Source organism: Desulfoluna sp. HI9BLuna (assembly GCF_056829775.1).
On the sequence record NZ_CP186555.1, the window covers coordinates 4,225,375 to 4,340,717 of the forward strand.

Consider the following 115,343-nt stretch of genomic DNA (forward strand, 5'->3'; position numbering starts at 1 on the left):
GGTGTTTCGGTAAGTCCCCTCTTTTTTCTCCAGAAGCTCCAGGATGGTAAGGCCATCCAAGAGCCTGCGTGTGTTGGTGGAATGGGTGTTCAGCTGATGGGCAACAGATTCCGGTGATGCGGGAGCACTCAGCAGATCAAAGATAGAGAGCTCAAGGGCCATGTTGAGGAAGGCTGCCTTAAGGGGACCCATGGCAAGGTTGTAGAGGGGACGATAGCTTACATCTGTGTTTGGAAGAGACTCCATGTGATTCCTTTCATCATGATACGAGTGAGATTTAGTTTTTATTCTGCCGAGAAAATTGCGTGCAGACTAACATCTCCGGAACGTATGGTGTCATTTGCTGAATTTGTCGGAGTTCGCGATCATGTATGGGGCGTTGAGGGATGGAGAGTCAGAGGCTTTATGGCAGAGGGCCTTGGGGAAGGGAGATGGTCTGCCGGGCCATGACCTGCTTGAGGTAAAGGCTGGGCTGGATGCCGAAATGGCTGAGAAACGCTTTGGCAAAGTGGCTGGGACTGCTGAACCCTGTGGCATAGGCAATTTCACAGAGGTTCATCTCTCCGGATTCGATGAGGGTGCGGCTGCGGCTCAAGCGGTACCTTCGCAGGTATCCGAATACGGTTGTGCCGTATACCTCCTTGAACCCGCGGTTCAGCTTTGTGTGATTCATTCCGGCTGTTTTGGCCAGTTCTGCCAGGGTGGGAGGGTTTTCAAGATTGCGGGACAGGTGGGCTTGGGCTTTTTGGATCCGGTCGAGTTCCTGGGGGGTGAACGGTGCCAAGCCTTTGCCAAAGGAAGGGGGGGCTGAGGCGTCAAGTTGCATGGCAATGAGATCAAGGGCCCGGCTTTCGTAGAACATTTTTCTGCCCATGCCCTTGTACGGGCAATGGAGGAGTTGGGATGCGGCAACGGTCATGGCGGGGTCTGCGGGGATGGTTTTGAAACAATGGGGAAAAGAGCCCTGATCCATGGCCTGGTCAAATTCCGGGTATCCCGGTGTCTCCCTGGGTGTTTCAAGGTAGTCTCGGAAAAAAGCGGGGGTCATGTGAAGGGCTACCATGCGAATGGGAAGATCTGCCGCAAACGCCATGGTGGCGTGTGAGCGGGGGAAGGCAGAGGCGACTCCCAGGCCCGGATGCCCAGTGAAACAGAGTTCTCCTTTGTCATGGTTGACTGTGTAGTGCGTGTGGCCGGAAAGATGAAAGGAAAATTCAAAGGGCACCTCACCGGTCTCCATGGTAAGGGAGCCGGGCTGAAGGGGTTTTCCTTCCACAAGGATGAGGTCAAGGCCCCGGCGTAACTCAACGCGTTGAAGGGTCATGCCTTCGGGAAGGGCCGGTTCCTTTTCCGAGGTATGGTGTTGTTCCGGTGGGGACAGGGAGATGTGGGTGTTACTGCTTGTCATCGTGTATTGCCAAATTAAATTGTAGTAGACTAACTTTTTTTGAGTGGAGCAGAGTTTAGCCATGTGAAAGGGATCTGTCAAGGCCAATCCATGGACCCTCAGGGGAAAGGAATCGACATGAAAAAGCTTGGTTGGGTGTGTGCTCTGTTGTTTACTCTTACCGGATGCCTGGGTGTCCCTGAGCCGGTGGTGCCTGTCCAGGGATTTGATCTCCAGAGGTATCTGGGGACATGGTATGAGATTGCCCGGCTGGACCACTCCTTTGAGCGGGGAATGGAGCAGGTCACAGCAGAGTATGCCATGCGTGAAGATGGCGGCGTACAGGTCATAAATCGCGGCTTTTTACCGGAGAAAAATCAGTGGAAGGAAGCCGAGGGCAAGGCTTTTTTGGTGGGCAGGCCCAGCGAAGGGTATTTGAAGGTTTCGTTTTTCGGACCGTTCTACGGGTCCTACGTGATCTTTCACCTGGACAAAGACAATTACGGGTACGCCTTTGTCTGCGGCCCTGATACCTCGTACCTCTGGCTGCTCTCTCGACACCCGACGGTCGATGAGGAGGTGCTGAGTGTGTTTGTGTCAACGTCAAAGGCCCTCGGCTTCAACACGGATGAGCTGATTTATGTGAACCATGCCTCAAGGTGAAAAGGGGGGGGCGATTCACCGGTCCCGGCAGCTCGGTCTTATAATGGGTTCATTTTTCCCAGCTCCACAGGTTCGATACGCACCACGGTAAACTCCCGCAGCTCACTCATGTGTTTCCACAGGATGTCATGCCCTTTGAGGTGCCGAAATCGGCGAACTTTATCCAGCCAGGCCCGGCGCTCTTCATCTGTTGCCGGGCGGCGTGCTCCGGCTTCGCAGACCAGGCGTATGGCGGGCTGACTCTTAAAACGTCCCCTCCACAAAGCGCTCAACCAGAATCCGAAACCCGGGGCCACAGCCAAGATGCTCATGCGCGGGTCCTGATCCAGATTGCGCCTCATGCTTTCGGGGAATTTTTCGAAGTAGTACCCTTGCTTTTCTCCGGTGAAAAGAACGGACCCGATGGGAGAGACGCGGGGACTGCCGTCCGGGTCCACCGTTGCGATGGCTGTGTGGGTGACTTTGCCGAAAAGGGATACGACGTCCGACCAGGGGATTTCAGGTTTCATGGTTTCCTCCGTTTTCAGGTGCCGGTTGCTGGCAGGTGGTACAGTTCGTTTTTCACCAGGTTGATGAGTGCGTCCCGCTCGTCTCCGGCAATGGCAGGCGCCACCATGCGCGTGCCCACAAAAAGGGAATACCCGATACGGGACAGAAGGCGCGCCCTGTCGGCATCACCGGAGACTTCCAAAAAGATGTTGAACAGGTAATCCATGCGCATGGCATCGACCCGCTCCAGAAATCGCAGGGCCAGGGCATCCCGCTGTGCCCATGCCCGAATGCTTGTTTCAGGGCCATGGGGCAGGTTGTTGGAGCTTTCCACAATGGCATCGAAGCGCGCAACCGCGTTGCCCGCGGTGTTTGCCAGTTGCATATTCTCCACCGTCCAGTTTTCCACCCAATGCTCCAGCATGCGCTCCAGGTAGTCGCTTCGGCCTTTAAAGTGGTGATAAAACGACCCCTTGGTGACATGCAGGGTGTTGCACAGGGCATCAATGGTCAATTGCTGAATACTGTGCTCCGCAAGGAGGTTAAGTCCGGCGTCCAGCAACTCAACGGCGCTGCGCCTGGCCTTTTTCTTCTCTTTGTTCTGTGGGTTGCTCAAAGCCGCTCTCCTTTTATTTAATACCATACGGTATGGTATGTTTGCATGGTGGCTTGCTGAGAGTCAAGGATAAGTGGAGAGTATTTTTGAAAAAGGTGGGGGGTAGCAGCCATGGGTACACCGAAAACCCGAGGGGCAGGAAACAGCATCATATAACAGGGGACACGCTTTTTAGGGCCAGTGTTTTGCTGGAACGAAGGGACAGATTGCGCTGGACTCAGTAAATGTGTCTGTGAGATACTTGCTGAGTGTATCTGCCTTGAATTAATGATAAACCCTTCTGGGTTTGTCTCCCCCATGCCGCCCGTCACAACCTCGCCTCACCATGCTTAATCTCACTGGTATAACCGTGTCCCCAAGGGCGACGGGAAAGGAAAAAAACGACCCATAACCCCATGAATCAAGGAGAAACGTCATGAGCACGAAGTTGCCGGTTTTCGCCTTGTTGTTTTTTTGTACCATGGTTGGGCTGCCCTCGGCCGGGCAGGCTGCCATGAAGATGACCACCGAGGTGCCCGCAGGCATTTCCACGCCGGACAAGCTGGAGACCTCCATCGGGGTGCTCACCGGTTTTGATGGGGTGCCTGATGCGCCCACGATCCAAAAGGTTTACGACCAGCTTGATCTCCAGCGTGCGACCCAGGCCTTTCTGGCCACCATTCCCATTGCCTCGATGTATGCCATGGAAAAAGGGCTTCTGGCATTCGGACCGGCAAACAGCACAGCCCTTCTCTTCGAAGATCTCATGGACTCCAAAGCGCTCTGGCTGACCCCGAACACCGTGTCGGTATATATGGCGGCCTGGATGGAGCTTGGCGAGGAGCCCATGGTCATTGAGACTCCGCCCAATGTGCTGGGGTTCATCAACGATGCCTGGTTTCACTATGTCGTGGATTTCGGCAACGCGGGCCCGGATAAGGGTGAGGGTGGGAAATTGCTCATCGTACCGCCCGGTTACAGGAAGGACGTGCCGAACGGGTACCATGTGGTAAGGTCAGACACATACGGGCATTGGGTGATCTGGCGGGGATTTCAGGTGGATGGCTCGCCCAAACCGGCTGTGGATGCAACCAGAAAGGCGTTTCGGATCTACCCCCTGTCAAAAAAGGGCAACCCTCCGGAGATGGCATTCGTGAATGTATCCGGTACCTACCACAACACCATCCACAGCATGGATTTTCATTTCTGGGAGGAGATCGACGCGCAGATCCAGGCCGAACCCGTGCAAGGGCTTGACCCTGAAATCCGTGGGCTCCTTGCCTCCATCGGCATTGAAAAGGGTAAAGAGTTCGCACCGGACGAGCGCATGAAGAACATTCTCACCGATGCCGCCAAGGTCGGTTCGGTGACGGCACGGGCCCTGACGGCCGTGCCCCGGGATCAACGCCATTACCTTTATCCGGGAGAGCGTGTCTGGACAAACCCCTTTATCAAGGGGCGCTACGATTTTCTTTTGGATGGTGCCCGGTTGCTGGATTCCCGGGTGTACATGCATTTTTATGCCACGGGGATCACCCCTGCCATGGCAAAAAAGAACGTGGGCAAGGGCTCGCAGTACGCCATTGCCTATCTCGACAAGGATGGCAACGCCCTTGACGGAAGCAAGACCTACAAGATCAACCTTCCCAAAGACGTACCGGCCAAGAATTTCTGGTCCTTTACCCTCTATGACAACCAGACCCGCGCCATGCTGCAGACCGACCAGCGTTTTCCCGGCATCGACAATCTTCGGAAAGGCCTGAAGCCGCGCAAGGACGGATCATACGATATCTACTTCAGCCCGAAGCCACCCAAAGGCCAGGAGAATAATTGGATCCAGACCGTGCCGGGCAAGGGGTGGAACACGATTTTGCGTCTCTACGGCCCCCTGGAGTCGTTTTACGACAAAACCTGGAAGCCCGGAGATCCTGAACTGGTTGAGTCGTCGAGCCTGTAACGGTCCCCTGGTGCCCCGCTGAGTCGGGTCCGATCAAAAATGAGTCGTCAATAAAAAGGGCCCCATGGGAACGATTCCCATGGGGCCCTTTGTGTTGTCTCTTTAAGCGCGGAAGCTTATGCGGCTGCAACCGTTTCGGTTTCGGTTTCAGTTGCGGCGGTGCTTCGGGCGTTAAGATCCGCTGCAGCAGTAAACAGCACGTCGGTGGAGCTGTTCAGCGCGGTTTCGGCGGAGTCTTGGATGACGCCGATGATGAAACCGGCGGCCACGACCTGCATGGAGATCTCATTGGGAACACCGAAGAGGCTGCAGGCAAGGGGGATCAGGAGGAGCGAGCCACCGGCCACACCGGAGGCCCCGCAGGCGGAGACGGAGGCGATGATGCTCAGCAGAAGCGCCGTTGCCATGTCGACCTGAATGTTCAGGGTGTGGACGGCAGCCAGGGTCATCACGGTGATGGTGATGGCGGCGCCGGCCATGTTGACGGTGGCACCCAGCGGAATGGAGACGGAGTAGGTGTCTTCGTTGAGGTCGAGGCGCTTGCACAGGTCCATGTTCACGGGGATGTTGGCCGCGGAGCTGCGGGTGAAGAAGGCGGTGACGCCGCTCTCACGCAGGCAGGTGAACACGAGAGGGTAGGGGTTGCGCCGGGTCATGAAGAAGACGATGGCCGGGTTGACGATGAGTGCGATGATGAGCATGGCACCCAAAAGAACCTGAAGCAGGTGGGTGTAGCCGGAAAGGGCTTCAAAGCCGGTGGTGGCGATGGTCTGTGAGACCAGGCCAAAGATGCCCAGGGGGGCAAACCGGATAACCAGCTTGACGATGCTGGAGACGCCGTTGGAGACGTCGTGCAGGAAAGTCTTGGTTGCTTCACCCGTATGCTGGAAGGCGATGCCCAGGGCAATGGCCCAGGCAAGGATGCCGATGAAGTTCCCCGTAGCCAGGGCGTTGATGGGGTTGTCCACGATTTTGAAGAGAAGGGTGTTGAGAACCTCCCCGATACCGTTGGGCGGTGTGGCTGCTGTGTCTGTGGCCACCAGGGTCATGTTGGTGGGGAAGAGAAAACTCAAGGTGACGGCTACGAGTGCCGCCATAAAGGTTCCCACCAGGTAGAGGCCGATGATGGAGCGCATGTTGGTGTGGGTGCCGCGCTTCTGGTTGGCAATGGAAGAGGCGACGATGACAAAAACGAGGATGGGTGCAACGGCTTTAAGCGCTTTGACGAACAAGCTGCCGAACAGGCCTGCGGAGTTTGCCGTATCCGGTGATACCTGAGCAAGGATGACACCTGCAATGATCCCGATCACAATCTGCAGTACCAGGCTTCCCGAAGCGATTTTTTTAAAAATCCCTGTCACTTGATTCATGAATTTCCCCCAAAGTTGGTTAAATATTCCTTAATTCCACTATCACCATTTCATAGGGGAAATATCGCTTATATGTCAATATTTTATTTCCATATAGGCTTATTCGTAACGAGGGCGTTATGTTTTTACGCATTCATGAATCTGAGGCCGAAATGTAGGTAGGAGGAGCTTCAACATTGTAAAATAAAGGCCAAATGGAGTTGTGAAGGAACATGGGGCGGCGAGATTGGAATCCCTTTTGGGGGAGTCGTAAAATTTGGGATGCCTATTGGTATGCCCTGAAACAGCCGGTACATTTAAGGTGCTCGAATAAAGTGAAAGAATGCGTAAAAACAGTCTTGCCAACTATCTGAAATCTTAGATAATGTTTCTTAAACGTTCTCTTTGGACGAATGCTTTTTTAAGGCCCTGATGGGCAAAGCGCATCCTCACGCCGCCTTCAAGGTGCTTTTCGCTACCCTTGTCGTCGGAGTTTTTTCCCCTTGACGCCCTTTGCCGGTTTCGTGTAGAGGATGGACAGTACCCGGTAACAGGGTACACATTCAATTTGTCATACGGTGTCATGCAAACGGAACTACGGTGAAAATCCGTGACGGTCCCGCCGCTGTAACCGGGTGGCCCGGCGCAGGTTGGTTTCTCCTCATCATGTGAAGAGATGCCAGCGGTCACTGCCTCTCCTGAAGGGGGGCGGGAAGGCGCGTCGGGAGCTCTTACCCCGGAAGTCAGAAGACGTGCATGAGACTCACGTGACCGAGTTCGATGGCAAAGGGCTCTGAGGTATATCTATGTACCTCAGAGCCCTTTTTTTATTGCCTGAAATCGGTGCGTTTCACCGGCACGGGTTGGTGCTGGTGGGAATGATCATGAAATTCCGGCGCTGTCTGTTTGTACTCCTTGCTTTCTTTCGACAGACGGATTTCATGGCGGCATCGGGTGATCTCCCGGGTGGAGCCGGGGCGCCGTCGGAGTCGGTGGCCGAACGAATCATGGTGGCGGTACTTTATATTTATGAGCCCGCCGATATGCTTGTAAGGAGAAGAGATACAATGGCTGTAGACAAGACCCAGATTGAATTGGCCCGGGAGGGCGTGGTTTCCCCCCAGATGCAGCAGGTTGCCGAAAAAGAGGGGCATGCCCCCGAGGTCATCCGTGACCTGGTGGCCAAAGGGGAGATCGTTATCCCCAACAACCCCAAGCACAAAGGCCCTGCCGTGGGCATCGGTACCGGCCTCCGTACCAAGGTAAACGCCTCCATCGGGACCAGCTCCGATATCTGCGACATCAAGAGCGAGATCGAAAAAGCCCTGGCCGCAGAGGAAGAGGGCGCCGATACCCTCATGGAACTCTCCGCCGGGGGGGACCTGGACCTTGTCCGCCGCGAGGTGCTGGCAGCCACCAACCTTCCCCTGGGCAACGTGCCCCTTTATCAGGCCTTCAAGGAGACCGGGCGCAAGTATCAGGATCCCTCCAAGCTCGACCCCGAATACCTTTTCGATCTCATTGAGCAGCAGCTCGACGACGGCCTCTCCTTCATGGCCATCCACTGCGGCATCAACCAGTACACCATTGAGCGCCTCCGCGCCCAGGGATTCCGGTATGGCGGTCTTGCCTCCAAGGGCGGCACCTTCATGGTGGCCTGGATGGACGCCACCAAGCGTGAAAACCCCCTTTACGAGCAGTTCGACCGCGTCTGTGCCCTCATGAAAAAATACGACGCCGTGCTTTCCCTTGGCAACGGAATCCGTGCAGGTGCCATCCACGACAGCCACGACCGCGCCCAGATGGCCGAGATGATCATCAACTGCGAGCTGGCCGAGCTAGGTCGCGAGATGGGCTGCCAGATGATGGTGGAAGGCCCCGGCCATGTGCCCCTGGATGAGATCGAGGGCAACATCATGCTTGAAAAGCGTATGAGCGGCAACGCCCCCTACTACGTCCTCGGCCCCATCCCCTGCGACACCGGCGCCGGGTACGATCACATCACTGCGGCCATTGGCGCGGCCAGCTCCGCCCGTTTCGGCGCAGACCTTATCTGCTACATCACCCCCGCCGAGCACCTGGCCCTGCCCACGGTTCAGGATGTGCGTGAGGGCGTGCGCGCCACCCGCCTTGCCACCCGCATCGGAGATATCGCCAAGTACCCCAACCGCCGCGAAACCGAGAAGCTGGCTGCCATGGCCCGTCGCGAGATGCGCTGGGACGATCTGGAAAAACACCTCCTTTTCCCGGAGGTGGCCAAGTCCATCCGTGCAGAGCGCACCCCCGAGCAGGAAGACACCTGCACCATGTGCGGTGACTTCTGCGCCATGAAAAAAGGGATGGAGGTTTTCCAGCCCGACATCAAAGGCGACAAGATCTACAAGGGGTAACCCAGGTTCGCGAATGCTCCAACCCTCGTACCTCGGGTTGTCGCATTCGCTGACGGGCTGTGCCCGTGATCAACGGTACGGGTTATTGACGTGTAGCCATTCAGCTTACAATGCCTCCGGTGGTCCTGCCGGAGGCAAGTTGAATCGTTACAAAGACGATTTGTTACGAACGACCATTTTGGTCCCCATGGTGCCATGTCTCCAACCACTGGCATCATGGGGGCGCATGTTTTGACTGGATTGATTGAGGAGGGGTTCTGAATGACATTGCTCGAAAAGACCATCGGTTCCATTGTGGGGATCGATCGCGGGATTGAGACGCTTGCCCTTGCCCGCCTGGCCGACCAGGCGCGGCCCCAGGGGAGTCTTGGGGTGCTGGAACCCCTGTCCGCCCGCCTTGCAGCCATTGCCGGTAAAATCGATGTGAAGCTCGAAAAGAAGGTGGTGGTGACCTGTGCCGGAGACCACGGCGTGGTGGAGGAGGGTGTGAGCCTGTTTCCCCAGGAGGTCACCGAGCAGATGGTCCACAACTTCGTGATCAAGGGCGCCTCCATCAACGTGCTGGCCAAGCACGCCGGGGCCGAGTCCCTGGCGGCCGACATCGGCGTCAAGGCCGATTTTGATCCGTCTCTTCCCATCATCCATAAAAAGGTGGCCAGGGGCACCGAGAACTTTACCAAAGGGCCTGCCATGACCCGCGAGCAGGCTGTGGCAGCCATTGAGGCCGGCATTGAGATTGTGAACGAACTCGTGGCCGAAGGCGGGCTGGACATGCTCGGCACCGGGGACATGGGGATCGGCAACACCACCCCCTCCACGGCCATTATCGCCGTGCTCTCCGGGGAAAAGGTGGAAGACCTTACCGGGCGGGGCACGGGCATCAACGATGAGGCCCTTCAGCGCAAAATCGACGTGATCAAAAAAGGGATCGAGGTGAACAAGCCCGACCCCAAGGATCCCGTGGATGTGTTGGCCAAGGTGGGCGGCTACGAAATCGGCGCCCTGGCAGGGCTTGTCCTGGGGGCTGCGGCCCACGGCGTCCCGGTGGTGTGCGACGGGTTCATCTCCACGGCAGGGGCCCTGATTGCAGGGGATCTGGCCCCCACGGCCAAGGAGTACCTCTTTGCCAGCCATCGTTCGGTGGAGGTGGGGCACACCTTCATGCATGATCACCTGGGCGTGGATCCCCTCCTGGACCTGGGCTTTCGCCTGGGCGAGGGCACAGGGGCGGCCCTGACCATGGAGCTCCTGGACGCCTCCACCCGCATCCTGGCCGATGTGCTTACCTTCGACGAGGTGGCCATCAAGGATCCCCACACCAAAGGGTAATGTTATTTTTGTAACCGGTTGTGATACGATGCCCCTGCATGACGCCATGCAGGGGTATTTTTGTATGTGATTTTTGGAGAATGGATGGGTGAGATGACACCGTATTTGAAGTTCAAAAACGTGCTCACGGGGTATCGCCAGTATCGGTTGCTTGAGGCAGCCTTTGACGCCGGGGTGTTCGAGATCGTGGGCGCTGAACCTGTGACGGCAGAGGAACTCTGCCGCAAGGTGGGGTGGGACCCATCCTTGGGGGCCCGTGCCCTTGCGGCCTTGTGTGTATTGGGGCTTCTGGAAGAGACCCCGCGGGGGATCAGGGTCTCCGAGGAAGGGGCGCTTTTCTTCGGGGCAGATGCGCCCCATCCCATGGCCGGTACCCTGGCCTTTGAAAAACGGCTCTACGACTCCTGGGCTCTCCTGGGAAAGACCCTGGAGCAAGGCGAACGTATCTACGCCGCATCGGAGAAGAGCGAGGCAGAGTACAAAAAAGACCTGGCCCAGTACATCGAGGCCATGGATGAGGCAGCCCGCATCCGGGCGGCTGAGCTCTGGCAGGTGGTGAGGCCGGACAACGAGCAGGGCCTTTTTGTGGAGCTGGGTTTTGGCTCCGGGGCTTACAGTCTTGCCTTTTTGGAACGGCACCCAGGCTGGAGAGGCTCCCTTGCCGACCTGGATGATGTGGTGGGGATTTTTGGCGAGACCAAGGCGAGCCATTCCGCCTTTGACCGAGTGACCCTTTCCTGCGTCAACCTGCTGGATGAGAGCTGGGACCTGGCCGCCTGTGAAGGGGCCGATCTTCTTCTGCTCTCCAACCTGGTGCACTGCCAGGGGGACGAGGAGACCCTGGGGATCGTGCGGCGTGCTGCCGGGCTTCTGGCCCAGGGCGGCACCCTGGTGGTCCATGATTTTTACCGGGACCGGGGCGAGGCAGGAGGCATGTACGACCTTCACATGATGCTGAACACCTACAACGGGAAAGTGTACACCACCGGCGAGATGCGGGCCATGGTCGAGGCGGCCGGGCTTGTTTTTGCCGGGGACCTTGCCCTGCCGTCGGGATCCTGCGCTGTTCTGGCACGAAAATGTGAGCCCTGAAACCCTTTACAACCCGTCATCCTCTGGCTATGATTCGGGCATTCTTACGTCACACGTGCAGGCTTTGGGAAGCCCCGGGGCCGTGCGTCGACAATGGTCCTTGGACCGGCGGGGTGCAAGGGCGCCCCGGGCGGTGAAAGAGTGGGATTATGAAGTGGAACAGAGACGTGTTTCTCCATAATCTGGAGGAACTGGTTGCGCGGGAGTGGGGCGGGCGCCTGGGTGAGCTGGATCGCACCGTGGGCCTGACCGGTGCCTTTGAATCATGGAAAAGCGGCACATCCCCCACCATTGATGCCATTTTCAGGATCTGCCAGGCCTTGGACTGCGATATTACCTGGCTTTTGAACGGGTACACCGGGGGAGAGGGCGCCGGCATGGTCAACGCCCTGGTCTACATCCCCAAGTACCGTGCCACCTTGTCCGGCGGCGGCGGTTCCTTTGAGACCACGGCCGAGGTGCTTGAGACCTGTCCCTTTGGCGAAATATGGCTTCGGAAAAAGGGCAACCCCTCGTCCCTGGTGCTGTTTGATGTGGCCGGTGATTCCATGGCCCCCATGATTTTAAGCGGGGATACCGTCATGGTGGACCGTTCCCGAACAGGGGAGGATGGCCGGTTTAAAGGGGGCATTTTTGCCTTTCGCGAAGGCGACGCCATTAAGGTCAAGCGACTTTATACGGAAGGGGCTGCCGTGCGTGTGCTCTCCGACAACAAGGCCGAAGCCGTGGACTATCTGGCCGATCTGACCGGTTTTGAAGTGATCGGGGAGGTGGTCTGGGTGGCCCGGGATCTTTTGGGCATGCATGCGTCATGAACAGCAGCCCGCCTCCGGCGTGAATTGATCTATAGCAAAGCTTCCGCCTTTGGCTTCACAGCCGAATCCGCTTCAATAAACCGAATGAGCCTTTGAAACCTGTTTATCAAACTTTTCAAAAGTTTGGCCTCCGGCAGGGCCGCCGAAGGCGCGTTTTTGTCTTTTTATACCAGTGATAGGTGACCTCCATTACCATTATCAATCGCTACATTCTGAAAGAGCTGCTGCAGCCTTTTTTACTGTGCCTGGGCTTTCTCAGCCTTGTCTTTCTCCTGACCAAAATTATCGACATCACCGACCTGGTGGTGAATTATCGGGCGAGTCTTTCCACGGTTCTTGCCATGGTGGGCTACACCCTTCCTGTAATGATGCAGTACACCCTGCCCATGTCCGTGATGATGGCGGTGCTGCTGACCCTCTTACGCATGTCCGCCGACCGGGAGATTGTCGCCATCAAGGCAGGCGGCGCCGGGCTTTCCGCCATCCTGTACCCGGTGGGGGCCTTTTGTGTGGTGGGGTCTCTGCTGACCCTGGGCGTGACGGTTTACGGTGTCCCCTGGGGGAACTACTCCTATAAAAAAATGGTGGTGAACATCGCCTCCGCCGGTGTGGACGCCTCCTTGAAAGAGGGCACCTTCAACACCAACTTCGACGGGGTGATGCTCTATGTGGAGCGCATCAACCCTGAGGACAAGAGCCTCCACGGTGTGTTTATCCGGGACACCCGGAACCCCGAAAGCGAGGTGGCCATCTCAGCCCCCAGGGGGGTGAGGTTTTTCTCCAAAGAGGCTGAAACACTGACCCTGCGCCTTTTTGACGGCGAGGTCAACCAGGTGAATCTGAAGAACCGGTCGGTCAATGCCATTGCCTTTTCCACCTACGACATCCGGGTCAATTTCGGCAAGCTCAGCTCCAAGAAGAAGCTGGGAAGCAAGGCCCGGGACGAAATGAGCCTGTCGGAGCTTTCCGCCCATATCGCATCGGAGAAGAAGGCGGGGCGCAATCCCGATACGGCCATCATGGAGCTCAACGAAAAATTTGCCCTGGCCCTGGCGGCCCTGACCCTGGGAATCCTCTCCATTCCCCTGGGGCTTCGGAGTGCTTTTTCCCGCAAGGGCTCGGGCATGGGGCTGGGTCTTGTCTGTTTTCTTCTTTATTATGTGATGCACGCATCGGGGTGGTCCCTGGGCAAGTCCGGGGCGGTTCCGCCGGAACTGGCCCTCTGGATGGGCAACGTGGTCATGGGAAGCGCGGGCCTGGTGTTTCTGGTGCGGGTCTCCCGGGAGAAGACCCTGGGGTTTGATGTTCTGGGTGGGTTGATTCTGTCGTGTGTACGCCGGGTCATCCGGCCCTTCCGGAAAGGAGGGCAATCATGAACATCATCCAGCGGTATGTTCTGAAACAGTTTTTCAAGTATTTTGCCATGATCCAGGTGGTGGTCTTCTTCCTGGTGGTGGCCATTGATTACCTTTCGTGGATCTCAAAGTTCCTCAGGGCGAACTACAACCTCTTGGACGGTGTGGGATTCGTGGTGATGAGGAACCTGGGGATCATCGTGATGATGACCCCGGTGTGTGCCCTGTTGTCCAGCGTGGTGCTCTTCGGGCTCATGCGGAGAAACAATGAAGTGGTGGCCCTCATGGGTGGTGGGATCAGCGCCTGGAAGCTGGTGAAGCCCCTGGCGTGGGCGGGCATCATCCTGACCCTCCTTGTGTTTACCCTGGCGGAAACCCTGGTCCCCGTCGCCTTGAACAAGGCCACCTATATCCGCATGGTGGAGATCAAAAAACGCAATATCCAGACCACCCACGGAAACAACATTTGGTTGCGGCACGGGCGGGAGATCATCTACATCAAGCATTACACCATCGCCACCAAGACCCTGTCCGGGGTCTCCATCACCCGGTTTGCCGATAACTCCTTTGTGCCCGTGCGCCGGGTGGACGCCGCCTCCGGGGTGTATACGGGCAGGGGCTGGTCCCTTAAGGATGCCATTGTCCAGGAACCCGTGGCATCCGGCGGGCAGCGGTCACAGTATGTGTCGGCCGCCATCGACATGGTGGGGGTGATGCCCGAGGACCTGGGCAGCGTGGTCAAACAGGCCCGGGAGATGAGTTTTTTCGACCTCTGGGAGTATATTCGGAAGATGGAAAAAGAGGGGTACGATGTCACCCGCTATCGGGTGGATTTTCACGCCAAGATGGCCTTCCCCCTGCTTTGCCTCATGATGGTGATGATCGGCTCCGGCATTGCCCTGACGCGGGAGCGTCATGAAGGGATTCCTGTGTCCGTGGGCATCGGCATATGCGCCGCCTTTCTCTTTTGGGTCTTCTACAGCCTCTGCCTCTCCCTGGGGTACGGCGAAATGCTGCCACCCTTTGTTGCCGCATGGGCCGCCGATGTGGTGTTCCTCTGCGGGGGCGGACTCCTGCTGCAGGACGTGGAGTGACGGGCACCTGGGTTTCGTAAAGGGAAATGAGTGATTGTATGGGGACTATGACGGATTACATTGAACGTGCCTTTGAAGACGATGGGCGGACCTCACCGTTTTCGCCCAAGTTTGCCCTTCTGGGGCTTTCCAAGGTGTACGGCGCCCTGGGTCGGGCCAAGCGGGCGGCCTATGAAAAGGGGCTGCTGGAGGAAAAACGCCTGCCGGCAAAGGTGGTGGCCATCGGCAACCTCACCGCCGGAGGCACGGGCAAGACACCCATGACCCTTTTTGCGGCCCGGTGGTTTCAACAGAAAGGGGCCGGGGTGGTCATCGTGAGCCGTGGGTATGGCGGGAGCCTTTCCAAAAGGGGGGCCGTGGTTTCCGACGGAGACGCTGTGTTTCTCTCCCCCCATGAGGCCGGTGATGAGCCGGTGATGATGGCCGAGCAGCTTCCCGGTGTGCCGGTGGTCATCGGCAGCGATCGGGTCGCGGCAGGCATGGAAGCCTGCGACCGGTTTCGGCCCGATGTGGTGATCCTGGACGACGCCTATCAGCATATCCGCCTGGCCCGGGACCTGAATATCCTCCTTGCCGACGGCAGCCGCCCCTTTGGAAACGGCCATGTCCTGCCGAGGGGACCCTTGCGTGAACCGCTGTCTGCCCTTTCCTGGGCCGACGCCGTTGTGCTGACCCGCGCAGGCCAAGGGGATGTCCATGGATTTTCAGGCCATCTGCCCGAGGAGTTGAGGGGCATGGTCGCTTCTCTGCCCGTGCTTTCGTCCACCCACCGGACCTCCCTTGTGGACGGCACGGGACGTCCCGTTAGCCCGGATGAACTGGGGCCGGTATTTCTCTTTTCCGGCATCGCCAAGAACCATGCCGTGGAAGAGGGGGCCGAAAAGCTCGGTGTGACCATTACCGGACGCTGTTTTTTTGGCGATCATCACTCCTACACCGAGGCGGAGGTCGCCGCCCTGGAGGCCCAGGCCAGGTCCTGTGGTGCCTCCGTTCTGCTTACCACGGACAAGGACAGGGTCAAGGTGCGAACCATGGCTTCCATGCCCCTTGCCACCATCATGGTTTCCATCGAATTCAATCAGGACCTTCCTGCCGTCACCGCCCTTTTAGAATCCCTGATTCGTCAATAAATACGGGTAGCGCTTTTTTTACGTCCGGCTTTGTTGGGAAATCCTTTTGCCCCGCATCCAGGCCATGATTTTTCAAAAAGCGCCCCGCTGAGGGAGACCTGAATCGGCACGGGGGCCGGATGCTTACAACGGTTCGATGTTGCTGTTTCCGGTCGTCTCTCTTCCTTTTGGGGTTCTCTTCGCACAGGTCCATCCGGGGTTAATCGCATGGCGAATACGCTTTCATGCTGTGAAAACCCCTTGTTGTGTGCTATGGACCTAGTTGACGATTCTATGTCAACGCCGGAGGGGAGTTCGTGTGGGAGCGGCTCCCCTTCGGCACCTTCCTCGGTTTTTCCTGTCTTTCCCCCTCCTTTTTTAATTCATCCCATGACCCATCCGTACGGCCTTTCCATCATCCCCAAGGGTGTCATAGCGTTTATGTGGATCCTGCGCAGCATATCTGTTTGGCAGAAGGCATTGTGGCTTTGTCAACCGATTTACAGGTGGCCGATGGGAACTGACAACGGAGAAATGGCTTTAATTCTGAGGGTAAATGTATTAAATAGGCCTCCGAATGATGATCCTGCCCCAGGGCTTTGGGCAGGATCATACAAAGAAATCGCGCCGAGATAACCGAAGTCTGCTGCTGCTTCTTACAAATAAGAGCGGAGCATGGAAATGTGTATCGGTGTGTTGCAGGAGACGTTGTATGCAGTACCCCAGGAAGTTGCGCCTGTCGTGGAAGGCGTTTTGTGTTGAGTTGCAGAAGGATATGAAGCTGCTTTTCTTGTTGATCCTTACCTTGCAACTTTATCGTCTGTTTGTCCTTGTGATGTTTCACGATGCCGTGGCTGGAAGCATCGGCCTGATAGACTACATCCTTGCTTTTTTCAGTGGCCTCCGGTTTGACGGCCGCGTGTCCGTGTTGATTCTGATCCCCACCTTTCTTACCTCGATTTTGTGTGCGTTTGCGGATGTCTCAAGGGGCGCTGCCGTGGTGCGGGCATGGATGGCCCGCATCGCCCTGCTGTTGAACGCAGTTGTCTTTTCGGTGAACTTCATGTTCGTCACCGAATACAAGGACACCTTTAACCAGTGGGTCTTCGGGGCGGTGTACGATGACTTTGGTGCTGTGATCAAGTCGGCGTGGACCAGCTACCCTGTGGTGACCATCACCGTGGCAACGGTTCTTTTTTATCTCTTGGCCCTGAAATGTGCCTTACGATTTATCAAGACACCTGTCTTTCCGGACGCCTGGTTCTCTTATCTTGGCAAATCTCTGCCCATGAAAACGGTGACCGTGGCCTGCATGCTTTGCATCGTGACCTTCTGCGGACGGGGGTCGGTTGTGAGCAGGCCGGTGCAGCTGAAGGATGCTTCCGTCACCCGGGATTCCTTTTTGAACCGCATGGTGCTGAACCCCTGGTCCGCACTTCGCTACACCGTAAAGCACCATAAGAAGGTGGCAAGCGCGGCCGGCCTTGAGGGCATTTTACCGGACGAAGATATGCAAGGGGCTGTGAGCTCCCTCTTTGGCGAAGCCCCCGGAAATTCCCTGGACGCTGCCATGGCCCGGACCAGCCGGGGGGCGGCAGCACAGCGGCCCAAGCATATTTTTTATTTTGTCATGGAGAGTATGGACAGCTGGTCCACCCTTGAGCGGTACCGCTCCCTGAACCTGATGCCTGAGCTGGCACGACTGGGGAAAGAGGGGATGCAGGTGCGATCCTTTATTTCCGCGAGCAGCGGGACCATGGTCTCCCTGTCCGCCATCATGACGGGGCTCCCCGATGTGGGAGTTATCACCAATTACCAGCCCGCAGCCCAGAAACCGTTTCCCACCTCCATGGCTCCTCAGTTCAAAGATTTGGGGTATGAGACCAACCTGTTTTACGGAGGCTATCTCTCCTGGCAGCGCCTTGAGGACTTCGCCCTGAACCAGGGGTTTGATGCGTGCTACGGCGGCAACCACATGGGCGATTGGCTCAAGGGCAACGAGTGGGGCGTGGATGACGGGGACCTCTTCGATTTTATCTTGAAACAGCTTGATAAAGAGACACCATCCTTTAACCTGATCCTCTCCACCTCCTACCATCCGCCTTACGATATAGACGTGTACGGCAAGGGCTTTCCTTTAAAGGCGATTCCCCCTGAACTTTCGGAGGTGTACGATGGAAAGATCCCCCTGGCCACCTTTGGTCACCTGTGGTACGCGGACCATGAGCTGGGGCGGTTTGTCCGGGCAGCGGAAAAGAGGTTTCCCCAGGCCCTGTTCGCCATTACAGGGGACCACTGGTCACGGAAATTTTTGAACGAACACCCATCCCTTTACGAGAGCCGCAGTGTCCCCTTTGTGCTGTACGGAAAAGAGGTTCTCAGCGGGGTTCCCATCCCCAAGCAGGTGGCAGGGAGTCACCTGGATATCATGCCGACTCTGCTCGATCTGGCGGCCCCAAAGGGTCATGCCTATCATAGCCTGGGCACCAGCATGCTGGACCCGGATCGCAGGCAGGTGGGCATCGGGCGGGGCATGATGGTGACCCCCGGGTACATGATCTCCGGCAGCCGTGTGGAGCATCTGCCCTACGCCGAGGAGGCCGAGGTTCCGGACACCGGCGAGGTGTCACGGCTTGTGCAGAGCTGGCGTGCCCTGGGGTGGTGGCGGATCATGAAAGGGGATGCCCTTCCGGCAAAGGCCAACACCATGGTCGGGTTGGCGCCCTGATCATGGTGACATGAGAACACAAAAGGCGACACGGATGACCGTGTCGCCTTTTTTTACGCCGTCTGTTGACCGTGATGGCTAAAGATTTTTACTGCTTGTCTAAAATACGCTGTTCAATCCCCGTGGTGCTGCGGCCCTCCATGAGGGGGACGAGTTCCACGCGGCCGCCGTAGCTCTCCACCACCTCTTTGCCCACCACCTCGTGGGGCTTGTAGTCCGCTCCTTTGACCAGGATATCGGGCTTTAACGCCCGGATCAGTTCAATGGGGGTGTCTTCGTCAAAGATCACAACAAGGTCCACGGAGGAGAGGGCGCTCAAGATGGCGCCGCGGTCCTCTTCACCCACGATGGGGCGACGGCTTCCCTTGAGCCTGCGTACGGACGCGTCGCTGTTGAGTCCCACCACCAGACGATCCCCCAGATTCCGGGACTTGTGGAGAATGTCCACGTGGCCGTGGTGGAGCAGGTCGAAGCAGCCGTTGGTAAAGACCACCTTGTCACCGTTGTCCTGCCAGCGGGCCACGGTGTGGGCGGCTGTTGACCGGTCGCAGGTCTTGATGAAATCCGATTTTTTCTTGTCGCTCTCTACCTGCTTGAGTTCGCCGATGGTGACAGGCCGGGTTCCCAGCTTACCCACCACAATGCCTGCGGCCGCATTGGCCAGGCGAGCGGATACGTCAAAGGGGAGTCCTGCGGCAACGGCTGCGGCCAGGGTGGCGATGACCGTGTCCCCGGCGCCGGAGACATCAAAGACCTCCCGGGCTTCGGTGGGGATGAACAAGGCGTCTTCAGCGCCTGCTTTGAGGCACATGCCGTCGGCCCCCCGGGTGAGGAGAAGGTTGGCCAGTCCGTAGGTGGTGCGGGTCTCTTCCACCTGATCGGTGACGGCCGCTTCGCTTGGGGTGAGGCGGTGGCCCACGACCAGTTCGAGCTCGCTGGTGTTGGGGGTGACGCAGGTGGCGCCGTGGTAGCGGTCCCAGTCGCTCCCCTTTGGGTCCACAAACACAGGAATCCCTTTGTCTGTGGCCATGCGGATCAGGGCCTGGCAGACGCCTTCGGTCTGCATCATCCCTTTGCCGTAGTCCGAGAGGATCAGGGCGTCGGCAGATTCCAGGGTTGAGCGGCAGGTTGCCAGGAGCTGCGCTTCATCGGTTTCGGAAAGGATGGCGGCAACCTCGCTGTCCAGTCGGAAGAGTTGCTGCTTTTGAGCCATGATGCGCGTTTTTGTTGTGGTGGGACGCTCTTTGGAAGCCACAAGGCCGTCCGTTGCGATGCCCATGTCTCGTGCAAGCCAGGTGACGCGCCTGCCTGTTTCGTCGTCTCCCAGGAGGCCCACCAGGGTGACCTGGCATCCCAATCCGGCCAGGTTGGCGGCCACATTGCCTGCGCCGCCTAAAATTTCGGTGGTCTCACCGGTTTTGACCACGGGGACCGGGGCCTCAGGTGAGATGCGTTCCACCTCGCCCCAGATGTATCGGTCCAGCATGACGTCGCCCACCACAAGGACGCGTGTGGTGCTGAAGGTATCGGTGTTGATGTGCATGGTGTGTCAGGTTTCCTTCGTTTGGGTGTACGTGCTCGGGCGCTACAGGCTACCGGCTTCGATCTCCATGATGGCAGAGGCCAGCAGGGGGATCATGATCTCATGGTGGCCTGTGATGGCATAGCCTTTGCCACCCGGCATGACGGGGCGGGAGACCACGTTGACGTGGGGCCGGTAATGTTGGATCATGTCGAAGTTTGCGGTGGTGAAGTGGGTGACCTTGTGTCCCAGGTTTCGGGCCACGGCCAGGGCTTTGAGGAACACTTCGGGCATGATGACGGCGCTGCCGAAGTTGAGGACCACCCCGCCGTCTCCAAGGTTGGAGACGCTGTGGGCAAAGATGCGAAAGTCCCTTAAGGAGGCTTCGCCGATGGCGGCTCCCTTGGCCGTGGGGTGCTGGTGGACAATGTCGGTACCCAGGGCCACGTGGAGAGTGTAGGGGATCCCCAACTCGTGGGTCCTGGCCAAAAGCGCCCGGCCCCTGTGGGGGGCGTCCTCTTCGATGAGCATGGCGCCTACGGCCTGGCCGAACCCTTCGGTGCCTTCAGCTGCCCGTTCCGCGGCGTTGTTGACCAGGGCGGCCGTGTCTTCGGCCATGCCGAAGGAGCCGTCTTCCAGCTGGGCGGCCACGTCTTCCGAGGTGTGGCCGAACCGGGCCAGCTCGGTGTCGTGGATCCCTGCCGCGCCGTTGGAGGCAAAGTGGGTGATGAATCCCTGCCGTGCAAGGTCGGCCAGGATGGGTGAGCAACCTGTCTTGATGACGTGCCCGCCGATCATGGCCATGACGGGTTTGCCCTTGGCTTTGGCTTCCACCACGGCACGGGCCACGGCCAGGAGGTCCCCTGCCTTTAAGATCCCGGGAAGGTTTTGGAAGAATCGGGCCATGGAGGTTCCCGCCTCGCAAGGGGTGCCCTCAAGGGAGGTGGTTACTTTGGAAGGACGCTGGGTGGCGGAGTAGGTCCGGACCTTGGTTATGTCTATCTCTTTGTATCGGGTCATGGTATCACAGAGTCGTTGTTTGGGTTATGGACACACGGGACGGCTGGTGTAGGGCTTCGTGTGAGGTGGCTTTTTTTGTGCATCAAGTCATATCACAGCGTTGCCCGGCAGTGGAAGGGGATTTTCCCTCTCCCATGGTTACCGAAAACATGGTCTTCCGGCAAGGGCAACACGGCCTTTTGAACCGGCGAGTTAAAACGTGGGAAGGATGTGGGAATGGATAAAATTCCGGCTAAAAAGATATGTGTGATTCGAACTTCGGCCCTGGGGGATGTGGTCCATGCCATGGCCCTGGTGGAGGCCCTGCGCCACGGATACCCGGACGCGGAGATCACTTGGGTGCTCCAGCCCCTGGCCTATGAGATGGTCAAGCATCAGGGGGCGGCAGATCACTATGTGCTCTTTGATCGCAAAGGAGGGCGCAAGCACTGGCAGGCGTTGCGGAAGCGGTTCAAGGACGAGGTGTATGACGTGGTCCTCATGCTCCAGGTGAGCATCAAGGCCAGCGCCATCTCCACCCTGATCAAGGGGCGGCTCAAACTGGGCTTTGATATGGACCGTTCCCGGGAGTGTCAGTGGCTCTTTTCCAACCGGCGCATTCCCAAGAAGACCCCGGGCCACGTTCAGGACCAGTTTTTTGAGTTTGCGGAGTACCTGGGTGTAACGGGTTACCCTGTGGCGTGGAATTTCGGGTTTACCGACGCCGAGCAGGAAGAGCGGGCAGCCTTTTTTGACGGCCTGGCGGCTCCGGCCGTTACCTTTGTGGTGGCTTCTTCCAGCCCCGACAAAGACTGGCCTGCGGACCGCTACGCTGAGGCTGTGGATCATGTGGCTCGAAAAGGCCTGGTTCCGGTTCTTACAGGTGGCCCTAGTCCGCGGGAGAAAGTCCTGGCAGATGAGATCAGCCGCCTGGCCGAAACAAAGCCCGTTATTGCGCTTCAAAACGGTATTCGGGATCTTCTCGTGGTGCTGTCGGGCTCCACGGTTGTGGTCTCTCCGGACACGGGACCCCTGCACATGGCCGTGGCTCTCAACGTACCCACCGTGAGTCTGTTCGGGTATTCCAACCCCAGGCGTTGCGGGCCCTACCGGCGCTTTCAGGAGCTTCTCATCGACCGGTTCACGGAATCTGCGGAAGAGAACGGGGCCAGGCGTTATTTTAAGACAGGGCGCATGGAGTACATCTCCGTATCCGATGTCACGGAAAAGATCGATCTGGCCCTTGAACGCTATGCCGGATCGGCTACAGACCGTCCATGATACGTATGAAATGATGGCTGAGGGTTTCGGGCAGGTTGTGCTTTTTCACGGCCCGGAGCCATCTTTTGACGTAGAGGTCAGCAAGCTCCTGCCTGGGACCGACCCCTTCCCGGGTCTTGTCGAAATCAATGAGAACGGGCAGGTCCCCTTCAGTGACGATGATGTTGCCCGGGTGCAGGTCCACATGGTGGATTCCCATATCGAGCAGGGCTTTCATCTGGGGGGCAAGGCGAACAAAGAGGGGCTCCAGCCGGTCTTCCGGGAGATGGGCTGTGGCCAGTGTGTGATCGTGGGGTACGGTCTCCATGAGAAGCCAGCAGCATCGAAGGATTTTGCCCGATTCAATGGTTCCCAGGGGAACAGGGGCCTTGACGGCCGTTCCTGCGAACCTTGCCAGAAGTTCACACTCCCGAGCGGCCCTGCTCTGTCCACACCCCATGTAAAATTTTCGATTGACCTTGCCCAGGAGCCCCCCCCTCAGGAAGGGCTTGATGGCCACATGCCTTCCGGCGATGCCGTCAATGAACTGCAGGGAGCCTCGCCCTCCCAGGGTCTTGGTGGTCTGCGCCAGGGTGTGGGGCAGGCGCTTTATAAGGCGGGCCGCTTCGTCGTGTGTGAGGGCAAGGGGGCTTGTGACAGTATAAGGGCCGATCTTCATGAGTGCTCCTCTGCCAGGAGGGTCTCCACGGCGGAGAGCACCTGCTGCGGGGTGATTTCCCGCATGCACGCTTCGGTGCCGTTGGGGCACTCCCGTTTCCCGTGTCGGCCGCAGGGGCGGCATGGAAGCTCTTTTTCCACCACAATGGCTCTGTTTTTCCAGGGCCCGAAGCCGAAGGCAGGGGTGGTGGAGCAGAAGATTGCCACGTTGGGCACCTTGAGGGCCGAGGCCATATGAAGGGCCATGCTGTCGTTGCAGATGATTACTGTCGCCCGGCTGGCAACCCAGATCATCTCACCGATGCCCGTCTTTCCTGCAAGGTTTATGGCCGGGATCCCTTGGGATGCCTGGCTGCAGGCCTCGGCTTCGGCTGGTCCGCCAGCCACCACAACGGAGAGCCCTTTGTCCAAGAGAGCCTTGGCAACCGCGCGGTAGCCTTCGGAGTGCCACATCTTGGTCTCCCAGGCGCTTCCCGGTACCATGAGGGCAAAGGGCAGGGGGCATGGCGCGTTTGAGGTCCTCGGAGATGTCAGCATCAGGGGGCGGGAAAAGGCGCATGTCGGCCTTCAAGGTGGTGATGTCGGCTTCGCCTTCAAGGATGGCAAGGTTTCTCAGTACGTCATGCACCGACGGGTCCCGTCGGAAGGTCCGATGGTAGAGAAAGCGTCCTTTGGCATTGGAAAAGCCGATGCGCTCCGGGATCCCTGCAAGGGCGAGCATCACACTGGTGCGGATGGATCGGTGAAGGGAGTAGACCCGGTCGAAACCCATGGCTTTCACCTGCGCCGCCATGGCCCGAAGGCCTTTGAGTCCTTTGGCGCTCTCTCGCTTGTCATAGGGAATGACCCCGGAGATCAGTGGGTCGTGGGCCACAAGATGGCTGGACAAGGGGGTGGTCATCATCCAAAGTTCCGCATCGGGATGGAGGCTTTTAATGCCTTCGATGACGGGCGTTGAGAGGATGGTGTCTCCCAAAAAACTGGTCTGGACAATCAGTATTTTCATATAAGGTCTGTTTCAGTGGTGTTCCGCGTAGGTCATTTGGGTGAGGTTGTTCCGTCCTCTTTTTTCTCGAAAACCAGAATGAGCGATCGGCTGAACAACAGGTTGTGCTGAAACATCCAGTTGGGGGATTTTGATGCCTTGCCACCGCTCCACCTGTTCCGGAATTTCGGCATCTGGAGCCACGCAAATCCCAGGAGCAGAATCGGAGAGAGCAGAGGGATCAGGATTTTTCGCTTGAACTTGTCTCCGTTTATACCTATGAGTTCAGCTCCGTGGCATGCGAACAGGTATTTTAGCTGAACGATACTCAAGGATGAAATATGGCCCCTGTCGATCTTTTCATGCTCAAGGGCGGGCTGGTTGGCGTAAGGCTCAAATTGGAAAAACGTCCCGGTAAAGAGGAACTGGAACCTGCTGTACAGGTTGTGGATATTGGGCAGGGAGATGATCACGCGTCCGTCTGACCGGCAGATTCTGCACAGCTCGGCAATGAGCCTGTTCGGTTCGATCACATGTTCGACCCCTTCCAAGCAGAGGATGGTATCGAAACGTTCATCCTCAAAAGGGAGGCTCGCTTCCATGTCGGCGTATACATAGTCCGGTTTTTCGGCGTTGATATCGGCACAGACGACGTTGTGGCCTGCTTGGGTGAGCTTTTGGGATAGAAGGCCATTTCCCGCAGGAATATCGAGGATATCTTGCTTTTCAGATCGTTTGACGACTTCATGGTACACCTTGGCCATGTACCCTGTGAAATTTTTAACGTGTGAGAATTTTTTCATTATGGTCGCTTTTTTTCGCGCAAGCGCGTAAGTGTCGATTACGGAAGATTGCTATAATTTTCGAGCTGAATATATAAACATTGTGGGAAAAAGTCCATTGAATATACGTATGATTTATCGTGAGCGAAGGTAATATCGTCATCTTGCCGGTGGCCTTCGGTAAACGGGAAACCCGGAATGAGAGCAATGAAGCGATATCCCATGACCGTATCAGGCAGGCGGGAAGGATCTTCAAACACCCGGTCTCTTGTTATGTTTTAAGACGTTCGGTTTATGGCGTTGTGACAGCCTCCAGGTTGTGATATCACTTTTCAAAAATACTACCCCGGGCTGTATGACGATTCAGGGGGGCGATGGATGCATCTTGTTTTCATTTCTGAGGAACGTCATGGCTACGCACGTAGCGGTAATTTTTATCCGTACATTGCGGTTTCGGGCGGGTTGACGCAGCTTTGGTGACCACCAGGGTTTGGTTGGGGCTGTTTGGATCGGATATCAAGGACGGAAGAGATCGCTCCACGGGACCAGAATGTTTCAAAAATAAGCGTTGCCTCGTTTTCGCGACGCCCCTTTTCATATGCCCTTCCATGATGTGCCGGCAATAACCTTATGTTTTCGCAATGCATAAAAAACAACGTCATGCGTTCAGGCTTTTCTGATGGCATGTTTTGATGATTCTTCAGGAGCGGTGTGTGGAAGAACAGGGCTCTATCGTAGTAAATCGACGAGAAATATGGGGCGGATATTTGGACAAGGCGACATTCGGGCTTGCCATTCTTTTTTGTCTCTTTGTGTTCCTCTCCAAGGCTGCCATGAACTCTTTGGGAGGGCTGCTGCTTTTGATGGGGCTTGTCTCTGCAGGGATAAACAGGCAGCCTCTTTTAACCGAAAATAAGTATCTTTCCTTTTTCCTTATCCCCATTGGGGTAGGAGCCGTCACGGCCCTGTTTTCAATTTCAGGCGGACTGGCTTCCGTGGCTTCGTTTTTAAACGACATGAAATTCTTTTTTCTTCCCATTGTCCTTGCCAGTGCGATCCGGGATGAAAAGAGATTTGGATGGCTTTTGGGGGCGGTGCTTCTCTCGGGTGTGGTGGCTGTGTCTTGGGGGATGGCAGACCCAGGACAACGTGTGTTTGGGTTGTTTCATGGCAGGCATGCCGTCGGGCGTACCGCAGACATGCTGATGGTCGCTATCCTGGGCATTGTGGTCTATCTTGGAAACGGATCCTTCAGGCGAAAGATAGGCCCGGTGTGGGTTGCTGTTTTGGTCTGCATCGGGGGGCTGCTTTTCTGGGGGATGATCATGACCGCCATTCGGGGGGCCTGGCTGGGTGTTATCTTGGGACTTGGGGTGTATGCTTTGCTGTTTAATCGCAAGTGCCTTATTGCAGGTGTTGTCCTGGTGGTGATCGCCTGCAGCATCGGCCCTGCAGGTAAGGTGATTACGGAGTTCAAGTCCATCGGGGATACCACCTCCAACCATTCGAATCTTGCCAGGCTCCAGTTGTGGCGTGCTGGGCTGGATTTTTCCAAACAGCATCTGTTCCTGGGGGCCGGCCGGGAGAAGATCGACGAGCAGTTTAAGGCCTTTTACGCCTCACAGTCCGAGGCCTATCAAAAAAAATATTCATTGAGCAATACGTATCCTGGAAATTTTCACAACAGCTACATCCAGCTGTTGGCTGAATGTGGGTTGCTCTTTTTTTTGGTTTTTTCTGTGTGTGGTGTTTTGATATTCTATCAACTTATCCGGGGCCTGGCCTGGGTTCCCCCAGAACAAGCCGTATATGTGCAGGCCGCTATTTCCGGAGGGGCTGGTTTTCTGGCGAGCCAGTTTTTCCATGGTGAGCTTGTTTCGTACGGCGGGATATTACTTGTCTTGGTTCTTTTCGGTGGCTTGATGGTTGCCCGGAATACGGAGCACCGGGTGAATTCGGCCATATAAGATGGCGGTATAATACCATGGCGGGTACCGTTTGTATTGCGGCCTGTCGGGTGATGCGTTCATCGTAATGGATTTAAGGATACGGAGTGTTTCGTATGAACCAACATATTCTTCAGTTGTGCCTGTCTCCAGATTTGGGAGGCCTTGAACTTTATGCCTTGAGGCTTTCTACTTTCCTTGCTCCCGAGGTGAATCTGACCTGCATTGTGTCGGAGGCGGGGCGGTTGAAAGGGGCCTTTGACAAAGCGGGGGTGCCGTGTATTTCCCTTCGGAAGCCGCCCAAGCTCCTGCCGTTTCGTACTGCCAGGAAAATTGCGGGTATCATTGACGCAGAGGACATTGACGTCATCCATATCCACTGGACAAAGGATATCCCCATTGCCGTGTTGGCCAAGCTTTTTTCCCGGAAAAAACCAAAGCTGGTGCAGTCCCGGCACATGACCATGACCCGCTTCAAAGGGGATGTGTACCATAAGTTTTTGTACAAGCACATGGACATGATGATTGCGGTTACCCGGCAGGTCCAGAAGCAGATCGAGGCGTATGTCCCCTCTGGCGTGAGGCCCGCGGTGGAGACTCACTATATTGGAGCCAAAACACCTCAGCCCATTGATGAAGACCGGAAACAGGCGCTGCGTGCACAGTATGCCTTAGGGGCTTCGTTTACCGTGGGGGTGGTTGCCCGGATCGAGGAGGGCAAGGGACAGTATCTTCTCATTGATGCCGTAAAACGGTTGAAGCAACAGGGGGTGGAGATCAAGGCCCTTCTTGTGGGGGACGCCATGGAGGCGTCGTATCTTGAAGATCTCAAGGCAGACTTGAAGCGAGACGGACTGGAGTCGAATATCGTGTTTACCGGGTTTGTGACCAACGTGCAGGAGCTCATGCAGACCTGTGATGTGGTGGTGTTGCCTCCGGAGGAGGAGACCTTCGGCATGGTTCTCATTGAAGCCATGAAGTGCGGTGTTGCCGTCATCGGGAGTAATCGCGGAGGTCCCCTTGAGATCATTGAGGATCGCCGGTCCGGGCTGTTATTCGAGAGTCTGGACAGCCGGGACCTGGCCGACAAAATCGGATATCTTTACACCCATGGTGAGGAGAGGGGGCAGATCGCCCAGGAGGGCCGGCAGCGGGCCTGTGATTGTTTTGATGAGCAGACTCAATTTCAGGAAATGCTGGGGGTTTTGACCTCGCTGTGACGTCGGCCGGTCGGAAGATATACTTCGGAGGGTCCCGACCTTAGGCAAAATACGTTTTTTATGTTGTGGAAAAACAATGAACATTACATTGATAATTTCTGTTTACAACCGAGCTGATTTTCTCGACATAGTTCTGTCGTCTGTGTTGCGGCAAAGGGATACAAATTTTGAAGTTGTTGTGGCTGAAGACGGAAGCAATGCCGCCATCAAAGAGGTCGTGGATTCTTACAGGGTGCGATCATCGGTTTCAATAACGCATCTTACCCAAAGGGATCACGGGTTTCGAAAGTGCAGGATTCTCAACAAAGCGGTGGCCGTTGCGACAGGGAAATTCCTGGTATTTATCGACGGGGATTGCGCATTGCACCCTCGGTTTATTTCGGAGTATGCAAAGCGCTGCAAAAAAGATGTCTGCCTTTTCGGTCGCCGGGTGATGCTGGGTAAGTCATTTACGGACAGACTCCTGAATGGGATTTTGGGCATGGGGCAGGTGAACCTGCCGTCCATTGTATGTTCCGACAGCAAGCGAAAGGAAAACGCAATCTGGCTGCCGTTTCGACTGTCCATTCGCAAGCATGGTATTGTGGGTTCCAATTTTTGTGTCTCAAGGGAAAAACTGCTTCAAATCAATGGGTTCGATGAAGATTTTGAAAGTGCGTGTATCGGGGAGGATACCGATATTGAGCGCCGGTTGAGGCTTGTGGGGGTTCGTTTTATGTCCACCAAGTTCAACACCGTTCAGTATCACCTCCACCATCCGATGACGGACAGAAACGAATCCTATAGCAAGAGTTTTGGAGTTTATTCAGGAAAATTGAAACAGAATTCCCACTGGTGCGTCAATGGGATAAAAAAAAGAGAGTTGCCATAGCCTGTCTCCATACTGCAGGTGGTTTTCCTTTGGATCAATTTTGTGGTTTGATCGACAGGGCGTCTGGGTTGCCTTTCAATTCAAGCTGGTGGAGCATGAAAGATGATGTTGAATAAGATTTTGTTCTACGTTCGAAACAAAGTGCGGATCAGGGGAAATCACGTTGTACGCATCGACAGGGCGGCTCGCGTTAGGCGGTGCTTTATTTCCATCAAGGGGCAGAACAACAGGTTGGTCATCCACAAAGGGGCCAGTATCCGTGATACGTTTTTGGAGATTGTCGGAAATGATTGTTCCATCGTGATCGGTGAAAATTGCCGAATCGGCCATAAGTGTTACCTGTCCGCCAAGGAGAATGGTATCTCCATTACAGTCGATAAAAATACATCGTTTTCACGCAATGTAAAAATCATGACAAGTGACGGTCACAATGTTATTCAGGACAGCCGACGAATCAATCCTGCCAAAAGCATCGCTATCGGAGAACATGTCTGGATTGCCGACGGGGGTACGGTGTTGAAAGGGGGGGGGGTTGGGGATCATTCGATCATCGGACTGCATTCTGTGGTCACACGGGTCATAGGATCACATAAAGTCGCGGTGGGAAACCCTGCGGTGGAAATCAAGGATGGAGTCACGTGGTGTGAAGAGTTGACATAGGATGTGTAACCAAACGTTGGGCGAGGTTTTTCAGGTCGTTCACCAACGATAAGGCAATCGGCCTTTTTTGTCTTGGTATGGATGGTTGCCTTGTAAGATCTTCGTTGATTGAGTCTCTTATTCGCTAACTTGTTATTGTGGTGGTATGTGGAGATGAAACATGAAACGTATGGTTTATGAAGGCATCAGCAGATATGTAGCGGATTACCTCAATACGCTGGATAAATTGAAAAACGCCGTTGTTTTGGATATTCCGGCGGGTGACGGGCGGTCCAGCGCGATCATGAAGGAAAAAGGGGCCACCGTCCTTGCATTTGATCTTTTTCCGTCATTCATGGAAGCGGAGGGCATCAAAACAGAGTTTGCGGACATGTCAGATGGAATCCCCCTTGGCAACCACGAAGCGGATCTGGTTCTCTGCCAGGAAGGTCTTGAGCATATTCCGGATCACATGAAGCTGTTTCGGGAATTCAACAGGTTGTTGAAACCCGGGGGGCTTTTGGTGATGACCGTGCCGAACAAGTCCTGTCTGGTGGGGCGATTCACCTCCCTAATCCATGAAGGGGAGACCTTGCGAAACATGCCTCCGTCCGAAGTGGACAGTATCTGGCACTCGGAAGGGAGCGACCAGATTTACTACGGTCACCTCTTTACGCCCACCGCCCACAGCCTGAGGACCATCTCTTCATTGAATGGTTTTGATATTGTTGAACGGGTTCCATGCCAGAAGAGCAAGTCGTCCATGGCTCTTTTGCCCTTGGTTGGGCCATTTGTTTACCTTCTTTCGACCTATGCTTTTGTCAGGAACTGTTTTAGGTGGAAGCACGACAAGTCTGCCCTCAAGCTGTTCTGGAATCAATACGCCCTTAACCTGTCACCCAAGACATTGCTGAACAAGCATACGTTTTGGGTTCTGGAAAAAAAACAAGAAGCCGATGAATCCAGAAAACGTATCGCAGCGCATTACAAGAGACGTTGACTGACTGTTTAATTTTAGATGGTTAAGTGGCTGCTCAAAATTTATACCTGTCAGGTGTCCGGAATTGTACATGAAAAAAATCCTTGTGGTACGCAATGACAAAATTGGTGATTTTATGCTGGCGTGGCCGAGTTTTGCCATGCTTAAAGCATCCCTTCCGGAGTGCCGGATCGTAGCGCTGGTGCCAAGGTACACGGCGGACCTGGCGCGATTGTGTCCGTGGATCGATGATGTGATCATCGATCCTACCAAAAAGGGAAGCAACGCTGACCAGGCGAAGGTAGTCAAAGAGCTTAAGGCCCACCGGTTCGACGCATCCATCAACCTGTTTTCCACGACCTACAATGCCCTTCTCGTGCGGAAGGCGGGCATCCCGTATCGCCTGGCGCCGGCCACCAAGCTGGCCCAGATTCTCTATACCCATCGCCTGAGGCAGCGCCGATCCCGATCGGAAAAGCCCGAGTTTCAGTACAATCTGGATTTGATCCGCCGTTTTCTTGTCGACCTGGGGCAACCTGCGGTGGAGGTCCGGCCTCCTTATGTGGCGTTGCCCGAAAAGCAGGTCGCTTTTCAGCGCGGGGTGCTTGCCGAGCAGCTTTCTATTTCACTGGAAAAACCGTGGGTGTTTGTGCATGCAGGCTCCGGCGGGTCAGCCAACAACCTCTCTTTAGGGCAGTATGCGGAGCTGATCTGCGGACTTCCTTCCCATTGCGAGGTGGTGCTGACGGCTGGCCCGGGGGAAGAGGACAATGCCCGGAGGTTGCTTGCCATGGTTGAAGAACGTGGACGGCGCGCGGTGTTGTATGACAAAAACGAGGGGTTGGTGGATTTTACGACGTCCATCGCCTGTGCGGCACTCTTTCTTGCCGGGTCCACGGGGCCCCTTCACATTGCCGGGGCCTTGGATGTTCCCACTGTGGGATTTTTCCCCCGGCGGCGCTCCTCAACCCCCTTGCGATGGATGCCCCTCAACTCGGAGGGGCGGCACCTGGCCTTTTGTCCGCCCGAAGGCGGCGGGGCGGAAGGTGAGACAGACATGGGCCGCATTGATATTCGTGAGACCCTGTTAACGATCAATCCCTGGGCATCTGATTTTGTCGCATGATCCACAAGTGGGCGTATTTCACGAAGGTGGAATGCGCCGACAGCAGGGAGAGCAAAAATCCCTGTTTGCCGTCCAGGAATCCTACCTTGAGAACGTACATCTTTAAAAAACAGCCCAGGGCGTGCAGGATGCCCTGGGAGATGCTTCCTTTTTTTCCTCGCGATTCCCGCTGCTCAGCCCACGCCTTTGCGTATCCCGCCGATTTGACCAGATAGTGGTGCAGGTCCTTGTAAGTGTAGTGAATGGCATCCCCTGACAGGTCCTTCACAGTCATGTCATCGGTGAGCTCCACCTTTTCGTGGACCAGGGAATCGTCATAGCGAGTGAGGCCGGTGGGGTAGAGCCGCACCACCCGGTCCGGGTACCAGCCGCAATGCCGAATATAACGCCCGAATACCCAGCTCAGGCGGGAGATGCGAAAGACCTTTGCAGGGTCGTTGGCCGCAACGGCCGCCTGGATGCTGGCGCGAAGTTCCGGGGTGATCCGTTCGTCCGCATCCAGCCAGAGGACATAGTCTGATTTGACGTGGCTCTGGGCCATGCGGCGCTGTGGGCCGAAGCCGGGCCACTGGGCGTTGACGAAGAATCGGTCGGTAAACTGCCTGGCCACCTCCTCGGTGGCGTCGGTGCTGCCCGAGTCGAGGATGACGATCTCATCGACCCATCCCTCAACGGTTTTCAGGCAGGCGGACAGGTTGTCCGCTTCATTTTTAACGATGACCGCAACGGCAAGGGTAGGGGTTGTTCGGGATTGTTCAGGCATGTGGTGGTTTCACTTTGTGTGCTCGGTTCAAATTGAATGGCGCAACCTCCGGTGAGGTTGACCTTTGCTGTCGATCTACCGGGTTTTTATTGGTCTGGTGTGTGTGCGAGGAGCTGCTCCACGATGGGGATATCGTCGGGATGATCCACGCCCACGCTTTGATGGCGGGTGATACCCACGTGCATGGGAATGCCGTTTTCAAGGAGTCGGAGCTGTTCGAGCTTTTCCACCTGTTCCAGGGTCCCCTGGGGAAGGGTTGCGAATACCTCCAGGGTCTTCATACGGAAGGCGTAGAGTCCAACGTGTCCCAGGTACCCGTCAAAGGCGTCGTCACGGGGATAGGGGATGGGTGACCTTGAGAAGTAGAGGGCGCGGTGCGCTTCATCGGTGACCACCTTGACGCGGTTGGGGTTTGTTGCCTCCTCCGGTGAGATGGGCGTGGCCAGGGTGGTGACCCGGATGGCGGGGTCTGTGAAAAAGGGCGCCGTGAGCTCAGTGAGCATGTCCGGGGCAAGGACTGGCTCGTCACCCTGGATATTGACGATGACGGCGTGTTCGGGGGCGTTGATGATCCTGGCCGCCTCAAGGACGCGGTCGGTTCCGCTTCGGTGGGCTGACGAGGTCATTACCACGGGCACGCCGACTGTTTTGGCCGCGTCATATATACGGTTGTCGTCGGTGGCCAAAAGGACGCGACTGATGGACGGGCAGCTTGAGGCCCGTTCGTAGACGCGCTGGAACATGGGTTTTCCGGCGATGGGGGCCAGGGGTTTGCCTGGGAACCGGGAGGAGTCGTAGCGTGCCGGAATGATGCCGATACAGGGAATGGATGAGGGCATGGAGGACTCTTTTATTCATAGGTTAACATGGTGACGTGACCGCCGTGGTTGCGCCCGTGGATAAAGGCACATTTGCCGCGTGTTGCAGTGTCACCCGGCGTTTTTTGCTTGTCGTGGCTTCTGCACGGATGCCGCCTTGGCTGCTGTGACATATTTGGTGGGCGACAGTATATCACCCATGCCTGACCAGGTGAAGGGGCATGCTCTTTACATGGCAGCCAGTCGGATGAGGTGTCTGCAGGTGGCCCTGGTGCCCCCTCGGCGGCCGGCGATGAGTTCCTGAAAGCGTTCTAAGGTTTTTTTGCGCTCCTGGCAGAGCCCGGCAAGGCGCACCAGCTGTGTTGCGGCCTCGTCGGCGGTCTCGCAGGTGATTAAAAGGCCCGCCTGTTCGAGGTCGTCCCCCACCCACGAGAAGTTGCTGAAGGATGGTCCCATGACGGGGATGAGGCCTGCGGCAAGGGGTTCCAGCATGTTCTGCCCGCCCAGGTCGGCAAAGCTGCCGCCCACAAAAGCGCTGTGGGCCGAGGCAAAGGCCGCCCCCATCTCACCGAACCGGTCCCAGACAACGAGACGGGTGTTCGCATCCAAAGACGGGCAGCAAGAGCGCTTGACAGGGGCAAGGGAATCGTTTTCCAGGTTTCGGCATAAGGGCCCTACCCTCTCCATATGGCGTGGGAACCAGGCAATAAGGGCACTTTTGTCACGCTCAAGGAGTCCCCGGCACATCTCTGCAACCACCTGCTCTTCTTCTTCCCGAACCGAGGCCAGAAGGTAGATGGTGCGTCCTTCGGCCCCGGGAAACAGGTTGGAGGCCGGAGCCTCAGGGGCACCAGTTTCTGCGAATCTGTCGAATTTGATGTTGGGGATTACTTCCACCGGGGTGGCTGGAAAGAGCGCTTTCAGCCTGTCTGCGTCTCCGTCTGAGATGGCCGAGATGAAATCGGGGGCAAGTGGAGCCAAAAGGCCTTTAAATCGTGCATAGCCCTTGAAACTTGAGGGGGTGAGCCGGCCGTTGACAACAGAAATGGCCGTGCCGGTTTTTTTGGCCGCGGCCAGCATGCCCGGCCAGAGTTCCAGTTCCACAAGGACGAGGAGGCGCGGTGCTACCTGTTGAAACGCTTTGTTCATAAGGCTTGGTGCGTCCAAGGGGGCATAGCATGCGGTGACATGTGTCGCGTTGGCCCTCGTCAGCTCCTTTTCAAGGACCTCAAGGCCTTGCCGGGTGTGGGTGGTGATGAGGATGCGGGGGGGCTCGTCTCCGGACAGCTCGGTTGCCAGTTCAGCGGCAATGTAGGACTCTCCAGCGGATGCCGCATGGATCCAGATATCCGAGGGCGTGAGCCGGTTTTCCGAGAGGGTCCGCTGGGGGTGGCCCTCTTTGAGGCGCTTGTGGTTTCGGGTCAGGGGCACGACGGCCTTCCAGAGGAGGTTGTATGCCGAAAGGACAAGGCCTGTGGTGAATCGAGAGAGGGTCATATGGAGCCGACTCCGGGGTGGCGGCAACAGGGGGCTGCGCTCACCGGAAAAGGGGTTTTAAGGATATAACAAACCAGTCATGATAGGAGATGCGCCCGGGTGTGTCAATTTAAATGGGAATTGCATGGGGTTGACCCATCTGATATAGATAGACATTTGTAGGAAAAGGGCGGGCGCCTCGGCCTGAAATTATCGCGGGGCCTGATTTTGTACCGCCCGGATCTTCCCAGATACGAGCCATTAAGCCTTGTGTCCCACAGGCCGTGTGCTGAGCGGTGTTTTGTGGGCATCAATAAAAATAGACACATTTGGATTGGATAATCACATGACGATTTCTCAGGAACTGATCGACATTCTGGCATGCCCGAAGTGCAAAGAGAAGGTGGAACTCAATGAGGCCGGAGACGGCCTGGTGTGCGGGGCCTGCAAGCTCGTGTATGAAATCCGGGACGGCATCCCCGTGATGCTGGCCGAAGAGGCCAAGCCCCTTTCATAGGTCATGCGGCCCACAGAGATGTTGCCCGCAAAGCTGGTGATCGGCGTGCTGACAGAGGAGAGCGGCTTGTTGCTCCACGTCGCTTCGGCCCTGGTGGATCGGTTCGGTCCTGTGGATATGGTGAGCCCGTGGATGCCGTTCAGCAGCACCTCCTACTACAAAGCCGAGATGGGAGGGCCCCTTTTCCGGCGGGTATTCTCCTTTGCCCGGCCCGTGGGCCAGGATACCCTGGTCGAGATCAAGGGCCTTACCAACGCCCTGGAAGACGATTTTTCAATTCAAGCAAGGCGGAGAGTCAATATCGATCCCGGGCTTCTTTTAAACGCCCGGTTCCTGCTGGCCACGGCCAAGGATCATGCCCACAGGGTCTGCATCGGCAAGGGAATCTATGCGGATCTGACCCTGGTATACAGGGCCGGTGCGTTTCGCCCGCTGCCCTGGACATTTCCCGACTACACCGAGCCGTTGATGATTGATTTTTTGACGGATGTCCGCAGGCGCTACGACGCCTTGCTTCATCACACACTTAAGGAATGAATGCCCCATGGTTAAAAGCATGACCGCCTATGCCCGGGCGGAAAAAATGGACGGCAGTGTGACCGCTGAAGTGGAACTTCGCAGTTACAACAGCCGTTTTCTGGATACCCACATCAAAGTTCCCCACGGCTACAGCCGGTTTGAAGAGAAGGTGCGCGGGGTGATCGCGTCTCGCCTGGAGCGAGGCCGGGTGGAAGCCCGTGTGACGATCCGAAATGAAGCCGATGACGCCATCGCCTTTGAAGCGGACACGGCCAAGGCCCGCGCCTATGGCCTGGCCCTGAAGGAGGCGGCCGAGGCCGCCGGCATTGAGGCGACTGTTACCCTGGACCAGCTTCTGCACATCAATGGCCTGGTGGTGCCCAAGGAGATGGAGACCGACTACGATCATCACTGGCAGGTGGTGGAGGCGTGCCTGACGGAAGCCCTGTCCGGGCTGGATGCCATGCGGGCCAAGGAGGGGGACTTTCTGGCCGACGACTTGAAAGAGCGCCTGAATACCGTGGAGGGTTCCCTGGACACCATCGAAGAGGGTGCCGGTGCCCTGCCTGCCATCTATCGGGAGCGCCTTATGGACCGTATCGCCACCCTCTGCGGCGGTGCCGTGGAAGTGGACGAGGCGCGCATTGCCCAGGAGGCAGCCCTTCTGGCCGACCGAAGCGATATTTCCGAGGAGATCACCCGGTCCCGGAGCCACATCGTGCAGTTTCGCTCCATCATGGCCGGAGACGAAGAGGCGGGCCGGAAGCTCAACTTCCTTCTCCAGGAGTTCAACCGGGAGTTCAACACCATGGGCTCAAAGATCGGCAAAGCCGAGATTGCCCATATCATTGTAAAGGTGAAGTCCGAACTCGAAAAGATGCGCGAGCAGGTCCAGAACATCGAGTAGGGCCGAGCTGCGTCGGTTGACAACGTGTTGGCGGGTGGCCCGGGGCATAAAGGCCCTGGCGCCCGCAACCCTTATACCCTTTGGAAATGATTATGGAACAGCAGGCGTTATTGAATATCGGTTTCGGGAGCAGCGTGGTGGCAGAACGCGTCATCGCCATCGTCTCTCCCAACTCAGCCCCCATGAAGCGGTTGAAGGACGATGCCAAGGATGACAAGCGGCTGGTGGATGCCACCCACGGCAGGCGGACCCGTTCCATCATCGTGATGGACAGCAACCACGTTATCCTTTCGGCCATTCAGGCGGAAACCATCTCCCAGCGCTACGCCCAGCTCAGGGACGGTGGGAAAGAGGAGAAGGCCGAGTAGGCCCTCTCAGGAGAGATTTTGAAACGACGAGGCAATATCTATATCGTATCGGCGCCCTCGGGTGCCGGAAAGTCCACTTTGTGCCGGGAGCTCCTCAAGGCCTACCCCGACATCACCTACTCCATTTCCCACACCACCCGGGCTCTCCGCGGGGGCGAGGAGAATGGGAAAGATTACCACTTCATCACCCGTGAGGCCTTTGAAGAGCGTATCGAAAAAGGGCTCATGGCCGAGTGGGCCGAGGTGCACGGCAACTATTACGGCACCTCCCTGGAGACCCTGGAGGACACAGTGGCCAAAGGCGTTGACGTGCTTCTGGACATTGACGTGCAGGGGGCAAGGCAGATGTGTGAATCGCTCCCTGAGTGCGTGACCATTTTTATCATGCCTCCGTCTGTGGACGAGCTTCGGGCGCGCCTTGAAAAGCGCGGGACCGATTCCCGTGAGACCATCGAAAAGCGCATGAATAATGCCGTGGGCGAGATGGATCAGCGTGACTTTTACAGCCACGTGATCGTTAACGACGATCTGAATGAAGCCGTGGCCGCCTTTGTTTCCGTGGTGAAGAGCTGTCGTGACGGGGTGGCCTCCTGATGAAGCACGGGAAACAGACGAAGCAGGGCAAGGTTCGGAAACCCTCGGCTGATTTGCTGTACGGTATCAACCCGGTCATGGAGGCCCTGAAGGCCGGCAGGCGCCAGGTTCGCCGGCTGATCCTGGCTTCGGGTCGGCGGGACCGGCGGGTGGATGCCCTGGAGTCCCTTGCCCGTGACGCGGGCGTACCGGTGGAGCGGGTGGACCCCGAGACCCTGAAGGGACTGTGCGGAACCCGCCAGCATCAGGGGGCGGCCCTTGACGCCGGTGCCCTTCCTGGCATGGCCCCAGACGACCTGGTTCGCATTGCGGAAAAAAAAGGGGAGGTCCCCTTTCTCGTGCTGCTGGACAGCATTGAGGATCCCCGGAACCTGGGGGCCATCGTGCGCACAGCCCATTGCGCCGGGGCCCACGGGGTGGTGGTGCCCAAAGATCGCTCGGCCCAGCTTACCGCCCTTGTGTCCAAGGCATCGGCAGGGGCCTTGGAGCATATGCCGGTGGCCGTGGTGACCAACCTGGCCAAGGCCATGGAGGAACTCAAGGCCGAAGGGCTCTGGTTCGCAGGGCTCGATGCCGACGGGGACAGCACCCTTTTCGGCGGAGATTTTTCAGCGCCCCTGGGCATTGTTGTGGGCAGCGAAGGCAAGGGGCTTCGTCCCCTTGTGAGAAAAGGGTGTGATTTTATCGTCTCCATTCCCCTGAAAGGGGAGGTGGACTCCCTCAACGCCTCGGTGGCAGCCTCCCTCGTGATGTACGAGGTGGTACGCCAGCGAGGCTGAGCAGGAAGGCAACTGAATCGTGATGGCGGGCTTGACAAACAGGCTTGAATAAACAGACTCAGGCCTGCCAGAATCAAAGGCGAATGCGTTTTTCCCCGAGGAACGAGGGGGAAAGCGCATTCGCAATTTGCTTTCGAGGTGGCACACCTCGCCGCCGGAGGCATCGGTTTTGTTTTTTTGGGGAGCGTGGTTGACCCGACTTTAACCATAGACGTCACGTTTCAGGGGGCTGGATGAGGTTGCGGTGGGTTTCGGCAGTGGCGCTGTTGGTGAGGCGCCTGGTGTACCCTCCCCGGTGTCGGGTCTGCGGGGTGCTGCTTCCCTGGGAGGGGCCCGCAATTACCCCAGTCTCTGGGGAAGACGACCTGGCCGATGTGTTCAACGGAGCGATGTCCAGTGTGATGTGTGCGGCCTGCAGAGCCGGAGCCCAGGAACCCTCGGGGCAGCGGTGCTCGGCTTGTGGCGAGCCCCTTCCAGGGGTCGTCGCCGATCCTCCCTTGTGCGGGGCCTGCATGGACCCGAGTCGTCCCCTGACGCGTATGACGGCCCTGTATCTTTACGACGGTGGCCCGGCCCTGGCTGTTCAGGCCTTGAAGTACAAAAACAAGCGAGCATTGGCGCCCCCCATGGGGCGCCTTCTTTTTGCCCGGGCCCTTTGTACGTATCTGGACGGGGACTTAAAAAGGTGGGATATTGATCTTGTGGTTCCTGTGCCCCTGCATGGGAAACGCCTGAGAAAACGCGGGTTCAATCAGTCGTCTCTTCTTGTGGATCCTTTTGAAGGCAGGGACGGCATTCAGGTCTGCCACCGCCTGCTGCGCCGCAAGCGGCCCACCGTATCTCAGGCCGGGCTGTCCCGAAGGGCTCGCCTGTCCAATGTGAGGGGGGCCTTTGAGCTGGCACCCGGTGCATCGGCCAGGGGCAAGAGGGTGCTTCTGGTGGACGATGTCTTCACCACCGGCTCCACCCTGACAGCCTGCGCCGCCCTGTTAAAAAAGCACGGGGCCGCCGAGGTCTCAGCCCTGGTTTTTGCCAGGCGGGACATGACACGTTAACGGTTTAAGGAGCGATTGAGATGAACCCATCGGTTGTGGTCGGGGTTGTGCAGTTTGATGTGGTGGAAGGGGGGCTTGAGGCCAACCTCACGCGGGCCTTTCAGGGGCTGATGAAACTGGCCGAGGCAGGGTGCCACCTGGCGGTGCTTCCTGAGATGTGGAGCTGCGGATTCGATAACGAAAACTTGGGAACCATGGCCAGTGAGACCCCGGAGATCCTGGCACGCCTCCAAGCCTTTGCCGCACGGGAGAACATGGTGGTGGCAGGCTCTCTGCCCGAAGAGGCGGACGGAGCGGTGGTCAACACCCTGTACGCGGTGGATCGGGACGGGGAGATAAAGGGGGCGTATCGCAAACTTCATCTTTTTTCCCCCACCGGGGAGGATCTCCATTTTGCCGCCGGCAGCGAGGCTGTGGTGGCCGAGACCTCCATCGGTCGCCTGGGGCTCATGGTCTGTTATGACCTGCGGTTTCCTGAACTGGCGCGGGGGTTGGTTCTGGATGGCGCCGAGATCCTCGTGGTCCCGGCCCAGTGGCCGGCGGCGCGCCTTGTGCACTGGGAGACGCTCCTCAAGGCCCGGGCCATGGAGAACCAATGCTTCGTGGTGGGGGCCAACCGGGTGGGGCGCTCCGGAAACCTTATTTACAAAGGTGCCTCCCAGGTGGTGTCGCCCCTGGGGGATGAACTGGCCCACGGGGGGAGTGCGGACGGCGAGGTGGTTGCGCTTATGGACCGGAAGGTCATGGTCTCTGCCCGGGAGCACGTCCCTTGCCTTGAAGAACGGCGCCCCATGTGTTACAGCAGGCGATTGACAGAAAGAGCATGATGGTGCGGGGCATGGGTTTTCAGCGACGGGGTCTCCGCACGCCGGCATGTGACAAACCCCCGTCGATACAGGGGAGGTCTCCATGGAGCGAAGGTGTTCAGGCGAACTGGTTTACGATTGTTTTCCCGCCCTTTCCAGGGTGTCCTGGCTTTTTCACGGCTGTTTTACGCGCAAGGGCGGGGTGAGTACCGGTCCCTTTCAGGGCCTCAACGCCGGGGTTTCTTCCGGTGATGACGGTGAGGCTGTGGCCGCCAACCGCCAGGCGATTCTGCAGGAGAGTGGCGGCAGCGAGCTGGTGGTGCTCTCCCAGGTCCACGGAAACGCCGTTCATGTTCACGCCGGATCGGAGCTCGGGCCGGTGGAGGCCGACGCCGTGGTGACGGACCGTCCAGGTGCCATGCTCACCATCCTCACCGCCGACTGCCAGGCCGTGGTCCTTGCCGACCCCGTCAGGAAGGTGGTGGCCAATGCCCATGCGGGATGGCGCGGCAGCGTGGCAGGCGTTCTGTCCGCCACTGTCTCAGTGATGACAGACCGGTTCGGGTGCCGCCCGGAAGACCTGCTGGCAGGCATCGGGCCGTCCCTGGGGCCCTGCTGTGCAGAGTTCGTCCATTACAAAACAGAGCTGCCGCGGTCCTTTTGCACCCATCGGGTGGGGTTCAACCATTTTGATTTCTGGGCCATCAGCCGGGATCAGCTCTGCGATGCCGGCCTTTCGGCGTCGAATATAGCCGCTGCCCAGTGTTGCACCCGATGTGACGAGGAACATTACTATTCGTACCGGCGGAATCATACAACCGGCCGGATGGCCACGGTGATCGGCATCAAACCGTCGGCCCCATAAAGACGATCGACAATTAATGGAATCATGATGAAACTTAGCGATTGCACCCTGCTATGGAACCGGGAAGTAAGCCCCGGATACTATCACATGGGCCTTGAGGCCCCGGCGCGCTACACCGAAGCCGCGCCCGGACAGTTCGTGATGCTCAAGGCGGAAAAGGGAGGCACCTTGCTGCGACGGCCTTTTTCCATCCATGACGTCACAACACAAGGGGACAAGACCGTTGTCACCCTCCTTTACAAAGTGGTGGGCCCCAACACCCGGGTCTACGCCGGGATGAAGGACGGGGACGTCCTCAGCATGCTCGGTCCCCTGGGCAACAGGTTCACCGAGCCCCAGGCCGGGGAGACCACCTTTCTTGCCGGGGGCGGCATCGGCATTGCGCCCATGCTGCTGCTGGCCAGGCGCATTCTCGCAAAGGGGGGATCGCCTTCGGACCACACGGTCTTTATCGGTGGGCGCAGCCGGGAGGATGTCCTGGCCGAAGAGGCCTTCCGTGAGCTCGGGCTCCCTGTTGTGGTGACCACAGACGACGGCTCGGCTGGAGAAAAAGGGCGGATTACAGCGCCCATGGCGCGTCTTTTAAGCGAAAAAAATCCGGCCAAGGTCTATGCTTGCGGTCCCCATCCCATGCTGGTGGGTGTTGCGGATCTCATGGACGGTCACGACGCTCTGTGTGAGCTCTCCCTGGAGATCATCATGGCCTGCGGCATGGGGGCCTGCATGGGCTGCGTGGTGGAATCCAGCGACGAGGACGCGCCGTACCGCCATGTCTGTATCGACGGGCCGGTGTTTGATGCCCGCACCATCAAGGTGTAGGCAAGGAGGGGTTGTGACGGACAGATTGCAGAACATACGCCTCACCGAAAAGGTGAAGGCGGCCGGTTGAGCGGCCAAGGTGGATCCAGGGGTCCTGGATCGCGTGGTCAAAGGGTTGAAGGTGACCCGTCCCCCCGAGCTTCTCGTGGGGGTGGACGGGGCCGATGACGCTGGCGTGTATCAACTCAGCGAGGAAACGGCGCTGATCCAGACCCTTGATTTTCTGACGCCGGTCACCGATTCCCCTTACGACTTTGGCCGCATTGCAGCGGCCAACTCCCTGAGTGACGTGTACGCCATGGGGGGAAGGCCGCTGACGGCCATGAACATCGTCTGTTTTCCCACAGACTCCCTGCCCGAAGAGGTGCTGGCCGAGACCCTTGCAGGGGGCCTTGAGACCATCCATGAATCCGGCGCCTGCCTGGTGGGCGGACACAGTGTGGACGACGCCGAGTTCAAATACGGCTTGTCCGTCACCGGCGTGGTGCACCCCAAACGCCTTCTGACCAATGGCGGGGCGTGCACCGGAGATGCCCTTATCCTCACCAAGCCCCTGGGCAGCGGCTTGCTGTCCACGGCCATCAAGGGGCAGGTGGCCGGAGCCGAGGCGTCGCGCCGTCTCGTGGAGGTGTGCGCCGCCTTGAACAAGTCGGCGGCCGAGGCCCTTGACACCTTTCACCCTACGGCCTGCACCGATGTGACGGGGTTTGGCTTTGCAGGGCACGCCCTGGAGATGGCACGGGGAGCGAAAAAACGGTTGGTGGTGTCTGTCTCTTCCCTTCCGGTGATGGAAGGGGCTCTGGAGTATGCGGAGATGGGGCTCCTGCCTGCCGGAGCATACCGGAACAGAGAGTTCTGCGGCACGTCGGTGGAGGTCTTTCCTTCGGTGCCCCGCAGCCTTGCGGATCTGATCTTTGACCCCCAGACCTCCGGGGGGCTTCTGGTGGCCCTGCCGGCATCCGAGGCCGAACCCTGTCTGGCTGTCATGAAAGGGCTGGGCGTGGAGGCTGCCGTAGTGGGTGAGGTGGCCGGTGAATCGAGCTGTGGATCGGTGGAGTGCATTTGAGGAATCGGGGTGGCAAGGGAGAGAAGGAATCCCCTGTGGCCCCCTGATTTGGTGCGTTTACCGGTAGGCGGTGTGTTGCGGATGTGCCTGAATGTCTCATGGGTTGCGTGATATAAGTCTTTAAAAACTATGACGTTCAGTGCTCTTTGGAATTGACTTTCAGCAATTCGCATGATAGGTGAGTCAAGGCTGAGTTGACTTCCGTAATGCCTTGTGTTGCGGGTTCGAGGAAGGAACACTGTGAACAAAGAGATTGCTCAGATCCTCAAGGAGTTATCGTATTACAGCAGTCTGGGTCTTCAGGTTGCCATTTCGATACTGCTGGGTGTCGGCGTAGGGATTTTTCTGGATCGCTTTTTCGGAACGACCCCCGTGCTGATGCTTGTCTTCCTCGTTTTGGGTATTGCTGCCGCATTTCGGAATCTTCTTCTTGCGGTCAAAAGAAGCAAAAAACTGTAGGCGAATGGGAGATCTACATGGGGGTGCAGCAGAAAATATTGGGGTTCGTTACACGGGCCAATTGGGTGCTTCTTGCCCTGGCTGCTGTGATGGGACCCATTTTTTTTTCTGCTGACGTGGCCATGGGCCTCACCTGCGGCGCCCTCATCGTAACAGTCAATTTCCATCTCCTTGCCCGTACCCTGGAAAAGGGGCTCAGGCCCAGGAAGCTTGCGTCGAGGAATGTGATCCTGGCAAAGTACTATGTCAGGTTTTTGATAAGTGCGGTACTAATCTTTTTTCTCATTTCAAAGCACCTTGTGGATCCGCTGGGGCTCATTCTCGGACTCTCTGTGGTCGTGGTGAGTGTCACCCTGGCAACGGTGTGCGAACTGATGAAACTCATCTTTAAGGAGGCGGTGTAAGGATGGCACATCCCTTTTTGTTCCTGGTTGATTTCTTTGACGTCAATGGGGCTCTTTATCATTTTGCTCACAAGTATCCCCATGTGATGTACACGTGGCTGGTGATGCTCCTGCTTGCGGGAATCGGTTTTGTTGCGGCTCGCAAGCCCGCCCTGATCCCCACCAAGGGGCAGAACTTCTTCGAAATCGTCATCGGCGGACTGGAAGATTTCCTCGTCGAGACGGTGGGGGAGGAGGGCCGCTGGTTTACCCCCCTTGCAGCCACCATTTTCATTTTTATTTTTGTTTCCAACCTCATTGGTCTGGTGCCGGGTTTCTTCCCGCCCACGGCGACCCTGAACACAACCGGCGCCTGTGCCCTGGTGGTGTTCTGCTTCACCCACTTCATCGGCGTGAAGTATCACGGGGCCAAGTACGTGAAGCACTTCATGGGCCCCGTCTGGTGGATGGTTCCCCTCATCATGCCCATTGAGATCATTGGTCACCTGGCCAGGGTACTCTCCCTCTCGTTCCGTCTTTTCGGCAACATGATGGGTCACGAGCTGGTCCTGGGGATCCTCTTTATGCTGGCCGGCCTTTACTTTGCCCCGCTGCCCATCATGGCCCTGGGGATCTTTGTTGCCTTTGTTCAGGCCTTCGTGTTTTTCCTGCTCTCCATTATTTACTTTCAGGGCTCTCTGGAACACGCACACTGATCGGCATCGCACACTGTTTTTGGATTACACGGCTTACACATTGGGATAATGGAAGAAGCCGAATATCAATACACTCTACATTAAGGAGAAACAAATGGAAGCATTACAGTTCTTCGTGGTCAGCTCTTTTTCTGCAGCACTTGCCATCGCCATCGCAGCTTTCGGATGTGGCATCGGCCAGGGTATGGGTCTCAAAGCCGCCGTTGAAGGGATCGCAAGAAACCCCGAATCTTCCGGTAAAGTAACTGTAACCATGCTCATCGGTCTTGCCATGATCGAATCACTCTGTATCTACGCTCTGGTTATCGCGCTGATCCTTATCTACGCGCATCCCCAGGCTGCAGCCATCGCAGGTCTCCTCGGATAATTCCGGGCAACCTCGTTGTCTCTGAGTACATTCAGGGCCGGATCGTTGATACAACGATCCGGCCCTTTTTTATTGTTTTTTGCCGGTGGAACGAGTCAGCTTGCCTCCGGCGGCCAGGTTTTTTGATAAAAGCTGGGCCAAAGACTTTTGGGTTGGCTCGTTACGTCCAAGGCAGTGGATGCACCAATCTCAGTGGCGCAACCGGATGTTTGTCAGACCCAAGCCATAAAATCGGGAAAAGGTTGGCCCCCGGCAGAGATGCCTGAGTCAGCCATGAATTCAATGGCTGCTTGCGCTTTGCTATTGAAAACAGGCGCTTTGATTGTCTCGGAAAGATCCCTTGACCCTCAGAAAGCCAATCATATATAGTATGAAAGTTAAGGGCATGGTATCGGTAAGGTCACGGAGCCTTCCGGGCATGCTCCCTTTTTTATCGGGCTCATCTGTTTTTTGATTGTCCTGCTATCCAACCATTCCATCGCAACCCGTGTTCCGGCGAAGCGGTGTTGTTACTCTGGAGTTCTGGCCCATGCCGTTCCTGATATTGAAATACCAGGGAAAAATGATCCGGCAATATACCGTGGAGTATGGTCGCCCCTTATCCATCGGTCGCAATGAGAAGAACGATGTCATCATCGGCAACCTGGCCGTCTCCGGCTTTCATGCCCGTGTGGAGTTCCATGAGAACAACGTGGTCGTATCGGACCTTGAGAGCAAGAACGGAACATACGTCAACGGAAATCGCATCAAAAAGGCGGTGTTGACAAATGGCGATGAGTTGGGGGTGGGTAAGCACCAGCTCCTCTTCTCCGAACACCGGGCCGATGTTACCTTCCAGGAGACACCCCTGACGGCCACCAAGGCAGGCAGCCTTGATGTGACCATGGCCATCGATACCTCGGAGCTGAAAAATGGCAGGCAAAAGGAGTTGAAGGGTGTTTCGGCAAAGCCCCTGCCCATCCTGGTGTTTAAGAAGGGAGGCAAGGGACGCATCGAGCTGGAGGGACGCTATACCCGCATGGGAAATGCCCGATCAAACGAGGTGGTGGTCAAAGGGTTTTTCGTGGGAAAGCGTGCGGCCACCGTGGTTCGACGTGACGACGGGTATTACCTGAACCACGTCTCCGGCCTCATCAAGCCCAGGCTCAACGGGGTGAAGGTGGGCAAGGAGCCTGTGAAACTGACCCACGGAGACACGGTCTCCCTCGGGCAATCCAATTTGCGGTTTCTCTCCAAGGTGCGCATGCGAAAGGTGGATGGTTCAGGTGACGACGACGCCCTGGATGCATCGGTTACCCAGGCCTGACCTCCAGGCGTCATTGCGGTATCGCTTTTTTAAGCCGCCCCTCCCCACGTGGGAGGGACGGCTTTTTTATTGGTCCGCCGGGGTGTTGGGGAGGATCTCCTTGAGGTAGCGGCCGGTTACGGATCGCGGGTCGGCGGCGATCTCCTCGGGGGTGCCGACAGCCACGATATTGCCGCCGCCCTCTCCCCCTTCCGGCCCCAGGTCGATGACGTGGTCGGCACATTTGATGACATCCAGGTTGTGCTCGATGATGAGGATGGTGTTTCCCGCGTCCACCAGGCGGTTGAGGACCAGCATGAGCTTTCGGATGTCCTCCAGGTGCAGGCCGGTGGTGGGCTCGTCAAGGATGTAGACGGTGTGACCTCCTCCCTTTTTGGAGAGCTCCCTGGCCAGCTTGATGCGCTGGGCCTCGCCGCCCGACAGGGTGGTGGCGGCCTGGCCCAGGTGGATGTAGCCCATGCCCACCTCGATGAGGGTTTCCAGCTTGGCCCGCAGCACCGGATAGCTTTTGAAGAATTCAAAGGCCTGGTTTACCGTCATGTCCAGCACATCGGCGATGTTTTTCCCCCGGTAGCGCACGTCGAGGGTGTCTCGGTTGTATCGCTTTCCACCGCAGACGTCGCAGGGCACATAGACGTCGGGCAAGAAGTGCATCTCGATTTTGACGATGCCGTCTCCCTGGCACGCTTCGCAGCGTCCCCCCTTCATGTTGAAGCTGAACCGCCCCTGCTTGTACCCTCGTTCCCTGGCCTCTTTGGTTTTTGCGAAAATATCGCGAATGGCGTTGAAAAGCCCAGTATAGGTCGCCGGGTTGGATCGCGGGGTTTTGCCGATGGGGGATTGGTCGATGCCGATGACGCGGTCTACCAGGGAGAGGCCCTCAAGGCGCGTGTAATCGCCGGGACGCTCCTTGGCGCTCGAAAGCTTCTGGGAGAGGACCCGCTTCAGGGTGGTGAGTACCAGGGTGGATTTGCCCGAACCCGAGACACCGGTGACACAGGTGAGGGTCCCCAGAGGAAAGTCCACGGTGACCTCTTTCAGGTTGTTGGCCCGGGCTCCCATGAGGGTCAGGCACCCTTTGTCGTGGGGACGTCGCTTCAAGGGTGGCTCGATGCCCCGGCGGCCGGAAAAATAGAGGCCGGTGAGGGACTCTTCGCAGGCGGTGATGCCCGAGGGGGGGCCGGAGTAGACCACCTGCCCGCCCCGGATGCCGGCGGCAGGCCCCATGTCGATGAGGTGGTCTGCGGCGTAGATGGTGTCGGTGTCGTGTTCCACCACAAGCACGGTGTTTCCCAGGTCCCTGATCTTTTTCAGGGTGTCGATGAGGCGCCGGTTATCACGCTGGTGCAGGCCGATGCTGGGTTCGTCCAGCACATAGAGAACCCCGGAGAGCTTGGAGCCGATCTGGGTGGCCAGGCGGATGCGCTGACTCTCCCCGCCGGAGAGGGTGGAGGCTCCCCGGGAGAGGGTGAGGTAGGAGAGGCCCACATCGGTGAGGAAGGTGAGGCGGCTGGTGAGCTCCCGAAGGATGGGCGCTACCACCAGGGCTGTTTTCCCGGAAAAGGAGAACTCCGAGAGGGTGGCAAGGGCCTTTTCAACGGACATGGCGGTGATGTCGGAGATGGAATGGCCGTCGATGCGCACGGCCCGGGCCAGGTCGTTGAGGCGCGAGCCCCTGCATGCGGGGCAGGGGTGTTGGGTCATGAACCGGCGCACGTCCTCTTTTTCCGATGCGGTGGTGGCGTCGTCCAGCCGCTTCTGAAGGGCGGGTATCACCCCTTCAAAGGGGGTCTCATAGGTGACCTTGCGTCCTTTTTTCTCAAAATAAAACGGGATGGCCTCCTTTCCCGATCCTTTCAGGACCACCTTTTTAAAAGAGGCGGAGAGATCTCGAAACGGTGTGTAGATGGAGGCGCCGTAATGGTGGGTCAGGGCATCCAGGAATTCGGCGAATTGAACGGAGCTTCGCGAGGCCCAGGGTGCCACGGCCCCTTCCCGAAGGGAGAGGTCCGGGTCCGGGACAATGAGTCCCGGGTCGAAGCCTTCTGTGGTACCCAGGCCGCCGCAGCGCTGACAGGCCCCTTGTGGGGAGTTGAAGGAGAAGGACGCCGGCGTGTAGTCCGGCAGGGTGATGCCGCATTCGCTGCATCCTTTTTCTTCGGAGTAAAGGATGGTGTGGCGGATCTCCGTGCTCCCCTCTGCAAGAAGGTCAATACCCGCCTTGCCGTCTGCGGTGCGGGCGGCAAGTTCCAGGGAGTCGGCCAGGCGGTTTCGCATGCCCTCTTTGATGACGATGCGGTCGATGATGACGTCAAAGGGGTGGTCATCCACACGAAAGCCCTCGGGGAGATCGTCGAGTTCGTAGAGACGGCTGCCCACGCGGACCCGTGAATACCCTTCTCGCCTGAGGCGCCTGAGCATGGCTGCCGCGGCATCGGGCGCCATGGCCGGAAGGGGGGCCGTGATCAGGATACGTGTGCCTTCGGGCTCGTCAAGGACCTCGCCGATGATCTCATCCAGGGACCGGAAGCCCACCTCCTTGCCGCATGAGGGGCAATGGGGCGTGCCCGAACGTGCGAAGAGAAGTCGCAGGAAATCGTAAATTTCGGTGACGGTTCCCACCGTGGACCGGGGGTTGTGGGAGGAGCTCTTCTGCTCGATGGCGATGGCCGGTGAGAGCCCGTCGATAAAGTCGACATCGGGCTTTTCCATCTGCCCTAAAAACTGGCGGGCATAGGTGGAAAGGGACTCCACGTATCGCCTCTGGCCTTCTGCGTAGAGGGTATCGAAGGCCAGGGAGGATTTGCCCGACCCCGAAAGCCCGGTGACCACCACCAGGGCGTTTTTGGGAAACGAGACGTCGATGTTTTTCAGGTTGTGCTGCCGGGCTCCGGATATTGTGATCTCAGGTTGAACCATGGTGTGTTTGATTCCTGATGAAGGGCATGGTGCGCCGCCTAAGGGGCGGCGCATGGTTTCCGCTGCGCGTGTTATCTGCGGATTCGGTTTCGTGCCTGCATGGCGGCCATGTGCATGGCGGAAAGGAGGCTGCCTTCCGAGGCGATGTTTTTCCATGCGATGTCGTAGGCGGTGCCGTGGTCCACGGAGGTGCGGATGATGGGAAGCCCCAGGGTGGTGTTTACCCCGTCATGGAAATGGACCATCTTAAACGGAATGAGGCCCTGGTCATGGTACATGCAGACCACGGCGTCGTAGTGCCCTTCGGTGGCCTTGAAAAAAACCGTGTCCGGGGGCAGGGGCTCGCTGATGGTGCATTCCGGATGCAGGGCCCGTGCTGCTTCCACGGCCGGGGCAATGAGTCGGCTCTCCTCGTCGCCGAAGAGGCCCTCTTCCCCGGCATGGGGGTTCAGGCCTGCCACACCGATGCGCGGTTTCTCCACCCCGAATCGTTCGGTGAGGGACCGGGCCGTAAGGCTGATCAGATCAGTGATCTTGGCGGGTGTGAGTTGGCGGACCACCTCCTGCAGGGGGATGTGGATGGTGACCAGCACCACCTTCAGGCGGTCTCCGGCCATCATCATGGCGAATTCCGTGGCCCGGGTGCGGGAGGCGATGAGCTCGGTGTGCCCGTGAAATTCGGATCCGGCCAGTTTCATGGCTACCTTGTGGATGGGGCCGGTGACCATGGCATCGCACTCCCCGCAAAGGGCCAGGTCCACGGAGCGGGTGATGGCGTCGATCATGGCCTGGCCGGTGCGGGCTGTGGGGGCACCGGGGACCACCTCGTCGGGGGCCAGGGAAGACACAGGGAGAAGGTCGATGGTGCCCGGGGTAAAACGGGCCTCGCTGACCGAGTTGACGGTCTGGATCGTCAAGGGTACGCCGGTGGTCTCAATGGCTCTTGTCATGGTCGCTTCATCACCCACAAGCAGGGGCCGCATGTTTTCATGGGCTTTGGGGGAGTGAAAAGCCTTGGCGGCGATTTCCGGGCCGATACCGCAGGGATCGCCCATGGTCAGGGCCAGCAGGGGAGGCTGGGTCATGTGTACTCCTTTATTATATAGGGGTGTGCCCGGATGGTGGGGGCACCGACACCCTGGGGGTTCTGCCGTAGGGTTCCGGAATTCTGCGATATACGTGATGACAGCATGCGAACGACCGGATACCGGGCTTCTTCCACCTATATATACCAGCAGCGCTGGTTCAGGGGAATGCAAAAAAGAGAATGAAAGGGACCAATGGGTGGGGCGGAAATATGTTGCCTCGGGAGGAACTCCCGGGGGCATCCCCTATGTTGTGGTAGGTTCCGGGTATGGGGCAACAGGTTGGGGGGAGGCCGGGAAAGGGGTGTTTTATGGGGCCCTTGGGGGTAACACCCCAGGGGGGGGCAGGAGAAAAAAGGGGAACTCACCTAAGGGGGCTAAATGGTGCAGTATTTGGGGTGATCAGATGGGGGGACAGAGCGGGTATGCTGAAAAATGGAGCAAATCAGAGCAATGCAGAGAAAACGAGAGTTTTTGTGTTTGTCGTCTTTGGAAAGGAAACCGTGGATCATTCGAATATAGTTAGATAAATCTGTGTTGAAGAATTGGGAATATTTATGGGGGGTTGCGAGATCTGTTGGTTGTATTGTATTTTATAACAGTATCTTGCGGCGTGGTGTGATGGCGGGGCGGTGGACCCTGAAAATCGAAGATATTCGGGTTGACGGGGTCATCACGTTGGATTAATACCATTTTACATCACTATGGGGGATCCCGTCCTCTGTTTCTATCCTTGGTATTCTACAATGTATCGGGAATAATCAGAAATTTTGGTGGTTTTCTAACGAGCCCTGTAAAGGGAATAGCCTCTTATTGTTTTTTATTGGTGAGCATACTGTATGGAATCGGTTTGGAATAATGTTAAAGCTGTGCTGGCGGAAAGACTGCCCGGACACAGTTTCCGAATGTGGATTGAACCTGTAAAGTTCGAGGACAGGAGCGGGAATGACTTTCGGGTCTCGTGCCCCAACCTGTTTTCAAAGAAGCGGGTTCAGGATCACTACGGTTCCATGATTCAGAATGAAGTCCGGACCCTTCTCGGGTCAGATATCAGCCTCTGTTTTGATGTTCGCAAGGGAGCAAACGGCGTAAGCCGCGGCCCCGTGGTTAAAAAGGGGTTGAAGAAGGTGGAGACCCAGCTGGTCATTCCCAACGTGGCCAACCCCGTGATGCACAGCGGCCGCATGCTGAGGCCCGACTTCACCCTGGACGACTTTGTGGTCTCCGGGAACAACGATTTTGCTTACTCAGCGGCCCTTTCCCTTGCCTCGTCCACCCAGGCACAGAACAGCTCCCTGTTTCTGCTGTCCGACACGGGGATGGGCAAGAGTCACCTGACCCAGGCCATCGGTCACCACATCAACCGGAAGAAGCCCGGGGAGCGTGTCTACTACATCACGGCAGAAGACTTCACCAACGAGATGATCGGTTCGTTCAAAAACGACACAGCCGGTCAGTTCAAGGAGAAGTACCGTTCCCAGTGCGATGTATTGCTGTTGGAAGACGTCCATTTTCTGGGCGGCAAAGAGCGCACCCAGATCGAGCTGGCCATGACCCTGGATTACCTTATGGAGTCCGGCAAGAAGATCATGTTCTCCAGCTGCTATCTGCCCAATGACATTCCCAAGATGAACGAGCAGCTGGCATCCCGGTTTACCTCCGGGCTGATCTCTCCCATCGAGGACCCCAACTTCAGGACCCGCGTTCGGATCCTGAAAAAGAAGGCCGCCAAAAAAGGGCACCAGCTCCCCATGGATATCATTGAGTACCTGGCCGGTGAACTCACCGACAACATTCGGCAGCTGGAAAGCGGCCTGGTGTCCGTGACGGCCAAGTCTTCCCTCATGGGTGTTCCCCTGGATCTTGATCTGGCGGAAAGCGTGGTGAAGAACATCGCCACCAAGAAGAAGCGCGTTACCATTGATGTGATCAAAAAGCTTGTCTGTCGTGAATTTAATATCACACCCACCGACATTGTATCCAAGTCACGAAAAAAGACCATCGTGAAACCCCGCCAGGTGGCCATCTACCTCTCACGCCGATACACCGACCAGCCCCTTCAGGCCATTGGGAAAAATTTCAATCGGTACCACGCAACGGTTATGCATGCCGTGGGGACCATTGAAAAGGACATCCGTCAGGAAGTCCAGATGCGAAATCAGATCGAGTATCTTTCCAGAAAGATTGAAAACGGCGATTTTTAGGACGGTTTTCTGAAGAAGCATGCAGAGGCATTGCTGCGACGAAGACCGTTTGAAGGCGTGTTGTTTTTGTGCTCTCACGTAAACAATGATCGCGTGTAAGCGAGTGGTTTTTTTCTTTCACCTTCAGCTGGAGGGTCTTATGATTTCATCGAATGAACCCGTCTGGGGATCTGACAATAAAAAGAAACGTCGCATCCAGGAGATCCTGGAAAAGTTGAATCGGGCCGAGGTCATCGCCCGCGGCCTGGGCATTGAACCTCACGAAATTATCCGCCTCAAAGAGGAGGGGCTTCGTGAGCTGGACCGCCAGAAACACTGGTAGTGGGGACAACATGGAATTAAGGAGAAAGGCGCGTTCCGCCCTTGCGAAAATATACGGGAAGGAGCGTCTGAAGACATCAAAGGAAGACTGCGTCTGCTACGCGTACGATGCGCGAAATGCGCGATGCATCCCCGATGCGGTGGTGTTTCCCGAAAGTGCCGAGGAGATCTCCCGCACCCTGGCCCTGGCCTCTGAGCTGGGGTTTCCCGTGGTACCCAGGGGAAGCGGGACGGGAACCACCGGGGGCTCGGTGGCCGTTGAAGGGGGCGTGGTTCTTGTGACCACCCTCATGAACCGCATCGTCGAGATCGATACGGACAATTTTACCGCCGAAGTGGAGCCCGGAGTGATCACCGGCGATTTTCACAGGGCTGTGGAGGCCAAGGGGATGTTCTACCCGCCGGATCCTTCCAGCGCAGGGATCTCCACCCTGGGTGGGAACGTGGCCGAGTGCGCGGGCGGTCCCCGGGCCGTGAAGTACGGCGTGACCCGGGACTATGTCCTGGGCGTGGAGGCGGTTCTGCCCACAGGGGAGATCGTCCATACCGGCGTGCGAACCGCCAAGGGTGTGGTGGGGTACGATCTGACCCGCCTTCTGGTGGGGTCCGAGGGGACCCTGGCCGTCATCACCCGGATTCTGCTCAAGCTCTTGCCCCTGCCTGCGGCCACCGCCACCCTCAAGGTCTCCTTTGAAAGCATGGAAGAGGCGGCCGAAGCCGTCTCAAAGATCATCGCTTCAGGGACCCTGCCCCGCTGTGTGGAGTACATGGACGAAGCCTCCATTGTCTGCGCCCAGTCCATTGCCGACCTGGAGCTTCCTGAAGGGTGCCGTTCCATTTTGCTCATCGAGGTGGACGGCTCTGCATCGGAGGTGGCCACTTCCATGGAAGAGGTGGTAACGATCGTCAAGGAAGCGGGAGCCATGGCCGTGGAGGAGGCCCGTGACGCCGAAGAGGCCAAGCGCCTCTGGACGGTGCGCAAGAAGGTGTCGCCTGCCCTCTACCTCTTCGGGCCGGACAAGATCAACGAAGACATCGTGGTACCCCGAAGCGCCATTCCCAAGATGGTCAAAAAGATCGAAGCCCTCAAAAAAGAGTACGGCCTTCCCATGGTGAGCTTTGGCCACGCCGGGGACGGCAACATTCACTTCAACGTCATGATCGATAAAAAGGACGCAGCCCAAAAGCTCAGGGCCGATGCCGTCATCGACGAGATCTTCGACCACACCCTGGCCCTGGGGGGGACCCTCTCCGGCGAGCACGGGGTGGGGATCACCAAACGGGAGTACATCGGAAGAGAGATCGGGGAGAAAGAGCTGGAGATCATGAGGGGCATCAAAAAGCTCTTCGACCCCAAGGGCATCCTCAATCCGTCCAAGATTTTTTGACGCGTAAATGCCTCGCCTCCGGCGGCCAGGGGATAATCCCCTGGACCCCAGGTTGCCAATGGCCTCGGGGACAGGCCATTGGCCAAGGTTTTTCGATTATTAAGACACGCATCCGCAAACTGTTTTCTAAGAGGCACAACGTGCCACCGGAGGCAGACAATGGGCACGTAGCGACAACGTATCCTGTTGCGTCGAAGCTTGTGCATCAGCCCGTACAAACCCTCAGCGGTTATGTCGGGCGTAGCCCGAGCGAAGGCCCTTGCGCTTTGGCCCGAGGAACGAGGGACGAAGCGCAAGGGTTAATAGCTTTCGAGGTGGCTCACCTCGCCGCCGGAGGCACGCTTTTTGCGCGTTACTTTGTTTTTGTATGAAAAAAACAAAAACCCGCCAGGGCACCTCGATATGGGGTGAGGTCCTGTCGGGTTTTTTTGATGGTGTGTCGTGTGGTGCTTACTGGAGCCGTGCGGGCATGGCCTCGGTGTTCATGAGGTCCTCGATGAGCTCCATGCGATCGTTCTGGTCCCGCTCGATGATGCATTTCAGGCAAAGGGCGCAGTGTTTGGTGCACACCTTGTCGTTGATGTCGAAGTTGCCGAAGCAGTCGAGGTAGGCTTCCGATTTCTGGACGAAGACAATATCGTTATGCATAGGTCCCCTTATGGTTTAATGGCGTTTCGGTACCCTGTTGGTGCCTCAGGCCGTTGATGTCGTCAGCAGTGTCATCATGTCGTTGTGAATCTTGCCGTTGGTGGCAAGCATTTCTGCGTCTCCGGGCGTGAAGGTTTCGCCGTTGAATCCGGTGACGCGTGCCCCTGCCTCCTGGGCGATGAGGACCCCGGCAGCCGTGTCCCAGGCTTTGAGATTCTCTTCCCAGAAGCCGTCGAAGCGTCCGGCGGCCAGGTAGCAGAGATCCAGGGCGGCGGATCCCAGGCGGCGAACCCCCTGGGCGGCGTCCAGGCAGGCCTCGAACCGTGCCATGAGGCCGGGCAGGATCTCTCGGGCGTTGTAGGGAAACCCGGTGACCAGAAGGCTCTCCTCCAGGCTCGGGGAACCGCTCACAGAGATGGAGCGTCCGCAGAGAAAGGCGCCTTCGCCTTTGGTTGCCGTGAAGAGTTCGTTGGTGACGGGGTTGAAAACCACCCCGAAGCAGGTCTCGCCGTGGGCCTGGAAGGCAATGGAGATGGAGAAGAGCGGCAGGCCGTGGGCAAAGTTGGTAGTGCCGTCCAGGGGGTCGATGACCCAGCGGTACGGGCTTTTTTTCTCGGTTGCCCCGCTCTCCTCGGCCAGGATGTCGTGGTCGGGAAAAGCCCGGGTCAAGGTCTCGATGATGGCCTTTTCCGAGGCTGTGTCCGCCTCGGTGACCAGGTCGATGCGCCCTTTGCGGTCGATACGGAAGGAGCCGTTCACCATGTCGGCGAGGATTTTTCCACCTTTGAAAACAGCGGAAAGGGCCGTATTTTTAATTGCTTCCATCTTCATGGGTACCACATGTATCCTTTTTGTCCCGGCGAGTCAACATCTATGATGGCACACGGTGCATGACAGCACATCTTGTGTTGCGGTCTACTCCTCAAGGTCCGGGTCATCCTCCGGGAGCTGGTCGGTGATGAGGGTCTCGATCTGGTCTTCGATGCGGTGGAGCAGCGGGGTCAGTGTGGCCCGGTTAAGTGCGGAGATGAACAGGCCGCCGTGTTCCCGTGAAAGCGCTTCACGCCGCTCTTCATCGGTCTGGTCCATCTTGTTGAAGATCTTGAGGACCGGGATGGAATCGAGTTTCAGGTCCGAGAGGATCTTTTCCACGGAGTCGATCTGCTTTTCACACTGGGGGTTGGAGGCATCGATGATGTGAAGCAGGAGGTCCGCCGACTCCAACTCCTCCAGGGTGGCCCGGAAGGAGACCATGAGCTCTTTGGGCAGGTCCCGGATAAACCCCACGGTGTCGGTGATGATCACCTCGATGTCCTTGGGAAACCTTAAGCGCCGGCTGGACGGGTCCAGGGTGGCAAAGAGGCGGTCTTCGGCCAGGACCTTGCTCTGGGTGAGGGTGTTTAAGAGGGTTGATTTCCCTGCGTTGGTGTAGCCCACGATGGAGACCACGGGCACCCCTTTGCGGTTTCTTCTGGCCCGCTGCTGGCCGCGCTGTTTCTTGACGTTTTCGATCTGTTTGGTCAGGGTGGTGATGCGGTCCCTGACCCGCCGCCGGTTGAGTTCCAGCTTGGTTTCTCCGGGGCCCCTGCCGCCGATGCCACCGGTGAGCCGGCTCATGGCGGTGTTCAAGGTGATAAGCCGGGGCAGCATGTACTTGAGCTGTGCCAGCTCCACCTGGAGCTTGCCCTCCCGGGTCTGGGCGCGCCGGGCAAAGATGTCCAGGATCATCTGGGTTCTGTCGATGACCTTGATCTCCACCTGGTCGGTGATGGACCGGATCTGGGCCGGGGAGAGTTCCTGATCGAAGATGAGGATGGTGGCCCCTTTCTGCATGGCGGCGATGGTGATCTCGCTGAGCTTGCCCCGCCCCAGAAGGTGCTTGGGGTCGCTTTTTTTGCGGATCTGGAGCACCGTCTCCAGGATGTCGATGTTGCAGGAGCGGGCCAGTTCGTCCAGTTCCCTGAGGGAGGCCATGGCCTCTTTTCTGGGGCGGGTGGTGACGCTTACCAGGATGGCGCGCTCTTCGGCGTCTCCGGCGGACAGGACCCGCTCTTTGCGGGAGAGCTCCTCTTCCACTTCGCGGACGATGACGTCGAGGTCGTCCCGGAGGTGGCCCGGGGCCATGGGGGGGAGTTCCCGGGTGGGCTCACCGGTGGCGCCGGTGGTGACATGGGCGGTGTGCACCCTGTGGACCGAGCCGTCTGCGGTGAGGGTGACGGCGGCCATGAGGTCGAAGCGCAACAGGGCCAGGTCGGTGTGGTCGTCCCGGGTGAGCCCCTCGTTCTCCTTGAGGTGGGTGTGGATGTAGCGCAGGCCCGACAGGCGGCCGGGCAGGGGGCTGTACCCTTTGAGCTCCGGGATGTAGATCTGGTCCGGGGTCCCTGCGATAACAAACTCCACCTTTCCGGCGCGGCTCACCAGGACGGCCACCTGCCTGCGGATGTCGTGGCTGATGGCTGCCAGCTCGTGGGCCAGCTCGGCGTTCACCGCATAGCCCTGGGGGAGTCTGCGTCGGTAGAGGGATTCGAGTCGTTTTTTCTGGTTGGCCTTCAGGCCGTCGGTGTGACCGTGTACTTTTTTCATTCGCTGTCCGGAAGGGCGTAGTCGCCGATGGCGGCGTTTTCAAATCGGGTGTATTTGCCGATAAAGGTGAGGTGGGCCGTGCCCACGGCGCCGTTACGGTTTTTGGCGACGATGATTTCGGCCTTGCCTTTGTTGGGGTTGTTCTCTTCCTTATTATAGACCTCGTCGCGGTAGATGAAGGCGACGATGTCGGCGTCCTGCTCCAGGGAGCCCGATTCCCTCAAGTCCGAGAGCAGGGGGCGTTTTTCCGCACGCTGCTCCAGCATACGGTTCAGCTGGGACAGGGCGATAACCGGTACATCCATCTCCTTGGCAAGTCCCTTGAGGGATCGGGAGATCTCCGCGATTTCAAGGTCACGGCGGTCCCCGGTGGTACCGGAGCCCCGCATGAGCTGGAGGTAGTCCACGATGATGAGGCCCAACTCGCGGTCGGCTTTGAGGCGGCGGCACTTGGCCCGGATCTCCATGACGCTGATGTTGGGGGTGTCGTCGATGTAGAGGGGGGCCTGGCTGATGACGCCGGCCGCTTCGGTGACACGCTCCCAGTCTTCGGCGCCGATGGTGCCGCTTTTGAGTTTTTCGGAGTTGACCCTTGCCTCGGCGGTGAGCAGTCGCATGGAGAGCTGCTCACAGCCCATTTCAAGGGAGAAGATGGCCACCAGCTTCTCTTCGAGGACCGCCACGTTCCGTGCCAGGTTGAGAACAAAGGCGGTTTTGCCCATACTGGGTCGGGCCGCCAGGATGATGAGGTCGGTTTTCTGGAGGCCTGAGGTGAGCTTGTCCACCTGGGTATAGCCCGTGGGAACTCCGGTGAAATCGCTGCCGCTGTTCTGGCGCTCCTCCAGGGTGGTGATGTTGCTGTTGATGAGATCGTTGATATGGGAGAAGGAGGGCTTGATCTTCGAGTTTGAGATCTCGTAGATGGATCCTTCGGCCGTGTCGATGATGGACTCCACGGCTCCCTGCTCTTCCATGCAGTCGTTGATGATGTGAGAGCAGGTCTCAATCATGCGCCGCAGGGAGGATTTGTCCCGGATGATCTCCGCGTGTTTTACCGCGTTGACCGAGTAGGGGGCGCGGTCCACCAGCTGGGAGAGATAGGCGGCACCGCCCACCTCGTCTAATTGCCCTTTTTCCTTGAGCCGGTTGGCCAGGGTCACGATATCCACCGGCTCGGACCGGGCAAAGAGTTCGGCCATGGACTCGAAGATCTTTTCGTGGGCCGGCTTGTAAAAGTCCGGGGGGGTCAGCATCTCAATGACATCCACCAGGGTGTCGTTGTCGATGAGAATAGAGCTCAGGATGGATTCTTCCGCGTCCAGGGCGTGGGGCGGCAGTTTTCCCCGGGTGCCGCCTTCGTCGTTTGAAGGGTAGCCGTCCATGGGGCGGTTGCCGGTGGATTTCTTCCTGGGCTTGGGTGGGGCAAAGTTCGTGAGCATGGTGCGCTGGTCTCTTTTTTATCGTCTTTGGGTCTGTCGGGTTTCGGGGTGGACATGCGCTGGTTAAGAGCTATCAGGTCCCCGGGGTGTTGGCAATGTTTTTGCTCATGCCTGTGGCGCAACCCGGCGGGAAGGTCCGTAAGGGGCGGCTTTCCAGGGTCGGCGCCAAACGAAAAAAGGGGGGCTGCCGGTCTTCGGCTGCCCCCCTTTGCGGCTTTTCACTGGTGGAACGGAGAGGTGATTACTCCTCTTCGCCTTCCTTGGCTTCCGCCTTCACCTCAACGGTGATTTCAGGCTCCACGTCCTTGTAGAGACGGACGGGAATCTTGTAGGTGCCCAGCTCCTTGATGGGAGCGGCCAGAAGCAGCATGCGCTTCTCGATGGTGACTTCCTGGCCCTTGAGGGCTTCCAGGATGTCCTGGGCAGTGATGGAACCGTAGAGGCGCTCTTCCTGGCTGACCTTGGCCATGAGAGTGCAGGAGATCTCCTGTACTTTTTTGGCCAGCTCTTCAGCCTGCTCGCGCTCTTTGGCGATCTGGAGTTCAAATCGAGCTTTCTGCTGCTCCAGAAGCTTTCTGTTCTGGGGCGTGGCAAGAACGGCTTTCCCGCGGGGGAGGAGGTAGTTGCGTGCGTAGCCGTCCGCAACGGTAGCCTCGGTACCGATGATGCCCAGAGTGTCGATGGTTTCCGTTAAAATAACTTTCGTTGCCATATTATCCTCCGCTGAAGGGGGGCACCCCTTCAAAGTGAACCCGGAACCGTGTCCGGATTTCCGGCGTTGTTCAGTTGGTCATCGAAGCGGCGCATGGCCGACTTCGCATTATGATTCCAGGTTTCCGACGTAAGGAAGCAGTGCGATGGTACGTGCGCGCTTGATCTCACGGGTAAGGATTCGCTGGTGCTTGGCACAGGTGCCGGTAATGCGACGGGGAATAATCTTACCGCGCTCAGAGATGAAGTACTTGAGTACGCGGGTTTCCTTGTAGTCGATGACGATGCTGGAGTCGGCACAGAAACGGCAGACCTTCCTGCGGTGGTAAGTCCTTTTACGGCCTCCCTTGCGTCCGGGTTTCCCTTTTCCTTTTCCTCGTGCTGGTGCGGCCATCTTAGTCCTCCTCTTTGGTCTCAGGTTCTGCAGGTTCCTCAGCTTTTTCCTCTTCGGCAGGTGCGTCGGCAGCGGGAGCTTCTTCGGCTTTTTCTGCTTCAGCTTCAGGTGCAGCTTCTGCCTCAGCGGCAGCGGCTTCAGCCTGCTCTTTTTCTGCGAGGACGTCGTCGGGGTTGACGTCGTCGCCGAGGATGATGGTCATGAACTTGAGGAATTTGTCGTCAAGACGGAAGTTTCGTTCCAGCTCGGAAATGAGGGTGCCGTCGCCGCAGAAATCAACGCGGACATACTGTCCACGGGCTTTTTTGCGGATGTCGTAAGCCAGCTTGCGTACGCCCCAGTCATCGAACTCGATCAGGACGCCTTTGTAGGCAGCGATGATCTCTTTGACCTTGTCGTAACGCTGGTTGCGGACCTCCTCGCCCAGATCGGGATCGAGGATGAATACGGTTTCGTAACGTCTCATGTAACCTCCTTATGGATGTAAAGCCCTGTAATTTAAGACAGAGCAAGGATCGGTAGGCCGGTGTCGGCCTCGAAAAAACTACCCTTATTAACACCCTTTCCAAAAAGATGTCAAGGGGTGATGCGCAGGGCGTGGGCGCGCGCGAGCTCCCGTATCTTTTTCTTGTCCAGTTTCTGCACGGGGGTCAGGGGCATTTCGTCCACAAAAAAGACGGATCGGGGAACCGCGTAGCGGGCCACGCGCTCTTTGAGGAAGGCGATGAAGTCCTCCGGGGTGACCCGCCCCTTGTACCCAGGCTTGGGTTGAACGCAGATGATCACCCGTTCGCTCCCCTCCCGGTTTCCGTCCGGGACCCCGACGGTTGCCGCGTGTTCTGTGGCCGGGTGGCTGTAGAGGATGTCGTCCACCTCCCGGGAGTAGACTTTGTAACCCGAGACATTGATCATGTCCTTGGTGCGGTCCACGATGCGGAAGTAGCCCTGGGGGTCCACGGTGACCACATCGCCGGTGTGGACATAGCCTGCCTCGTCGATGCCGCTTGCCGCATCGGGCCAGTAGCCTTTCATGCGCTGGGGGCCTTTAAGGAGCATCTCCCCACGGACCCCGGACGGAAAATCATCCATATCGGCAAGGGGATCACCCGTTGCCGTGTCGGTGATTCGTACGTGTGTGTCGGGCAGGGGGATGCCCGTGGCCCCCGGTTTTTCCACGGCGGGTTTTTCGGTGTCGGACGGTCGGGAGAATTTGAGGAGAAGGGCGATGGCCCGGGTGACCATGGTGCCGACGGCCCTGGGCCCCAGCAACCCAAGGCCGCGGTTGAGCACAGGGCAGAGGCCCGGGATTCCCAGGACGGCGGTGAGAATCCGCTGGGGCAGTCTCCCGCCTGCGATGCGCAGGAGAAGGGAGGGGTTCAGGTGGGTGCTGGGGGACATCTCCGACAGGCCGTAGCCTTCCATGATGGCTCCCTTGCCCTTGGTTTCAAATTGCTTCTGGGTGCTCGGGGGCAGGGGCGCAGAGCCGGAAACCCCCAGGACGGCAAATCCTTTCAGCTCTTTTTCCGCCATTTTCATGAACTGGGCCGGGACCCCGAGCTGCAACAGGGGGCGGTGGGTGCGGATCATGTCCACCATGGCCTCGGTGTCCCTGGCGTCGGGGAGGAGGATCTGGTTGTAGCCCTCCAGGGTCATGGTGTGCATGATGACATGGCCGTAGGAGTGAAAGAGGGGCAGGCCGATAAGGGCGGTGATGTTGCCCCGGAGCAGCGTTTTGACGCGTCCGAAGGCCCAGCTGTTCTGCAGGGAGTTGCAGTAGATGTTGCGGTGGGTAAGCATGCATCCCTTGGGGACGCCGGTGGTCCCGCCGGTGAAGAGGATCATCTCCAGGTCTTTTTCCGGGTCAATGGGCCGGTCCGGCGGGGCGCAGGGGGTCTCTGCGATGAGCTGCGTCAGCCAGTGGCCCTGGCACGGGAGCCCGGCCAGTGGTTCTGGAGGGGCGGGGTGGGCGGAGTAGTCTGACAGTTTGGAGACGATCACCTGCTCCAATGCGGTTGTTTCGGCAAGGGCACGGGCGTGGGGCAGGGCGTCGTCCAGGGTGATGAGGGCCCGCGGCGTGCATGCGTCGAATTTCTGTTGAAGATGGGGCACGGGCTCCAGGGTGGAGCAGGGGACGTGGACCAGGCCGGCACGGCTGATGGCGTAATCTGCCACCACAAACTGGACGGAGGTGGGCAGCAGGGTAGCCACGCGGTCGCCTTTGGTAAGGCCGAACCCGGCCAGGGCCGTGGCCAGGCGATGGGCCATCTCGCGAACCCGGGGGTAGGTGACCAAGGAACCCATCTGGATCAGGCCTCGTTTTGGAAAGCGCCGGGCTGCTTGATCGAGGATGGCGTAGGCCGGTGCGTCGGGATAGGGCTCCAGTGTTTCCGGGATGCCCAGGATGCGGTACTCCCTGCTCCAGGGCAGGGCGGTCTCCTTGCGGGTGGTCATGCCGCTCTCCTTTGGGGGTGGCGCGGGTCGGCCGGGGGGCTCCGCTCAGGGGTGGGGCTGCGTTGGGTCTGGGGGCTTCGGCGGACCTGCGGCGATGTATGAATGAGGTGTGAGAGTGTGGCTCGTTGGGTGATGTTTGTGGGGTGCTATGTTCTGTTGTAAGGGGGTGGAACAGTGTTTGTCAATAGAAAGTGTGTTTTGTGAGGGAACAATACAAAAGACAATGTGGCCCGTGGCTGGGCAACATAAGGAGGGCTTTTTGTCGTGTATTAAATGCCTTGCGGGGCGCCGGTCCGACGGCCGCCCCGCAAAGCGCAGAAAAGGAGCTTTTTATGCGCCCGAAAGGTGCTCGTCGATGGCGCGGCTCACCTCATTTAAATGGATGGAGAAGAAGTGGTCGGCGCTCTCGATGACGTGGAGCCGGGCGTCGGGGTTCCAGGCAGGGACCATGCCTTTGACGGTTTCAAAGTCGGCAAAGCTGTCCTGGGTGCCTGAGATGACAAGGTTGGGGCCCCGGTGGCACGGTGTCGCCTGGAAATCGAGGAAGGTGACCGGGGGGGCCACCATCACGTCGGTGGTGACGGGGTGGGCCAGGGACGCGGAGAGGCAGATCCAGGTTCCGAAGGAGTAGCCGGCGCAGGTGACGTCCTCAATGCCCTCGGACTTCAGGCGATAGACAGCGGCCAGGAGGTCGCGGACCGCACCGTGGCCCTCGTCGAAGTCCCCCTCGCTGTTGCCTGCGCCCCGAAAATTGAACCGCAGGGTGGCAAACCCGGCTTTCCTATAGCTCTCGGTGATGGCAAGGACCACGGGGTTGTCCATGTCGCCTCCGTAGAGGGGGTGCGGATGGGTGATGACGACCCCGCGTTTGGTGCCGGGGGTTTCGAGCATGCCTTCAAGGATGGTGCCTTCAGACGTGAAGGTGATGCGATGTTCCATGGGGTTCCTCATGCGGGCGATGTCGGGCATCGCCCTGTGATCGGGTCGTGGGGTGACGTTTACTCCGGTGGCCCGCCGGTCGGCAGCCGACGGCGACGGGCTCCGCCTTTTTAAGCTTCCTGGCGCAGGGCGGTGATGATGCCCTGGCCCAGGGTGCTGATCTGCCACTGGCGCAGTCCGTCGATGGAATCAAGCTCATCCACGGTGTCGGGGTTACGCACGGCAATGGCGGTCATCAGCGCTTTGTTGATCAGGATGGGAGGATCCAGGGCCAGTCTGTGGGCCATGTCGTCCCGGTAGCTTTTGATGGCGTCCATGCGTTTGGGGATCTCAGGGTTGAAGCTGGGTCGTTTGCCCCTAGGGTACCTGGGCAGCTCCTCTTCGGGCAGGGCGATGCCCTGTTCCACCGCCTTGAGGATCTGGGTTCCGTGGGCTGCGGTCTGCCTCGGGGACAGCGCTCCGCAGGCCTTGAGTCGCCTTGTGGATGTGGGCTTTTCCTTGGCCAGGGTGTGCAGGGAGGCGTTGCTGAACACCTTGAACGGAGGTCTGTCTTTCTTTTCGGAAAGGATAAGGCGAAGTTTCAGCAGCTCTTCCAGGACGGCCAGGCTGCGCCTGTCGAGTTTGCCCGCGCCCTTTACCTTAGTAAACAGGGGGGCGTCGCCGTTGTCCTGGTGGCGGACGCCGGACAGCAGGAGGCACTCCTCTTCCACCCATTCGGTGCGGCCCTTCTCTTCGAGCTCACGGTCGAGGATGGCGGCAAGTCGGGGCAGGTAGATGACATCTCCGGCACCGTACTTGATCATGCCCTCGGTGAGGGGGCGTTTGGACCAGTCCTTTTTCTGGTAGGTCTTGTCCAGCTCCACGCCAAAGCGCTGTTTCATGACCGAGCCGAGGCCGGTTTCGGGGATGCCGAGAAACCGGGAGGCCAGCTCCGTGTCGAAAAGGTTGCGGATGGTGATGCCGAAGTCCCGGTTAAGGGAACGGACATCGTAGTCGCTTCCGTGGAAGATCTTGCGGATCTCGGGGCGCTCAAAAACAGGGACAATGGGGCCCATGTCTTCGATGCTCAAGGGGTCGATGACGGCGATGAAATCACCGACAGCCATCTGGATGAGGCACACTTTTTCTCGGAAATGGAACATGGAGTCGGCTTCGAGGTCCACGCCGATACAATCGGCGTTCAGGAACACATCGGCGACCTCCTTGAGGGCATCTGCGGTCTCCACGTAATGGAGGTTGTCTATCATATCGGTCATGGGAAAATCGGGGCTCGTTTCGACGGCCATTCCATGCGCTGGGCATGCGAAAAAAAATCCAGGCACATCAGGCCTCGGTGTGATGCCGAACCGGCTTGGCAAAAAGGTGCGCTGCGCGGCATGGATCCCGGACAAAAACCCGAGACGTTTTGGAGGCCATGGTACCTTGAGCACAACCGCCGGCCCACCGACGGTGCGAGTGAGTTTGATTTATGTTTGTGTATCATTTTTTTCCAAGGAAGACCATACACTTTCCGGGAGAGGGAAAGAGCTTTTGTCTTGACCCTCCCGGGGAATTGCCCTAAATTCACAGATTAGTCCTGTTTTCAGTGTGGTGCGTGCACCCCGCTGGATTTAAAGGTATTGGCAAGGCATCGCCTGTTGCGCGGTTCCTTTTATAATTCGAGGCGATACGGATACGGATATGGTTAAGATCACTCTACCGGATGGAAGCAAACGAGAGTTTAATGAGGCCCCCTCAGGGGGCGATATAGCCCTTTCAATCTCCGAAGGCTTTGCGCGCTCCTGCGTGGCCATGGAGATCGACGGGGACCTTTTGGACCTGTCGGAAAAGGTCGCGGACGGCGCTGCGGTCCGTCTTATCACCACCAAGGATTCGGAAGCCCTCGAGATCATGCGGCACAGCGCCGCCCACGTCATGGCCCAGGCCATCACGAACCTCTATAAGGATGCCCACCTCACCATCGGACCCGTGGTGGAGGGGGGCTTTTACTACGATATCGACATGGAGCCCATCGGCGAAGAGGCGTTCCCCGCCATCGAGCAGGAGATCAACCGCCTCGTGAAAGCCAAGCTCCCCTTTACGCGCAAGGAGATCTCCAAAGAGGAGGCCCTGGAGCGTTTCAAGGACGAACCCTATAAGCTCGAACTCATCGAGGACCTTGAGGGCACTATCTCCCTGTACGAGCAGGGCGACTTCACGGACCTGTGCCGGGGGCCCCACGTTCCCCACACCGGGATGATCAAGGCCGTCAAGCTCATGCGCGTTTCCGGTGCCTACTGGCGCGCCGACCAGACCAGGGCTCAGCTCCAGCGTGTCTACGGCACGGCCTTCTTCGACAAGAAAGAGCTCAAGGCCCACCTGCACATGATCGAAGAGGCCAAGAAAAGGGACCACCGCAAGCTCGGCACCCAGCTGGACCTTTTCAGCTTCCATGACGAAGCGCCGGGCATGCCCTTTTTCCACGCCCGGGGCATGGCCATGTGGAACGCCCTTCTGGACTACTGGCGCGAAGAACACGCCAAGGACGAGTACGTGGAGACCAAGACCCCCATCATGCTCAACCGCGCCCTCTGGGAGCGCAGCGGGCACTGGGAGAACTATCGGGAGAACATGTACACCTCCAGCGTGGACGGCTTCGATTACGCCATCAAGCCCATGAACTGCCCCGGCGGCATGCTCCTCTTCCGCATGAAGAGCCCCTCCTACAGGGAACTCCCCTACCGCGCCGGCGAGATCGGCCTGGTGCATCGCCACGAGCTCTCCGGGGCCCTTTCCGGGCTCTTCCGCGTGCGGGCCTTCCATCAGGACGACGCCCATATCTTCATGACCCCGGAGCAGATCCACGATGAGATCCTGGGGGTCCTGAAGCTTGACGAGCGGATCTACGGCACCTTCGGCCTTGATTTCCACCTGGAGCTCTCCACGCGTCCGGAAAAGTCCATCGGCTCGGACGAGCAGTGGGAAAAGGCCACCGAAGGCCTGAGGTCCGCACTGGACGCTTACGGCAAGGGGTATGTCATCAACGAAGGGGACGGCGCTTTTTACGGGCCCAAGATCGACATCCATATCAAAGACGCCATCGGGCGAACCTGGCAGTGCGGCACCATCCAGCTGGACATGAGCCTGCCCGAGCGGTTCGACCTCTCCTACATCGGTGCGGACAACGAAAAGCACCGCCCCGTGATGATCCATCGCGTGGCCTTCGGGTCCATCGAGCGGTTCTTCGGGATTCTGGTGGAACACTACGCCGGACGGTTCCCCCTGTGGCTGGCACCGGTCCAGGTGGTCCTTCTGCCCATGAACGACGACCTTCTGGACTACACCCGTCAGGTGAAAAAAGAGCTGGAAGCCGAAGGGCTCCGCGTGGAAGTGGACGCCCGGGGCGAGAGCCTCAAGCGCAAGGTGCGCGATGCCCAGCTGGAACAGGTTCCGGTCATTGTCACCATCGGCGAGAAAGAGCGGGAAGGCGGGGTCTTCTCCGTCCGTACCCTGGACGGCAAGGTCACCTACGGGGTTTCCCGTGAGGCCTTCCTCTCTGTGGTGAAGGCGGATATCCGTGCCAGGAAAAACGAAAGCGTTCCTGTATTCGGATAAGCTGTGGGGCGGCCCGATGGCGGTGATGTCACCGGACACCGGGCCCCCTGTACTGGGATGATGGGAAGGGAGATAGCGATGAGGATTTCGGAGTCAAAAGGGGTACGCAACTGGTTTGCCGTGCTTCTTCTCTGTGCGCTGATATTTCTTCCTTCCCTGGTTCACCTGCCCATGCCCAGGGGCCCCTTCAACGACAAGGTTGCCCACCTCCTTGTGTACACAGCGGCCGGGTACCTTGTGTTAAGGGGCGTTCGTTGCCTGCCCATGGCGCAGAGCCGGGTGGCTGCCGTGTGCTTTGCCTTTCTGGTGGCTGTGCTTATCGGCATGGCCGACGAGGTGCACCAGCTTTTTGTCCCGCGGCGGTCCATGGACCGAGTGGATTTTTTATGCGATATTGTGGGTGTCGTACTGGGGATTGCCCTTTACCTTATCGTCTGGGTGCGTGAGGAACGAAGGGTGCCCGACCGGCCGCCTACGGACTGATACGTGCAGCCCAGCACCCGGGCCATTTGCCCGGCAATACACGATGCCCCCGGACCCTTGCGGCCGCAATTTCTGAAAACCTGATACGATCTGCCACCACAACATAACAGGAAACAACACCATGCGAATCGTTACACGACCCGATTTTGACGGGGTGGTTTGCGCCGTCGTGCTGGAAGAAGCCCTGGCCCTGACCGAACCGACCCTCTGGGTCGAACCCAACGACATGCAGCAGGGCAAGGTTGAGGTCCGTCACGGCGATGTCATCGCCAACCTGCCCTTTGACCCCCGGTGCAGCCTCTGGTTTGATCACCATGCCACCAACCGCGTGACAGCTCCCTTTGAAGGCTCCTTTGATGTGGTGCCCTCGGCTGCGGGCCTGGTCTGGGACTACTACCGTCGTGGCCTGTCCGCGGACCTTTCCGAGCTCATCCGCGAGACGGACCGCATCGACTCGGCAGACCTGACCCGGGACGAGGTGGAAACCCCGGAGTCCAACCCGTACGTGCTGCTCTCCATGACCATCTTCGGTCGCAAGCAGAAGGATGCCCCCTACTGGGATCGCCTGGTGGGCCTGCTGCGGTCACGGCCCATCCATGAGGTGATGGCCGACCCTGAGGTCAAGCGCCGCTGTGAAGCGGTGGTGGCCCAGAACAAGGAGTACCGGGAGCATCTGAACTCCTGCACCCATGTGAAAGAGGGGGTCTCCATCACCGATTTCAGGGGCTATGAAGAGGCACCGGAGGGGAACCGCTTTCTGGTCTATGCCATGTTTCCCGACGCCGTTGTCAGCGTGAAGATACGCTACGTGGACCGGGCCAGGACCCGGGTGGTGCTCAGCGTGGGGCACAGCATCTTCAACGTCGGATGCAACGTCCATGCCGGGCACCTTCTGTCGAAGTTCAACGGAGGCGGCCACTTCGGGGCTGCGGCCTGTACCTTTGACGCCTCCCTGGCCGATAAATACATTCCCCGCATCATCGGGACCCTGCAGGAAAATAAGCCCCATGAGCATTGATCTGGTCTCCCTTGCCGATGCCGCTGAGAAGATGGCGTCCCTGTGCAACCGGTGCGGCCTGTGCCAGGCGGTCTGTCCTGTCTACAAACGCACCGGCCTTGAAGGGGATTCGGCACGGGGAAAGCTGGCCCTTATCACGGCCCTTCACGAAAACCTCACCGATGCCCCGGCCGAAACCCTGGCCCGTTTGAACCGGTGCACCCTCTGCGGCGGCTGCAAAGCCACCTGTCCCCGGGGGGTGGCCACGGTGGATGCCTTTCTCCTGGCAAGAAAGGCCCTGGCCGAGGCCGCACGGCTGTCCGGTACCAGGCGCGCCCTGCTTCGTCAGGCCTTTGCCGACCCGAAGCGCACCGCCACCCTTGCCGCACGGTTTGCGGCCGTGCAGCGGCGCATGATCACCTCGCCGGAGGATGCACGGGTGGCCCTTGCCGGTCGCTATCCGGTACCGAAGATCACGCGCCCCTTTTTCACCGAGACCTACACCCCGAACGAGAGCGGTGCTCCGGCAGCCAAAGAGGCCGGCGCCCCGAAAGCGGAGGTGGTTCTCTTTGCCGGGTGCCTGGTGGACAAGGTTTACCCCTTTGTGGGTGAGGGTCTTGCGGGGCTGCTCACCGATGCCGGGGCCCGGGTTCACGTGCCCAAAGAGCAGGGATGCTGCGGGATCCCCTTTCTCACCGAAGGGGATGAAGAGGCCTTTCTCCAGGCCGTGAAGCGGCACCTCGACCTTTTTTCTGCTCTGGATTTCACCCATGTGGTGACTCCGTGCGCCACCTGTACCCACGCCATCAAGCATCTCTGGCCCAAAGTAAAGGAGCAGCTCTCCGATGCCGAAGCTGCCCTGGTGGACCGCATCGCAGAGGCGGTGTGCGACGGCAGTGACCTGCTGGCACAGCTTGGGGAAGGCCCCGGGTTTGAAAAAGAGGCAGGCGGGCTTACCGTCACTGTTCACGACCCCTGCCATGGGCGCCATAGCCTTAAAAATACGGAAAATACACGGTCGCTCTTGAAAAAGGCGGGCCATACCCTGGTGGAGATGGAGCAGGGGTGTTGCGGGCTGGGGGGAAGCTTCGGCATGAAGAACCGCGACCTTTCCCTTTCCATCGGAGAGGGGTGCCTTGCCCGCATCGAGGCCACCGGAGCCGACGTGGTGGTCACCTCCTGCCCGGGGTGCATGGCCCAGATCGAAGCCCTTCTCAGGGGGGCCGGATCCGGGATCCGGGTGCTGCACGTGGTGGAAATTCTGGAAAATCCCCTTGACAGCCCTGGGGACTCCTGATTTATATTCGGGTAGACGAAAAAAAATGCCTATTGTAAAAAATACTGTTTACAAACGCATCAACCATACAGATGGGGTTAAATCTCTGATGTCGCAGATTGAAGAACTCAGTGCAAGCCTGGAAGACTACCTTGAGGCGATCTATCACGTTGTCTCGGAAAAGCAGGCCGCCCGTGCCAAAGATATTGCCAAAAAGACCGGGGTGAACAGCTCGTCGGTCACCGGCGCCCTGAGGGCTTTGGCTGAAAAAGGGTATATCAACTACGCCCCCTACGACCTGATCACCCTGACACCCAAAGGTCAGAAACACGCACGGGACGTGGTTCGGCGCCATGAGGCCCTGAAAGATTTTTTCATCCGGGTTCTCTTTATCGAGCCCATTGAAGCCGAAGAAACTGCGTGTAAGATGGAACACACCGTCTCTCGCTCTGTCCTAGACCGCATTATCTCCCTGATGGAGTTCATTGACCTGTGTCCCCGGGCCGGTACCGAGTGGCTCGGCCAGTTTGCCGCCCGCTGTGAGAAAGAGTCTCCCCTTGACGAGTGCAAGGGCTGTCTGGAGCAGTGCATCGGCGGGCTCAGGGACCTGGGCGGGCTGGATCCTGACTCCGGGGTGACCCAGAGCCTTTCTTCCCTTGGCAGCGGAGAGCGGGGCCTTATCGTCAAAATTGCCGGCAAAGGCAACGTGGCCCGGCAGCTCAAGGAGTCCGGGGCGGACGTGGGGAACATCATTGAAGTGGAAGCCGTTGACGATTCCGGTGAGGTGATCCGGGCCAAGGTGATGGGATATCATCTGGACCTGCGGAAGGAAGATGCCGAAAAGGTCGTCGTAAAAATGTTTTAGCATAAACGATGCCGTGAGAGTCGTTGCTGCCTTCAGGTCGAGGGCAGCAACGGACCGGGGTCGGGAGTAGGGGACTGCTCCCTTTTTTTTGTATATAATGTTTGGTTTGCCTAAAACTCTTAGGAGGTAAAAAATGTTTGAGGGCCTGCTGGAAGGAATTGGAATGGAACCTGCGGCAAAGGAGACCGAGGACTCTGTGCTTTTTCAATCCTTTTGGGATATACCGACGTCCTTGAAATGCCCGGTGGTTGGGCTGGGAATCAGCGACGAGGAGGGGCGGCGCATTCTGAAAAAATGCGGTCGCCGGATCAAGGCCCTGGCACCCTGGGAGGTGCACCGGGATATCATGGAGGAGGTGGGCTCGGGTACGGCCGTGGCCCGGCGCGTGGACGCTGTATTAAAGCGCAAGTTCGCCGACGCCCTGGACAAGGTAAAGGCCCTTCCCGAAAAAGAGCTCCTGCCCCTTCTCAAAGCCGCCATCGCCAACGGGGAGGCCGCCGAGGCGTTGTATTGCGTTTCCATGCGAAAGAACCTTGCCGTGGATGTGCTGGTGTCCGTGGTGGGGGAGGCCCATATGATGGGGCACACCACCGCAACGGATCTTCTGGAGGCGCGAAAAAAAGAGGTGAAAAGCGCGGGAAAGGTCAAGGAACTCACGGAGAGCCTGGATACCGAGAGGCGCGAACGGCGACGTCTGGGCCGCGAACTGCAGGCGATGGTCGATGAAGTGCGGGAGCTTCGCCAGGCCCTTTCAAAACAGGCCGAAGCGCCAGTGGTGGTCCCTGAGATCCGGTCGGAACCCAAAGCCGTTTCTGTGGATCCCGATGCGCTGAAGCAGGAGAGGGACAAACGGAAAGAGCGGGAACGGGAGCGGGACGCCCTGGCCCGTGAAGCCCGTAAGCTTGAGCGGGAAAAGCGCAAACTCAAGACCCGGGTTTTGGAGATTGAAAGCGAAAACAAGGCCCTGGCCGATGAGGTGATGAGCCTTGCCATCGGACGGCCTGCGACGTTGCCCTGTGAAGGCCGGGGGTGCAGCACCTGCCCGGAGATGGAGACCTGCAGTCGAAGGATTTTGATGGTGGGAGGCCTTTCCCGCATGGAGCCCCACTACAGGCGGGTGGCCGAAGCCAAGGGCCTGGGGTTCGAGTACCACGACGGCACCATGAGCGGTGGGAGAAAGTGCCTTGAAAAGCAGGTGAGCCGATGCGACATGGTGGTCTGCCCTGTGACCTGCAACAGCCACAACGCCTGCCGAAGCGTGAAGAAACTCTGCTCCAAGCACAACAAAGAGATCCGCTTTCTCCCCACCTCCAGCATTTCTGCCCTCACCGGCGTGCTTCTCGATATGCCTGCGTAGGGAAACCAAAAAGCGTGCCTCCGGCGGGCAGGGGCTACAGCCCCTGCATCCCAGGTTTGCAAATGCTCCGTACCTTCGTTCCTCAGGTACTTCACATTTGCTGACGGGCTACGCCGTAACAATGCAACGCGAGATTCTGAGAATAATCGGTAACGGTGAAAGATTTTACACGTTTTGCATCCCATAACAGGCGCTCCGCAGGAGCGCCTGTTATGGGATGCCACCTGGGGTGCAGGGGATCATCCCCTGCCCGCCGGAGGCATTTGTTTAATTCAGGCAGAACCGGATGTACTTGATGAGGCGACCTTCCTTGATGTAGCGCTTTTCGTAGGTGGTCTGGACGGCGGTGGCGTCGCCTAAGTCCTCGCTTACGCTGTAAAGGTCGTTGGTGTGAAAGAGGATGTCGGCCCCGTTTTCTTTGAGGCTCTCCAGGGAGAACTCATAGAGGGTGGGGTCGTCGGTTTTCAGGTGGAGCAGGGCTCCGGGCTCCACGATGTGTCTGTATACGTCCAGAAACGATCCGGCCGTCAGGCGTTTTCGACCGTTGACGGTGCGGTTGTACGGATCGGGAAAGGTGATCCAGGCTTCGGAGAGCTTCTGGTCCCCCAGAAAGGGGATGAGGTACTCCACCCGGATCCTCACGAACATGACGTTGGTGAGTCCTTCCTCTTGGGCTTTCAGGGCTCCGATGTAAAGGCGGTCCGCCTTCAGATCGACCCCCACATAGTTTTTGTGGGGGTTGCGCCGGGCCAGGTCGATGCAGTACTCGCCCCTTCCGCAGCCGATCTCCACCACGGTCTCCTGCGCCTTTGCAAAGGCGTGATCGTCCCAGCTTCGATTGACAATGCGGTTTTCCGCGTCCACGATTTCCGTGTAGATGACGTTGGGAAAATTGTGGATCTCCTCGTAACGCATCAGTTTTTTCTTGGCCATACCTTCCGATCCATCAATACAGGTTGTATTTGCAGAGCCTTCCGTCCAGGCCGCCGTTCATGAGCGGACGCTTCCACTCGGCTTTGAGGCCCAGGCTCCCGATGAGCTCCCGGTTTCCGAAGTAGATGAAGGCGGTGGACCCCTTGCATTCGTTTTTCAGAAAATCACCGAACTCTTTGTAAAACTGTTTCATGTCCTCTTCCCTGCCGAGCCGGATGCCGTAGGGCGGGTTGCAGACGATGAGGCTCTCTTCCTGGATTTCAAGCTTCCGGAAATCCTTGGCGATGATGGGCACCTGGTCGCCGCCGGGAAGGTTGGACATGTTCTCCCGGGCCGAGGCCACCGTGTTTTTGCAGATATCGCTGCCCATGATCAGGCCCTCTTCCGGGGGCTGGATGCGCCGGGTTGCCTTCTGACGCTCGGCTTCCCACAGCTTCTTGTTGAAGTTGGGAAGGCGGGAGAGGCCGAAGTGCTTCCGCAGGTAGCCTGCCGGGATGCCGCAGGCGAACATGTGGGCTTCGGACAGGATGGTGCCGGAACCGCACATGGGGTCCACCAGCGGGGTCTCCAGGTCCCATTCGGTCATGGAGAGGATGGCGGCCGCCAGGGTCTCCTGCATGGGCGCTTCCACACCCTGGGTGCGGTATCCGCGCCGGTGCAGGGAGCCGCCGGAGGTGTCCACGCTGATGCTGGCACGGCCCTTGCGGATATGAAGGTGAAAGATGACATCCGGTGCTTTTTTGTCCACATCCGGGCGAACCCCGGTGCGTGCGCGGAAATAGTCGCAGATGGCGTCTTTGAGCTTGAGTGCCGCAAAATGGGAGTTATTGAACGCCTCGGTTTCCGAAACGTTGGCCACAATGGCAAAAGACCCGGTGGGGCGGAGGAAATCGCGCCACTCCATGGTCCGTGTCGCCCGGTAGAGTTTATCGGCGTCCGGGCACCGGAACGAGATCAGGGGGGCCAGGATGCGGGTGGCGAGACGTGACCGGAGGTTGATGCGATAGAGCCCTGCCTTGTCGGTCGTGAAGGTCAGAATTCCGAATTCGGTTTTGATCACCTCGGCGCCAAGCCACGAGAGCTCGCGCGTCAGCTCCTCTTCAATACCGGGAAGTACCTGTGCATAATAGAGATTCTGTTTTTGATACGTATACATGGGAAGGCAATATACACCTATTTTATGGGTTCCTCAATACCAATATAGGCCCTGGGGACAGGCGAATGAACACAGGCTGAACAGCCGGGTCAAACTGGTTGAAAAAGGTGGGAAACCAGCCGCGGCCCAAGGGGCGGCCCGAGAAAAAAAAGCCCGGTGTTCCCCGGGAGGGGGTGACCCGGGCGTGATGTGACAGGAATCACTGTAAATGGGACCCATTGTGGTGTAAGGGAAATGGGTGGGTTGGTTTTGATTCTCAGGATACGTGATGCGCGCACACTGATACTCTAAAAATGAAGGGGGGACAATGAGTCGGACAATGGGCTGGATGGCATTTCTGTGTTCATTATGGATGACTGCGGCGATTTCTTTTGCCGCTGAATGCTCCTGCTGGGATGACCGCGAACGCCATGAGGTGGAGGGCTTCTCCGAAATTGAAGGGGCCGTGGTCCTCTCCTTTAAAGACGCCGTGAGCTGCCGTCCCCTTTCAGGGGCCGAGGTGGTGCTCTCTTTTCCCGATAAGGCACGAACCCTCCGCACCGGGCCCAAGGGCTACATCGTCATGCCGGAAGAGGTGGTGGAGGCCATGGACGAAGGGTCCATCGGCGTTGCCCTCTCCAAGGACGGCTACATCCCTTTTCAGGCCTCTCTTCCTGTGGAGGCCGGGACCATTCGCCACCGGCGGTTTCTGGTTTCCAGAAAGATCCCTCTTTCGAGTGTCCGTTTTGTGCTCCAGTGGGATGAAAGACCCAAAGACTTAGACCTTCATCTTCTCAAAGACACCAGCCTTCATATCTCCTACAGGCACATGCGCTCCGTCCCGGACCTTGCCCGCCTCGACCGGGACGACATGGACGGCCTCGGTCCCGAGACCCTCACCCTGGACCGCATCGACAAAGGCGCTTCCTATCGTCTTTTTGTACATAACTATTCCGGTGAAGCCCCGCTGGGCGGGGCCCGCGTGAGCGTTTACGCCAACGGCAAGCTGGATCGGGTGGTGGTCCTGCCTGAGGTTTCAGGGGCCCGGGCCGACGTTCTGACGATCAAAGACGGTGAGATACGCTAATCTCCGGTGTTGACGCGGTAATGAAAATTCGCTTTATTTATGCTTCTTAAGCAAAAAAAATTGTCTGGGGAGCGTTTCAAATTTAGAAGAAATCATGCTTGCCCGAAGGGTTAGAAAATCGAGCGGTAAACGGTGAATTATAGATTGTATTTGTGAAATGCCCAAGTATTTCTTGGTAACTGTCTGTAATGATATTTTATTGGTTTGTCGTAGTCGTTTTTTAATGAAATTTCCGGGCTTGGGGTGTGATCCTTCATTTTACGATGATGTGGAGTAGGGCATGAAAACCGTTCGATGGGCAGTTGCTCTTTTGTTTCTTGCCGCCATGGCAGCCGTGTCGGTGCAGCCGGTGCGGTACCATTTTCTGACGAACAAAGAGGTGGCCCCGATTCCGGACCACACCTCCTACCGCAAATCCATGGAGGAGCTTCTCCCGGAGAGGGTCCGGGCCATGGCCGAGGGCCGGGAGTGCCGGGATTTTCTCATTCCGCCCAAGGCCGTGACTGGGGATGCCCGGGGATTGCCCCATCTTCTCATGGATGTGCGCATGGCCCTGGGGGGCCATACCGGGTGGCAGCTCTGCGTGGATGACGGCGTAAAAGAGGCCATGATCAAGCGCTGGGACGAACGCTTTAAACTCTGGGGGGCCATGGGCACCGGCCGGGAGATGATCGCCCACGTGCGGAGCCAGAAAGACGCGGCCATGAAAATCCGGTATTCGGCCCTCTGCTCGGTCCAGGTGCTGACAGGAGGCGGCAACGACCGGCGGGTGGTGGTGACGGTCAACGATGAAAAGCTCCAAAGCAAGCTTTTTGATGTGTCGGTTTCCTTTATGGCGCCGGACACCTTGAATGCCCTGACGTCTCAAAGGGACGCGGCCCTTGCCGGTCTGGCAGAGGAAAAGGCGCGGGCCGCACGGCAGCTTACCTTCCTGGGGGGCCTGGGGGTGGCGTTCCTGATCTACCTTCTGGGCTGGGGGCTGTATGCCCGCGGGGCAAAAAAGAAAAAGGCGGCCTACCACGCATACCTCATCGACGAGATCGAAAAACGGGAAGAGCTGATCCGAAACGGCCATTACGTGGCTGCCCTGGACCTTGCCGACGAGTACCTGTCCGTGTTCTCCAAAGACACGGACGTCAAGGCCTTCAGGGAGAGGCTGGTGGACTTTACGGGCGGGGATCCCAAAAAAGCGCAGCTCGCCTGGGTGGAGGCCAAAAAGCTGGCCCAGCGCCTGGCCTCTGCCGCGCCCCTGGAGAACGGCAGGTACCTTCTGCCCGATGAAAAGCGCGACATCGCCGGCCTGCTTCCCTACCATGCGGACCTGAAAAACTCCTTTGACCGGCTCCTGGCCATGGACGAGGCCGCTGAACAGGAGCGGGCGGCAGCTGCCGAGGGCCGTTTTACCGAGGTTCGGGAGGCTTTCCGGCAAGGGAACCTGGACAGAGGGCGTTCTCTTTTGGAGCATTTTCTGGCGGTCTACCCCGAGTATCCCGAAGCCGTCTCCATGAAAGGGGCGCTGGCGGTACCTCGCGGGCGGCACTTTACCTTAAAAACAGCTCAAGGTGCCAAGGTGACGGTGGTGGCCGGTGACCGGTTGACCCTGGGGCGCGGTGATGAAGGGACTGCCCCTGACGTGGTACTTTCCGACCGCAGGGTCAGCAGGCGGCACCTTTCCCTGGCCCTGGACACGGGGACGCTTACGGCCTCGGATCTGGGCAGCGCCGGGGGCACCTACCTTAACGGCGATGCCATTGAAGGCGGGGCCACCCTGAGCGAGGGAGACCTGCTGACCCTCTCCCGGGTGATCAATTTTGATGTGTCGTGCGTTCAGGCAAACGGGGACGGTGTCACCGGCGCCCTGCTCCAGGGAGATGATTCTTTCCTCTGCCTGGTGCGCAGCGAGCTGGCCCTTTCGTTTTCAGACAGTGGCGCAGGGTGTAAAGAAGGCCGCGTGACGGTCTGGCGATCAGGGGAGACCGTGTGGGTGGCCACCCCGACCTCCCTTGTGTTCCCCGCAGAACAAAGCGTGTACCGGGTGGAGGCCACCCTGGAGATCAAGGAGGTGACGGCATGAAGACCGGATTCAGGATGACGGCAATGGTGATGATGGCGCTTCTTCTGGCGGGTTGCCTTGGGGCAAAGCCGACACCGGAAAAGGGGGCGGTGGATAACGTTCCCCCAGCCGAAGCCGCGGCGGAACGCATCCGCCTCAAGGCCATGCGGGCTGAAGCCAGGGCGTTCATCGCGGAAAAGAGAAAGGACCCGTCCCTTTATATCGGTGAGGGCACGGCTAACATCGGGGCGGACCTGGGCAAGGGAAAGCTTGAAGCGAAAAACCGCGCCAGAGAGGAACTGGCGCGGCAGATCCGCGTGAAGGTGGAGTCTGATTTCCAGCTCATCACCGAAAAACGCGGGGCCGGGGCCTCGGCTGCGGTGCAGCAGGAGATCACCCAGCGCCTGGAGACCTACACCAGCCAGGTTCTCACCAATGTCCGGGAGAGCGACTTTTTCATCGATTACCCCAAAACCGGCACCGTCACCGTGCTGGTGTTTATCCCCAAGGAAGCCTACGAGGTGCAGGTTAAAGAGGACCTGAACCAGAAAAAAGAGATGGTGGTGGAGGCGGTGAGGCAGGCGGAAAAGGCCCTGAAAAACGGGGAGCACGTGCGGGCCCTCAAGCAGTTCCTGGAAGCCGGAGCCATGCAGAAGGCCTTTTTCGGGCGGGTGCCGGTCTATGCCGAGATCGACGGGGACGGCCTGCGCGACGAGCTGTCCAACCACGTGGCCTTCCGGGTGGCAGGCATCACCGGGCGCATCCAGCTGAGCCTCCTCAACGACACCTTTCTCTATGACCCCGAAGGCCGCCTGGAAAAACAGCCCCGGATCATGGCGCGGTATTTAGGGGCCACGGGCTCCGGACAGCCCGTGACCAACCTTCCCCTGGCTGTCTCCTTTGCCGAGGGACAAGGGCAGGTGGCCCCCGGCGTCACCGGGGTTTACGGTCAGGCCGAACTGGCCGTGGGCAGTGTGGACCCCAGCCTGAAAACCGCGGTTCTCAAGGTGACCCCCGACTTTTCAGCCCTGGGCGATTTTTCAGCCTACGACCTCTCCCCCATGCGCCCCCTGAAGGTGGACCTCACCCGGAAACGGGCCGTGGCCCTTCTGGTGCGTTGCAAACACGCGGATAAGGGGCTGAACGTGAGCGGCCTCACCGATGCCGTCACCTCCCTGCTCCTGAACCGCAAACTCACCGTTGTTCCCGTGGACCAGGGCCTGACCCCCGCTTCCGTTAACGGGGACGCCCTCAACGCCGATTACCTCCTGACCGTGGAGGTGGACCCCAGCGGCGGGGGCACCGTGGGCAGCTACGCCAACATGCACGCGGCCAGGTGCGGTGCAGGCCTTTCGCTTTACACCCTTCCCGCCAAGAGCCTCACTCGGAAAGAGACGCTTTCCCCACAGGAGGGGTTTGGCGTGACAGCCGAAAGCGCCGTGTGGGATGCCTTCGGCAAAAGCCGTGAGCCCATTGTCAAGGCTGCGGGAACGATGATGAAAGGGATTCAATAGCAGGTGGAAAATACAGGCCTCCGGCGGCCAGGGCCCCAGGTTGCGGATGCTTCCCTTCGTTTCCCGGGGGTAAACATCCGCGAAGATGTTCATAAAACCACCCCAATCTGATTGTCAAATTTTTCAGGAATGTTGTCCCCGGCAGGGCCGCCGGGGGATTTTTCATAAGGGATATCATGAGTCAATTTTGTGAGACATGCGGTGAAAAGGTCGAGGCGCTTCACCTGTATTGTACGGCCTGCGGAGCCCAGGCACCCATGAAGACCATTGTGGGGAGCTTTGCCGAGCCGGTCTGTGAGAACCCGGTGTATTGCTGCGGCTGCGGCAAGCCCGCGGCAAAAGAATCGGCATTTTGCGGCTGGTGCGGGGGCGACCTTTACAAAAAAGAGAGGGGCGCTTTGTTTTTTTGTCCCTGGTGCGGACAGCAGCTCGGAGCCGAGGCGAAAATCTGTTCGTCCTGCGGCGGCTCCATGGATGAGTGGTTTGCCATGAAAGGGGCCGTGGCCCGGGATCTGGGCTACAGCGGAGAGCTGGTGATCAAGGAGAAGATGACAGGTCTCACTTACCGTTTCCGGCCCGGAAAAGGGGTCACCATCGGACGGGCGCCGGACAACGATATTCCCATCACCTGTGCCTGGGTCTCCTCTCGCCATGGACGCATCGACGGCCCAAAAGGATCTCTGGAGGATCTTTCCAGTTCCAACGGCACCTACATCAACCGCAGCCCCGATCGCATCGGCAAGGTGCCCCTGTACGACGTCCGGGAGTTCAACATCGCGGGCAGTTTTACCTTTACCCTGGAAAAAGGCCCGGGCCTTTTCGCCTTTCGCCTCACGGCCATCCTGGACGAGGAGGAGTGCCTTAAGAACGGCGATCCGGCCTCTTTTGAGTCCCTTCGGAATCAGTACACCATTCTTTATGAGGGGGACCAGGTCCTTTATATCCGAAAACTCGACGGACTCCTGACCCTTGCCCCGGACCCGGCCTACGATCATTACAAGGTCGAAGTGGCCGACGGCTGCTACCATTACACCGACGAAAAGCGGGGGATAAACGGGGTGCTGCTCAAAAAAAATCGGGGGAACTGGCCGGTGAACTGGGTGATCACAGCGGGTGGATAGGGCATCCATCTGGGGCTCAACAGTTTACCTTCTATGGTTCATGTCGGTACCGAAAGCCTGCCTCCGGCGGCGAGGTGAGCCACCTCGATAGCAGGTTGCGAATGCGCTTTTGATTTTGATTGGTTTGAAACTGTTTTTAAAACCTGTTTGTTAAACTTTGTAAAAGTTTAGCCCCCGGCAGGGCCGCCGGAGGCTCTTTTGTACTCGTGATGCGTCAACTTTATATGGGATACTGGAGGGGTGATGGCGTTTTGTGCTTCGTGTGGCAAGGAGTTGGATGCTGGGGGAAAGTTCTGCATCCATTGTGGCACGCCGGTGGGCTCCACGGCGGCAGGGGGAGACGGAAGCGGAACCGGAGCGGTGGATCCGTACAAGACGGTGGTGAAAGGGGCCCCTGCCTACGGCGTGGTGAACCTGGAGCAGCTGCCCGAAGGGCACGTCATCGATGATCGCTATGAAGTCAGGGCAAAGCTCGGCCAGGGGGGCTTTGGGGCGGTGTACCGGGTCCATGACCGGAAGATGGAGTGCGACAAGGCCCTGAAGGTGCTGCCCGAGGCCGTGGCCTCGGACATTGAGGCCATGGAGAGCATCCGCAAGGAAGCCGTGACCATGGCGAAGCTCAACCACCCCAACATTGTGCGTATTTTTGAGTTCCAGGACCGGGGGGCCGTTACCTACATCGACATGGAGTTCGTGGACGGCAAGAGCCTCACCGAGGTGAAGATGGATGCCCCGGACAAAACGCTCTCGGAAGCCGAGGTGGCAAAGGTTGCCGAGGGCATCGCCCGGGGCCTTGCCTACGCCCACGAAAAGGGGGTGATCCACAAGGACATCAAACCCCAGAATATCCTCATTACCACGGACGGCACCCCCAAGGTCACGGATTTCGGCATCTCCGAAACCGTCAAGAGCTCCATGAGCCGCATCGCCAACTCCAGCTCGTCCGGGACCCTTCTCTACATGGCACCGGAACAGGTGAGGGGACGGGACGTGGGGCGCGAGTCCGATATCTACAGCTTCGGTGCCCTTCTGTACGAGCTTCTCTCCGGCCATCCCCCCTTTCACAAGGGCGCCATCGAGCATCAGATCCTCAACGAACCCGTGCCGCCCCTGCAAGGGGCCAGTGCGCCCATGAATGCCCTTGTCCTTCGGTGCCTGGAAAAGGAGTACTCGAAACGGTTTCGGAGTTTTGACGAGGTGCTGGCAGCCCTTGAGGGCAAGGAGGTCTCTCCTGCACCTGCATCGGGGCCCTTACGCGACGCCGATGCTGCTGGGTCTCAGGAACCCAAAGGCAAGAAAAATCTCGGTCTCGTGGCAGCCGTTCTCGTTGTGGTTGCCCTTGCCGTCGGTGGATTTGCCCTCATGGGCGGCGGTGGTGGTGATCCGTCGGATCCCGTTGCGGAGAAAAAAAACTCCCAAGGGGCGGTGGACATGGCAACCCTCTCCTTTCCTGAGCAGCAGGATGTGAAAATTGCCGCCTGCCGGGAGGAGATTTCCAGTCTTTCGTCCGCGGTGAGCGACATGAAGGCCCGCATGGATTCGGGCCAACCCCTTGAAGGGGACAGCACCAAGGCCATGCTGGGCCTGATCAAGGAGAAGAGGGCCAAGGCAGAAACCATGGCCACCCTCATTGAGGAAAAGGAGGCCTGGGCCAGAAAACGCCTGGAAGAGGACATCGCCACCTACAAGGGGCTGGTTGCCACCGAGGAAGGACGAAGCCTTCAGGCCGCGGCCTGGAACGAGCTCATCGGCAAGTACCCGGAGAGGGCCGAAGGGATTGTGGCCTATGACACCGATGCCCTGCTGGATGGGTGCCGTCTCTTTGTGGAGACCGAGCCCCGGGGCGCAGAGGTAAAGATCACGAATATCCGCCCCGCCTTTTTCTCGGGTATCCGGCTGACGCCGGGCACCTACGACATCCGTGCGACACATGACGGGTATATCCCGGCGTCCTCATCGGTGGCGATCACCGAAGGGGGCGGCGAGATGCGTGTGAGTCTTCGCCTGGAGCCCTACGCCAGTCTCACTGTGACGACCCAGCCCGAAGAGGCCCGGGTCATCCTGAAGGGGATCAAAGAGAAATACAGCCCCGGGGTCCGGCTGAAGGCCGGGGTCTACAAGGTGCTGGTGACCGCTGAGAATCACATGCCCGTGGAGCGCAAGGTGACCCTTACGGCCGGCAAAGCCGAGGCACTCTCCATCGACCTGGTTGCCATGCCTCGCCTTTACGTGACCACCACGCCTGAACATGCCGATATTCGGATCAAGGGAACCAAGGCGACCTATACGCCGGGTATGCGCCTGGAACCGGGGCGCTACACGGTGGTGGCCAGCGCCGAAACCTATCGGGTTGCCTCACGATCCGTTACCCTGGATGGGAAAGGCGACACCAAGCTTCACCTGACCCTGGAGAAAAACACGGACGATTGCCTCTTTCCCATGAACGGCATCACCCTGGGCGTCAGCACGGTAAGGGACTTACGGGCCGCGGGTGTGCAGTGCAAAAGCATCGACGACGACACGGGCAAGCCTTATCTCTACTACACCGTGGACGGCATCGACTTCTGGTACGACAAAGACTCCGGCGTGGTGGATTACCTGCCCTTCAGCAAAGGCGACATGCTTCACGAGAGCCTCGTGGCCATGGGGTTTGACCACGACAAATCCTACAACGACTGGTTAAAGGTCCTCAAAAACAATGGGTTTGAGGTCACCGTTGCCAAAAAGCCCACCACGGACAGCTACAAAGGGCGAAAGTGGCTCAGGGCCGAACTCAAAGGCACCAAGACCACCCCGTGCGGCATCAGCCTCAAGATCAAGCTCGACTTCAGCTGGGGAAAAGGCAGGTACGTCACAGACCAAAAAACCCTGAACGGAATCTATATCTGGGGGAAAAAGGTGTGAGACAGTAAGTAGGTAATAGGTAATAGGTAATAGGAGATAGGAGATAGGGCGTGGGGTGTTGGTGAAGACAGGGGCTGTTACTGTTCAGCACCCGTTTGCCTCGGGCGGCCCTGCCGGGGACTGAATAGTTCGGATTTCCTATGGTTTTTTTGGCCGTGGGCAGATCAGAGAGATGGACGCGTTATGTTTTCTTTTTTGAAGGGAGAGGCTTCTCTCCATGCGGCCAAAAGCGATATCGGGAAAAAGTACACCCACAACGAGGATTCGTTTTTTATCCCCGAGGCAGATGCCACCTGGGCGATCACGGAGGAAAAAATTGACGCGGGGGGCAGGCTCTACCTTCTGTGTGACGGCATGGGGGGCGGCCAGGCAGGAGAGGTGGCCAGCAGCCTGGCTTCAGGGTGGCTGGCCCGGGATTTTTATGGGGATCCCAAGGAAGAGATTCCGCCGGTTCGTCGCCTGGCGGAGCTGGCCTGCGAGACCAACGCACGGCTTTACGCCCTGGCTGAAGCCTATGACGCCTACAAGGGCATGGGCACCACCCTTGTGGCCGCCCATGTGCGGGACGGGCTCCTGAGCCTCGTCTCCATGGGCGACAGCCGGGCCTACCTTTTTCGAAACGGTACCCTGCGCCAGCTCACCGAAGACCATTCCGAGATCTGGCCCCTCTACAAAAACGGCTCCCTTACCAGGGAAGAGCTACGCACCCACCCTCGGAGCCATGTCCTCACAAAGGCCCTGGTGGTAAGGGAAACCATCACTGAGGACGATCTTTTCATGGATACCGAATCCCTTGAAGACGGCGATTTTCTCCTTTTGTGCAGCGACGGCTTGACGGACATGGTGCCCGAAGAGGAGATTATGGGGATCCTGGGAAAAAAGAAAAAGATGGCGTGGAAGGCCGAGGCGTTAGTGGCTGCTGCCAACCGGCATGGGGGGCGGGACAACATCACGGTGGTTCTGGTGAGGGCGTAGCCGCGCAGTTGGTCTTCGTGGTATCAGGCGGTGCGGGAGCCGCACCCTACCGTGTGACGCATGGCGGTCGGCGTCAGGATGTTGGACCGGATTCGCACGTACCGACAACCTATCTCCTATAACCTATTTCTCTCTCTTCTATTGCCTGTTTTTTAAAGCACCAACTCCTGAATAAAATCGACAAGCTGATTCAAATTGCCGCAGGCGCGGACTTCGTGGCAGTGGGCTTTGTAGGTGTACATCTCGGAGTCCCCTTCGGTCCACTGTTTCTCCTGTTCGGGGTTGAGCCAGATGATGCGGCGGCACTTGTCCCGGAGTTGCCTCAGGATGTGGTCCTGGGGGTTTTGGTAGTTGGAGCGGGCGTCGCCGATGATGATGAGGGTGGTTTTTTTGTCCAGATCCTGGAGGTGGTCGTTCTTGAAGGTCTGGAAGGCCATGCCGTAGTCGGTCTGGGCGTAGTAGTTGATGGGGGCGTCCTTCATGATGGCCTCGATAGCGTCGTTGACCTCTTTTTCGATAAAGTGGTCGGTGACCTCGGCCAGCTCCGAGACAAAGATAAAGCTCTTTACCTTGCTGAAGCACTCCTGCAGGGCATACAGGATGTTGAGCATGAAGCGGGCCGTGGACCACACCGAGCCCGACACGTCGCAGAGCACCACGATTTTCCCTTTCCGAAGGGGCTTGTCCTTTCGGATGATTTCGATGGGAATGCCCAGGTATTTACCCGCCCGGCGCAAGGTCTTCTTGACGTCGATCTCCCCTTTCTTGGCCACAGAGTAGCGAAGCGTGGCGATCTCTTCGAGTTTTTTCACCAGTTGGCGGATCACGTCCCGCACCTCTTCGATCTCGTCGTCTGAGAGGGAGGAGAAGGGGACCTGGCCGATTTCGTCGTAGTGCTCCTCGTTGTGGGCCACGGTCTTGAGGCCGGAGTTCTTGGTCTTGGGCTCCTTGGTGAGGATGTCGTAGGCGCTCTCTAAGCGGCGGGTGAACTCCTCTTCGATGCTTGCCTTTACCGAGTCGTCCACCACGGCGTGGTTGCCCCCGAGGAACTGGAGCACCTTCTCCTTCATCTGGTTGATCTTGAGCATCACCTCCAGGCGGCTGGAGAGCTGGGTCATGTTGGACTTCAGGCCGGTGGCGGCCTGCTCTTCCTGGGTGTGGAGCTTGTTGATGAGGTCCAGGTAGTCCAGGGGCTTTCCGGCCATGAAGTCGAGGATGGCCTGTCTCATGGCGTCTCCGTCGGCCTCCATCTCTTCGGCCAGGCGGGCGACGACCTCATCGAATCCCTGGCTCTCCGGCGTGACCTCCACCCCGGTGAGGTCGTTTTGCATCTCATGGAAAAAGAGGTTGTAGAGCCGGTCAAAGCGGTCCTGGTCCCGGTGGCTCTTGGCAAAGTTGGTCCGCAGCACCGTGTAGAACTGAAACTCATCAAAGGGATCCACAATGGCCAGCTGCCGGACCACATCCAGCACCTCGGCGGTGGAGACCCTTAAATCCGCTGCCCGGCAACAGTTTACAAATCGTAATGTCAGATTGACCATGGATGCCTCCAGCGGCAGGGGATACATCCCCTGCATCCCAGGTTCGCACATGCTCCTCCCCCTCGTTCCTCAGGTTCGTCACATGCGCTGACGGGCTGCGCCCGTTATTATTGTCTCGGTGATTCGGTCATTGATATACCCATCGCAGAAGCGAAGGAAAATGCCGGTCTGCCACCTATTACCTATCACCTGTTTCTAATTGGGCAACAGATCGGAGATGTTTCGTTTCACCAGCTCGTAGTCCGCTTTGTATTTGAGCAGCGGGTTCAAGGTGGTGGCCACGATCTCCGGGGAGAGGTCTTCGATCTGGAGGGTGAGAAGGGCGGTGGCCCAGTCGATGGTCTCGGAGATGCACGGTTTTTTCTTCAAGTCCATGTCTCGGATCTTGGCGACGATGGTGACGATTTTTTCCAGGAGCGTCTCGTCGATGTCCGGGAGCTTGATGCGCACGATGTCCATCTCGGTTCCGATGTTGGGGTAGTCGATGAAGAGGTGGATGCAGCGTCGCTTGAGGGCGTCGCTCATGTCCCGGTAGTTGTTGGAGGTCAGAAAAACGATGGGCTTGGTGGTGGCGGTGATGGTGCCGATCTCCGGGATGGAGATCTGGAAATCGCTGAGGAGCTCTAAAAGAAAGGCTTCGAACTCGGGGTCGGACTTGTCGATCTCGTCGATCAAGAGCACCACGGGCTCTTCGGACTTGATGGCGGTGAGTAAGGGCCTTGTCTGGATGAATTTTTCCGAGAAGAAGGCGTCTTCGTGGGCGGCGATCTCATCCACGGCCCCTGCCAGGCTGGTGGTATCCGAGACGATGTCGTTGATCTTGTCCTTGAGCATCTGGGTGTAGAGGAGCTGTTTTGCGTATTCCCACTCGTACAGGGATTTGGACTCGTCCAGGCCCTCGTAGCACTGCATGCGGATCAGGGGCCGTTCAAGGGCCTTGGCAATGCTTTTGGCCAGCTCGGTTTTGCCGACCCCAGCAGGACCCTCCACCAGGATGGGTTTTTCCATGGTCACGGCCAGGTAGACCACCGTTGCAATCTCCCGAGAGGAGATATACCGCTGGGACTCCAGCCTCTCTTGAACCTCCAGAACACTTTCAAATTCCATTGTTGCCCCCTTGAACCGTGAAAATCGGGTCCGGGAAAATATTCGGACCCGTAAAAATCGCTTTTATGCTCTGCGCGGGGTCAAACCGTGTTGCCGCACCAGTCGGGCACCTGGCTCTTTACCGACCGTACTATTTTTGAGGCGCACGAAAGGCGCCACCCCGCATCACGTTGTGTGGATCAAATCATCATGCATACCAATCAAGGGGTGAAAGAGCAAGGAAAATAGGCATGGATTCCGAGTGGGGCTGAAAGCAAAAAGAGGAAACAGTAAGGGTAGGAATAGCGCTTATTCCAGCTCTCCCTCTTCCTTCTCCCGGAGGAATTGGTCGACGGCTTCCCGTGTGATGTCGAAGGTAAATCCCTTGCCGGCCAGAAAGGTATAGGCCTTTTGCTTGAACACAGCGGGCTCGGCTTTTTTCCACTTCCATGCTTTTTTGCGGAGCAGGGTGAGGGCGGCGGCGGTTTCGTCCAGGCCCTCTTCAAGAAGGCGGTCGACGAGGGCTTCATCGACTCCTTTGAGCCGGAGCTCCTGCTTGAGCAGGTAGCGCCCCTTGGGCTGGTTTCTCAGGCGGGAGTCGATCCACTCCCGCGCAAAGGCCTCGTCATTGATAAAGCCTGCCTTTTCGGCCCGGTCAAGGGAGAGCTCTGCGGCTTTTTGGGAAAATTTTTTCTCCCGGAGGCGGCGCATGAGCTCGGCCCGGCTCCGGGAGCGAACCCCCAACAGGCGCAGGGTGCTGGCCCAGCAGCGCTGCTTTTCGTCTTCAAAGGCCCTTTTTTTGACCTCGGCGGGGTCCATGACAGAGCCGCGCTCCAAAAGGGCGGCGTCAAAGGCGTTCATGCTGAAGGCTTTTTTCCCGTTCAGAAAGATGTCGGCCTTTCCGGGGCGCTTTTCGCTGTAGTCAATGTCGGTGATTTTCTGGGGCCGCTTCGGGGACTCATCCGGGTCGTGGTCATCGTCCCATGGGAAAGGATCTCTCACCGGGTGATCTCCGTGATGGTGGCGTGGGTGCCTTCGGCGCTCCAGCGAATGTTCAGGTCCCAGAGGCAAAAGCCGAAGGAGGCATCTTTTTTCCGGGCGTCGTAATAGGCCGGTCTGGGGTCTTGCTCCACCACCCCGGTGATGATCCCCTTGAGGTTGGGGTAGGCGGTTTCCGAGAGCCTTGCCAGGGCCTGTTCTGCTTCCGGGGAAAAGCTCACCGAAAGCTTCGGTTCGGGCTTGTGGGCGGCAAATCCTCCGGTGGCATCGCTAACGGCGTCCACATAGGGGATGTAAGGCTTGATGTCCAGAACCGGGGTGCCGTCCAGGATATCGAGGCCCTTGACGTGGATAAGGATTTTTCCCTTCTCCTCGCTCACGGACAGGAGGCGCACCACGGAGAGACCCACGGGGTTGGGGCGAAAATTGGATCGGGAGGCAAAGACCCCGATTTTTTTGTTGCCCCCCAGGCGTGGTGGCCGCACCGTGGGCTTCCACTCTCCCCGGGTGGACCGGTCAAAGAAGAAGATTACCCAGATGTGGGAGAACCCCTCCAGCTCACGCACCGCCTCGGCGCGGTTGTACGGGGGGATGAGCTCGATGTGCCCCACGGCTTCGGCGACGATGCCCGGTTGCCGGGGAACGCCGAATTTTTCGGTGAAGCAGGAGTGCACGGTGCCGATGGGCGTCAGTAAGGGGGGCTGTTCCATGGTTGCTGCGTCTGTCTCTGGGGTTGCTGGTGGTTGTGTCGCAAGAAAAAACGGTTTTGATCGGTCCTATATCACAGGACGGGGACTTTAAACACGGATGTTTTGCGGCGCACGGACAGACGATGGCCAGCGACCCTTCAGCGTTTTGTCATGATGCGGAGGTAGCTCTCGGCGGCACCGGCAAGGATTTTTTCCGTGGAGGGGGGGAGCTTTCCCTGGCCTGTGGCAAGGATGGCCCCGGTGATCCGGCCCCGGATGAAGTGGCAGGCCAGGCTGTTGCCTTCGGAGACCTGGATGATCACGGTTTCGGCCTGGGTAAAGTCCACGGGGCCTGAAAGGGTGGCCGCGGTCCGCTGGAGCACCCAGGCCATGGGGCCGATGGATGCGGCGTTGCCCCTGGGAGTGGATGCCGCCACCAGCTCTCCGTCGTCATCGACGATAAGGGCGTGGCTGAATCCTCCTTTGAGCCGCGTGTAGTCCAGCAGGTTGTCGAGGGCTTCTCTCTGGTTGTTTGAGCGTTTGATCCGGCGTTCCTGGTTTACTTCTATCATACAAGTCTCCCTGGTCCCGTGGGTTCGGCTCTGTGGGTCGGTGTGAGCGAGGTGGTTTGAATCGGGATACCGAACATGACGTGTAAATGCCTCATCTTTAAAGCATACTCGGGCGGTTTGATTCAAGAGGGAATATTGGAAAAAAAAGGGGAAAACGGGCAGGTTGCCTGAACAGGCGGTGGGGCAGAGGGGCGGCCATGGCCCCGCACAACGGGCCGGAGCACGGCAAACGGGCTTTTTTCAGCTTGTGGTGCTCCGCAGGATGCGCTCGTAGCCGTTGGCGGCCCGGGCGAAGATTTTGTCGGCGGAAGGGGGGATGCGGGTTTTGGAGAGAACCACGATGGCGCAAGGGGTCCCGTTGTCCGCCTTGAAAAAGTAGCAGGCCACGCTGTCCCCCCTGGAGGTCTGGGCCGTGATGGTCTGGATGTCGGGATAGGTGGCCGCCTTGGAGAGGTACCCGGCCGTTTTTTCCAGGATCAGGGCGATGTCCTTCATGCGCGGTGTCTGGTCTGCCTGGTCCGAGCGGGCAACGACTTCTCCCTTGCGCAGGATGATGGCGTGGGCGAACCCTCCGTAAATTTTGGTGTAGTTGAGAAGATTGGTCAGGGATTCCTGGCGTGTTTCAGATCTGTTGAAACGGCGCTCCTGCTTGATGGCGTCCATGGGTACCTCCTGGCTGGGTATGGCGTTTTTTCGCAGGCGTATGGGGCTGTCCCCCATGGCATTCGGCGCATTGGCCGGTGGCGGGTGACGGGGCGGGCCCTGATGATTTTTAAAGGGATGATTAGAAACACTATACCTGAAAATGCCGATGGATGCGAGAAGGAACACAGGGATGGAACAGGGAGACGTGGAATGCCCCCGGCCCGGGGGCCGGGGGGGATTGTGTGACACGGATCAGGCCAGAAGGGCTTTTAAACGCTCCACCAGGCCCCCGAAATGGGCGATGGTGTTGTTCACCGGGGCAGGGCGGGTCATGTCCACACCGGCCACGCGAAGCTCATCCACAGGAAACATGCTGCCCCCCAGGGTGAGGAATTCCATGTATCGGGAGACCGCCCCCTCTTCTCCTTTGATGATGCGCCCTGCAATGTCCAGGGCCGCGGAGATGCCCGTGGCGTATTTGTAGACGTAGAAGGAGGAGTAGAAGTGGGGGATGCGCAGGCACTCCAGCTTCAGGGCCTCGTCGACGACAAGGGTGTCGCCGAAGTAGTCGGCAAGGAGGCTTGCGTACAGGTCGGTGAGGGTTTCCAGGGTGATGGCCTGGTTGTCGGCGGCCATGGCGTGGATACGCATCTCGAACTCGGCAAACATGGTCTGGCGGTAGAGGGTCCCCCGGATGTTGTCGATCTCCCGGTTGATGATGTAGGTCTCCATCTTTTTGTCCCCCTTGTATTTTTCCAGGAGGTATCGGCCGAGGAGGGCCTCGTTTAAGGTGGAGGCCACCTCGGCCACAAAGATGGTGTAGTCCCCGTAGATGTAGGGCTGGGTGGTGCGGGAGTAGTGGGAGTGCATGGAATGGCCCGCTTCGTGGGCCAGGGTAAAGAGGCTGTTGATGCTGTTGGCGTCGTGGTTGAGCAGGATGTAGGGGTTGGAGTCGTAGCAGCCAGACGAGTAGGCCCCGCTTCGCTTGCCCCGGTTTTCATACCGGTCCACCCAGCCGCCGGTGAGCCCTTTTTTCAAGGTGTCCACATAGGCCGTGCCCAGGGGGGCCAGGGCGGCCAGGGTGACCTCCACGGCTTCGTCGTAGTCCATGTGGAAGGTGACGTCCGAGGCCAGGGGCACATAGGTGTCGTAGATGTGAAGGGCATCGACGCCCAGGGCTTTTTTCCTCAGGTTCAGGTAGTCGAAGAGGGGGGCAAAGCCGTTACGCACGCTGTCGATGAGTCCGGTGTAGACCTCTTTGTCCACGTTGTCGGTGAACAGGGCACGGGAGAGGGTGGCGTCGAATCGCTTGGCCTTGGAGATGAACAGGTCCTTTTTGATGGCTGCTGAAAGGGAGGCGCCGATGGTGTGCTTGTGGGCCTCGTAGGCGGAATAGTAGGTGTCAAAGGCGTTTTTCCGCACCTCGCGCTTCGGGTTCATGAGAAAGGCGATGAAATTCCCGTGGGAGAGCTCGTGGGGGGTGCCGGTCTCGTCTTGGATGGTGCCGAAGCGCAGGTCCGCGTTGTCCAGCTGGCTGAAGATGCGGGAGGGGGCTGCCATGGCCTCGGCGGACATGGCCAGCAGCTCCTCCACCTCTTCGCTTCGGGTGTGGGGCTTGAAGCGCAGGATTTTCTCCAGGAAGAACCGGTAGTCGGCCAGCTCCTTGTGGGCAAGGAACCCTTCCATGGTGGCGCTGTCGATGGCCTGGACCTCGGGGGTGAAGAAGCTGGAGGCCTGGGCGATGCGGGCGTACAGGTTCACGGCTTTCTGAAAGAGGCCGTCGTAGTCGGGGTTGGTCTTGTCCTCGTCGTTGCGCAGGTGGGCGTAGGTGTAGAGAAGCTCCAGGGACCGGTTGACGGAAAGGTCATAATCGATGGCCTCCTTGAGGACCGAGGCCGATTCTCCCAGGCGGCCCTGGTAGGTTTTGTAGCCTGAAATCCTGGCCTCGGTTTCCCTGAAGAGGGTCTCCCAGGCCGCGTCGTCGGCGAACATGGGGGACAGGTCCCATTTGTGAGCGTCGGGTATATCGTGTCGTTCGGGTATGGTGGACATATTTTAGCGTCTCCTTTAGGGGTTGTAGCTGAACATGGGGGTGATTTTAATGAGGAGATCGAGGCCCGGGAACCGGGCTTGAATTTTTTCCTGGGTCTCCCTGAGGACCTCGCGCTGATCCCCAGGGCGGTCGCTGTTGTTGAGGGTGATGTTGAACAAAATGGTGCCGCGGTCCAGGGTGGTCCCCACGATGCGCAGATCGTGGAAGGTGAGGACCCGTTCGTCTTCGGCCACCACCTTTTGGATTTCGGTGAGCACGGTGTTGTAGTGGGGGTGGTCCCGGTTGATGGGGTCCATGTGGACCACCACCATGCCGCCTGTGATGCGGCCCACGGCTTTTTCCACATCCTCTGCGATCTCATGGATGGCAAGGGCCGAGAGGTGGTGGGAGACCTCGATGTGCAGGGATACGATGCGGTTTTCTCCGTAGTTGTGGACGACGATGTCGTGGACCCCCAGTACATCGGTGACGCTGCGGCAGGCCCCTTCGATTTCATCCAGAAAGGCCTGGGAGGGGGCTTCGCCGATGAGGGGGTTCACCGCTTCCCGGGCAATGCCCCAGGCCGAGGCGAAGATGACCAGAGAGACCCCGATACCCATGATACCGTCCACCTTGGCATAGCCAAGGTGGGAGGCGCCCAGGGCCACCACCACCAGCAGGGTGGAGAAGGCGTCGCTTCGGTGGTGCAGGGCGTCGGCCTTGAGGGTGGCCGAATCGATGAGGTCCCCCAGGGCAAAGGAAAAGCGGGCCATGAGTTCTTTGAACAGGGCGGTTCCTGCGACGATGGCGATGGCTCCGTAGCTCGCCTTGGCCACGGTGGGGTTCAGGGTGGCGGTGATGCTGTGTTTGAGGAGTTCAAACCCGGCCACAAACAGGAGAATGGCGATGATGAGGGTGGCCACCGGCTCGATGCGGCCGTGGCCGAAGGGGTGCTCGCTGTCCGAGGGCTTCCGGGACATGGTAAACCCCACTATGACAACGGCCGATGTGGCGGAGTCCGAGAGGGTGTGGATGGCGTCGGCGATGAGGGCCGCGCTTCCCACGGAGAGGCCGATGACCAGCTTGACTGCGAACAGGAGGGCGTTTCCCACGATGCTTACCCACCCTTCCAGAACCCCGTAGCGTGACCGGACATCCGGGTCGGTGGTGCGGGTGTGATCAGAAATAAAAAAGGACGCAAACCAAAGGGCAAAGGTTTTCACAGGCGGCTCCAGAAATGCATGGGCAAGGGGGTGTTGATGATGTGGCCCCGGCAGCCCCTGGGGAAGGCGGCTGCCGGGGATATCATGTGGGGTCGCCGGGCCCTGTGGCGCGGTGAAGGCGGGGGTGAGCGGCGAGCCCTTTCATGTATGCTTTCTGAATCCGTTATACGGCCTTACACTTCCCTTGTCCAGAGGGAGGCGATGGCAGGGCCCGTTCCCACGCACAGGGAGGCCCCGCCCACGGTGAGGTCCAGGCGTTCCATCTCGTAGTAGAGGCTCACCAGAATCCGAAGGGCGGTACAGCCCACGGGGTGGCCCAGGGCGATGCCCGAGCCGTTGTGGTTGGTTTTGTCCATGGAGAGGGCCATGCCGTGGTCTTCCCGGAGCATGCGGCCCACGCCGAGGAACTGGGCGGCAAAGGCCTCGTTGATCTCCCAGTACTCCACGTCCTCAAAGCCCATGTCCGTGCCGGACAACACCTTGGGGATGGCCACGGCGGGCCCTAAGCCCATGAGTTTGGGGTCCACGCCCGCACAGGCGGTGTTGATGAGCTTCATCAGGGGGCGGATGCCGAGCTCTTTGGCCTTGGCCTCGCTCATGAAGATGGCGGCGGCGGCGCCGTCGTTGATGCCCGAGGCGTTGGCCGCGGTGACCACGCCCCCTTTCTTGAAGGCGGGCTTCAGTCTGGCCAGGCTCTCCGGGGTGCTGCCGGCGATGGGATGCTCGTCGGTATCGAAGACCGTGGTCCCCCTTCGCGTGACGATCTCATAGGGGACGATCTCCCGCTTGAAATGGCCGGCGGCAATGGCGTCCAGGGCACGGGTGTGGCTCATGAGGGCCAGCTCGTCGCACTCCTCCCGGGTGATCCCGTATTTTTCCGCCACGTTTTCGGCGGTGGTGCCCATGTGGCCCCCGGCCAGTTCGTCCACCAGCCCGTCGAAGAGCATGGAGTCCTCAATGGAACCGGGGCCCATGCGATACCCGGACCGGGCCTTGGGAAGCATGTACGGGGCGCCTGTCATGCTCTCGGCGCCCACGGCCATGACGATGTCGTTCTTGCCGAGCATGATGCTGTGGGCGGCAATCTCCACGGCGCGCATCCCCGAGCCGCAGTTCTGGTTAATGGAGACGGCGCTGCTGGCATCGGAGAACCCGATGCGCTTGGAGACCTGCCGGGCGGGCAGGGAACCCTGCAGGCCGGGAAGGCACTGGGCAAGGACCAGTTCGTCGATGGTTTCCACGTCGATGCCTGCGCGGGCGACGGCTTCCTTGCCCACATGCACGGCAAGATCCCGTGCCGAGACGTTTTTCAGGGCTCCCTGGAATTTGCCGATGGCGGTTCGGCAGGCACTGACCATCACAACATTCTGCGTTTTCACATCTTCCTCCTGTGACATGTTGATACGTTTATGTGGTGTGAATAGGTGGTTTTCTGTCGACGCGAGTATCAATATAAAGCACGAATCTCTTGATTGATGAACAGTGTTAATATAACAAACGATAGTAAATAGCTAAAAAAGAGGAAGATGTATAGAAAAAATACAGTGGGCGGGCACAGGACATCCTGTGGACCTCACCGTGGGGGAGGCGTTATTTGGTGTGACGGGTGCCGTAAAGGGGGCTTTTACCCATGGGCGTGGGGGGCTTGAGCGGAGAAATCCGCGGCAGCGTCCCCTTTCATCAGCCGCCCGTTGCGGAACCACAGGGCAATGTCGGTGGTGACCATGAGGGCGTTGACGGCGTAGAGGACGATGACGGCATCAAAGCTGTAGAGAAGCTTGTGGGTGATGCCTGCTGCATAGCCCACGAGGACAATGCAGAGAAACTGAAGGCTTTTTCCGGAGTTGTTCCGCGAGGTCCAGGACTTCCAGATGGAGGCGGGCCAGGCAAAACCGAAGCAGACCAGCATGGCGATTTCAAATACACTCATAAAGCTACCTACATATATACCAAAAAAAGTCAGGCGCATGGTGCCCGTAAGTGCCGGTGGCGGGAACTCTACCGATAGGGTCCCGTGCGGTCCTTAACAAAAGAGGGCTATACCACCATCTCCGGCAAATGAAAAGCCGGGGACAGCGCTTTTTCGGGGTGAGTTCACCCTGCGGGAATAATTGACATAACGGGATCTTTTCGTGATAATGGGGAGTAATTCAGATGGCCTCCTGCACTTTATCCCGGCCCCTTTCTTCTCTTCAGCGTTTTTCAGGGAACCCATGATGTGATCCATCTGCGGCCAGCGCCTATTCAGGCGCCCCGCTCATGTAGGCTTATAGACCCCCAACAACCTAAGGAGACAGATCATGACCCGACGAGTGAATGTGCTTTTCCTGGTACTGCCGATTCTGGCCATTTTTTCTACGTCCCCCGCCTTGGCCGAGATAATGCTGGTCAAGGGGAAGATCATGGGGGCAAGCTGCGTGGTGAATGAAACCGTTTGTCCCACAGACATCAAGGACCCCCGTGTCTCCATGGAGCGGGACTTCGTGTTGGTTGCCGAAGACGGCAGCACCTATTTTCTCTCCAACATGAGGCGCGGGGCCAAGCAGGTTCTGGTGAGCCAGGATGTGGAGGTGCTGGGCAAGGTCAGGGGCAATACGATGTTTGTCCATAACGTGGACAAGATGCTGATGGGCGGGATGGTGAGCGTCTGGAACTGGGATCTTCGTGTGAGGAATCTCAGGCACCCCAGGTAGGGATGCTGCCCGTGATGAACTGGCATTGACAAACCCGCGTCGGCAAAGGGCCGATGCGGGTTTTTGTTGTGGGAGGCTTTTCGTGCGGGGTCATGAAGCGCCTTGGGGCAACACCTTGCGTGTCACAGGTATGGTGTGTTTTGTCGGCACGTCCTGCTTGACAGCCCGCAGGGCCTTGCCTACATAAGGGCGGACGGGCCGGGGTGCCTCAAGCCCGGTTGTTTACGGAACGTGTTCTGAACCGATACTCCCCTGACGCCCTGGACGGCTGCGGGCAAGGGGACCATGCAAGGCAGGGACCATGAATGAACTCGATGCGCTCCGAAGGGAGAACGCGCGCCTGAAACAGCAGCTTGAAGAGAGCTGTCAACTCATCAAGGGGTTGCCCGATTTGATGTTTACCCTGTCCCGGGATGGGGTGTTCACGGATTACGCCGCCATGGGACTTCCCCTGTACCGGTCACCCGAGGGATTCATGGGGAAGAGTGTCTTTGATGTGCTCCCCGGGGAGCTGGCCCGGCAGATCACCGCCGCCTGCGAAACAGCCATCCGGACCGGGGAGCGCCAGACCCTGGAGTATTCCCTGGAGCTGGAGGGGGAAGAGCGGTACTACGAAGCCCGCATGATGCGTTGTTGCCGGGGGGAGGGGGTGGTGGCCTTTGTCCGGGACGTCACCCGCGTGGCCCTTGTGGAAGAGGCCCTTCGTAACAGGGAACAGGAGCTGCAGCGCAAAAGCGCTGGCCTTGAAGAGATGAACACCGCCCTGGAGGTGCTCCTGAAAAAGCGCAGCGGGGACAAACAAGCCCTGGAAGAGGAGATCCTGTTCACCATCCGCGAGATGATCCATCCGTGGATCGAGAAACTCAAAGCCACCCGGCTGGGGCCACGCCAGGTGGCCTATCTGGAGGTGGTGGAAAACAACCTCAGTACCATTGCCCGGCCCCTGGTGCGGACGGCTCCCTCATATCAGCTCCAGCTGACCCCGTCGGAGATTGAGATCACCAACCTGATCCGGGAAGGCAAGACAAACAAAGAAATTGCCGATATCCTCTCCCTGTCCGTGAAGACCATCGAAACCCACCGAAAAAATATCCGCCGGAAGTTGGGGCTTACCCACTCGAAAACAAACCTGAGGGCTCTTCTTTCGACCTCTCTGCCGTCGGCTTCCGTGGAATAACCGTCGGTCACTTTTGGGTATGCTCCGGGTCTGGCGGGGGCAGGGCCGTGGGATGGGAAAACCCTTACAATTTCAGGGGACCCCGGGTTTCAAGGGGTTTCGAGGTTGTGGGTATGTATCATACCCATTAAATACCTCATCAACGAGGGTTGATTTTGTCAGGCAGTCTGTATAAATCACATTTGAAAAAGGGGGCACATTGCTGTTGATTTACTCCCCGGCTGAGATGTCTCAGGGGACGCAATGCTTACCGGATTGCCTGATCGCTGTTGTGCTGAACTGATTTTTTTGGTTGTGCGGCATGGGGCTGAGCAGAGAATGGATGTGACCAAATAGATAACCGGTCGATCCGGTGGCCGTCTTGGGGGAGGATCTGTAACGGATTCGGAGCCGACCTCGCAGGGTGTTGGACGCTGAGCTGAGCGGAATGGATAGACGCGATGTCCTGCAACTCCCTCCCCCGAAATAAAAAATAAAAAACGGGAAAGTTTTGAAGACGGGGGGAGAGTCCTGCCTTGTCCATCCTGCCTAACTGAGTCGTATAGAGGTCATGGCCATGAGCCATGAACGGATCATATCAGCTCTTCCTCTTTCTTCCCGTTTTTCTGATTAAAAAACCGCCGATTTCGGCGGTTTTTTTGTTTTTGGCAGTTCGTATTCAGTTGCCTTCTGCCGGATCAGGTAAACCGGCACACCACGGGGTAGTGATCCGAAGGGTAGATCCCTTCAAAGGGGTGCTTGATCACCTCTGCATCCACCACCTTCAATCCTCCCTTGTACAGAATCCAGTCAATATGTTTTCCCAGGTCGTTTCCGGTGAAGCCGTGGAAGGTGGAGGAGTGCTCGCCTGCAAAGCTGTCTTTGAACCCTCCGGACTGAAAGGCCTCATGGGCGGGGCTTTCGGGCGGGGCGTTGAAGTCGCCGGTGATGACCATGGGAACATCTCCGGGAAAATCTTTCAGGAACCCCAGGATCAGGTCCGCGCTCTGTTTCTGGACCCCCTCGTCAAAATCGAAGTGGGTGGTGACGCAGACCACGCGTTCGTCGTCCCGTTCAAACTCTCCGATGACGCACTGGCGGGGCCACTGGCTTCCCTCTAACTGGCTCTCTTCATGGGGCGTGTGGCTCAGGAAACAGTGGGTGTGTCTCAGGCAGGTCCACTCTTTCTGGTAAAAAATCAGGTTGTTCTGCCAGGTAGTGGGCGACGGGTTCCTCACCCCTACAAACCGGTAGTCCTTCAGGAGCTGGGCGAGGTACCGGGTCTGGAAGTTGTTCGCTTCCTGCATGCCGATGAAATCGGGGCGCGTGGCGGTAAACAGAGGGCCGTAGGCCCTGCGCCGATGCTCCCAGGAGTTTTCTCCGTCGTCGGCGAGGCCGAAACGGAGGTTGATGCTCATCACAGAGAAGGATCGGTTCATGGGATCGTATGCATAAGTCATGGCACCTGCCTGATCAGGGGTTAGGGCGAAGGGAAACAGCCGGGCCGGGTATACAATCCATTATCTTAAAGCAGGAATGCAGGCCCTGTCAAAATGGATTTTTCCCGGCCCGTCAGGGGCAACCCCGTTGCATCATGTCTAAAATCGATAGCTGACGCCCATGCCGCCCATCACGGCATCTCCCTCGTAAAAGTCGATGTTGGAGTCTGTACGGGCGTATCTCATGAGCAGGGAGAAGGCCAGGTTCTCCACGGGCAGGGGCACTTCAAGGCCCAGAGAGGCGCTGTAAGAGGTGTCTTCCCGTTTTTTGTCAAAGACCGGGTGGGTTCCGTCGTAGTTCGCCTGGTGGAAAGAGACGGTGGAAAATGCCTTGCAGGCGGGGAACCGCAAGATCGCAGAAAGTTTTCCCCCGAACTGGTCGAACTGATGGGCCTTTCCGTCGGCCTCGTTGCGGAGGGCGTCTGCGGTGGCGCCCAGGATCAGGGCTCTGGTGACAGGAAGGGTCAGCCCCGCTTCGATGAAGTGGGCCTCACTGGAGCGCCTGAGGCTTGAGAGCTCCTCGTCGCTTAAGGGGTCTCCCCCTTCGGTGATGAAGGACTGGCCCGACTCCTCTTCATCGATGTCGTTGACGGCAAAGGCATAGCTTACAAAGAAGGGGGTCCCCAGGATGGAATCCGCCTTGATCTGGACACCCTGGGAGGTCCGGTCGGTCTCTGTCCTGTCCGCCCCCGTGAGGAAGGGGTCTTTCCACACCTCGTCGTCAATGAGGGGAAGCTCGGGAATCCAGGCGAGGCTTAAGGCCGTGCCGTTGTCCAGGCGGTGCCGGGCGCCCACTTCAAGGAAGTAGGTCCCCTTGACAATATTGGAGGTGGGGGTGCCGGCGAAAAGCTCTGTTTTGAGGTTGTCAAAGGTGTAGTTGAGGTGCCACAGGACGATGGGAATCGCCTCCGTCTCCGAGGAGGCCGACTGGTCCAGGCTGTCGATGCGCTCGTTGTCGTCTCCGACGTCGTTGAGGGCTTTGGTGGCGTGGATCACTCCGGGCATGAGGGTGATGTCGCCCTGAAAGCCGGGGGTGGGTGTCTTCATGGGATTCCCTCCCCAGGCAGCGGGGACCGTCAGGGCCAGGAGAAGGCAGGTCAGGGGGAGGTGTCGCAGCAACGTAAAAAGGTGAGTTTTCCGAGTGAGCATGTCTGGTCATTCCTCTGGTCTGGTGGTGTTGTGGAAAAACGGGCCTGTGTCGGTCTCTTACAACCTCGGCATTTCTTCGCCGGTGGTGTCTGTTGATGCTTTGCCACGGCTCACAAGTGCTTTGATGTCCTCCAGGATCATGTAGAGGCTGGGGACGAGAAGCAGGGTGATGAGGGTGGCAAAGACGATTCCGAACCCCAGGGATATGGCCATGGGGATGAGGAACCGTGCCTGTCTGGACGTTTCGAAGATCATGGGTGCCAGGCCGCCGAAGGTGGTGACGGTGGTGAGGAGGATGGGCCGGAACCTCTGGATGCCCGCCGCCTTCACCGCATCGACCACGGCCATCCCTTCTTGGCGTTTTCGGTTGGAAAAGTCAATGAAGACCAGGGAATCGTTGACCACCACCCCTGCCAGGGCCACGATGCCGAAGAGGCTCATGACCGAAAGGGAGTAGCCCATGAGCAGGTGCCCCATCACCGCTCCGATGATGCCGAAGGGAATGCAGATCATGATGATCAGGGGCTGGGCGTAGCTCCTGAAGGGCACGGCCAGAAGGGCGTAGATGAGAATCAGCGACATGAGCAGGCCCTGGATCAGGCTCTCGACGCTCTCTTTAAGGTCGGCCTGTTTGCCCTGGAAGACGTAGGTGAGGCCGGGGGTGGCGGCCACAAGGTCGGCCAGGCCGCCGTCTTCCAGGGCACTGGCCACCTGTCCGGCCTCGGCCTCGGGGATGATGTTGGCGGTGACATCGGTGATGCGTTTCTGGTTCCGTCTGTAAATGGTGGTGTAGGCCCGTCCCCTGCTCATGTCCACGGCTTCGTTCAAGGGCACTTCCATGCCTTCGGGGGAACGCAGGGTCAGGCTGAAGAGGTCCCCTTCGGTTTTGCGCTCCTCCCCTTTGAGGCGCACCATCACCTTGACCTCGTCCCGGCCTCGCTGGAGCCTCAGGGCTTCAACACCGTAATAGGCGTTTCGCACCTGCCGCGAGATCTCTTCGGCGGAGAACCCCATGCGCTCACCTTCCGGGCGCATGATCAGGTCGAACTGCATCTTGCCGGAGGAGGAGCCGTCGTCGATGTCCCGGGCGTTGGAGAACAGGGCCAGCTCTTCGGCCAGCTCACGGCTGGCCCGTTCCAGGGTGTCGGTGTCCCGGTGTCGCAGCTCGATGGTCAGTCCCTTGCCGGAGCCCGGTCCTCCCCGGTTTGCCTCGAAGAGGCCCGACTCCACACCCGGAAGGGTCCCCACGCGTTCGCGCCAGGCCCGGGTCACCTCGGTGGTACTCATGGGGCGGACTTCTGGTGGGGTCAGGAGGATCCGGATGCGGATCTCCTCTTCGTCGATGCGGGTGAGGATCCCCCGGGAGAGAGCCTCCCCGCCGTTGTCCGCCACCACCTCCTTGGCCGCGGAAACGGCAAGACCTGCGATGCGGTCCACCTCGGCGGCCGGGGTGCCGTAGGGCAGGGAGAGGTTGGCGTAGGCGTAGTCGGACTCGATGCGGGGAAAGAGCTCCATGCCCATGCGGCCGGACAGGGCCCAGGAGCCGGTGACGGCAAGGATGAAAACCCCCGTGGCCAGGGTGACGTAGCGATGCCGGAGGCACAGGGAGAGCAGGGGCCCGTAACGGCGGTCCACAAAGCGGGTGAAGGCGCTGCTGAATCGGCTCTGGGCATCGGACAGGGGCTTGAGGAAACCTCCGAAGCCTTCCCTGCGGCTGTGGCCCAGGTGGGCCGGCAGGATAAAGAGGCTCTCCACCAGGGAGATGGCAAAGACGATCATCACCACGATGGGGATGCTCTTGAAAATCTTGCCCAGAAATCCCGGCACAAAGTAGATGGGCATGAAGGCCACCATGTTGGTGAGCACGCTGAAGACCACGGGTTTGGCAATCTCCCGGGCCCCTTCCACGGCCGCCGGGAGCAGGCCCATGCCCTGCTGGCGTTTGTGGTAGATGTTCTCCCCCACCACGATGGCGTCGTCCACCACAATGCCCAGGGTGACGATGAAGGCGAACATGGTGACGATATTGATGGTAAAATCCGAAAAGGGCAGCACGAGAAAGGCCCCCAGAAACGAGATGGGGATGCCCAGGGAGACCCAGAAAGCGAGCCGGATCTCAAGGAAGACGGCCAGGATGATGAAGACCAGGGCCAGGCCGATGAAGGCATTTTTGATGAGCAGCTCCCCGCGCTGCTTGAAGATCTCGGAGAGGTCCCGCACCATGGCCGCGGAGATCCCCTCGGGCAGGGTCTGCCTGAACTGCTCCAGGGTTGCTTTGGCTGCTTCGGCCACATCGATGGGGGTCTGTTCCCCCACCCGGTAGACCTCCACCATGACGGCCGGAGAGCCGTTGAAGGTGGCGTATCGGGTGGTCTCGGCGAACCCGTCCCGCACGGTGGCCACATCCCCTATGGTGATGCGGGAACCGTCGGCAAGGGTGATGAGGGGCAGGGAGGCATAGGCCTCGTTGGTGTAGCGTTTCTCCTTCATGCGGACCAGGAGTTCGCCCCCGTCGGTTTTCAGGCTGCCGCCCGGCAGGTCCACGGAGGCGTCGCGGATGCGACGGGCCACTTCGGCCAGGGTGAGGCCGTAGCGACGCAGGTCGGCTTCGGAAATCTCCACCTGGATCTCCCGGTCGCGGATGTCTTCAAGGCTCACCTGGGTGATGGCCGGGGACTCCAGGAGCCGGGCGCGGAACTCTTCGGCCCGTTCTTTGAGCACCGAGTCCTTCTGGTCCCCGTAGACGGCAAAGGAGATCACCTCCCGGTGGCGGGCCGCAATGGCGATTTTGGGATTCTCCGCGTCCACGGGAAGGGAGGTGATGGCATCCACCTCCCGTTCGATGTCCCGGTAAAGCTGCTGGATGTCGGCCCCTTCCAGGGCCTCCACAGAGATGGTGGCACCCCCTTCGGATGAGACGGCGGTAACCTCGGCCGCTCCGTCGATACCCTGGACCGCCTCTTCCACGGCCAGGGAGACCCCGCGTTCCACCTCCTCGGGGCTGGCGCCGGGATAGGGGACGCTGATGTTGACAAAGTCCAGGTCAAACTCGGGGAAGACCTCCTGCTTGATGGAAGCCCCCACAATGAGGCCGCCCACAAGCAGGACCACCATGAGAAGGTTCGAGGCAACGGCGTTGCCCGCCATCCAGGCGATGGGGCCGCGGCCCGGGTCTCTGTTGGGATCGTGTGTCATGAAAAAAACCTGCGTATCGTTGGGGGTGGTTGGACAATGAAAACAGACGAAAAGCCATCACGTCTCTCCGGCGGCAAGGTGGGCACCTTGAACGCTGGTTCCTGCCATGGCCCAGTGCATGCATTGAAACGTTTCGTGTTTAGCTGTTTGCCGGACTTTTCAGTTGCTTGGCCCCCGGCTGGGCCGCGGGCGTCTTTTTTTCTCCGGTGCGGATCTTCATGCCGTCGGCAGGGGACGAGAGGTCCGAGAGGATGACGCGTTCCCCCGGGGCCAGGCCCCTGTCCGTGAAGACCGTGGAGCCTTCCCGCCAGGCGATGCGGACCGTGCGGATGCGCAGGGTGTCCCCTTCGGCCACCCAGACCTCGTTTCCGTCCCGGAGGGCCCGGTCGGGCAGGGCGATGATACCGCGAAGGGGCGTGCCCTCCAGCTCCGCGGTGACGTAGCTGTTGAGCAGCAGTGGCGGGGCACCCGTGGCAGCGGCCTGTTCCATGGGATCGGCCACCTCAATGAGTACGCGGGCCATGCGGCTGGTGTCGTTCAAATCGCCCAGGACCTGCAGTAGCTGTCCCTGAAATGCCCCGCCGCTGCGGGGCAGGATGCGTGCCCGGCTTGCCTGGTCGCCGTTGTCCTTTTGGATGCGCAGCCAGGCCAGGTTTGAGACGGGCAGGGTCGCCTCCACCCACCAGACCGCATCCGAGGCCAGGGTGGCAACGGTTTGCCCCTCCGTGACCAGGGTGCCCATGGAGGCGCTGCGGGAGAGCACGATGCCATCAAAGGGCGCCTTGATCTCGCTTCGGGCCAGGTCCAGAAGGGCCTTGTCCAGGTCAGCCTCGGCCAGGGCCAGGTTTGCTTCGGCAATCTTAAGCTGGGGAAGCCGCAGGGCCAGGGATTGGTCTTTTACCCGGTGTCCCATGGTGGTCTCCATGAGGGCCAGCTCTTTTCGGGCCACTTCCTGGCTTCCCTGCTCCAGGGAGAGGTCTGCCCGGGCCTGCTGGAGCTTTGCCCCGGCCAGGGCCAGGGAGATGTCCAGGTCGGCCTTGTCAAGCTTGACCAGGGTGTCCCCTTTTTTGAATCGTCCCCCGGGCACGAGGGCGGGGGCGAGCCACTCCACCTGGCCGCTGACACGGGCCTTGAGGTCTATCTGGGAGGAGGCGCGCACCGTTCCCATGGCCGTGACGGTCACCGGGTGGTCGCTGAGCCGGGTCTCTTCCCAGCGCACCAGAGGGGGCAGGGAGGTGCGGGGGCGTTTTTCGGCCTTGGGCCTGGTCTCCATGAGATGGCTTGCAAAGAGAAAGGCTGCTGCCAGGATGAAAAGGGGCAGGCCCACACGCACAAGGAGAGGGGACAACGGGGCCTTTGGGTTCGGTTGAGGGGTGCGGATCATGATTCGGTGGGAACTCCCTTGGTCTGTTCGTTGGTACCTTCGGCGGTGGCGGTGTCACGGGCTGGTTCGGGGGCAAGGACTTGGGGCCAGCTGCCGCCCAGGGCCCGGTGCAGGGCGACGCGTTCTTTGACAAGGCGGGCTTTTTCCTGGACCAGTTTTCTCTGAAGCTCCTGGAGGTCCTTAAGCTCGTCGAGGAGGTTGACGTAGTCGGAGACCCCCTGGGTGTACTGGGTCTCTGCTTCAAGCAGGGTGATCCGGGCGGTTTCCACCTCCCGGGTGAGGGCTGCCACGGTCTCTTTTTGTCGCACCTCGCCCACGAGGCTGTTTTCCACCTCGGACAGGGCGGTGAGCACGGTGCGGCGGTAGGTGGCCAGGCGCTCTTCTGCCTGGGCCTGGGCCCTTTCTACCTCGGCTTTGCGTTTGCCCGCATCGAAGATGGGGCCGGTGAGGTTGGCGGCGAGGTTGGCCAGCCAGTTGTCAAAGAGGGTGTCCACCCCGTCCGAGGTGTATCGGGCCCTGCCCGTGATGGAGAGGGCGGGAAGGCGGTCTGCCCTGGCCGCTGAGATCTCCCACTCCTCGGCCTTGAGCCTGAGGCCCGCGGCCCGGACATCGGGCCGCATGGCCAGAAGGTCCGCCGGGATCCCGGTGGGCGGAAGGGGGCCCAGGTCGGGCAGGGAGGTGGTACGGACAGCGGGTGCCGCCCCGGGCGGTTTGCCCAGGAGCAGGGCCAGGCTGTTTTCAAGGCGGCTCTCCTGGAGCCTGAGGGAAGGCAGCTCCGAGAGCTGGCGCTCAATCACCTTTTTTTGCCTCAACACATCCACGGCAGAGACCAGGGAATTTTCAAACCGCCACGTCAGGGCGGTGAGCAGGGTCTTGTTGAGATCCATCTGTTCTTCCACCAGGGCGATTTCGTTTCGGATGGCCACCAGCGCCAGCCAGGTTTCCGCCACCTCTCCGGTGAGGGTGACCGCCGCGGTCTCCACGTCGGCACGGCTGGCCAGGAGGCGCTGGCGTTCGGACTCTTCCAGGGACTTGAGGCGGCCCCAGAGGTCCACCTCGTAGGAGGCGGCAAGGCCCAGGGAGACGGTATCTGTGCTCTCCTCGGTGGTGTCGTCTCCTCCGCGCCATGTTGTTTCGGCCCCGGCTTCTCCGGAAAGGGTCGGGTAAAGGGCCGCCCCTTTGGCCTTGTGCTGGGCCGCACTCTGCTTCAGGCGGGCCCAGGCCTCCTGGAGAGTGAGGCTGTCTGAAAGGGCGTCGTCCATGAGCCCGTTGAGCTCCTCATTGTCAAAGGAGAGCCACCAGCGGCTCCCTTCCGAAGAGGAGTCCTGGGGGTAGAGGGTATAGCGCTCCGGAAGGGGAAGGGGAGCCGGGCCCGTTTGCTGGGGCGCAAAGGGGGTGCAGGCTGCAACGGTCAAGAGAAGGGCGGCCAGCCAGGCCTTGAAAGGCAGATGTCGAAACAAAAGGGGCATGCGGATCCTTAAAAAAGAAAAAAATTAAGCGGCCGAGGCCTGCAGTCGTTTGCGAAGGCTACGCCGGGCCCTCACGAGGAGGGATTCCACGGCGGAGAGGGAGAGGCCCATGACCTCTGAGATTTCCGCGTAGCTGAGCTCCTGGGTGTGGCGCAGCACCATGGCCATGCGCTGGTTTTCCGGGAGGTTGTCCAGGGCACGGGAGAGGGAGTGCTGCCCCTCTTTGCGGCTCAGGGTGTCGAAGGCCGAAGGCCCGGGGTCCATGTCCACGGTGCCGTTGAGGGGCTCGGGGCGCTTTTTTCGGGCCGCGTCGATGAGCAGGTTGCGGCAGACCTTATACAGATAAGCTTTCACGCTGCCCGAGGTGTCGAAGCGGTGCCGGTTTCTGAACAGGCGCAAAAAGGTCTCCTGGACGGCATCTTCGGCCTCCTCCCGTACCTTGCAGAACCGCAGGGCAAAGCTGTAGAGACCGGGCTGATGGCGTTCCACCAGCTCGCGAAAGGCCCGCTCCTTTTCAAGGGCAAGGGCCCTCATCAGGTCGGCATCGTCCAGTGCTTTCCACGGTGTTCCAAGGTTCATGGTACGGGGTGTCCAAAGACTTTAGTGAGCCGTCTTTTTCCAGGCGGCCATTCTCTCCCGGTGCGGGCGAATCAGTTCAGCAGCGTTGGCGTACATCATGGCCATTTTGTCCGGCGGCAACAGGCGGCGCATGCTTAAAGAATACTCAAAATCAAGGGCGGAGATGTCGGCTTCGATGCGCTCTTCTTCCGCGTGGAACGTCTTTAAATCCGCCCGGGAAAGGGCGGGGTTTTTTTCAAGCCGGGCCAGGGTCTCGAGTTTGTGGTCGAGTTTTTTCACGATGAGCCTGGTGCGCTTTTCCATGAAGGTCTCGAGCAGGTCCGTGGCTTGTCGAAGGGTCGCTTCGGGAAGGTCGAGGCCTTTCAGCAGCTCCAGGTGACGCGAGTACGCCCGGAACGGGTGCTTTGCCTCCCCGTGCTCCGAAGAGGGGCTCCACACAAAGGCCGCAACGAGAAATCCGGCGTTGAGGCAGAGGGAGAAGGCCAGGAGAAGGAGAATAATTCGTCGGTTCATAGGACATCCCCGTTGTCGCTGATCAGGTAGCCGAGGAAGGGGTCCTCCTGGGCCAGGGGTTGGGCCGCCTCATACGCGGGACGGTCAAGGCCCCGGATGGTAAGGGACGCATACCCAAGGAGCCCTCCGGCCATGAGCCCCACGGCCACGGCCGCCCAGCCGACGCGGCCGAAAAGAGCACCGATGAGGTTGAAGGTGACGGGGCGGCTTGCCTCCTCACGGCGTCGGGCAAGAAGGATCCGGGTTACCATCTTCCTGTCTGGCGGGAGGGAGGGCAGGCCCTTGAGGTCGTCAAAAAGAAGGGCCAGCTCATCAACTTCCCGGCGGCAGCGCAGGCACTGGGAGAGATGGGCCTCGACAGCTTTTTCACCCTGCCTGTCAAGGGCGTTGTCCACATAGGCGTGGAGGGTTTCGTCTAAAGGGTGTTCCATAGCGGTCACCTCGGGCTTTGGCCTGGTTCAGCGGATTGAGGTCAATGTATTGCAGGCTGCTGGCGTCGCAAGGGGGCGTGGCCCTGAACAGTGGCCGGCGGCATGCGGTTCTTGGTCGTTTTTCAAGCTACCATGGTTATACATACAACGAACGCCCCTCCAAAATCCTGCGCTTTTTCATGTGCCCTCTTTTTGAACCAGGAAAAAAGTGACTTGTGCACGCCAGGGAGGGGCCTGTATGGTGGAGGTGATTTTCTTCGCGGAGGAAAACGTCCGTGGGCACCCACAGCGATGAGAGGAGGCGAAATGAGCGATTCCTTGACGGTGTTTGAGAAGACCTACGGCTGGTACCTGAAGCAGCTTGCGGCGTGTGATTACCTGAGCCGGGCAGAGCGCCTGGGTGCCTCGGTGCACGACAATTCCCTGGTGTTTTCCTTCCTCAACGATTCCATGTCGGTCTCGCGCATCGGGGTCGTCGGGCCCGGGGGCAAGGCCCCGGGGTTTTCCGAAAGCATCGTCCTGATGAACTACATCCTCCGCTGTCCGGAGGCGCTTCCCGTCCGCGGTGACTGGATCACCTACCGGGAGGTCGATGGCTCCGGCCCCTTGGCTGTCTATTTCTCCGACAATGCCTTAAAACCCATTCAACACCGATTCGCCGGGCACCTGCCCGGGCTGAGGGAGGCGTGCGCCCTGCTCGGCGGCAGGGAGGACGCCGGGGCAGAAAGCTACGACCTGGCCGCCACCTTTTCCCTTCTTCCCCGCATCCCCCTGGGCCTGCGTTTCAATGATGCCGACGAAGAGTTCCCAGCCTCATGCACCCTCTTGTTTGCCTCGGATGTGTCGGCCTGGCTCGATGCCGAGTCCCTGGCCATTCTGGCGGTGCTTTTTGCCCAGAAACTTGTGACCGGGGACTGATGTCCGGCGATTTGCGGGCGGTCAGGCCTTGATGCCTTCGATGACGGCGGTGCCCTTGGGGCTTCCGTAGTCGATGCGGCGGATGGCGGTGAGCCCGCTTTGTTCCATCATCGATCCCAGCTCCGAATAGCTGTAGGCCCTTCCGTGGTCGGTGACGGCCAGCATGTTGAGGCTGAACAGAGCCGGGAAGAGCGGGCTGTCCTTGGTGTCTTCCAGAATGAATTCATGGATGAGGAGCTTGCCGCCGGGGTGGAGGGCGGAAGAGGCCTTGGCAATGACGGAGAGGGCCTGGCCTTCGCTTTCACCGTGAAGGATATGGGAGAGCCAGGCCGCGTCGAAGCGGTCGGCGTCGCCAAAGGTGTGACGGATGAAATCAAAGGGGACAAACCCCACGCGGTCTCCCATGAGGTGCTTGTCGATGATGCTCACGGCAAAGGGTTCGGTGCCTTCCAGGTCGTACACCCAGGCCCTGAGCTGGGGGTTCTTTTTGCAGAACTGGATGGCGTAGGTGCCGGGGCCTCCCCCCAGATCAAGAAGGGTGGCGCAGTCGGAGAGGTCCACGGCGTCGGCAACAGCCGGAGCCGAAAGGGAGGCGTTGTTGTACATCCCCAGCAGAAAACTCTCCTGCTCTTCATCGCTGCGGTTTGTCTCCTCGTGACGGACCGGGCCACCGGTGAGGGCCGCCTCGTCCAGCCGTTCCCAGGAGGCCACCAGGTGGTGGTGGTGCATGAGGATGTGGCCCATGTAGTCCGGGGATTCCCGGGTAAGGTATTTCAGGGCAAAGGGTGGGTTGGTGAAGGTCTCCCCGGCCTTGGCAAGGAGCCCCATGGCGGACAGGGCGTTGAGAAGGATCCCAAGCCCCCGGGGGTCGCCGTGGATCCGATCCGCGATTTGCCGGGCCGAAAGGGTCTCCCCTCCGATGAGGGTGAAGATACCGAGTTTGACCCCGGTGTGGATGGTGCAACTCTGCCAGTACGCGCCTGAGGCTTCCATGAGTGAGGCCGGATTCCATTGTTCTTCGGACATGATGTCTCCTCCCGGTTGACATTGCGGTGTGAAACGGGCATATGACGGTGTCATTTTATCTTTAATGCGCCGGATTGTCGAGGTTCGCCTGCGCCTTACGGGTCAGGGGACGTTGCCTCAAGAGGTGAGTTGAGATAGGATGACCATCGTTTAAGTAACCTGATCATGCATAACAATAGTGAGAACCCTTGCGAATTGGCCGGGGACAATGGTTATCCTGCGACGCGGTTGATAACTGATCGGAATGTCTTTTGATAAGTTAAGGAGTCCATAACGTGAAACAGAGATTTTTCATCGTGGTGCTGCTTCTGGTATGCGGTTTGGCTCAGCCCGCCTGGGCCACCTCGCCCCGCCACCTCACCCTGGGACTCATCGCCGACGATACGAGCGGCGACATGGCCCGGTTTCTGGAGCTCGTTCACCAGGAAATGGACCTGCTGGCCGGTGCCCGGTACACCTACACCCTGGGGGAGGGCAAGGGCGGGACCATTGACTGGAGTGCCGATAAGGCGCGCGCGCTTTATCGGGAGCTGGTGGCCGACCCCGAGGTGGACCTCATTGTCTCCATCGGGGTGGTGAGTTCCTCGGTGGTTGCCGACTCCGGTCCCTACACCAAGCCCGTGATTGCCGTGGGCATCATGGATTCGGTGCTCCAGGGGGTCCGGGACGGGGACGAAGACCGATCCGGCATCGCAAACCTTACCTATGTCCATTTCAACCACTCCATCACCGAGGACCTGCTCCTGTTTCGCCGTCTGACCTCCTTTGAGGAAGTGGGCATCGTCTTTGATCCGTCGGTGGTCGATGTGATCCAAAAAAAAGAGGCGGAGCTGGACAAGGCCCTGAAGCCCGAGTCCGGGTACCGCATTGTGGCGTCCAACAAGGGGGTCAACGAGGTGCTGGCCGAACTCAGCGGGGTGGATGCCGTGTACGTGGGGTACATGGGGGCCCAGGAAGAGGTGGGGCGCCCCGCCCTGGTCCAGGCCTTGAAAGAGATGAAGATCCCCACCTTCGGTGCCACCCTTCGGGATGTGCGCCAGGGGGTCCTGGCCTCTGCCTCCCCGGAGGGGACCTACAACCGGGTGGCCAGGCGGGTGGCCCTGAACATCGACGGGTGGGTCGGGGGCGACAGGCTGGCCAATCTTCCCGTGAACATGGACTTTGAGGTGGCCCTGACCATCAACATGGAGACGGCGCGGGCCATTGGCTTTTCTCCCTCCTTTGAGATGCTCTCCGGGGCCGAGCTCATGGGAGACCTTCAGGAAGGCGGTGCCTTTTACACCTTGCCGGAAGCGGTGAACAGCGCCCTTATCGCCAACCCGGACCTGCGCATCAACACCTTTGATGTCCGTCAGGCCAAAGAGGCTGTTCGCCTGGCCGGCACCTCCTTTCTTCCCGACGTGAAGCTGGTGGGCTCCCAGACCTACATCGATGAGGATGTGGCCGCAACCTCCAACAACACCCAGGCCGAGCGCACCACCTCGGGCAGCGCCGTGGTGGAGCAGCTGATTTATTCCGACGAAGCCATCGGCAACATCTCCAGTCAGAAGGACCTGCTGGCCGCCGAACAGGACAGCAGGCATGCCCTGGTCCTGGATACGGTGTTCGACACCACCGTGGCCTTCACCGATCTTCTCAAGGCGCGCACCGAAGAGAAGGTCCAGATGGACAACCTGGCCCTTATCCGGAAAAACCTTGTCATCGCCAAGCAGCGCGAAGAGGCCGGGTACGCAGGCTCCGGTGACGTGTTCAGCTGGGAGAGCCGCCTGGCAACGGCCAGGGCCTCGTTGTTCACGGCGCGGTCCAATGTCAATGTGGCGTCACGGAACCTGAACCTTATCATGGGGGTTCCCATCAACCAGAAGACCCGGGCCCTGGATGCCGGCCTGGATAATTTTATGGCCGGAAGCTATCTGGTGAGAAGTGTCGAAGGGCGGCTGAACAACACCGAGGGGTTTGAAATGTACCTGGAGTTTCTGGTGGCGGAGGCCATCGAGAATGCCCCGGAGCTGTCGGCCCTTTCCAGTAACATTTCTGCGGTGCAGACCCGTGCGGGGGTGCTGTCCAGAAAGAACTGGGTCCCCACGGTGAGCGCGGCAGGCACCTGGGTCCGGGATATGGATCGCGGGGGCGCCGGGTCCGATGACACCCTTTTTTACCATGAAGAACGATGGGACGCCTCGGTCCAGCTCACCTGGACCCTGTTTTCCGGGGGGGAGAACCGTGTGGAGCTTGCCAGGGAGCGCCTGACACTGGCCCAGCTGGAAGAGAAGAGGCGAAAGGCCGAAAAAGAGATCGAACTTGCCGTGCGGGTGGCCCTTCTGGACACCATCACACGCTATGTGAACCGGGAACAGGCCGTGAGGTCGGCTGAGTACGCCAAAAAAAGCCTGGACCTCATCGCCGACTCCTACGCCAAGGGGAAGGCCTCCCTCACCGACCTGGTGGAGGCCCAGAACTCGTCGTTGACGGCGGATCTTGAGGCCACCAACGCCATTTACGAGCAGGTGAGGGCGCTTTTGAAGCTTGAGCGCACCGTGGGCAAAATGACCCTGGTCTCCGATCCTGCGGAGACGGAAGCCTTTGCCGGGCGAATTCGGGCCTTGTTCGATCAGTGATCAGGCATTGCGTATCAACACAGAATATATCATCAGGACCTGCAGCCAGAGAGGCTGTGAGCATGGGAGATGACCTTATGGGATGGAAAAAGAAGGCCGTATGTGGTGTGGCTGCGGGGCTTTTGGTCGCGATGACCGGCTGCGGCGGCGATAAGCAGCAGGAACCCGAAGTGATCCGGGCGGTGAAGTACCGTGAGGTGGCGCCGATTCCCACCCACCTGGAGCGGCGGTTTTCCGGCATCACCAAGGCCGGGGACGTGGTGCGCATGAGCTTTCGTACCGGGGGCAAGATAGAGACCCTGCAGGCCGGGGTGGGGGACCGGGTCAAACGGGGGCAGGTTGTGGCCACCCTGGACAACAGGGATGCCAGGCTCAACTTGGAAAAGGCCCTGGTGGACCTGGAAAAATCCCGCATCCAGAGCGACAACGCCAAATCCAACCTTCAGCGGACAAAGGCCCTGTACGAGAACAACAACGTCCCGGTCAGTGAGTACGAAAAGGCCCGGGACACCTACGCCAACGCGTCGGCAGCCTACGATGTGGACGTGCGTGCGGTCCGGCTCCAGAAACGGGAGCTGACCTACTACACCCTGGCCTCCCCCATGGACGGCATCATCACCGCCCGGGAGGTGGAAGCCAATGAGAACGTCTCCTCCGGCCAGGTGGTGGCCGTGGTCCAGGCCGGTGACTCCATCGAGGTGGAGGCGGGGATCCCCGAGCTCTGGATTGCCCAGATCAGCCAGGGCCAGACCGCGGACATCGTCTATCCCGCCATGCCGGACAAAAGGTTCGGCGGCCGGGTCACGGAGGTGGCCTTTGAGTCGGACCCCGAGACCCACACCTACCCCGTGACCCTGGTCATGGAAGGGCCCCGGGCGGATATCCGGCCCGGCATGCCGGCTTCCGTGGTTTTCCGGTTCGGGCGGGAAGGGGCGGTCTCTGCCCTGATGGTTCCGGTCCACGCCGTGGCCAAGGACTACGCGGGACACTACGTCTACACCGTTGAAAAGACCGGGGAAGGGGAAGGCGTGGTGACCAAGCAACAGGTCACCGTGGGACGGATGATGTCCCACGGGTTCGAGATCTTAAGCGGCCTTGAGGGCGGCGAGAAGGTGGTGACAACGGGCGTTTCGTTTCTCACCGACGGCAAAAAAGTGAAGCTGCTTTCCGACTAACCCCTTGGCCCGCCCCTCCCCCTACTGGGCGCGGGCAGCAGGATATGGACCATGATTACAAGATTTGCCATTAAAAACAGCGTGCTGGTGTATACCGTTCTGGGGCTGCTTTTCCTGTCCGGGGTTACGATTTTTAAGAGCCTTCCCCGGGATGATATGCCTCCGTTCCTCATTCGCACAATCAACGTGGTCACCACCTACCCCGGGGCCTCCCCCGAGCGGGTGGTGAACCTTATCAGCGACCGCATCGAAAAGGCCGTGCAGGAAGTCCCCGAGGTGGATTACATCACCAGCGAGTCCCGCACCGGCATCTCCATCATCAACATCAACCTCCTGGAGTCCACCACGGACCTGCAGCCGATTTTTGACCGCATCCGGCGCAAGGTGGAGGCCGTGGAGCCGGAGCTTCCCGACGGGTCCCACGTGCGGGTGGACGACGAGCTGGGGGACGTGTTCGGGATCATCCTGGGGATCATTGCCGACGGCTACACCCCGGCGGAACTCAGCGACCTGGCAGACGACGTGCGCGATGAGCTGATCAAGCTCCCGGCCTCGGCCAAGGTGGAGATCCAGGGGGCCCAGGAGGAGCGGATCTACGTCTCCTTTTCCAATGAACGGCTCGCCGCGGTGGGGCTCTCCAAGAACACGCTCCAGGAGATCATCTCGGCCACCAACATCGTGGTTCCCGGAGGGGACATCCTGGCCGACGGGCGGCGCATCATCCTGGAGCCCACCGGCAACTTTCAGTCCCTGGAGGACCTCTCCGAAATCGTGGTGGCGTCAAGCGGCGGGCGTGTCCTGAAGCTTGGGGACATCGCGGATATCACCCGGGGGTACACCGACCCCAGGGAGAGCATCGTCAAGATCAACGGCCGGGAAGGCCTGGCCATCGGCGTGAACCTCATGAAAGGGGGCAATATCCTCTCTTTGGGCAGCCAGGTGGACGCCAAGGTGGCCGAGCTGCTTGCGGAGCTCCCTTACGGGGTGGAGATTTTCCGGGTGGCCTCCCAGGACACGGTGGTGGCAAAGTCCGTGAACGATTTCACCAGCAACCTGGTGCAGGCCGTGGTCATCGTCCTGCTGACCATGCTGGCCTTCCTGGGTCTGCGAACCGGTCTGGTGGTGGCATCCCTTATTCCGGCCACCATGGTGACGACCCTTCTTCTCATGAGTTTTGCTGGGGTGGGGCTCAACAAGGTCTCCCTGGCCTCCCTCATCATTGCCCTGGGCATGCTGGTGGACAACGCCATTGTCATGAGCGAATCTATCATGGTGAAGATGGAAGGGGGGGACTCCCCGGTGGACGCGGCCGTGGATTCGGCCAAGGAACTTACCGTGCCCCTGTTGACCTCCTCGCTGACCACGTCTGCGGCCTTCATGGCCTTCTGGCTGGCCGAGTCGGTGATGGGGGAGATCATGGGGCAGATCTTTGTGGTGCTCACCATTGCCCTGATCTGCTCCTGGCTGCTCACCCTCTCCATGGTGGCCTTGCTGTGCATCAAGGCCATCCGGGTCTCAACCGAAGGGGAGAAGGAGAGCCTCTTCACCCGGTTTGCCGGGCGCTACCGAACAGCCTTAGAGCTCTCCCTCAGGCGCCCCTGGGTGACCATCGGGGGCATCGTGGGTATTTTCGTGGTCTGCATGTGGCTGTTCCGATTCATCCCCTTTGTCTTTATGCCCCCCAGCGATCGGCCTCTGGTGACGGTGAACGTGGAACTTCCCATGGGCACGGACATCGAGAGGACCCAGCAGGTCGTGCAGGGCGTCAACGACTTCATTCAGGAGAAGATGGCACCGGACGGCAACGAGGGGGAGGGGGTGGTGAGCTGGTCCACCTACACCGGGGAGGGCGCCCCGAAATACGACCTGGGATACGTGGCCCCGGAGGCCAGTCCCAACAACGCCCATATCCTCATCAACACCACCTCGGATGAGGCCAGCACCCCGGTGATCGAAGCCCTGGAGGCCTATTTCCTCGCCACCTGGCCGGATGCCAAATACAAGGTCTCGCGGCTGGTGAGCGGCGGCGGCTCGGCAGACCCCGTGGAAGTCCGTATCATCGGAAGGGAGGCCGAAACCCTCTACCGCATCGCCGAAACCGTGAAGGCGGAGTTGGCCAGGATCCCCGGGGCGACCAACATCTCCGACGACTGGGGCCTCCTCTCCAAAAAACTGGTGGTGAAGGTGGACCCCATCAAGTCCCAGATGGCGGGCCTGACCAACCAGGACATTGCCGTGGCCCTGGAAACGGAGCTCTCGGGCTCCAGCACCGGATCCTACCGGGAAGGGGAGGACGCCATTCCCATCATCATGCGGGAGAACCGTTCAGGGACCCTCTCCGTGGAGGAGATCGAGGGGCTCTCCATCACCTCCCGCAGCACCGGCAAGAGCATCCCCCTCACACAGGTGGCGGAGATCACCACCGAGTGGCAGTCCGGCAAGATCCTGAGACGGGATCTGAACGTCACCCAGACCATCACCTGCGACGTCAGGGGAGACACCACGGCAAGCTCCGTGTTCAAAGCCATTACCCCCTGGCTGGATGAGGCCTCCGCCGGGTGGCCCGCAGGCACCCACTACGAGCTGGGCGGCGACGCCGAAGGCAGCTCCGATGCCATGGGCGCTGTGGTGGAAAAGCTTCCCTGGTCCGGGGTGATCATCGTGTTGCTGCTGATCTGGCAGTTCAACTCCCTTAAAAAGCCCCTGATCATTTTGCTGACCATCCCCTTGGGGCTCATCGGGGTCATCATCGGCATGCTCATTACCGGCTCCTATTTCGGGTTCATGGCGTTTCTGGGGGTGATCTCCCTTGCGGGGATCGTCATCAATAATGCCATTGTGCTTTTGGATCGCATCCGTATTGAAGAAGAGGAGCTGAAGAAGGAACCGGCCCAGGCCATCGTGGATGCCGCCTGCCAGCGCTTCCGGCCTATCCTGCTTACCACGGCCACCACCTCCTTGGGCCTGCTGCCCCTGTGGCTGGGGGGCGGCATCATGTGGGAGCCCATGGCCATCTCAATCCTCTTTGGCCTGCTTTTCTCCACGGTGCTCACCCTGATTTTCGTACCGGTGATGTATTCCCGGTTTTACGGCGTGAAGATGTAAACGCAAGGGAGACAGGCTGCAATAAAAAAGGCCCGCCGGGATGGCGGGCCTTTTTTATTTGGGTGAGAGAAAGGAAGCGTTTGCCAAGCTATGGCTATAATCTGCCGGAGGATAGAAATCCTCCGACGGATTATCATGTGGAGTATCGGCATCCCCGATTCTTTGGACAGTTTGGGGGAACCTTCAGTCAGGACCGGGGGAATGGCCCCATCTGATGTGCTCAACCTTATAGGGGGATGTGTCTGGGGTCAAGAAAAAAATATCATATACATGAAAAAAGTTCGGTAAGCCTAAAAAAGAAGCCGCCACCATGGTTCAGGGGCACTCG

General features: G+C 58.9%; 101 protein-coding genes and 1 riboswitch (1 of these 102 running past the window's edge). Of the genes, 55 read left to right on the forward strand and 46 right to left on the reverse strand.

The annotated features are described in order from the left end of the window. A protein-coding gene (locus tag ACOYW0_RS17105; RefSeq protein ID WP_482415024.1) for a methyltransferase family protein crosses the window boundary here: on the reverse strand, positions 1-246 show its 5' end (the start). 777 nt of this gene lie to the left of the window's left edge; 246 of the gene's 1,023 nt are visible here — the first part of the coding sequence; it begins with the start codon at positions 244-246; its stop codon lies off the left edge, out of view. Between the two features lie 157 nt (positions 247-403). Further along, complete coding sequence (locus ACOYW0_RS17110) at positions 404-1,408, reverse strand: helix-turn-helix transcriptional regulator (RefSeq protein ID WP_482415025.1); 1,005 nt, start codon at positions 1,406-1,408, stop codon at positions 404-406. A 117-nt stretch (positions 1,409-1,525) separates the two neighbouring features. On the opposite strand from ACOYW0_RS17110, the gene ACOYW0_RS17115 reads away from it, so the two are divergent. Then, positions 1,526-2,050, forward strand: coding sequence for a lipocalin family protein (locus ACOYW0_RS17115; RefSeq protein ID WP_482415026.1), 525 nt, complete (start codon positions 1,526-1,528; stop codon positions 2,048-2,050). A 38-nt stretch (positions 2,051-2,088) separates the two neighbouring features. Here the strand turns inward: ACOYW0_RS17115 and ACOYW0_RS17120 are convergent, their stop codons facing one another. Together ACOYW0_RS17120 and ACOYW0_RS17125 are read right to left on the reverse strand one after the other, a co-directional pair. Further along, on the reverse strand, positions 2,089-2,559 hold the full coding sequence (locus ACOYW0_RS17120; RefSeq protein WP_482415027.1) for a pyridoxamine 5'-phosphate oxidase family protein: 471 nt from the start codon (positions 2,557-2,559) through the stop codon (positions 2,089-2,091). Positions 2,560-2,573: 14 nt separating this feature from the next. Then, entirely contained in the window at positions 2,574-3,155 is a 582-nt protein-coding gene (locus ACOYW0_RS17125) for a TetR/AcrR family transcriptional regulator (RefSeq protein WP_482415028.1), read from the reverse strand. 415 nt (positions 3,156-3,570) lie between these two features. Here ACOYW0_RS17125 and ACOYW0_RS17130 point away from each other — a divergent pair, with 415 nt between their 5' ends. Next, the gene (locus tag ACOYW0_RS17130) at positions 3,571-5,091 is read left to right on the forward strand and encodes a DUF1254 domain-containing protein (RefSeq protein WP_482415029.1); all 1,521 of its coding nucleotides are present in this window, start codon (positions 3,571-3,573) and stop codon (positions 5,089-5,091) included. Positions 5,092-5,207: 116 nt separating this feature from the next. On the opposite strand, the gene sstT is transcribed toward ACOYW0_RS17130, so the two are convergent. Then, entirely contained in the window at positions 5,208-6,461 is a 1,254-nt protein-coding gene (gene sstT / locus ACOYW0_RS17135; RefSeq protein ID WP_482415030.1) for a serine/threonine transporter SstT, read from the reverse strand. Between the two features lie 527 nt (positions 6,462-6,988). Continuing rightward, positions 6,989-7,214: riboswitch (cobalamin riboswitch) on the forward strand. A gap of 293 nt (positions 7,215-7,507) precedes the next feature. Here sstT and thiC point away from each other — a divergent pair. From thiC to ACOYW0_RS17175, 8 genes are all read left to right on the forward strand, one after another. Then, a complete protein-coding gene (gene thiC, locus ACOYW0_RS17140; protein ID WP_482415031.1) occupies positions 7,508-8,830 on the forward strand; it encodes a phosphomethylpyrimidine synthase ThiC in 1,323 nt (440 codons plus the stop codon). 261 nt (positions 8,831-9,091) lie between these two features. Further along, the gene (gene cobT / locus ACOYW0_RS17145; RefSeq protein WP_482415032.1) at positions 9,092-10,159 is read left to right on the forward strand and encodes a nicotinate-nucleotide--dimethylbenzimidazole phosphoribosyltransferase; all 1,068 of its coding nucleotides are present in this window, start codon (positions 9,092-9,094) and stop codon (positions 10,157-10,159) included. Positions 10,160-10,252: 93 nt separating this feature from the next. Beyond that, complete coding sequence (locus tag ACOYW0_RS17150) at positions 10,253-11,251, forward strand: methyltransferase (protein ID WP_482415033.1); 999 nt, start codon at positions 10,253-10,255, stop codon at positions 11,249-11,251. Positions 11,252-11,400: 149 nt separating this feature from the next. Beyond that, positions 11,401-12,066: a S24 family peptidase gene (locus ACOYW0_RS17155; protein WP_482415034.1), complete on the forward strand. Its 666-nt coding sequence runs from the start codon at positions 11,401-11,403 to the stop codon at positions 12,064-12,066. A gap of 179 nt (positions 12,067-12,245) precedes the next feature. After that, on the forward strand, positions 12,246-13,442 hold the full coding sequence (gene lptF, locus ACOYW0_RS17160) for an LPS export ABC transporter permease LptF (RefSeq protein WP_482415035.1): 1,197 nt from the start codon (positions 12,246-12,248) through the stop codon (positions 13,440-13,442). Then, on the forward strand, positions 13,439-14,515 hold the full coding sequence (lptG, locus tag ACOYW0_RS17165; RefSeq protein WP_482415036.1) for an LPS export ABC transporter permease LptG: 1,077 nt from the start codon (positions 13,439-13,441) through the stop codon (positions 14,513-14,515). Before lptF ends, lptG begins: the two co-directional genes overlap by 4 nt. Positions 14,516-14,553: 38 nt before the next feature. Then, on the forward strand, positions 14,554-15,645 hold the full coding sequence (gene lpxK, locus ACOYW0_RS17170; protein ID WP_482415037.1) for a tetraacyldisaccharide 4'-kinase: 1,092 nt from the start codon (positions 14,554-14,556) through the stop codon (positions 15,643-15,645). Between the two features lie 691 nt (positions 15,646-16,336). After that, positions 16,337-18,352: an LTA synthase family protein gene (locus ACOYW0_RS17175; protein ID WP_482415038.1), complete on the forward strand. Its 2,016-nt coding sequence runs from the start codon at positions 16,337-16,339 to the stop codon at positions 18,350-18,352. Positions 18,353-18,440: 88 nt separating this feature from the next. Here the strand turns inward: ACOYW0_RS17175 and hldE are convergent, their stop codons facing one another. Next, positions 18,441-19,895, reverse strand: coding sequence for a bifunctional D-glycero-beta-D-manno-heptose-7-phosphate kinase/D-glycero-beta-D-manno-heptose 1-phosphate adenylyltransferase HldE (hldE, locus tag ACOYW0_RS17180; protein ID WP_482415039.1), 1,455 nt, complete (start codon positions 19,893-19,895; stop codon positions 18,441-18,443). A 42-nt stretch (positions 19,896-19,937) separates the two neighbouring features. Then, positions 19,938-20,894: a GSU2086 family protein gene (locus tag ACOYW0_RS17185; RefSeq protein WP_482415040.1), complete on the reverse strand. Its 957-nt coding sequence runs from the start codon at positions 20,892-20,894 to the stop codon at positions 19,938-19,940. Positions 20,895-21,110: 216 nt separating this feature from the next. Between ACOYW0_RS17185 and ACOYW0_RS17190 the strand changes: the two genes are divergently transcribed. Beyond that, on the forward strand, positions 21,111-22,154 hold the full coding sequence (locus ACOYW0_RS17190) for a glycosyltransferase family 9 protein (RefSeq protein WP_482415041.1): 1,044 nt from the start codon (positions 21,111-21,113) through the stop codon (positions 22,152-22,154). Here ACOYW0_RS17190 and ACOYW0_RS17195 read toward each other — a convergent pair. Both ACOYW0_RS17195 and ACOYW0_RS17200 read right to left on the reverse strand, forming a co-directional pair. Further along, positions 22,138-22,812 (reverse strand): lipopolysaccharide kinase InaA family protein, encoded by a 675-nt coding sequence (locus ACOYW0_RS17195; protein WP_482415042.1) that lies wholly within the window; start codon positions 22,810-22,812, stop codon positions 22,138-22,140. The two genes, ACOYW0_RS17190 and ACOYW0_RS17195, sit on opposite strands and share 17 nt — an antisense overlap. Further along, complete coding sequence (locus tag ACOYW0_RS17200; RefSeq protein ID WP_482415043.1) at positions 22,809-23,348, reverse strand: glycosyltransferase family 9 protein; 540 nt, start codon at positions 23,346-23,348, stop codon at positions 22,809-22,811. Before ACOYW0_RS17200 ends, ACOYW0_RS17195 begins: the two co-directional genes overlap by 4 nt. 115 nt (positions 23,349-23,463) lie before the next feature. Here ACOYW0_RS17200 and ACOYW0_RS17205 point away from each other — a divergent pair, with 115 nt between their 5' ends. Then, complete coding sequence (locus ACOYW0_RS17205; RefSeq protein WP_482415044.1) at positions 23,464-23,769, forward strand: hypothetical protein; 306 nt, start codon at positions 23,464-23,466, stop codon at positions 23,767-23,769. A gap of 80 nt (positions 23,770-23,849) precedes the next feature. On the opposite strand, the gene ACOYW0_RS17210 is transcribed toward ACOYW0_RS17205, so the two are convergent. After that, entirely contained in the window at positions 23,850-24,599 is a 750-nt protein-coding gene (locus ACOYW0_RS17210) for a class I SAM-dependent methyltransferase (protein ID WP_482415045.1), read from the reverse strand. Between the two features lie 692 nt (positions 24,600-25,291). Between ACOYW0_RS17210 and ACOYW0_RS17215 the strand changes: the two genes are divergently transcribed. The 6 genes from ACOYW0_RS17215 (at position 25,292) to ACOYW0_RS17240 (ending at position 31,359) form a co-directional block, all read left to right on the forward strand. Further along, entirely contained in the window at positions 25,292-26,545 is a 1,254-nt protein-coding gene (locus tag ACOYW0_RS17215) for an O-antigen ligase family protein (RefSeq protein ID WP_482415046.1), read from the forward strand. Between the two features lie 95 nt (positions 26,546-26,640). Continuing rightward, positions 26,641-27,744, forward strand: a complete 1,104-nt coding sequence (locus ACOYW0_RS17220; protein WP_482415047.1) for a glycosyltransferase family 4 protein — start codon at positions 26,641-26,643, stop codon at positions 27,742-27,744. Between the two features lie 76 nt (positions 27,745-27,820). Continuing rightward, complete coding sequence (locus ACOYW0_RS17225; protein WP_482415048.1) at positions 27,821-28,615, forward strand: glycosyltransferase; 795 nt, start codon at positions 27,821-27,823, stop codon at positions 28,613-28,615. Between the two features lie 102 nt (positions 28,616-28,717). Further along, positions 28,718-29,275, forward strand: a complete 558-nt coding sequence (locus ACOYW0_RS17230; protein WP_482415049.1) for an acyltransferase — start codon at positions 28,718-28,720, stop codon at positions 29,273-29,275. Between the two features lie 160 nt (positions 29,276-29,435). After that, complete coding sequence (locus ACOYW0_RS17235; RefSeq protein ID WP_482415050.1) at positions 29,436-30,254, forward strand: class I SAM-dependent methyltransferase; 819 nt, start codon at positions 29,436-29,438, stop codon at positions 30,252-30,254. Between the two features lie 70 nt (positions 30,255-30,324). Then, a complete protein-coding gene (locus ACOYW0_RS17240; RefSeq protein WP_482415051.1) occupies positions 30,325-31,359 on the forward strand; it encodes a glycosyltransferase family 9 protein in 1,035 nt (344 codons plus the stop codon). Here the strand turns inward: ACOYW0_RS17240 and ACOYW0_RS17245 are convergent. The 3 genes from ACOYW0_RS17245 to ACOYW0_RS17255 form a co-directional block, all read right to left on the reverse strand. Next, positions 31,328-32,122, reverse strand: a complete 795-nt coding sequence (locus ACOYW0_RS17245) for a glycosyltransferase family 2 protein (RefSeq protein ID WP_482415052.1) — start codon at positions 32,120-32,122, stop codon at positions 31,328-31,330. The two genes, ACOYW0_RS17240 and ACOYW0_RS17245, sit on opposite strands and share 32 nt — an antisense overlap. A gap of 86 nt (positions 32,123-32,208) precedes the next feature. Then, positions 32,209-32,961 (reverse strand): 3-deoxy-manno-octulosonate cytidylyltransferase, encoded by a 753-nt coding sequence (gene kdsB / locus ACOYW0_RS17250; protein ID WP_482415053.1) that lies wholly within the window; start codon positions 32,959-32,961, stop codon positions 32,209-32,211. A 207-nt stretch (positions 32,962-33,168) separates the two neighbouring features. Beyond that, a complete protein-coding gene (locus tag ACOYW0_RS17255) occupies positions 33,169-34,437 on the reverse strand; it encodes a 3-deoxy-D-manno-octulosonic acid transferase (RefSeq protein ID WP_482415054.1) in 1,269 nt (422 codons plus the stop codon). Between the two features lie 325 nt (positions 34,438-34,762). Between ACOYW0_RS17255 and ACOYW0_RS17260 the strand changes: the two genes are divergently transcribed. The 16 genes from ACOYW0_RS17260 (at position 34,763) to ACOYW0_RS17335 (ending at position 45,942) form a co-directional block, all read left to right on the forward strand. Then, a complete protein-coding gene (locus ACOYW0_RS17260) occupies positions 34,763-34,933 on the forward strand; it encodes a Trm112 family protein (RefSeq protein WP_092207376.1) in 171 nt (56 codons plus the stop codon). A gap of 18 nt (positions 34,934-34,951) precedes the next feature. Then, positions 34,952-35,470 (forward strand): DUF4416 family protein, encoded by a 519-nt coding sequence (locus ACOYW0_RS17265; protein WP_482415055.1) that lies wholly within the window; start codon positions 34,952-34,954, stop codon positions 35,468-35,470. A gap of 7 nt (positions 35,471-35,477) precedes the next feature. Continuing rightward, positions 35,478-36,359, forward strand: coding sequence for a YicC/YloC family endoribonuclease (locus ACOYW0_RS17270; RefSeq protein ID WP_482415056.1), 882 nt, complete (start codon positions 35,478-35,480; stop codon positions 36,357-36,359). 92 nt (positions 36,360-36,451) lie between these two features. Further along, a complete protein-coding gene (locus ACOYW0_RS17275; RefSeq protein WP_092208119.1) occupies positions 36,452-36,727 on the forward strand; it encodes a DUF370 domain-containing protein in 276 nt (91 codons plus the stop codon). 18 nt (positions 36,728-36,745) lie between these two features. Then, positions 36,746-37,321 (forward strand): guanylate kinase, encoded by a 576-nt coding sequence (gmk, locus tag ACOYW0_RS17280; protein ID WP_482415057.1) that lies wholly within the window; start codon positions 36,746-36,748, stop codon positions 37,319-37,321. Then, positions 37,321-38,100, forward strand: a complete 780-nt coding sequence (gene rlmB, locus ACOYW0_RS17285) for a 23S rRNA (guanosine(2251)-2'-O)-methyltransferase RlmB (protein ID WP_482415058.1) — start codon at positions 37,321-37,323, stop codon at positions 38,098-38,100. The genes gmk and rlmB overlap by 1 nt, the downstream gene beginning before the upstream one ends. 233 nt (positions 38,101-38,333) lie before the next feature. After that, on the forward strand, positions 38,334-39,155 hold the full coding sequence (locus tag ACOYW0_RS17290; RefSeq protein WP_482415059.1) for a phosphoribosyltransferase family protein: 822 nt from the start codon (positions 38,334-38,336) through the stop codon (positions 39,153-39,155). A 20-nt stretch (positions 39,156-39,175) separates the two neighbouring features. Next, positions 39,176-39,982 carry a carbon-nitrogen family hydrolase gene (locus tag ACOYW0_RS17295; protein ID WP_482415060.1) on the forward strand — a complete coding sequence of 269 codons (807 nt, stop codon included), beginning with the start codon at positions 39,176-39,178 and terminating at the stop codon, positions 39,980-39,982. A gap of 82 nt (positions 39,983-40,064) precedes the next feature. After that, a complete protein-coding gene (pgeF, locus tag ACOYW0_RS17300) occupies positions 40,065-40,826 on the forward strand; it encodes a peptidoglycan editing factor PgeF (protein WP_482415061.1) in 762 nt (253 codons plus the stop codon). Between the two features lie 24 nt (positions 40,827-40,850). Continuing rightward, complete coding sequence (locus ACOYW0_RS17305) at positions 40,851-41,645, forward strand: dihydroorotate dehydrogenase electron transfer subunit (RefSeq protein WP_482415062.1); 795 nt, start codon at positions 40,851-40,853, stop codon at positions 41,643-41,645. Further along, a complete protein-coding gene (gene selD, locus ACOYW0_RS17310; RefSeq protein WP_482415063.1) occupies positions 41,623-42,711 on the forward strand; it encodes a selenide, water dikinase SelD in 1,089 nt (362 codons plus the stop codon). The genes ACOYW0_RS17305 and selD overlap by 23 nt, the downstream gene beginning before the upstream one ends. Positions 42,712-42,951: 240 nt before the next feature. Beyond that, a complete protein-coding gene (locus ACOYW0_RS17315; RefSeq protein ID WP_180136817.1) occupies positions 42,952-43,170 on the forward strand; it encodes an AtpZ/AtpI family protein in 219 nt (72 codons plus the stop codon). A 17-nt stretch (positions 43,171-43,187) separates the two neighbouring features. Then, positions 43,188-43,574 (forward strand): ATP synthase subunit I, encoded by a 387-nt coding sequence (locus tag ACOYW0_RS17320; protein ID WP_482415064.1) that lies wholly within the window; start codon positions 43,188-43,190, stop codon positions 43,572-43,574. Between the two features lie 2 nt (positions 43,575-43,576). After that, positions 43,577-44,269, forward strand: a complete 693-nt coding sequence (atpB, locus tag ACOYW0_RS17325; RefSeq protein ID WP_482415065.1) for a F0F1 ATP synthase subunit A — start codon at positions 43,577-43,579, stop codon at positions 44,267-44,269. A 94-nt stretch (positions 44,270-44,363) separates the two neighbouring features. Continuing rightward, positions 44,364-44,636, forward strand: a complete 273-nt coding sequence (gene atpE / locus ACOYW0_RS17330; RefSeq protein WP_092207350.1) for an ATP synthase F0 subunit C — start codon at positions 44,364-44,366, stop codon at positions 44,634-44,636. 529 nt (positions 44,637-45,165) lie between these two features. Next, positions 45,166-45,942, forward strand: coding sequence for an FHA domain-containing protein (locus tag ACOYW0_RS17335; protein WP_482415066.1), 777 nt, complete (start codon positions 45,166-45,168; stop codon positions 45,940-45,942). A 66-nt stretch (positions 45,943-46,008) separates the two neighbouring features. Here the strand turns inward: ACOYW0_RS17335 and uvrA are convergent, their stop codons facing one another. Next, positions 46,009-48,861, reverse strand: coding sequence for an excinuclease ABC subunit UvrA (gene uvrA / locus ACOYW0_RS17340; RefSeq protein ID WP_482415067.1), 2,853 nt, complete (start codon positions 48,859-48,861; stop codon positions 46,009-46,011). Positions 48,862-48,932: 71 nt separating this feature from the next. Next, positions 48,933-49,946, reverse strand: coding sequence for a 4-hydroxythreonine-4-phosphate dehydrogenase PdxA (gene pdxA / locus ACOYW0_RS17345; protein ID WP_482415068.1), 1,014 nt, complete (start codon positions 49,944-49,946; stop codon positions 48,933-48,935). Positions 49,947-50,785: 839 nt separating this feature from the next. Between pdxA and dnaA the strand changes: the two genes are divergently transcribed. From dnaA to ACOYW0_RS17360, 3 genes are all read left to right on the forward strand, one after another. Further along, positions 50,786-52,150, forward strand: a complete 1,365-nt coding sequence (gene dnaA / locus ACOYW0_RS17350; protein WP_482415069.1) for a chromosomal replication initiator protein DnaA — start codon at positions 50,786-50,788, stop codon at positions 52,148-52,150. A 139-nt stretch (positions 52,151-52,289) separates the two neighbouring features. After that, positions 52,290-52,472 (forward strand): hypothetical protein, encoded by a 183-nt coding sequence (locus ACOYW0_RS17355; RefSeq protein WP_180136810.1) that lies wholly within the window; start codon positions 52,290-52,292, stop codon positions 52,470-52,472. A gap of 10 nt (positions 52,473-52,482) precedes the next feature. Continuing rightward, positions 52,483-53,859: an FAD-binding oxidoreductase gene (locus ACOYW0_RS17360; protein WP_482415070.1), complete on the forward strand. Its 1,377-nt coding sequence runs from the start codon at positions 52,483-52,485 to the stop codon at positions 53,857-53,859. 450 nt (positions 53,860-54,309) lie between these two features. Here ACOYW0_RS17360 and ACOYW0_RS17365 read toward each other — a convergent pair whose 3' ends face one another. The 10 genes from ACOYW0_RS17365 to ACOYW0_RS17410 form a co-directional block, all read right to left on the reverse strand. Beyond that, on the reverse strand, positions 54,310-54,507 hold the full coding sequence (locus tag ACOYW0_RS17365) for a hypothetical protein (protein WP_092207334.1): 198 nt from the start codon (positions 54,505-54,507) through the stop codon (positions 54,310-54,312). A gap of 45 nt (positions 54,508-54,552) precedes the next feature. Beyond that, positions 54,553-55,338 (reverse strand): inositol monophosphatase family protein, encoded by a 786-nt coding sequence (locus ACOYW0_RS17370; RefSeq protein WP_482415071.1) that lies wholly within the window; start codon positions 55,336-55,338, stop codon positions 54,553-54,555. A gap of 84 nt (positions 55,339-55,422) precedes the next feature. Beyond that, positions 55,423-57,090 (reverse strand): GTPase HflX, encoded by a 1,668-nt coding sequence (gene hflX, locus ACOYW0_RS17375; protein ID WP_482415072.1) that lies wholly within the window; start codon positions 57,088-57,090, stop codon positions 55,423-55,425. Beyond that, entirely contained in the window at positions 57,087-58,529 is a 1,443-nt protein-coding gene (gene dnaB, locus ACOYW0_RS17380) for a replicative DNA helicase (RefSeq protein ID WP_343052475.1), read from the reverse strand. Before dnaB ends, hflX begins: the two co-directional genes overlap by 4 nt. Before the next feature lie 241 nt (positions 58,530-58,770). Continuing rightward, entirely contained in the window at positions 58,771-59,241 is a 471-nt protein-coding gene (gene rplI / locus ACOYW0_RS17385; protein WP_180136806.1) for a 50S ribosomal protein L9, read from the reverse strand. 108 nt (positions 59,242-59,349) lie between these two features. Then, positions 59,350-59,634, reverse strand: coding sequence for a 30S ribosomal protein S18 (gene rpsR / locus ACOYW0_RS17390; protein ID WP_180136805.1), 285 nt, complete (start codon positions 59,632-59,634; stop codon positions 59,350-59,352). Between the two features lies 1 nt (position 59,635). Beyond that, positions 59,636-60,100, reverse strand: a complete 465-nt coding sequence (gene rpsF / locus ACOYW0_RS17395) for a 30S ribosomal protein S6 (RefSeq protein ID WP_482415073.1) — start codon at positions 60,098-60,100, stop codon at positions 59,636-59,638. A 110-nt stretch (positions 60,101-60,210) separates the two neighbouring features. After that, positions 60,211-62,085, reverse strand: a complete 1,875-nt coding sequence (locus tag ACOYW0_RS17400; RefSeq protein WP_482415074.1) for an AMP-binding protein — start codon at positions 62,083-62,085, stop codon at positions 60,211-60,213. Between the two features lie 330 nt (positions 62,086-62,415). After that, entirely contained in the window at positions 62,416-63,024 is a 609-nt protein-coding gene (locus tag ACOYW0_RS17405; RefSeq protein ID WP_482415075.1) for an alpha/beta hydrolase, read from the reverse strand. 110 nt (positions 63,025-63,134) lie between these two features. Further along, complete coding sequence (locus tag ACOYW0_RS17410; protein WP_482415076.1) at positions 63,135-64,280, reverse strand: ribonuclease D; 1,146 nt, start codon at positions 64,278-64,280, stop codon at positions 63,135-63,137. 424 nt (positions 64,281-64,704) lie between these two features. Between ACOYW0_RS17410 and thrS the strand changes: the two genes are divergently transcribed. The 6 genes from thrS (at position 64,705) to ACOYW0_RS17440 (ending at position 71,596) form a co-directional block, all read left to right on the forward strand. Further along, positions 64,705-66,618 carry a threonine--tRNA ligase gene (gene thrS / locus ACOYW0_RS17415; protein WP_482415077.1) on the forward strand — a complete coding sequence of 638 codons (1,914 nt, stop codon included), beginning with the start codon at positions 64,705-64,707 and terminating at the stop codon, positions 66,616-66,618. A gap of 78 nt (positions 66,619-66,696) precedes the next feature. Beyond that, positions 66,697-67,101, forward strand: a complete 405-nt coding sequence (locus tag ACOYW0_RS17420) for a VanZ family protein (RefSeq protein WP_482415078.1) — start codon at positions 66,697-66,699, stop codon at positions 67,099-67,101. A gap of 121 nt (positions 67,102-67,222) precedes the next feature. Beyond that, positions 67,223-68,119 (forward strand): exopolyphosphatase, encoded by an 897-nt coding sequence (locus ACOYW0_RS17425; protein WP_482415079.1) that lies wholly within the window; start codon positions 67,223-67,225, stop codon positions 68,117-68,119. Beyond that, positions 68,109-69,395, forward strand: a complete 1,287-nt coding sequence (locus ACOYW0_RS17430) for a (Fe-S)-binding protein (protein ID WP_482415080.1) — start codon at positions 68,109-68,111, stop codon at positions 69,393-69,395. Before ACOYW0_RS17425 ends, ACOYW0_RS17430 begins: the two co-directional genes overlap by 11 nt. An 88-nt stretch (positions 69,396-69,483) precedes the next feature. Then, the gene (locus ACOYW0_RS17435; protein ID WP_482415081.1) at positions 69,484-70,239 is read left to right on the forward strand and encodes a metal-dependent transcriptional regulator; all 756 of its coding nucleotides are present in this window, start codon (positions 69,484-69,486) and stop codon (positions 70,237-70,239) included. A 133-nt stretch (positions 70,240-70,372) separates the two neighbouring features. Next, positions 70,373-71,596 (forward strand): DUF2325 domain-containing protein, encoded by a 1,224-nt coding sequence (locus tag ACOYW0_RS17440; protein WP_482415082.1) that lies wholly within the window; start codon positions 70,373-70,375, stop codon positions 71,594-71,596. Positions 71,597-71,863: 267 nt separating this feature from the next. On the opposite strand, the gene trmB is transcribed toward ACOYW0_RS17440, so the two are convergent. Further along, positions 71,864-72,529: a tRNA (guanosine(46)-N7)-methyltransferase TrmB gene (gene trmB, locus ACOYW0_RS17445; protein ID WP_482415083.1), complete on the reverse strand. Its 666-nt coding sequence runs from the start codon at positions 72,527-72,529 to the stop codon at positions 71,864-71,866. 13 nt (positions 72,530-72,542) lie between these two features. After that, complete coding sequence (locus tag ACOYW0_RS17450; protein ID WP_482415084.1) at positions 72,543-73,685, reverse strand: THUMP domain-containing class I SAM-dependent RNA methyltransferase; 1,143 nt, start codon at positions 73,683-73,685, stop codon at positions 72,543-72,545. Between the two features lie 352 nt (positions 73,686-74,037). Between ACOYW0_RS17450 and ACOYW0_RS17455 the strand changes: the two genes are divergently transcribed. The 6 genes from ACOYW0_RS17455 (at position 74,038) to ACOYW0_RS17480 (ending at position 83,318) form a co-directional block, all read left to right on the forward strand. Further along, positions 74,038-74,751 carry a YfaP family protein gene (locus ACOYW0_RS17455; RefSeq protein ID WP_482415085.1) on the forward strand — a complete coding sequence of 238 codons (714 nt, stop codon included), beginning with the start codon at positions 74,038-74,040 and terminating at the stop codon, positions 74,749-74,751. 280 nt (positions 74,752-75,031) lie between these two features. Continuing rightward, the gene (locus ACOYW0_RS17460) at positions 75,032-76,825 is read left to right on the forward strand and encodes an FHA domain-containing protein (protein WP_482415086.1); all 1,794 of its coding nucleotides are present in this window, start codon (positions 75,032-75,034) and stop codon (positions 76,823-76,825) included. After that, positions 76,822-78,318: a hypothetical protein gene (locus tag ACOYW0_RS17465; RefSeq protein WP_482415087.1), complete on the forward strand. Its 1,497-nt coding sequence runs from the start codon at positions 76,822-76,824 to the stop codon at positions 78,316-78,318. The genes ACOYW0_RS17460 and ACOYW0_RS17465 overlap by 4 nt, the downstream gene beginning before the upstream one ends. Positions 78,319-78,494: 176 nt before the next feature. Continuing rightward, positions 78,495-79,439: an FHA domain-containing protein gene (locus ACOYW0_RS17470; RefSeq protein ID WP_482415088.1), complete on the forward strand. Its 945-nt coding sequence runs from the start codon at positions 78,495-78,497 to the stop codon at positions 79,437-79,439. A gap of 243 nt (positions 79,440-79,682) precedes the next feature. Next, the gene (locus ACOYW0_RS17475) at positions 79,683-82,343 is read left to right on the forward strand and encodes a protein kinase domain-containing protein (protein ID WP_482415089.1); all 2,661 of its coding nucleotides are present in this window, start codon (positions 79,683-79,685) and stop codon (positions 82,341-82,343) included. 183 nt (positions 82,344-82,526) lie between these two features. Continuing rightward, positions 82,527-83,318: a protein phosphatase 2C domain-containing protein gene (locus ACOYW0_RS17480; RefSeq protein WP_482415090.1), complete on the forward strand. Its 792-nt coding sequence runs from the start codon at positions 82,527-82,529 to the stop codon at positions 83,316-83,318. 152 nt (positions 83,319-83,470) lie between these two features. On the opposite strand, the gene ACOYW0_RS17485 is transcribed toward ACOYW0_RS17480, so the two are convergent. The 10 genes from ACOYW0_RS17485 to ACOYW0_RS17530 all read right to left on the reverse strand — a co-directional run bounded on the left by ACOYW0_RS17485 (position 83,471) and on the right by ACOYW0_RS17530 (position 94,035). Next, positions 83,471-84,859 (reverse strand): vWA domain-containing protein, encoded by a 1,389-nt coding sequence (locus ACOYW0_RS17485; protein ID WP_482415091.1) that lies wholly within the window; start codon positions 84,857-84,859, stop codon positions 83,471-83,473. 195 nt (positions 84,860-85,054) lie between these two features. Then, entirely contained in the window at positions 85,055-85,966 is a 912-nt protein-coding gene (locus tag ACOYW0_RS17490) for an AAA family ATPase (RefSeq protein WP_482415092.1), read from the reverse strand. 288 nt (positions 85,967-86,254) lie between these two features. Next, positions 86,255-86,947, reverse strand: a complete 693-nt coding sequence (locus tag ACOYW0_RS17495) for a regulatory protein RecX (protein WP_482415093.1) — start codon at positions 86,945-86,947, stop codon at positions 86,255-86,257. Continuing rightward, positions 86,944-87,654 (reverse strand): tRNA (N6-threonylcarbamoyladenosine(37)-N6)-methyltransferase TrmO, encoded by a 711-nt coding sequence (gene tsaA / locus ACOYW0_RS17500; RefSeq protein ID WP_482415094.1) that lies wholly within the window; start codon positions 87,652-87,654, stop codon positions 86,944-86,946. The genes ACOYW0_RS17495 and tsaA overlap by 4 nt, the downstream gene beginning before the upstream one ends. Positions 87,655-87,791: 137 nt before the next feature. Continuing rightward, complete coding sequence (locus ACOYW0_RS17505; RefSeq protein WP_482415095.1) at positions 87,792-88,205, reverse strand: hypothetical protein; 414 nt, start codon at positions 88,203-88,205, stop codon at positions 87,792-87,794. A 240-nt stretch (positions 88,206-88,445) separates the two neighbouring features. After that, positions 88,446-88,868 carry a hypothetical protein gene (locus ACOYW0_RS17510; protein ID WP_482415096.1) on the reverse strand — a complete coding sequence of 141 codons (423 nt, stop codon included), beginning with the start codon at positions 88,866-88,868 and terminating at the stop codon, positions 88,446-88,448. A gap of 234 nt (positions 88,869-89,102) precedes the next feature. Next, positions 89,103-90,902, reverse strand: coding sequence for an oligoendopeptidase F (pepF, locus tag ACOYW0_RS17515; protein ID WP_482415097.1), 1,800 nt, complete (start codon positions 90,900-90,902; stop codon positions 89,103-89,105). Between the two features lie 15 nt (positions 90,903-90,917). Next, the gene (locus ACOYW0_RS17520; protein WP_482415098.1) at positions 90,918-92,105 is read right to left on the reverse strand and encodes a cation diffusion facilitator family transporter; all 1,188 of its coding nucleotides are present in this window, start codon (positions 92,103-92,105) and stop codon (positions 90,918-90,920) included. Between the two features lie 173 nt (positions 92,106-92,278). Next, on the reverse strand, positions 92,279-93,484 hold the full coding sequence (locus ACOYW0_RS17525) for a thiolase family protein (protein WP_482415099.1): 1,206 nt from the start codon (positions 93,482-93,484) through the stop codon (positions 92,279-92,281). Between the two features lie 245 nt (positions 93,485-93,729). Then, positions 93,730-94,035 carry a hypothetical protein gene (locus ACOYW0_RS17530; protein WP_482415100.1) on the reverse strand — a complete coding sequence of 102 codons (306 nt, stop codon included), beginning with the start codon at positions 94,033-94,035 and terminating at the stop codon, positions 93,730-93,732. Between the two features lie 370 nt (positions 94,036-94,405). On the opposite strand from ACOYW0_RS17530, the gene ACOYW0_RS17535 reads away from it, so the two are divergent. Together ACOYW0_RS17535 and ACOYW0_RS17540 are read left to right on the forward strand one after the other, a co-directional pair. Further along, positions 94,406-94,798: a hypothetical protein gene (locus ACOYW0_RS17535; RefSeq protein WP_482415101.1), complete on the forward strand. Its 393-nt coding sequence runs from the start codon at positions 94,406-94,408 to the stop codon at positions 94,796-94,798. A 301-nt stretch (positions 94,799-95,099) separates the two neighbouring features. Beyond that, positions 95,100-95,975, forward strand: a complete 876-nt coding sequence (locus ACOYW0_RS17540) for a LuxR C-terminal-related transcriptional regulator (RefSeq protein ID WP_482415102.1) — start codon at positions 95,100-95,102, stop codon at positions 95,973-95,975. 677 nt (positions 95,976-96,652) lie between these two features. Here ACOYW0_RS17540 and ACOYW0_RS17545 read toward each other — a convergent pair. The 8 genes from ACOYW0_RS17545 to ACOYW0_RS17580 all read right to left on the reverse strand — a co-directional run bounded on the left by ACOYW0_RS17545 (position 96,653) and on the right by ACOYW0_RS17580 (position 106,173). Further along, positions 96,653-97,414 carry an endonuclease/exonuclease/phosphatase family protein gene (locus ACOYW0_RS17545; protein ID WP_482415103.1) on the reverse strand — a complete coding sequence of 254 codons (762 nt, stop codon included), beginning with the start codon at positions 97,412-97,414 and terminating at the stop codon, positions 96,653-96,655. A gap of 138 nt (positions 97,415-97,552) precedes the next feature. Beyond that, entirely contained in the window at positions 97,553-98,602 is a 1,050-nt protein-coding gene (locus tag ACOYW0_RS17550) for a DUF2860 family protein (RefSeq protein ID WP_482415104.1), read from the reverse strand. 57 nt (positions 98,603-98,659) lie between these two features. Next, a complete protein-coding gene (locus ACOYW0_RS17555; protein WP_482415105.1) occupies positions 98,660-101,797 on the reverse strand; it encodes an efflux RND transporter permease subunit in 3,138 nt (1,045 codons plus the stop codon). A 139-nt stretch (positions 101,798-101,936) separates the two neighbouring features. Then, a complete protein-coding gene (locus tag ACOYW0_RS17560) occupies positions 101,937-103,181 on the reverse strand; it encodes an efflux RND transporter periplasmic adaptor subunit (protein ID WP_482415106.1) in 1,245 nt (414 codons plus the stop codon). Then, positions 103,178-104,650, reverse strand: a complete 1,473-nt coding sequence (locus tag ACOYW0_RS17565; RefSeq protein WP_482415107.1) for an efflux transporter outer membrane subunit — start codon at positions 104,648-104,650, stop codon at positions 103,178-103,180. Before ACOYW0_RS17565 ends, ACOYW0_RS17560 begins: the two co-directional genes overlap by 4 nt. A gap of 24 nt (positions 104,651-104,674) precedes the next feature. Next, positions 104,675-105,229, reverse strand: a complete 555-nt coding sequence (locus ACOYW0_RS17570) for an RNA polymerase sigma factor (RefSeq protein WP_482415108.1) — start codon at positions 105,227-105,229, stop codon at positions 104,675-104,677. A 21-nt stretch (positions 105,230-105,250) separates the two neighbouring features. Continuing rightward, positions 105,251-105,742 carry a hypothetical protein gene (locus ACOYW0_RS17575; RefSeq protein ID WP_482415109.1) on the reverse strand — a complete coding sequence of 164 codons (492 nt, stop codon included), beginning with the start codon at positions 105,740-105,742 and terminating at the stop codon, positions 105,251-105,253. Beyond that, positions 105,739-106,173: an anti-sigma factor family protein gene (locus ACOYW0_RS17580; protein WP_482415110.1), complete on the reverse strand. Its 435-nt coding sequence runs from the start codon at positions 106,171-106,173 to the stop codon at positions 105,739-105,741. Before ACOYW0_RS17580 ends, ACOYW0_RS17575 begins: the two co-directional genes overlap by 4 nt. A gap of 306 nt (positions 106,174-106,479) precedes the next feature. Here ACOYW0_RS17580 and ACOYW0_RS17585 point away from each other — a divergent pair, with 306 nt between their 5' ends. Next, the gene (locus ACOYW0_RS17585) at positions 106,480-107,091 is read left to right on the forward strand and encodes a DUF3786 domain-containing protein (protein WP_482415111.1); all 612 of its coding nucleotides are present in this window, start codon (positions 106,480-106,482) and stop codon (positions 107,089-107,091) included. A 21-nt stretch (positions 107,092-107,112) separates the two neighbouring features. Here the strand turns inward: ACOYW0_RS17585 and ACOYW0_RS17590 are convergent, their stop codons facing one another. Continuing rightward, positions 107,113-108,117, reverse strand: a complete 1,005-nt coding sequence (locus ACOYW0_RS17590) for a methyltransferase (RefSeq protein WP_482415112.1) — start codon at positions 108,115-108,117, stop codon at positions 107,113-107,115. Positions 108,118-108,392: 275 nt separating this feature from the next. Between ACOYW0_RS17590 and ACOYW0_RS17595 the strand changes: the two genes are divergently transcribed. The 3 genes from ACOYW0_RS17595 to ACOYW0_RS17605 all read left to right on the forward strand — a co-directional run bounded on the left by ACOYW0_RS17595 (position 108,393) and on the right by ACOYW0_RS17605 (position 115,015). Continuing rightward, on the forward strand, positions 108,393-110,735 hold the full coding sequence (locus ACOYW0_RS17595) for a TolC family protein (RefSeq protein WP_482415113.1): 2,343 nt from the start codon (positions 108,393-108,395) through the stop codon (positions 110,733-110,735). A 77-nt stretch (positions 110,736-110,812) separates the two neighbouring features. After that, positions 110,813-111,910 (forward strand): efflux RND transporter periplasmic adaptor subunit, encoded by a 1,098-nt coding sequence (locus tag ACOYW0_RS17600; RefSeq protein ID WP_482415114.1) that lies wholly within the window; start codon positions 110,813-110,815, stop codon positions 111,908-111,910. 51 nt (positions 111,911-111,961) lie between these two features. Continuing rightward, a complete protein-coding gene (locus ACOYW0_RS17605; protein ID WP_482415115.1) occupies positions 111,962-115,015 on the forward strand; it encodes an efflux RND transporter permease subunit in 3,054 nt (1,017 codons plus the stop codon). Positions 115,016-115,343: the final 328 nt, after the last annotated feature.

Coding starts and splice junctions, on each gene's coding strand:
- ACOYW0_RS17110 (WP_482415025.1), bottom strand. CDS start 1,408: ATGACAAGCAGTAACACCCACATCTCCCTGTCCCCACCGGAACAACAC.
- ACOYW0_RS17115 (WP_482415026.1), top strand. CDS start 1,526: ATGAAAAAGCTTGGTTGGGTGTGTGCTCTGTTGTTTACTCTTACCGGA.
- ACOYW0_RS17120 (WP_482415027.1), bottom strand. CDS start 2,559: ATGAAACCTGAAATCCCCTGGTCGGACGTCGTATCCCTTTTCGGCAAA.
- ACOYW0_RS17130 (WP_482415029.1), top strand. CDS start 3,571: ATGAGCACGAAGTTGCCGGTTTTCGCCTTGTTGTTTTTTTGTACCATG.
- sstT (WP_482415030.1), bottom strand. CDS start 6,461: ATGAATCAAGTGACAGGGATTTTTAAAAAAATCGCTTCGGGAAGCCTG.
- thiC (WP_482415031.1), top strand. CDS start 7,508: ATGGCTGTAGACAAGACCCAGATTGAATTGGCCCGGGAGGGCGTGGTT.
- cobT (WP_482415032.1), top strand. CDS start 9,092: ATGACATTGCTCGAAAAGACCATCGGTTCCATTGTGGGGATCGATCGC.
- ACOYW0_RS17150 (WP_482415033.1), top strand. CDS start 10,253: ATGACACCGTATTTGAAGTTCAAAAACGTGCTCACGGGGTATCGCCAG.
- ACOYW0_RS17155 (WP_482415034.1), top strand. CDS start 11,401: ATGAAGTGGAACAGAGACGTGTTTCTCCATAATCTGGAGGAACTGGTT.
- lptG (WP_482415036.1), top strand. CDS start 13,439: ATGAACATCATCCAGCGGTATGTTCTGAAACAGTTTTTCAAGTATTTT.
- lpxK (WP_482415037.1), top strand. CDS start 14,554: ATGGGGACTATGACGGATTACATTGAACGTGCCTTTGAAGACGATGGG.
- ACOYW0_RS17175 (WP_482415038.1), top strand. CDS start 16,337: ATGCAGTACCCCAGGAAGTTGCGCCTGTCGTGGAAGGCGTTTTGTGTT.
- hldE (WP_482415039.1), bottom strand. CDS start 19,895: ATGCACATCAACACCGATACCTTCAGCACCACACGCGTCCTTGTGGTG.
- ACOYW0_RS17185 (WP_482415040.1), bottom strand. CDS start 20,894: ATGACCCGATACAAAGAGATAGACATAACCAAGGTCCGGACCTACTCC.
- ACOYW0_RS17190 (WP_482415041.1), top strand. CDS start 21,111: ATGGATAAAATTCCGGCTAAAAAGATATGTGTGATTCGAACTTCGGCC.
- ACOYW0_RS17195 (WP_482415042.1), bottom strand. CDS start 22,812: ATGAAGATCGGCCCTTATACTGTCACAAGCCCCCTTGCCCTCACACAC.
- ACOYW0_RS17200 (WP_482415043.1), bottom strand. CDS start 23,348: ATGCTGACATCTCCGAGGACCTCAAACGCGCCATGCCCCCTGCCCTTT.
- ACOYW0_RS17205 (WP_482415044.1), top strand. CDS start 23,464: ATGGTAGAGAAAGCGTCCTTTGGCATTGGAAAAGCCGATGCGCTCCGG.
- ACOYW0_RS17210 (WP_482415045.1), bottom strand. CDS start 24,599: ATGAAAAAATTCTCACACGTTAAAAATTTCACAGGGTACATGGCCAAG.
- ACOYW0_RS17220 (WP_482415047.1), top strand. CDS start 26,641: ATGAACCAACATATTCTTCAGTTGTGCCTGTCTCCAGATTTGGGAGGC.
- ACOYW0_RS17225 (WP_482415048.1), top strand. CDS start 27,821: ATGAACATTACATTGATAATTTCTGTTTACAACCGAGCTGATTTTCTC.
- ACOYW0_RS17230 (WP_482415049.1), top strand. CDS start 28,718: ATGATGTTGAATAAGATTTTGTTCTACGTTCGAAACAAAGTGCGGATC.
- ACOYW0_RS17235 (WP_482415050.1), top strand. CDS start 29,436: ATGAAACGTATGGTTTATGAAGGCATCAGCAGATATGTAGCGGATTAC.
- ACOYW0_RS17240 (WP_482415051.1), top strand. CDS start 30,325: ATGAAAAAAATCCTTGTGGTACGCAATGACAAAATTGGTGATTTTATG.
- ACOYW0_RS17245 (WP_482415052.1), bottom strand. CDS start 32,122: ATGCCTGAACAATCCCGAACAACCCCTACCCTTGCCGTTGCGGTCATC.
- kdsB (WP_482415053.1), bottom strand. CDS start 32,961: ATGCCCTCATCCATTCCCTGTATCGGCATCATTCCGGCACGCTACGAC.
- ACOYW0_RS17255 (WP_482415054.1), bottom strand. CDS start 34,437: ATGACCCTCTCTCGATTCACCACAGGCCTTGTCCTTTCGGCATACAAC.
- ACOYW0_RS17260 (WP_092207376.1), top strand. CDS start 34,763: ATGACGATTTCTCAGGAACTGATCGACATTCTGGCATGCCCGAAGTGC.
- ACOYW0_RS17265 (WP_482415055.1), top strand. CDS start 34,952: ATGTTGCCCGCAAAGCTGGTGATCGGCGTGCTGACAGAGGAGAGCGGC.
- ACOYW0_RS17270 (WP_482415056.1), top strand. CDS start 35,478: ATGGTTAAAAGCATGACCGCCTATGCCCGGGCGGAAAAAATGGACGGC.
- ACOYW0_RS17275 (WP_092208119.1), top strand. CDS start 36,452: ATGGAACAGCAGGCGTTATTGAATATCGGTTTCGGGAGCAGCGTGGTG.
- rlmB (WP_482415058.1), top strand. CDS start 37,321: ATGAAGCACGGGAAACAGACGAAGCAGGGCAAGGTTCGGAAACCCTCG.
- ACOYW0_RS17290 (WP_482415059.1), top strand. CDS start 38,334: ATGAGGTTGCGGTGGGTTTCGGCAGTGGCGCTGTTGGTGAGGCGCCTG.
- ACOYW0_RS17295 (WP_482415060.1), top strand. CDS start 39,176: ATGAACCCATCGGTTGTGGTCGGGGTTGTGCAGTTTGATGTGGTGGAA.
- pgeF (WP_482415061.1), top strand. CDS start 40,065: ATGGAGCGAAGGTGTTCAGGCGAACTGGTTTACGATTGTTTTCCCGCC.
- ACOYW0_RS17305 (WP_482415062.1), top strand. CDS start 40,851: ATGATGAAACTTAGCGATTGCACCCTGCTATGGAACCGGGAAGTAAGC.
- ACOYW0_RS17320 (WP_482415064.1), top strand. CDS start 43,188: ATGGGGGTGCAGCAGAAAATATTGGGGTTCGTTACACGGGCCAATTGG.
- atpB (WP_482415065.1), top strand. CDS start 43,577: ATGGCACATCCCTTTTTGTTCCTGGTTGATTTCTTTGACGTCAATGGG.
- atpE (WP_092207350.1), top strand. CDS start 44,364: ATGGAAGCATTACAGTTCTTCGTGGTCAGCTCTTTTTCTGCAGCACTT.
- ACOYW0_RS17335 (WP_482415066.1), top strand. CDS start 45,166: ATGCCGTTCCTGATATTGAAATACCAGGGAAAAATGATCCGGCAATAT.
- uvrA (WP_482415067.1), bottom strand. CDS start 48,861: ATGGTTCAACCTGAGATCACAATATCCGGAGCCCGGCAGCACAACCTG.
- pdxA (WP_482415068.1), bottom strand. CDS start 49,946: ATGACCCAGCCTCCCCTGCTGGCCCTGACCATGGGCGATCCCTGCGGT.
- dnaA (WP_482415069.1), top strand. CDS start 50,786: ATGGAATCGGTTTGGAATAATGTTAAAGCTGTGCTGGCGGAAAGACTG.
- ACOYW0_RS17355 (WP_180136810.1), top strand. CDS start 52,290: ATGATTTCATCGAATGAACCCGTCTGGGGATCTGACAATAAAAAGAAA.
- ACOYW0_RS17360 (WP_482415070.1), top strand. CDS start 52,483: ATGGAATTAAGGAGAAAGGCGCGTTCCGCCCTTGCGAAAATATACGGG.
- ACOYW0_RS17365 (WP_092207334.1), bottom strand. CDS start 54,507: ATGCATAACGATATTGTCTTCGTCCAGAAATCGGAAGCCTACCTCGAC.
- ACOYW0_RS17370 (WP_482415071.1), bottom strand. CDS start 55,338: ATGAAGATGGAAGCAATTAAAAATACGGCCCTTTCCGCTGTTTTCAAA.
- hflX (WP_482415072.1), bottom strand. CDS start 57,090: ATGAAAAAAGTACACGGTCACACCGACGGCCTGAAGGCCAACCAGAAA.
- dnaB (WP_343052475.1), bottom strand. CDS start 58,529: ATGCTCACGAACTTTGCCCCACCCAAGCCCAGGAAGAAATCCACCGGC.
- rplI (WP_180136806.1), bottom strand. CDS start 59,241: ATGGCAACGAAAGTTATTTTAACGGAAACCATCGACACTCTGGGCATC.
- rpsR (WP_180136805.1), bottom strand. CDS start 59,634: ATGGCCGCACCAGCACGAGGAAAAGGAAAAGGGAAACCCGGACGCAAG.
- rpsF (WP_482415073.1), bottom strand. CDS start 60,100: ATGAGACGTTACGAAACCGTATTCATCCTCGATCCCGATCTGGGCGAG.
- ACOYW0_RS17400 (WP_482415074.1), bottom strand. CDS start 62,085: ATGACCACCCGCAAGGAGACCGCCCTGCCCTGGAGCAGGGAGTACCGC.
- ACOYW0_RS17405 (WP_482415075.1), bottom strand. CDS start 63,024: ATGGAACATCGCATCACCTTCACGTCTGAAGGCACCATCCTTGAAGGC.
- ACOYW0_RS17410 (WP_482415076.1), bottom strand. CDS start 64,280: ATGACCGATATGATAGACAACCTCCATTACGTGGAGACCGCAGATGCC.
- thrS (WP_482415077.1), top strand. CDS start 64,705: ATGGTTAAGATCACTCTACCGGATGGAAGCAAACGAGAGTTTAATGAG.
- ACOYW0_RS17420 (WP_482415078.1), top strand. CDS start 66,697: ATGAGGATTTCGGAGTCAAAAGGGGTACGCAACTGGTTTGCCGTGCTT.
- ACOYW0_RS17425 (WP_482415079.1), top strand. CDS start 67,223: ATGCGAATCGTTACACGACCCGATTTTGACGGGGTGGTTTGCGCCGTC.
- ACOYW0_RS17430 (WP_482415080.1), top strand. CDS start 68,109: ATGAGCATTGATCTGGTCTCCCTTGCCGATGCCGCTGAGAAGATGGCG.
- ACOYW0_RS17435 (WP_482415081.1), top strand. CDS start 69,484: ATGTCGCAGATTGAAGAACTCAGTGCAAGCCTGGAAGACTACCTTGAG.
- ACOYW0_RS17440 (WP_482415082.1), top strand. CDS start 70,373: ATGTTTGAGGGCCTGCTGGAAGGAATTGGAATGGAACCTGCGGCAAAG.
- trmB (WP_482415083.1), bottom strand. CDS start 72,529: ATGGCCAAGAAAAAACTGATGCGTTACGAGGAGATCCACAATTTTCCC.
- ACOYW0_RS17450 (WP_482415084.1), bottom strand. CDS start 73,685: ATGTATACGTATCAAAAACAGAATCTCTATTATGCACAGGTACTTCCC.
- ACOYW0_RS17455 (WP_482415085.1), top strand. CDS start 74,038: ATGACTGCGGCGATTTCTTTTGCCGCTGAATGCTCCTGCTGGGATGAC.
- ACOYW0_RS17460 (WP_482415086.1), top strand. CDS start 75,032: ATGAAAACCGTTCGATGGGCAGTTGCTCTTTTGTTTCTTGCCGCCATG.
- ACOYW0_RS17465 (WP_482415087.1), top strand. CDS start 76,822: ATGAAGACCGGATTCAGGATGACGGCAATGGTGATGATGGCGCTTCTT.
- ACOYW0_RS17470 (WP_482415088.1), top strand. CDS start 78,495: ATGAGTCAATTTTGTGAGACATGCGGTGAAAAGGTCGAGGCGCTTCAC.
- ACOYW0_RS17475 (WP_482415089.1), top strand. CDS start 79,683: ATGGCGTTTTGTGCTTCGTGTGGCAAGGAGTTGGATGCTGGGGGAAAG.
- ACOYW0_RS17480 (WP_482415090.1), top strand. CDS start 82,527: ATGTTTTCTTTTTTGAAGGGAGAGGCTTCTCTCCATGCGGCCAAAAGC.
- ACOYW0_RS17485 (WP_482415091.1), bottom strand. CDS start 84,859: ATGGTCAATCTGACATTACGATTTGTAAACTGTTGCCGGGCAGCGGAT.
- ACOYW0_RS17490 (WP_482415092.1), bottom strand. CDS start 85,966: ATGGAATTTGAAAGTGTTCTGGAGGTTCAAGAGAGGCTGGAGTCCCAG.
- tsaA (WP_482415094.1), bottom strand. CDS start 87,654: ATGGAACAGCCCCCCTTACTGACGCCCATCGGCACCGTGCACTCCTGC.
- ACOYW0_RS17505 (WP_482415095.1), bottom strand. CDS start 88,205: ATGATAGAAGTAAACCAGGAACGCCGGATCAAACGCTCAAACAACCAG.
- ACOYW0_RS17510 (WP_482415096.1), bottom strand. CDS start 88,868: ATGGACGCCATCAAGCAGGAGCGCCGTTTCAACAGATCTGAAACACGC.
- pepF (WP_482415097.1), bottom strand. CDS start 90,902: ATGTCCACCATACCCGAACGACACGATATACCCGACGCTCACAAATGG.
- ACOYW0_RS17530 (WP_482415100.1), bottom strand. CDS start 94,035: ATGAGTGTATTTGAAATCGCCATGCTGGTCTGCTTCGGTTTTGCCTGG.
- ACOYW0_RS17535 (WP_482415101.1), top strand. CDS start 94,406: ATGACCCGACGAGTGAATGTGCTTTTCCTGGTACTGCCGATTCTGGCC.
- ACOYW0_RS17540 (WP_482415102.1), top strand. CDS start 95,100: ATGAATGAACTCGATGCGCTCCGAAGGGAGAACGCGCGCCTGAAACAG.
- ACOYW0_RS17545 (WP_482415103.1), bottom strand. CDS start 97,414: ATGACTTATGCATACGATCCCATGAACCGATCCTTCTCTGTGATGAGC.
- ACOYW0_RS17550 (WP_482415104.1), bottom strand. CDS start 98,602: ATGCTCACTCGGAAAACTCACCTTTTTACGTTGCTGCGACACCTCCCC.
- ACOYW0_RS17555 (WP_482415105.1), bottom strand. CDS start 101,797: ATGACACACGATCCCAACAGAGACCCGGGCCGCGGCCCCATCGCCTGG.
- ACOYW0_RS17560 (WP_482415106.1), bottom strand. CDS start 103,181: ATGATCCGCACCCCTCAACCGAACCCAAAGGCCCCGTTGTCCCCTCTC.
- ACOYW0_RS17565 (WP_482415107.1), bottom strand. CDS start 104,650: ATGCCCCTTTTGTTTCGACATCTGCCTTTCAAGGCCTGGCTGGCCGCC.
- ACOYW0_RS17570 (WP_482415108.1), bottom strand. CDS start 105,229: ATGAACCTTGGAACACCGTGGAAAGCACTGGACGATGCCGACCTGATG.
- ACOYW0_RS17575 (WP_482415109.1), bottom strand. CDS start 105,742: ATGAACCGACGAATTATTCTCCTTCTCCTGGCCTTCTCCCTCTGCCTC.
- ACOYW0_RS17580 (WP_482415110.1), bottom strand. CDS start 106,173: ATGGAACACCCTTTAGACGAAACCCTCCACGCCTATGTGGACAACGCC.
- ACOYW0_RS17585 (WP_482415111.1), top strand. CDS start 106,480: ATGAGCGATTCCTTGACGGTGTTTGAGAAGACCTACGGCTGGTACCTG.
- ACOYW0_RS17590 (WP_482415112.1), bottom strand. CDS start 108,117: ATGTCCGAAGAACAATGGAATCCGGCCTCACTCATGGAAGCCTCAGGC.
- ACOYW0_RS17600 (WP_482415114.1), top strand. CDS start 110,813: ATGGGATGGAAAAAGAAGGCCGTATGTGGTGTGGCTGCGGGGCTTTTG.
- ACOYW0_RS17605 (WP_482415115.1), top strand. CDS start 111,962: ATGATTACAAGATTTGCCATTAAAAACAGCGTGCTGGTGTATACCGTT.